Consider the following 113,436-nt stretch of genomic DNA (forward strand, 5'->3'; position numbering starts at 1 on the left):
GCAAAGCCCGTGAGCGGGACGACTACCTGGTCTACAACAAGAAGACGGGCGTGCTCTCCTATGATGCGGACGGCTCCGGCCGGGGTGCAGCGGTGGAGTTTGCCCAACTGTCGAAGAACCTCTCCCTCACCTACAAGGACTTCTTCGTCATCTAAGCACCAGTAAGAAGAGCGTGCCCCCTCCGAATGGAGCGGGGCACACCTGCCATCCATTTCAGACTACGAGCGCAGATGCGATCAGATGAGCCGTTCCCGCTTGAACGCGTTCCTTTACGCGCCCGCAAGGCGATTTTGCAGGAGTTTGAAGGACGCCATCCTAGCATTAAAGAGGTCACCAAGGTCTCAGACGCCCGTTGGCTAACAAACCCTGGGGTCGGCCCAACCACTCTCGAACGAATCTACCGTGTCACTGCTGCTGAGACCGAGCCGACAGCCCTGCCTGGCGCTCCTCAACTATCTGATGCTGAGCTGATTGAGCGACTCTGTCGTCTTCAGCAGAACCTCTCACGCATTCAGGATGCACTGGAGCACATCGTCGGTCTTCGAGGAACAGACGAGATCCATTAGGAATCCAATTCTGGCACGAGGTGGACCAAATTTCACGTTCCGCTCTCGTCACGCAAGCAGCCTTTCCGAGTCACAAACCGCGTTCAGCCCTGAGCTATGGCATCTTTCTCCTTCCTCCCTGCCCTGACGGCGCCCGCGCCTATTCTCGCCCGTCGGCGCGGCGGACAAATGTGAGGCAATGTCGAGACTGCCGCTCACTTTAAGCGTATCATTAAACAGCCGGAGGTTCTTTCCCGGATTCCCTGATACCTCCAGCTTGGAGTGAGTCTTGAGCATATGGCTGTCGATCCGGTTGGCAGCACCTGGAACCGCTCCATGACGGCTTGCGGTCGCTCGCGACGGATACAGAGTTGGTGTCGAGAAGATAACGGGGTTGCGCCATCAAAGGCCGTCTCGCTCCTGCGTCGGGCTATCCTCGCGCTCAACATCCGGCAGCTCACACGGCAGCTCGAACGCGCAGGCCAGACTTCTGGGTTTCTCCCGCAGGACGATTTCGTCGCCGCGGCGGAAGATCTCGACCTCATCGCTGGTGAGGTGGAACGGCTCAGTTAGTCAAATGGCCTGACGGTTTCCGCTCCGGGATACCTTGACGATAATCATTGTAGCCCCCGTATATACACCTAAGTATATACGAGCGACGCCAGCAGCTTCAAGAATCGTACGCCTTTGACGGAGAGCAACTGCGCCTAGCTTACGCACTGGCCCTCGATCGGGCCAGGGCTTGCGCGTCATCTAACAGTCGAACGGCCCTGTTTCGCCGAGACAGAGCACGGCGTTCATACCGTTCGAGGCTTTCAAGCTGATCCCACTCAGCAAGCGATTGCCGCACCTGCGCGTTGTGTTGTGTGATCCGCTGGACCTCCTCATGGGCTTTGAACACGCGTCTGATTTGAGCCAGTTCAGTTCGCTTTAATTCATCGATGGTACCATCTCGAATCGCTTTGAAACGAATGGCGAGCGATGACGACTTATACGACAGGAACTGAGTTGGCATTGCCTCCAAGGTTGGGACAGATAAGAAATCGGCTCCTTGCGACATTTGCCCAAGGAGCTCAGTTCGCGCTCTGCGCGCACGCATCACGTCAAGCGCAGCACTGGCCACTTCTCGGGCTGCCTCCCACACGAGCGGATCCCGTTCATTCTCCCCAGCAAGGAGCCGGGCGAGATGCATGACGTCTGGAGCGAGATATGGGATTGCGGAAGTGGCTATGGCCAGTCCGTGCTTAAGGGCGTTCACACGCGAGCGTGCCTTGCCCTCCTGGGATTTGGGTCCGGTGCTGTGCTTAGCATTGGCTCGGTTGGTGGCTAATTTTCGCGATGAAAGCATTGGTCAACACCATTGACGCTTGTTGTTTAGGGTTACCGAACCTCGGTGACATCCTGCGCCGCTATACGAAGCCGACGAGCGAAGGAGTCGCGCCGGCGTTCCAGTTCGTTCAGGACGCGGTTGCGGCGGGCATCAGCTCCGGCAATCAGTCGATCGATTCGTTCGATGTCATCCAACTTTGCCGCCAGCGCCTGTGCCATCAGCGAGTCGATGTCTAAGCCACGGCGACGCAGGATCATCTCGACCTCCGTCACCGCAGCAGCCTCTCCCGCTACATACGCCCTAATTAACTCCGGCACGCTGAAGACGCGAACGCCATTGACCTGTCCAGCATCCTTGTTCTTCGCCACTAAGTTCATCAGCGCCTGTCGGCCGGCCTCCATCAGCAGGCTCGCTTTGAGGCGCCTGAGACGCTGTGCCTCCCATACGAGGTCTACTATATCCTTGATCCACAGGGCTTCGATGTTGTCTGCCGGTTTGACAGCCGCAGTGGTCCCGGACAGTAGCTCATCATAGTCGATCTCGCTTTCGCCAAGGATTAGGGGACGCTTGGCAAACAGGGCCCCAAGATTCTTTGGAGAACGCTGAATCTCAATGGGGGCAGAAGGGGCCTTCATAGCCTCAACCGATGGAGCGTCTGTTGCGGGCTCGGCAGGCGTCGGTTGTATGGGGGCCGCCGACGCCGCCTGGGCCCGCTCAATTGGGAGCGGCTTTGTTGCGGGTTGTGCCGAAGAGGCGTAGCTCCAAGACTTCGGCTCCCACGTTTCAATATCCCAGTCGTCAGTCCCGCATGGGGGTGTTGATGTATGCGGTGTCAGAAACTTCTTGACCATGCTCAGATCCAATGATGGTGCGCCGTACCTATCCTCTTGCCTCGACCGGGTGCTGAAGCGCTGGTCGGAGGCGACACACCAGCAAAGAGCGTTTCCTGAAAGCAGCGCGTGTCAGCGGACCTGGTCAAAGCTCCCCAAGCGTACGGCTGGGTGGGAAACAAGAGGTTGCTGATCTGGGTCAACCCGGAAACCGCTGTGGATAGAGTAGCAACAACATTATATAAGGCGACGGCCCTCTCTCAGCTTACAAGATCCCCTTAGGCTTGGGAGCCCACCCGATTGAGCAATCAGGCGCTGTGCTTCGCCTGCCGGCGTTAGGGAGCGGAGGCTGAGCAGCACACGCGGGCCGAGTGATCCGTTCGAACGGAGAGCAGCCTCAGAGCCTTGGCCTTGTTATAGGTGGGGCGATGAAACCGCCTTCGACCTGCGTCTCGTCAGTCGACTAAACACAGTTCGGCTTTTCGCTGCAACGGCCGGGCGGGCGGCCCCGAACGACAGGCCGATGAGTCTGTTCAGGTCTGATCGGCAATGCGCACAAGGTACTGGCCGTAGCTGCTCTTTGATAGTTCCTTTGCCAGCTGCAGCAGCTGATCTCGGTTGATCCAGCCAAGGTTGAAGGCAACTTCCTCGGGGCAGGCAATGCGAAAGCCTTGGCGCTTTTCGAGCGCCCGGACGAACTCGGCGGCCTCGACCAGAGAGTCTGGTGTTCCCGTGTCGAGCCAGGCGAAGCCGCGCCCCATACGCTGCACGTGAAGCTGCCCCCGCTCGAGATAAGCACGATTGACATCCGTGATCTCGAGTTCGCCTCTCGCTGATGGCTTCAGCTTCGCCGCAATGTCGACGACCTGGGCGTCATAGAAATAGAGGCCGGTGACAGCCCAACTGGATTTCGGGTTCGCAGGTTTCTCCTCGATAGAGATCGCCCGACCTTCCCGGTCGAACTCGACAACACCATAACGCTCCGGATCGGTCACGTGGTAGGCGAAGACGGACGCGCCTGTGCTCTGGCGCCGAGCGGACTGCATGAGCTCTGCAAGCCCGTGCCCATAGTAGACATTATCGCCAAGGATCAGGACTGACGGACCTCCCGCTACAAACTCGGCACCGATGATGTATGCCTGCGCGAGCCCCTCCGGCTTCGGCTGCGCCGCATAGGATAATTTGATACCCCAGCGCTCGCCGCTCCCCAGCAACTGCCTGAATTTCGGCAAATCATCTGGGGTGGAAATGATAAGGATATCCTGCACGCCTGCCAGCATCAACGTGGTCAGTGGATAGTAGATCATCGGCTTGTCATAGATCGGCAGAAGCTGCTTCGACGTGACATAAGTCATCGGATGCAGGCGGGTGCCGGATCCGCCAGCCAGAATAATGCCTTTCATCAATTGATCTCCTAAGCGTGAACCTCATTGAGGAGGTGTTTGACGCGAAGTTGAAGGGATGTCCACCGCTTAGGCAGCGTCACATTGCAGGCTCTACAAAGCTGTAAGCAGCCAAGGCGCGAGCTACCTGCCCTTCACTGTCGATGACCGTGAGGCGCACGCAACTTTCTCCTTAAGAGAAATAGGGTGGAAGGTCCGCAAAGAATGGATTGCTTGTGTCCTTGTCAGACAGAACGGCTGCTTGCATATCCACGGGCCAGCTGATGCCGAGTGCCGGGTCATTCCAGGCGAGCCCCCGGTCATGCTCTGCCGAATAAGGTGCTGTGACCTTGTAGTGCACCTCGGTGTTTGGCTCGAGCGTGCAGAAGCCGTGAGCGAACCCTGCAGGGATCAGGATCTGAAAGCCGTCATTACTAGATAGTTCGATCGTGATATGCTGGCCATAAGTGGAGGACGATCGGCGTAGGTCGAGAGCAACGTCAAGGATGCGACCGCGCCCGACGCGGACGAGTTTGGCCTGTGCGAAAGGGGCGATCTGAAAATGCAATCCCCTTACCGTCCCCCCCTTAATGGAGTGAGAGAGATTGTCTTGGACAAACTCGTCCTCAATACCTACCGCAGCGAAAGCTTGCTTGCTGTAAGTTTCCACAAAGTGCCCGCGCAAGTCCGCAAACTTCATCGTGCGAATAATCTTCACGTCTGGAAGAGCAGTTGACTCAACTTCGACCACACCAGAGACCTTCCTTAACCAGCAAATCGAAAATCAAACCGAGTTGCACCGAAATCGGTTTACGCAACGATCCCGACCCCCTGTCCAAGGCGCTCACCCCGGTAAACGCCTGAGCGGACCCTTTCCCACCAATGACGGTTAGCCAAGTACCATTCCACGGTCTTGCGCAAGCCTGTCTCGAATGTCTCCACCGGACGCCAGCCGAGATCACGCTCAATCTTGGAGGCATTGATGGCATAACGCAGGTCGTGGCCAGGCCGGTCAGTGACATAGGTGATGAGTCGCTCGCGGGGGCCGATGGCGGCATTCGGGGCCAATTCGTCGACGAGCGAGCAGATGGCATGGACCACGTCAATGTTGCGGCGCTCGTTATGTCCACCAATTGCATAGGTCTCGCCAGGACGGCCCTGCTCGGCTGCTAGGATGAGCGCTCTCGCATGATCATCGACATAGAGCCAGTCGCGAATGTTGTCGCCCTTGCCGTAGACGGGCAGCGGCTTGCCTTCCAGGGCGTTGAGGATGATCAGAGGGATCAACTTCTCGGGAAAATGATATGGGCCATAATTGTTAGAGCAGTTCGTGACGAGGGTCGGAAGACCATAGGTGTGGTGCCACGCGCGCACGAAATGGTCAGATGCCGCTTTGGATGCCGAATAGGGCGAGCTTGGTTGGTATGGGTACTCCTCGTGGAAGAAGCCTTCGTCGCCTAAGGAGCCGAACACCTCATCGGTCGAGATATGATGAAAGCGGAAAGCGGCTTGGCGCTCCGGTGAGAGGCCGCGCCAATAGGCCAGAGCAGCCTGAAGCAGGGTGTAAGTGCCAACCACATTCGTCTGCAGGAACTCGCCCGGTCCGTCGATGGACCGATCCACGTGGCTCTCCGCCGCCAGGTGCATGATGACGTCGGGAGCGTACGCCTGGACAATTGAGTGCATCCGCTCGGGTTCGGCAACATCGGCCCGCTCGAACTGATAGCGTGGGTCATTGATCACCAGCTTCAAAGAATCCAGGTTCCCGGCATAGGTGAGCTTGTCAACGACGAGCACCTGATGGGACGTATTACGGATGAGGGTCCGTACAACGGCCGAGCCAATGAACCCTGCCCCTCCAGTCACAAGAAATCGCTTCATGATGCCCTTTGGTTATTTATCGAATGCCGACCCGACGGACAGAAGGCACCGTCGGAAAATCGATGCTTATCACATGCCATCACTCATTGTTCAATGCACCTGCCTATGGATTAGCCCCCAACTTATTAGACCTTTACTGAGAGCGATTATCGAAAAGCTTATATGCTTTCAGCACTACTGTTGCACCCCTGCGCTGGCACTCTCATCTCCTGATCTGACCTAGGGGGCTGCCATGATAGGTGTGGCCGTCGGGTAGATACTTGAGCTCTGGAGTGTGGAGTTGTGCCAGGTCAAATCTCACCTTAGATCTCTGTTGGCTCATCCCAGTGTGGCCGCCTCGGCCGCTGCCTTTCTCGACGATTGCTGGGACCTGAGTGGCGCAAGACCAGCTAGATGCGGGCTGATGCCGCGGGCGACCCACCCCCTGGCGCAAGAAGGCGGTGCTCGACGGCAGCCACTGGGATGCGGATACACTGAAAGACATGATGCGTAAGTATGCGCTGGACATGCTTGCCTTGCCGGAGGCCGTGCTGGTGATCGACGAGAAAGATCTTCTCAAACAAGGCCAGAGGTCGTGTGGTGTCGGTCAGCGCTGCACCGGATCGGCGGGCAAAGTTGCCGATTTTCAAATCGCGCGTAAGCCGCCTATGTGTCGGATAAAGGCTGTACCCTTACCGATCACCAGTTCTATCTGCCGCAGGGCTGGACGAACAAGCCCGAGCGCTGGACCGCAGCTCATGTCCCCGGCAGCATCCGCTTTGTCTCCGACCAGCAGAGCGCCGCGCAGATGATCGAGCGGGTATTGGCAGCTGGTGTGCCGTTCGATTGGGTAGTTACCTCAAGGGGAAGGAATGCGTCCTATTGCATACGAGTACACCATGACTACCGAGACATCGGGCCACCGTTTGACGTCGTCATTTTGGATTAGCGCACCTCTTGCAGTCTAGTTACCTAGAAGAGGTTGGTGATCATTTGCAGCAACTCAGCGGGAACAAAGGCCGAGACAATGATCCCGCTCAAGATTATCTCTGCGATCCAAGTAGTTCGGCGAACGGTAGCAAGAAAGAAGATCCCTGCAGCCAAGGCAAAATAGCTGAACGTGAAATGTGGCTGCAACCATAAAAATAGAAAAGCCGCCATACCATATGCGAACGCCCGAGCTAATCTAAAGAGATAAGGGGAGCTCTTGGCAAAAGCGGCACTGATAGCTTGCAGTTCGTCCTCGGACCAGTCAACTTCTGGAATTTCCGAGCCTTCAACGGTCATGATTACCCTCTGCGATCAGCTTGCCGTGACCCTATACAATCATTCAGATGTGATTCCTAGGATAGAACATCGAACGTGCTACCGGTGCGACAATGCTGCTGAGATGGGCGCGGGTTCGTCGATCGACAGCTTGGTGAACGGGGCAAGTCTCTCCATGCCTCTCAAGTAATTGTGCCCTGCCGAATTGGCTCGTCCGTTTGCACCTGATGCACTCCAGGACGAATTTCGGGGTTTCGGGAGAGTGTAGTTCATGAGTTGGATGGTGGTATCGTTGGCCTTCGACATGGATCAATCCGCATGAGCGGACCGAAAATACGCCCAGGGGTTGAAGAGAAGTCGAATTCATGCCTAGACGGTCGCACTCATTACCAATCAGGTCGCTGCGCCGACGATCACGCCTGAAGTAATGATCGTCGGCAGGTCGGAGATGTCGTGCCGCCGGAAGTATGCTCTGATGTAAGACATGGCTGTTTTCCTTCCTGACGGCAGCGCCGAAGGAATGGCTTGGTTCTTCCGCTCGTTTTAGCCACTCTAGCTCCACAGCCTCCTGCAGCCGCTCCGTGGTGGCCTGATCTCGTCGGCAGCTTTCAGTCTTCGGGTAAGGCGTTTGGTGTAGCCTGTTTTACCGCTTCTCAGGAGAAGTCCATCTTTGGCTTGATATATATTTCATGACAACCCTGCCCAGGGCAACGTTCAGTTTCTCCTCGCCTTTGGAAGCTCCTCCTAAACAGGATCAGAACGGCACGCAACCACCCTTCAGCCAAATATGACGAGTTGTTGATGCATTATTACGCGGGAACGCAGAGCAAAAAATCCGGCAGCCAAGCGCTTAAATCTGGGCAGTGTTGCGGCTTGGCCATAGCCAGAATTTATTCTTTATCCATACACTAGGCCAATGCCTCCTCACATAAGGGTTGAAATGCTCATGAAGGTGCGTCTTCTTGGTCTGCATGCGGTAGCGGCAAGCATGACTGCTGCTCTTTCTGCTGCTTCCGCTGCTGACCTTACGCTCCGCGCGGCCCCTCCGGTTCCGATCGTGGCGGCTGCTCCGCTCTTCACCTGGACTGGCTTCTACGTTGGTGTGAACGCTGGCTACGGCTGGGGTGATAATAACGACGAGACCTTCCTCCCGGTCGGTACTCTCGCCGGCCTTGGCGTTGCTGTGGGGGCCATAAACGGCACCGGTGGTATCCTGCGGACGGGCGGCGATGACGACCGCGAGGGCTTCTTGGGCGGCGCTCAGGTTGGCTACAACTTCCAGGTTGGTTCGTTGGTCTGGGGTGTTGAAGCCGACATTCAAGCTGCTGACTTGGGCGGCGGCGGCGATGACGGCACAGTGAGCTACACTGTCACCGAGCGCCTGCCCGGCACGGACGCAGCTCCGCTGGGGACCGTTTTCCCGCTCAGCACGAACATTGCGGCCTTCCATCCGGCCAGCCGGAACAGTGTTGATTGGTTTGGCACGGTGCGGCTTCGTGCTGGTGTGGCTATTAACCGTGCGCTCATCTACGCCACCGGCGGCTTGGCCTTTGGCGGGAGCGATGGCGACAACCGCTTTGGAGTCGGCAACGACGATGACATCAACTGGGGCTGGACGATCGGTGGTGGCATCGAGTATGCCTTCACCAACAGCCTGAGCCTGAAGATTGAAGGTCTGTATGTCAACCTCGACGGAGATGATAACGACGGCTACGTGGGCACAGTTGTCAACAACATCGACGGCGCCCGCACTGACATCGTGGTGCCTGGTGCTAACGACAGTGACGACGACTTCTTCATTGCTCGTGCGGGCCTGAACTTCAAGTTCGGCAGCTACTAAGATCCATTACACCTGCGACAGTTAAAAAGCTCGGGGAAGCCCGGGCTCTTTTATTGCCGCCACTCCTCAGACCAAGTGCTGGCGGCTTGGCCGGTGACCTCGGAGATGGGCGGAGATGTCGCGGGAGTAAGTCATGGTAGGGGATAGTGGGCGGGGTGAAGAGAGTGTTTCTTAACTCTTGAGGCGGTGCGTTTGGGGAGCCGTTCGCGTAATCAGGGTTGAGCCGCCGTTTGGATGGTGCGAAGCACACGAATGGTGGCAGCGTCGAGCTGCCCGGTTACCGATAGCCCTTGCTTTTGCTGGAAAGCCTCGATTGATCGGCGGGTGCCTGGGCCGAATACGCCATCCGCTTTCAAAGCTCCAAAACCTAGCGCCGTAAGAGCCTGCTGTGCCTTGCTGATGTCTTCCTTCGAAAGGGGGATGCTGGCTTCTGCAGGAGGGGCGGGGCTCACCTGTGGAGGGGCTGCTTCCTCCGGAGCCACCGCTTCAACCGGATCTTCGGAGGGCTTCGGCCGCAGGGCATCGATCTCCCCACTGACTCTACCCCGAAGATACTCCAGGTGCTTCAGTTCCTGAGTAGCGGCGGCGATCTGCCTTTGGAGGTGCTGTAGATCTTGGTGCCCCGCTTTGAACCGCTCCAGTTCAGCAGCAAGAGCATGACCTTCTGCAGTGGCCGTCTTGGCCGCCTCGGATAAGCGTGCAATCTCAGCCTGAGCGTCAGCGTCAGGAGATTGAGGGCCTATGACGGAGAAACCATAAAGAGCCCACCCTGCTACGGCCGCAACTAATGTCAGACGGTTTATCACCACGCACCCCGGTACAATCTTGCTTCTTGTCTGCTGCTGATATGGACTGCCGTCGGTGTGGCATGAAGGGGTGAAGCGTCCCTTAATGCCGCCATGCTTCAGATCAGGTGCTGACGTGTTGGCCAGTGAGTTCGGAGATAGCGGTGGTGCAGCGGGAATAGGTCCTGAGCATGGGATCGCTGGGATGGGTGAAGAGAGGGAGCAGCGCCGTCCAAGGGGCAAAACCCCAGTGCAGGTCTGCGTCATACCCTTGAGGCGATCCTCTCGCATTATGAGATTGGCGCTAAGGGGCGCTCTGTGCCCGCTGGACTGAGCTCATGGTGGCGGCGCTGCTCTCAATCGGCTCCAGCCCTAAAAGGACGTGGCTCGGCGAATGGAAGGCTTTTTGCCCTTATGTCGTAATCCACAGCGGGAACTTTGCCCGACATGATCGATGGCCTTATGGACCAACCCTCCGCATGAGAAAGCCGCTTCCATATAGATGGAAGCGGCCTGAAATCCTCTGAGGTTCGGTCGGGGTAGGAAGTGTTCCTCTTACCGTCCGTAAATATCCTCGACCCTGACGATGTCGTCCTCGCCAGTATAACTGCCCACCTGAACCTCAATGAGCTCGAGCGGAATGCGGCCCGGGTTGGTGAGGCGGTGGATCGAACCGATCGGAATGTACACCGACTCGTTCTCGTGGAGCACCACAACGTCCTGGTTCACCGTTACCTCGGCGGTTCCGCGGACCACGACCCAATGCTCCGCCCGGTGGTAGTGCTTCTGCAGGGACAAGCGCCCCCCAGGCTTGACCATGATGCGCTTGACCTGGAAGCGGGAGCCTTGATCGATCCGCTGGTACCAGCCCCAAGGGCGGTACATCCTCAGGTGCTCGGAGGCCTCGGGGCGCTGCTTGGCTCGCATCGACACCACGAGGTCCTTCACCAACTCAGAACGGTTGCGCGAGGTCACGAGCACCGCGTCCGGCTTGGCCACCACGACCACGTCGTCAACACCTACGACAGTCGTCAGAATGTCATCGCTGTGAACGAGGCTGTTGCGGGCCTCGATCACCTCCACGTTGCCGCGCAGGGAATTGCCGGCCTCATCACGCTCGGAGGCATCCCACAAAGCGCCCCAAGAGCCAATGTCGGACCAGTGGAACGAAACCGGCAGGACCCCTGCCCGCTCGGTGCGTTCCATCACCGCGAAGTCAATCGAGATCTTGGGCGCGAGCTTGAAAGCGTCCTCATGCAGACGGACAAAATCGAGATCGGTGGTAGCACGTTCAAGGGCATCCCGAGCGGCTTCCAGAATGGTCGGCTGAAATTTCTCCAGTTCCTCGATCATGATGTCGGCGCGGAACAGGAAATTGCCACTATTCCAGAGGAAGCCCTGATCGATATAGCTCTGAGCAGTCTCTGCATTAGGCTTCTCGACGAAGCGCTCGACCCGATAGGCATCAGTGGCCTTGATGGCCCGACCGGGCTTGATGTAGCCGTAGCTTGTGGCCGGGTATTGCGGCACAACCCCGAGGGTCATGATGTGGCCCTGACGGGCTGGTTCGACCGCCATTTGGCAGGCTGCCGCGAAGGCCGCCGGATCGTCGATGACGTGATCGGCCGCAATGACCAGGACGATCGTCTCTGGGGAGTGACGTGCGGCGTGGCAGGCCGCAACGGCGATCGCCGCGGCCGAGTCCCGCTGGATCGGCTCGAGGATGATGTCGGCTTGCGCCTCGATCTGCGCCAGCTGCTCGGCAACGATGAACCGGACGTCGTTGCTCGAAATCACGGCTGGACGCAGGAAGATCTGCGGTGCCGTGACGCGCTGAACGGCCGTTTGGAAGGTGGAGTTCTCGCCGAGGAGATCGATGAACTGCTTTGGCATGCTGTCGCGGGACGCTGGCCAGAGCCGCGTTCCGGAGCCTCCGCACATGATCACAGGTAAAATTTGGCTGCCGCCCTCAGTCATCGCTGGTCCTTCTTCTTGCGCGCAGGGCCTCGTAAACACCTGCTAGGCCGGCGTCAACTCGGCAGATGCTCCCGAGTAGAAGCAAATCTCGTCCTGCCTTTGGTTTCCGGCTATGATCGTGTGACGAACACGATACGCGGACGGGCGCCGCCTAGCACACGGGAACGAGGCGCCCCCCACCACCCCGTACCTCCGCTACCGTTCTACCCTGGCGTGGCCGATCAATTATATATTCCCTCTGGTGTGTTCTACGATTCCATGGGACTGACGAACAGCGAGGAATGGAAGTCCGGGGACGTTATGTAGTGGGGCGACCTTGCGTCACTGGCCCAGAACTTAGGCCTGCTGCCCTTGCGATGTCACCGCACTCGATTTGAGGTTCGATGACTGCTGAGACGAAGTGTGCCACAACCGGTTTTCACTGGAGCCATCCTAGAGCGATCCTCCACTATTGGGGACGGCGCGGAGGAGGCTCGGACACGACACTACTCCTAGCGCGACACCTGAGCCAAGCGGCAGAGCCGGTCGATGTCACACTGTCTCTGGCACGCCAGAACAACGATATGGAAGTATTCCAGGCAACCGGCCTCCCGATCGTCACCTTCGACCGTCCCCATCTGTCGACCTTATGGCGGGATTCATGGCTCCTCCCGGCACGATTGCGGGCCCATGCGGACACCCTCGCGGCGTTGAGGCCGGTTGCCGTCATTGTGACCATGAACGCGCCTTTTACATGGCCCTTCACTCGTCTGTTGCAGCGCCGAGGCATCAAGGTCTTCTACATTGCTCATGATGCCGAGCCTCACCCGGGTGACTACGCCGTGACTTGGCAGCGCCTAACTCAGGACCGCCTGATCAAGAGTGCCGATAAGGTCGTGGCGCTCTCGAGCAGCGTCGGCAGGAGGATTTCTGAAAATTTTCCTAACGCGGAAAGCAAAATCACTGTCATTCCGCTCGAGACAATTTATCCGACGCAGCACCCAAGCTTGGGCCGCCAGTGGTCCGTGGACGAGCCCGTCCGTCTTCTCTTCTACGGCCGCTTGCTGCCGTACAAGGGTCTGAGTCTTCTTGCTGGAGCCCTAGAACCATTCAGGGGAACTCCGAAGTGGCATCTTACTATTGCTGGCTCAGGGCCGTTAGAGCGAGACATCAGGGAGACCTTTGCCGATTGGCCGCAGGTTGATCTCCGGCTCGGCTGGGTAAGCCAAGTAGAAACTGCTGAGCTATTCTCCACGCATGATCTGTTGCTTTGCCCCTATATCGAAGCCAGCCAGTCGGGTGTCATCGCACAGGCTATGTCTTGGGGCATGCCGGCCCTCGTCATGCCGAAGGGTGCCCTTCCGGAGCAGATCGGCTTCGGACAAGCCGGCATCGTGGCAGATAAAGCCGATGCCGATGGGTTCCGCCAGGCGCTGCGCGCGGTGCTTGAGCGGCCAAGCTCATTGGCGGCCCTTGCGCAAGGCGCAGCGATGTTATTGGCGGAGCGTCAAGCAAACCGGTCATGGTTGAAATTAGTGGCGGCCGCACCGTAACAGCGATCCGGCTCGGGAAGACGCCCAAGGCCCATGAACCGCCCGCGCCTTGACTTGCCACCGTGATCCGTTGTCGTTAAGAGGGGCCAACGCACAGACACCGGAGCTCCGGCCATCGCTGCGACCATTTTATGGTTGACACTCAAACGCGAGAGAGCGCATCTGGCTCCCTCTGCACCCGGGAAATAGCAGTCCAAACCCATGAGCGCTGATACAGCTCTGAGAGCATTTGATAAGACCCCCGTGCCTGCCCGCCGTAAGACATCGATCGAACTTGCCGTCGATGACCTGGCCACGGGGATCAGGAGTTGGTGGCTCTGGAACACCATGGGCTGGCAGGATATCCGGCAGGGCTACCGCGGCTCAATCCTCGGGCCGTTCTGGCTCACCATCAGCATGGGGGTTATGGTCGGCGCCTTGGGTCTTCTCTATGCGGCTATTCTCAAGCTGGAAGTCACTACCTACCTGCCGTTCCTCGCGCTGGGATTTCTGTTCTGGGGCTTGATCTCGTCACTGATCACCGACGGCACGTTAGCATTCGTCAAAGCGGAAGGCATTCTGCTCCAAGTGCGAATGCCATTGACCGTTCATGTACTCCGGAGCGTGACGCGCAATTTCGTTATCTTCCTGCACAACGCTGTCATTGGGGTGGCGGTTCTCATCATTTTCGCCGTTCCGCAGTCGTTCTACAGCTTGGTGAGCTTGATCGGCCTGGCCCTTATCCTGCTGAACGGCTTCTGGGTGACGATGCTGTTCGGAATGCTCTGCACCCGTTTCAGGGACATCGGTCCGATCGTTGCGAACTTGACCCAGCTCCTCTTCTTCCTGACACCAATCATCTGGGTGCCAGAAGCACTGGGTGACAATGCGTGGGTCATGTATTTCAACCCTGCCTATGCCTTCATTGAGATCGCCCGCGGCCCTCTTCTTGGGCACGTCATACCGGCCCAGATCTGGGGCATGGCCTTCGGTGTCACCCTGGTCGGGTTTATCGTGACGTTCTTCATGTTCGTCCAGTTTCGTGCCCGCATCCCCTTCTGGGTCTGATCGCGATGTCCTCAATCACCTTATCAAACATCAATCTGCACTTTCCGCTTTATCGCGATGGCAGCCGCTCCCTCAAGCGCAGCCTGCTGCAGGCCGGCAAGGCAACGGTGTCTCGCTCAAGGACGATCTCGACCGAGGGATCGCACACGGTCGTCAAGGCGCTGTCGGACATCTCCTGCCATATCGAGCACGGCGAGCGGATTGGTCTCATTGGCACCAATGGCGCCGGTAAGAGTACCCTGCTACGCGTGCTTGCGGGCATCTACGAGCCGACCTCGGGGGACATCATGGTCGATGGACGGGTCAATGCTCTCCTGAATGTTGGACTCGGCACGGACCCCGACGCGACCGGCTACGAGAACATCCTGTTGCGCGGTCTGTACCTCGGCCTTCATCCTGCGGAAATCAAGGAACTTGCACCCTCCATAGCGGAGTTCAGCGACCTGGGTGACTTTCTGCACGTGCCAGTTCGGACGTACTCGGCCGGCATGAGCATGCGCCTGTCCTTTGCCATCGCGACAGCGACGCATCCTGAAATTCTTTTGATGGACGAATGGATCATGGCAGGTGATCGGCGCTTTTTGGACAAGGCCCGCGAGAGGGTCGACGGCTTCGTATCCCGGTCTCAGATTCTGGTCCTCGCCTCCCATTCACCTCAGATCCTGGCTCAATGGTGCACCCGCCTCTTCTGGATGGAAGGCGGCCGTATCGTGATGCAGGGCGAGACTGATCAAGTTCTCAGGCAGTACGAGGCGGGGGAGCCGCCACAGCCGATGCTTGAGCACAGCCAAGTAGCATAGCTCGCGTTCTGATTGCGATCGTTTGCTATAGAAATACTCTCGGGCTCTTGCGCATCTCCGAAGCAGTACTGCAGGTAAAATTGAGAAGTCGTCATAGGGCCGGCTGTCTGGCACCCAACAGACTAATAGACTGTCCTCACCGCAAACGCTGAACCACGGATACAGGTCATTATTGACATCTCGAACTCCTCCGCGGGTTGTTTCTTAATGGCGCTTGAACTACGCAGGTGTGATGTTCTCTTCAGAGGTCAATTCCATGTCCGGAGCGGCGCTAGTTCTGTATGGGGCGGGGAGCCAAGCGTATGTTCTAGGCGAGATCATCACCTCGTCGGGTTTCAAGGTAGAAGCAATTTTCAATGACTTCGAAGTACCGGCCGGCTTCATGCCAGCGACGGAAGTTGTTGTTGGAAGCACAGCAATCAATGAATGGCTCAAAAGCGCAGGAACCAATTTCCACTACGCGATCTCCATTGGCGCGCATCATGGAAAAGCACGTCTTGAACGCCACAAATTGTTGCGCGCTTCAGGCCTGCAACCTGCAACGCTTGTTCACCAGACAGCCTGGATCAGCGGTGGAGCACAGATCGGAGAAGCCTGTCAAATTTTGGCATTTGCCTTCGTGGGAACCAGAGCCCGTGTAGGAAATGCAGTAATCCTCAATACGAAGGCTTCGGTCGACCACGAATCTGTTCTCGGCGACGGTGTACATGTCGGTCCTGGCGCAACAATTGCAGGTCGGGTCAAAGTAGGAGATCACACGTTCATTGGCACAGGCGCCAGCGTATGCCCTGATGTTTCGATTGCGGCGAATTCGATTATTGGAGCAGGCGCGGTTGTCCGGAAAAGCATTTACGAACCTGGAACGTATGTCGGAGTTCCCGCGCGGCCGATGCGATAACGCGCGGAAGTGAGAAGCCTCGATCGCGTTAGTTGAACCAATCAAAGAGGCATGACCGTCGGCTCTAGAGCTGTTGGCGCATTCGTCGGCGAGAAGTTATTCGGTAGATACCCTTAACCTGTCAGAGTGCATTGATGATGCGGGCTGCTGTCGTGCGAAGCAGCACCTTGAGTTTAATTGGACTCGATGAAGAATTAAGGTCGCTGACTGCAAAGACCCACTTGGAGCATCTAGATGTTCAGTCCCGGCATTTGATGGACCGGGTCAAAGTTGAAGCGTTTGGGCTCCTTGAGCCAGGTTTTGCAAATGAACTCGTAGGGTGTGAGGCCTTTCAGCGTCTTCAGACGCCGGCCGAAGTTGTAGGCCGAGACGAAGTCATTGAGGTGCTGCCGGAGCTGGTCATGACTGTCGTAGTAGTAGCGTTTGACCGTCGCATCCTTGATGGTGCGGTTCATCCGCTCAACCTGACCATTGGTCCAGGGATGCCTCGGCTTGGTCAGACGATGGTCCACATCGTTCTGAGCACAGGCATACTCAAAGGCATGGGCCTGGAACAACTCGCCTCGCTTCATCGCTTTCCTGATCAGCGGGACCGCAGAAGCAGTGTTGCTGGGCGTGGTGAAGTGGATGCCATGGTCCGTCAGGACCGTGTGCACCTTGTAAGGCACGGCGGCGATCAGCGCGCAGGAAGTCGCCGGCGATCCCGGTCGTTACCTTCTCGTGCAGTTCCACGAAGGCAAACTTGCTTGTGCGGTCAATCGCAACCAGCAGATAGAGTCTGCCCTGCTCAGTGCGCACTTCGGCGATGTCGATGTGACCCGAAGGGCCGCGTCAGCGAAAGTAGTCGATCGGTTAGCTCTTAAACTTCTTCTTGGCGGACTTGTCGCCGGTCACCTCAGGCAGGCGGCTGATGCCATGCCACTGCAGACAACGATGTAAGGATGAGCGCGTCAGGTGCGGGATCGTAGCTTGCAGGGCATAGAGGCAATCGTCCAGCGGCAGGAGGGTATGCCGGCGGAAGGCGACGACGATCGCCTCTTCCTGGACCGAGAGCACCGTGGAATGCGGTGCTCTCGGCCCCGTCGGGCGATCTGCGGTGGTATCCCGCTTCTTCCATTTGGCGACCGTCTTCGGGTTGACGCCATGGCGCTCGGCCAGGGCCCTCAAGCTCGCTTGACTATTTTGTATCGCTCGACGGATTGCCTCAGTCGTTGTGGCGCTCCCATGGAGAACTTGGCCCAGAGCGCGTCCCTCCATTCCAGGGATAATATCGCACCATCAAACCCTGGGATCAAACATCTAGAGTCAGAGCCGCGAGCCCTCCACCATGGCCGAAGAACCGAATCGATAGGGCGGTGACGAGCAGACTTGCAGGCAGAAAGCCTAACAAAAATTCTAATGAGTTAAAAAGCATACCGCCCCCGGAGACTAATATTAGGCGCGTCGTACCACAGGGGTGCTAGGCCTGGTAGGAACTTTGGTTAGCCTGTTCTTCACGACAATCCAAGAAGTGAAGTGGACAAATGCGAAGTACTCTTGCCATTCCGCTATCTTGGTCGGCGAATTTTCTTTTTGGCTTGAAGAAGGTTGGTCATGACGAAGAAGCAGTTTTCGGTCGAGTAGATTGTAACACTCCTAACGAAGGCGGAGCTGAATTCAGCGCTGACTAACATTTCCCAGTCGAATTGACCGGCACAATATTATCAATCCCGGCTCAGCTTCAGTTTTAATCGATAAAGTGTGCACCCGATTGGCTGTGAGATGAGCAGGAATTCCCACCTCGGAAAAAATGGATTTATAATTCGCCGTAATTTCGCTGCCATCATCAATGGAAACAGTCACCTTCTGATCTGCGCCAGCTGCACGACAATCAAGGTACAATGTGCCTACCATGTCACGACTAGAACTTATCTTTATCTCGGCTTTGGGGTCGGTCATCCATCGCACTACCGGAAGTCCCTGCGCTGGATATGGGCCTTCGCTAGCTCGCCATCCTTTGCCTGCCTGAGAGCGAACCAGCAGGTCCTTGCGAACATAAACCCGCATGCTCTCCGGAACACCGGAAACCGGCTCAAACATACCGTTCTTCTGAACTGCATCAGCTATTGGCTCTACTGTTCCCGTTGAAGGAAAGTTCGTTAAAAGTCCAGGAGCATCAAGATGTGGCAAAACAACAATGTGAGAAGAGAAGGCCTGCTCCAATGCGAGTTGCAGATCCGACGAAACTGGATCACCCGCAAAACTAGATGGAATCCTCTGCCTATGGGTCTCGTAGGCCCAGAGGCCGTGATCAAATGTGCCTGCCGTATTAACAAAAAGCTTTGTACCGCCTGCGCGCGGAAGAAAAGTGCTGTGCAAAGACGTCTGCGCGAGCTTGATTGTAGCATCTAGAACAGCACGCTTGTCATGGTCCAATGAGATCAAATCAGCCGATTTCCTCGACATAATTGCCGACACATCAAAGGGACGGTAAACAACCATAAGCAGAATTGCAGCAAGTATTCCAGGAACGAATACAGTGCCGAATCTGCGCGCAATAGGATAAAGAAAAACCACAGACCAGAAAATCGCTCCCAAGAATGGAGCACCAAGAAATATGCTTTTATTCCTGACGACTGTACTAGGAATGTAAGCCACCATGATAAGGCCCGCTGCAGCGGTTAGCGTAGCGAATGCTTCAATTGAGCGCTTCTTTGCCGCGTACAGAGCTACTACCACCCAGATCCCGACCGCGAGCGAAAGCCCGCTTATCGCAAATACTTTTAGCGAGACTCGTGGATAATATAGGATTTGATCATACAGCGGCAGATCGTCCCCCCAGAGATGAGCGACCTGGAAAAGATTGAAGACTGTATAGTCTCGAATCATTTGCCAGTATGGAATTAGGAATATAAGCTGAAAAAGAACTGCAAATCCAACAAATTTACCAGAATAGCGCGCGGACTGGATCAATCGCGGCGTAGGATCAACTATTCTCAAGAGAACGGCAAGAATCATTGGAACAAGGGCGAAACCGACTAGCAACGACACTGATGCAATTAGAGCCATTGGCTTCAGTACAGAACCTAGGGCGAACACCGCGGAAGGAAGTAGAATGCTTGGCTGTGGCAAACCGTTTTTTATTCTCAGCCAGCTGAAGACAAGTTGAAAGCCTGCATACGTTAGGAAGAGACCCCAAAAAAAGTCGGGCCTAAACTCAGCAATGGAAAGTTGAAAGAGAGGCATAGTGGTCAATGCCACTAGAAATAGCCACGACGCCCACCCCTCAACTCCCCCCATCTGACGAATAGTAAGATACAACACTAGGAGCAGTGGTAGAACTAGTGAAATATATGCCGAAACGTCATAACGTCCAATCAGCATATATCCTAGCGAACCGATAGCACTGAACAGGCCCGAATGGTGTCCACCAAGCCAAATCGAGCTTAGATAGTCCACGAGGTTGCCGCCATAGAGCTTATCCAGCAACTCAAGGCTGGATCTCATATATACGGTGTCATCGTAAGTTGGTAGGAAGGACAACCGCCCAAGAGTGAGCGAGTGTTGCAAGCTCAGCGCGGTGATTAAAGCTGCGAGAATTGCAGCGGGAAGAAATCTAGTGCGAAACATGGTCGCCTAGTCGCACCCGCCATTCCTTTGGTCAAGCGTCATATGCCGCTCGCGGAGCTTTTGGGCGTTGTAAAGCTTCTCTACTGCCCTTCAGAGGTGGCGTTGACGCCTCGGCTTTATGACGCGCTAGCGATAAGCCTAGAGCATCGGATGAGATGACGAATCCGACGAGTTCTGCATCTCAGCAATCCTAGGGCCATCTCGAGGCCACTGATGGTGCGTCCACTTATAGGTCCGATGCTCCAGGACTACGGCCCCTTTAAGAGTCTATGCCATAAGCATAAATACCGCCCCAAGCGGCGGACGAGGAGTATAACGGAAGCAGCATAATGGAATGCGCGGGCTGACGTGAGTGTCGCCTCCGGATCCTTCCAGAGCCACAATTGCAACCGGTCGACGCAAAGGTGCGTTCGACCGCCCAGCGGCGCGAATGCACCGCAAATCCCACCTGATTAGGCGACTTTCTGACATTTCGATCGTGATCGAGGTCGCCTACGCGGGAGCCTCTCCGGCATAGCTGCTGTCAGCAAGGCGCTGAGAATGAACGGGAAGGAGCGCCATCATAGTCTTGGACGTCAGCGGGGTCGCCGGAAAGGACATAAAAGATACTGTTGAGGATCTCACGAACTGGCTAGCACTGCGAGTGACCTCGGGTGCATGCTCAGGCAGTAGCGGCTTGATCAGCGCCCATTCGACATCAATCAAATCAGTTTCGTGTCGCAAGGCGTCGCGACTATACCACAGCTAGGTGGTCGGAGTCCAAATACCGGCTCTAGGTCAGGCTTCAGCACCCTCTGGAATTTTAGCCGCCTCGGCCACTCAACCCTTTTCGGGTCGGGCTCTTAGTGCCGTGCGAAACCGTGACGGGTATTCTGCACCCATTCTGTTTGGCGCCTGGATGGCCCTCGGGATGACAAGGTTCGCCATCTCGATACAATCTATCCTTCAGCAACTCAAACTGGCGTTTATCGGCACAGTTTGGAAGGCTGATCCAGCCGACGACACAGTTCCGTTAAAACCCTTCGAGAGCACTCTTGAAGGGATTGGGGACAATAGACTAAGAGACTCGCTTCGCGCAGAACCTCCTGAGGCGCCCGGCAAGGGTTTATCTCACCCGTGGGAAGGAGGCAAACAATGGGCTCAGTAATGACGAACTCAGCAGAATGCAGTGAAGCACGGGCGCGTCCGATTTACTTGTCGTTTGTAAGCCCAGTGTATGGGTCGCCCCAGAGCCTGCCTGAACTTCAGCAACGCATTCATGCGGTCTGCACAAAAAACAACTGGCAGTACGAAATTATTCTCGTGGATGACCGCTGCCCCAAAGGATCCTGGCAGATCGTGGAGAAGCTTGCCAGCGCGCACTCCGAAATAACGGGCCTGCGACTCTCACGCAATTTTGGTCAACATTCAGCAATCCAAGCTGGCCTAGCGCACGCTAAAGGCGAGTGGGTTGTGGTATTGGACTGTGATTTGCAGGACATTCCGGAAGAGACTCCGAAGCTCCTGGCAAAGGCGCTCGAGGGTTATAAGATTGTTCGGGCTCGTCGGGTCCAGCGCCAGGATCGATTTGATCGCAAACTGCTGTCTTGGGCCTTCTATGGGGTCTTGAGCTATCTTACCTCGACGAAACAAAACCCGGAAATTGCAAATTTTGGGGTGTATCACCACTCCGTGATTAGGACGATTACGTCATGGCATGAGCAAATGAAATTCTTTCCTGCCATCGTTCAGTGGGTCGGCTTTGCTTCAACTGAGGTTGAGGTTGACCATAGTGAACGTTTTGCAGGCAGCAGTTCGTACAGCTACCGTAAACTGCTGCGCCTCGCCACAGAAGTGATTATCAGCTTCTCAGACCGACCACTGCGCCTGATAGTTGCGCTAGGAATGATCATCTCATTTCTGGCAGTTGCAGTCTCGATCTTCGTATTGTACGGCGGCTTGTCGGGGCGCTTTACAGTTGCAGGCTGGGCTACAACAATGCTCTCAGTCTGGTTCCTTGGAGGCGTGACCATTTCGGTGCTGGGTCTAAGCGCTCTGTACATTGGTCGCGTCCTCGCTGAAGTAAAAGATCGGCCAACATACATTATCGATGAAGTGGCGAAATACAGGAACTTTGCTCCAGACCCAGACCCAAATCCCCACTTGGCTGCTGCGAACGCACCTCCCCAAGAGAAGCTCAACCGGCTGCAGAAGGCCATACTATGACTTCGGGCAGCGCAGTTCCACCAACGGCACCAAGGCCTGTTCACGCGGCCTTTGCGAGGTATGCGATCGTAGGAGTTCTGTCCAATGGATTTCTCTACGGCCTAAACCTAGGACTAGTCACACTCGGCCTATCTCCTGCACAGTCAGTGATGATCGCTTACCCTCTGGGGGTGTGCCTCACATTCTGGGCTAACTGGCGCTGGAGTTTCAAGTCAACCGAGGTTGGTGGGCGCGCATTTACGAAGTACCTAGTTGTTTATGCTCTAGGCTACGTGTTTATGTTGGCTGCGGTTTTCACCCTTGATCGTATCGGTACGCCCGTATGGCTTGCGCTGCTGTTAGCTATTGCTGCCACGGCAGTTTTCATCTTCACCTTGCTAAGGGTTTGGGCATTCAGCCGTCCACATGGCCGCAATGCTTAGGCCATGCTGCAGTTCCTTTTTCACTCAAGTTCCATTGTATGCATCTTTCCGAAACCTCTAAGGGCTATGACCTTTAATCCATGAAAGGACACTGGCACGCCAGTGCATGATGATGAGCAGAATCCCGTACAACCGGCCAGTTCTCGCCGGGCACGAGCTAACTTACATCCGTCAAGCCATTGAACATGGCCAACTGGCTGGTGACGGCCCTTTCACGAGCCGATGCCAGGAATTGTTGCGCGACCGGATCAACGCAGAGGCGGTACTACTCACTCACTCCTGTACTGCAGCTTTGGAGATGGCCGCAATCTTGATCGGAATCGAACAGGGAGATGAGGTCATAATGCCCTCGTTCACGTTCGTTTCAACAGCTAATGCGGTCGTTCTACGCGGAGGCATTCCTGTTTTCGTCGATATCCGTCCGGACACGCTGAATATAAACGAAAAACTCATTGAATCTGCAATTACTCCAAAAACCAAGTCTATCTGGCCAGTGCACTACGCCGGCGTCGGCGCTGATATGCGTACTATCTCTGAGATTGCTGATCGACACGGCCTTACCGTGGTAGAGGACGCTGCCCAAGCCCTTGGATCGCGCTACGAAGGTCGGCCCGCCGGAAGCTTTGGGGACCTCGCCGCGTTTAGTTTTCACGAGACTAAGAATATCATTTCAGGAGAAGGTGGCGCGTTAGCGATCAATAATCCTACTCTTGTCGAGCGAGCCGAAATCATCCGCGAAAAAGGTACAAACCGGAAGCGGTTCTTCAGAGGGCAAGTTGATAAGTATACTTGGGTCGATATAGGATCCTCATTCCTCCCAGGTGAACTCATAGCTGCTTTTCTGCTTGGGCAGCTTGAGAAAGCGGACGACATCAACTCTTACCGCTTGAGTGTCTGGAATCGGTATCATGAGGCATTTACACGCTATCAAAACCTTGGCGTCCGACTGCCCATTATACCGTTGGAGTGTCAGCACAACGCTCATCTGTTTTACCTGATCCTACCTGACAGCACGGTCCGTGACGAATTCATCGCGCGAATGCGCTCAGATGATATTATGACCCCATTCCACTACGTCCCACTTCATAGTGCTCCGGCAGGAAAACAGTATGGGCGAGTTCATGCAAGCCTCCCTCACACTGACGACTTGAGTGCACGGCTTGTTCGATTGCCGCTATTTCCGAATATTGGGGAACAGGCCGACCGAGTGATCGAGCGAGCGTGTACACACTTGGATACGTTGCTATAACGGCTTAGATGGGAATGATGCTGGGCAAGCGATACGGCGGAACATGAAACCGCCTACCACCCTCCCCTCCCACGTTAAAGTTCGGGTGACTCCGCAATGCCCCTTATATCCGCCCCCTAATGGACATCCGGCGATCTTCGACCTAGGTGTTCGCTCATCAGTGCAGTAATGGCTGGAACCATCCTGATTGGGCAGTTTGCGCACGACTCAAGTAACAGAGTCCTAATAGCCGCTTAGCTTATCAGCCGATCACGTTCATACGCACCCTCAGTAACGCAATACGTGAACGTGAGCCACCGACGGAGTGTAGCCCCTACGATCTGGTGAGCGGCCGAGGCTCCTTGCATAGTTCGGCTGGACGTTAAATATCCGCGGCCGCCTCGGGATCCCCTTAGCGGGCGCTCGTGCCTCGTAACGAGGAACTTGGATACCTGTGCAGGCCCCTTCACATCGCCCGAGTGATCTGAGCTGCAAACTTGCCCTGTTTCCAGTGGTTGGACTTTTCAGGCCTCAGATAGTTGGAATGCACATATATGTAGACTGGAGACGTTGACTATCAGACCAGCGTCCTTATCAGACATGATTGGGATGGTGCTGCCATTTTTGAGGCACCTTTCCCTAACACTAAAACGCGGAAAGTAGCGATGCAGGATCGGAAATCGAAACCTTCAGATGACGACTTGGATGATGCTGAACTAAGAGATCTCATTACAGCGATTGTGAAGTGTGGCCCTTACCTTTTTAGGTTTGCTCGTGCATTTGCATACGGTATGGCAAGCTACTTTCTCTTGTGGCTTCAACCCTATTTTACCTTCAGCTTTTCTGCCTTGGCCCTGGGTATCTTCTTTCTCGCCACTGTGAGGCGAACAACATTCATCGCAGAAGCCGCACTCGGTGTGATCGTGCTCTCTGTCTTTATCCCTCCCGCAATGATACACTCATTGGCTGGTCTCTTTTGATCGCGATTTTAGGGACAGGCATACTGTCGAGTGATATTTGCCGGTCACCTATCATAGCCCTGACACACCTCTTGGACTCCGCAAGTGAAATCGGAACCGAAACTGGCTGAGCATGGGTTTACTCAACCCTTGATTGCGCACCCCGATCTATTTGGGAGACAAGCGCCACGGAATTGCATGCTGGTCAAATTGAACTTAGCAGGCTCATATTGTCGCGACCTCGTCTCATCAACTCGGTGGTCGGTGCTGAATTCAAGCGCTTGTTACAGTCAGGGAGAAAGCGCCCTCGCCCCTATGAACCGCGCTCACTCACAACGTGTTGACGCCCTCCACAATATGAGTAAAAACCCGCTCTGAACATTTGGTCGCTCACTCATAGCGTGAGCATAGAGGACAACTGCAGTGGCTGACTATTCACTTAAGGGCAAGCGGGTCTGGGTTTCTGGCCATCGCGGCATGGTCGGTTCGGCCATCGTTCGCCGGCTGCAGGACGAGAATTGCATAATCCTGACCGCCGGCCGTGATGAGGTCGATCTGCGCGACCCAACGGCGGTCGACCGCTGGGTGCATCGCAACCAGCCGGACGCCGTCTTCATCGCAGCCGCGAAGGTCGGTGGGATCATGGCGAATTCGTCGCTGCCCGCGGATTTCATCTACGACAACCTGATGATCGCCTCCAACCTCATCAAGAGCGCGCATGACCACAAGCTCGACAAGGTGCTCTTCCTCGGCTCGTCCTGCATCTACCCAAAGCTCGCGCCGCAGCCGATGCCTGAGAGCGCTCTCCTGACGGGCCCGCTCGAGCCGACCAATGAATGGTACGCGGTTGCTAAGATCGCCGGCATCAAGCTCTGTCAGGCCTTCCGAAGGCAGCATGGCGACAATATGATCTCCGCCATGCCCACAAACCTTTACGGTCCAGGCGACAACTACGATCTCCAGACGAGCCACGTCCTGCCGGCGCTCCTGCGCAAGATGCATACTGCGCGCGAGAACGGTGATCGGACAGTGACAATCTGGGGCTCGGGCGCCCCTCTACGGGAGTTCATGTACGTGGACGACTTGGCCGACGCCTGCGTATTCCTGATGAAGGAGTACTCGGGTGATGAGCACGTGAACGTCGGATCGGGCCAGGAGATTTCGATCCGTGGCCTCGCCGAGCTCATCGCCGATATCGTGGGTTTCAAGGGCGAGTTGGTCTTCGACCAGACCAAACCGGATGGAACGCCGCGCAAGCTCCTCGATAGCTCGAAGCTCGCGCAACTCGGTTGGACCGCCAAGCACAGCCTCGGCGATGGAATCCGCGAGTCCTATGCCTCGTTCTTGCGTACGAAAGTCGCGGCTTGAGGAGCGTGAACCAGCCTCCGGAGCCATTCGCCAAGAGCCTGATACTCGCTGCGTGATGTCAAAGCGCCGCGCGCGGAACGCGGCTCCCGACTCCACCTCTCCAAAAGGGAGAGGTGGAGTACGGCTTAGCGGAGGCGCACTGCCTGGAAAGTCTGCCATCCCTCCACCGCGCGTGCCGTCCTTATCGCTCACCCTTTAGCCGGCTTCACGTAATTGTTTCGGAAAATAGCCCATCCTGCTCAGGCCGAGAAACACCATTCCGACATGGCTCAGGTTCTTGAACTTGCCCTCTCCGATCAAGGTGACGAGTTCCGGAATCGGCATGACGATGACCTCTGTCTCCTCTGAAGGATCGCTTTCGGGTTCTCCTGCATCAACCGCACCGAAGCCCAAGACGAGGTGAGTCCGGTTTGTGAGCTTTGCAGGGTCTGTCGAGTGTGGGGGAAGCACCTCGTGACGAGCGAGACGGTAGCCGGTCTCCTCCCGGAGTTCGCGCAACCCCGTGGACGCGGGACAGGATTCATCCGGATTCATCATGCCTCCCGGCAGTTCAAGCACATAATCCTTATACCCATGACGGTATTGGCGTGTCAGAACGACGCCGCCATGATCTGTCAATGCAAGAACATGAACGAAGTCCGGATACTCAAAGGTATAATAAGGATCAATGCTGTAACCAACCGACGTGACACACTGCTCCGACCGTACTTTGAGCCACTTTTCATAGATAATATAGGCCGATGATTTGACGGTCCACATGTGAACTCCGAGGATTACCAGCGTTAGGTTCGGTGAAACGGGCCCGAACTTCGCCTTCCAGTGTCCTCGGGAGTAGCTGCGCTTCGCCCGTCCCGTCAACGTCGCCTTCGGAGTTGATGGCAGGGCTGCCAAGCACAGTCCTCTCCCAGGCGCATCCACTCCGTCGCTCATCTGATCTGCCTTCCCAATTGAAGCCGGGCCGCCTGTAGTGATAAGAGGCCCTGGGAACAAGAGTGGGACAGAGGCGTGCAATTGAATCGAGACACAACTCAGATGCTGTTGAGGCGCTACCTACCCAGGTGGTCGCGGCGGATCCTGAGACGCTTGCGCCCAGTTTCAAGAGCGCCGGCCGAGGCAGTGCAGGGACATCAACCCGCCCTGATGCGCGGGAGCGAAAACGAGGCCGAAGCCCTTGTTGTCCGGATGTATCAGTTGGCGCTCAATCGGACGCCCAGCCCCGAAGAACGCCAGATTTGGACAAGCCAGATCATCGATGGCCGCTTAAGCCCTGCGGGCTTCGTCGAGCTGATCGCGAGTTCGCCTGAAGCAGACGCCGTACGCGCTCAGGCCACACTCCTCCCGGAGGTCCCGAACGGGCAGTTCGTCCAACTCGCCTATGAGCAGCTCCTCGACCGCGGCGCGATGGCAGACGAGATCGTCCATTGGGAACACAGAATGGCCCAAAACGAGCTCCGCAGGGACCGGTTCGTGACCTCGCTCTTCGTCCACCGTGCGACGGAAGCCCTGGCCCGGTCGGAGGAAGTACCGCCGTCTCATTCCACCCTCGCACAGGTGATGGGGACAGATACAGTGATCGATACGAAGGAGTGGCAGAAGCGCGCCGATGCCATCGGCCCTGATGTCAAGCCGGTAACCGCGAAAGTCCATTCAGGCTTGTCATTCCAGCACAGCGGCCCCGAAATTCTCGTGTCCGCAATCGCAAGCCTTTACAGAGGCGGCGACTTTATCGGACAGTTTCTCGAGAACATCACGTCCCAGTCGATCTTCGACTCCTGCGAACTCATCATCATCGACGCGGATTCCCCGGAAGACGAGTTCTCCACAATCTCCCGCTATCTGAAGCGCTTCCCGAATATTGTCTATCATAGGACGCCTACCCGCATCGGCATCTACGAAGCCTGGAACCTTGGTGTTGAAATGGCCCGTGGCCGATACATCACCAACACCAATCTCGATGACCTAAGGCGATCGGACTCGTTCGAGCGGCAGGTCGAAATCCTGGAGAAGTTCCCGTTTGTTGATGTCGTGTACCAAGACTTCTACTATTCGTTCGACGGCACAGCCAGCTTCGACAGGACAGCTGCGGTCGGCGTGCAAAGCCAGTTGCCGATTGTGACACCTTACAATCTCATGCGGTCGAACTCTCCGCACAATGCTCCGATGTGGCGGCGCGCAGTCCACGACGATGTCGGACTGTTCGATGCATCATACCGATCTGCAGGTGACTACGACTTCTGGCTCCGGGCCATACAAGCCGGCAAGGTGTTCTACAAAATTAATGACCCTCATGTCGTTTACTTCGTTAATCCGGATGGCCTGTCGACACGGCCGAATACGCGTGGGATCGAGGAGGCCAATCGAGCAACGAGAGAGCACGCTCGTCGGATTATCTCCCCGAGATTGACGTCGTCTGATGAGCCATTTCTGACGGAAGTCCACCAACTCCTCGGAGCCCCAGTCAATCTCAGCGTGTCCGAGCGAGCCTCTCCTGAATGGCGGTATATAGCGGCTCAAAGCGCGATGCGGTTGCGTTCAATAGCCTCCCGCCAGACCAGCATCATTGAGGAATAAGCAATGTCATTGGTGATCGATGGGGTGTTCTTTCAGCTGGCGCAATCAGGCATCGCGCGAATATGGCGGGCTATCCTTCCCCTCCTTGCGCAAAAGCTTGACATGCCGATCGTCTTTCTCGACCGCGGCGGTGGCGGTGGCGATGTTGAGGGAATTGAGGTCGTCCCCTTCCCGACCTACAAGTCGAAGTACAACGCCTACGACTCGGCGCTTCTGGAACGCGTCTGCCGGTACTATGGCGCGAAGGTGTTCACCTCAACCTACTACACAACCCCCTTGCAGACGCCGTCGCTGCTGCTCGTTTATGACATGATTCCCGAGCGTCTCGGCTTCGATCTCACGGCACGAGATTGGCGCGAGAAGGAACTCGCGATCGCGCATGCCCGCCGGCATATCTGCATCTCGGGCAATACGCGCAAGGATCTCCTAGAATATTATCCCGAGCTCAACCCGAAGACGACGACATTCGCTTATCTGGGCGTCGATCAGAATGTCTTCAGACCGGCCGACGAGAGCGCGGTTTCCGACTTCCGCCTCAAGCTCGGCCTGACGAGGCCATATTACATATTCGTGGGGTCGCGGGTTCAGCACAAGAATTACAAGAACGCGAGCCTCTTCTTCGATGCCGTCAAAACCATGCCTGAGGTTGATTTCGACGTCGTCTGTGTCGGTGGTGAGAAGAACACCCTGACCGCGATTGAGGATAGCACTGGCCACAAGATCATTCAGGTGGATCTTGACGACAGCGAACTTGCCCTTGCATATCGTGGCGCAACGGCTCTGGTTTACCCCTCGCTCTACGAAGGCTTTGGGCTGCCGGTGGCCGAGGCCATGAGTTGCGGATGTCCGGTGATTTCGACCGCTCACGGCTCGCTGTCAGAGGTGGCGGCGGATGCCGCTCTGACAATCGGAGGCAGTTCGGTTCCAGAGATGGTAGAAGCCCTTCGTATGGTGCGGGACCCGAAGGTTCGTGCGCGCTTAATCGCGTCGGGAAGCCAACATGTACGCAAATTTCGTTGGGAGTCATTCGCCGATGAGGTTGCCCGCGCCGTCCAAATCGTCGCCGCAGAGAGTGGCAGAGGAGTCTACAGGGAATTTTATCAGGCGTGGACAGAACTCCGGGCATTGCAAGGGGATGTCGATACTCTAGCTTGAGCGGTTCAGCGCTTTAACGGGAGGAAGAGCAATCGGGACCCAGGGCCGACTGCTAGGCCGAGACGCCAACTCCGGATGCTCGCCAGTACGGCAACCTACCCTAATGGCACAGACGTTGTCCTTACCGTCCTAAGAGCGTGGTTCCGGTGGACAACCAACCGCCACCGCAGTTATGGATAGTGTTTCGTTGCGATAGTATTTATGGTAGTGCCCGCTTGAGGAGAGAATGTGTGATTTCTTACGCACAGAACCTGGAGGACGTGATGATCGCGCGACTATTCCCGCGCGACTATCGCGGATTCTACATCGATATCGGTGCGGCCCACCCAACCCATCTCTCCGTCACCAAGCATTTCTACGATTCGGGTTGGAGCGGCGTTAACGTCGAGCCGTTGCCCGACTTCTTCCAAAAATTGTCGGCTGCTCGCCCCCGTGACATCAATCTCCACGCGATGGTTGGAAGTACGACCGGTCAGCGAACGTTCTTCGAGATCGCCGAACTGCCGGAAAACTCGACAAGCGACGAACAGGTCATGACCTCTTTGAAGGAGCAAGGTCGCACCGTCCGAACCCACGACGTCCCAGTCATCAGTGTCAAGGAGCTCTGTGAGCGCTACGCCGACGATCGAGTCATCGATTTCATGAAGGTAGACGTTGAAGGGGGAGAACTGGAGGTCCTCCAGAGCGCCGACTGGCAACGTTTCCGCCCGATCCTCCTTGTCATTGAAGCCGTCGTTGTCAATGGACGCGAGGAAACCTGGGCCCAGTGGGAATGGATCGTCACGGAGCATGGCTACGAAAAGGTTTGGTTTGATGGCCTAAACAATTACTACCTGAGGCATGAAAGTCTCAATCTCAAAGAGCATTTTCGTCTGCCACCAAACGTCTTTGACGATTTCGCAACAGCACGGCTCCAAGCATCCGGGGACGAGTGGATCGACTTGGAGGAGATGCTGAAGCATGTAGATGCCGATCGGCAGGCCAAGCAGGAGGTGGTGAACCGGCTCGCGGCCGAGTTGGCCGCGATCGACGCCGACCGCCATGCTAAGCAGGAGGTCGTCGACCGTCTTGCGACCGAGCTGGCAGAGATGGATGCCGACCGCCATGCGAAGCAGGAAACAATCGGGCGGCTGACTGCTCAGATTGCTGAGCTTGAGGCCGGACACCATGCGAAGCAGGAAACAATCGGGCGGCTGACTGCTCAGATTGCTGAGCTTGAGGCCGAGCTCAAGCGTAAGAAGCTCATCTGGTGGCATCGCTCCCCTCCATAGGGAGAGCTGGTCCCGTTTGGTGGAGCGCCGTTGATTTTCGGGAACATGTTGATGCAATTCAATGAGATCTGTCGCCGGCTTATTGCAGCAAGAAGCATCGATCTCACACTTGATGTCGGAGCGAATGCAGGACAGTTCGCCAGGGTTCTTCGTGAAGAATACCGCTATCTCGGGAAGGTGATCTCGTTTGAGCCCTTGACCGACGCCTATGCGAGGTTGGTTGAGGCGGCGAACGGTGATGCAAACTGGACTTGCTTCAACCTGGCCCTTGGCGATGTTGAAGGACCAGCCATTATCAATGTTTCGGCAAATTCGTGGAGCAGCTCAATGCTTGATGTTGTTCCACGATCAGTGGAACTTGAGCCTTCGATCGGCTACACAGGCCAACAGAACGTATCGGTCCGTTGCCTTGACACCGTCATCCAGGAAATCAGTCCCGAGAGCCGATCAATCTTCCTTAAGCTCGATGTTCAGGGTTTCGAAAGGCAGGTTCTCCTAGGATCGCTGAAGATCCTCGATCGAGTACAGCTCATCCAGATCGAAACGTCCTTGCTACCCGTCTATGCTGGCGAGCCCCTTATCGGTGACATGATCAAGATGCTGGATTTCCTAGGCTTCCGGATCGTTGCAGTGGAGCCTGGATGGCATGATCCTCACACGGGCGAGCTTCTTCAGATGGATCTGATGCTTGCACGAAAGTGAAGGCGGCAGCAGCACATGCCGTTCTCTTATCGGGTCTCAACTTGATCACACTTTGCCCCGCTGATGCCTCTGAGAGCTTGCCGAGTGCGTGACAGCAGCGGGTATGAACCCGCTTCTCGAAGTATCAATCCTTACACTGGCAGCCCGACCAAGCTCGGGCTGCCAGTCCCACGAGATCCGCAATGTGTTTCCACGGAACCGAGGTTCACCGGAGCACAATTTGCTAAGGCGCCACAGCCTCACCTTCCCACAGTACGGCAGGGTCGGTGCAGCGAGAGTGAGAGGGCAGAGCGTAATCCCGAGAGACCTCCCACCCCTGAGCCGGATCTAAAGGTTCAATCTCTCCCGTAGGACGCCCGGTGCAGTAAGGCGGTACTGCGCGATTCTCCCGTGCTGTTCTATGCGTCGGGTCGATCCGGGACGGCGACGAAGCTATCGTAGATATGGCGGACATAGCGGTCGGGACGAAAGAGTTCTGCGGCATGAGCGGCAGCGGCATGTCCGAGGGATCGCCGCCAGACAGCGTCGCTGCGCAACGCACGAAGCGCGGCGGCTGCCTCGCCGATATTGGCCTCAGCCCATCGTGCGCCGGTATCGGTATATTTGCCCTGCGGGTCGTCCACGGGCACAAGGGTGTATCCCACGGGTACCCCCGTTTCCCGGCTTAGGAAATCTACGCTTCCGGACCAGTTCGTCGCAACGGCGGGCAAACCCCGCAGCATGCCTTCGGCAATTGGGAGACCGAGTCCTTCCGCACGGTGCAGTGACAGGATTACATCGGCGCGATCATACAGCGCATCCATGCCAGCGCGATCCAAAACTTCCCCGGCTAGCTCGATATTAGCAGCGCCGCCGGCCGCCGCTTGCATCTGCCGCAGGCCTTCAGGCCATACTTCGGCATTCATGTACTTCACGAGGAGTCTTGCTGAGGGATCATCCCCAAACGCCTGTCGAAATGCCGCGATCGCTGCGCAAGGATTCTTGCGAGCGAAGCTCGAAGCCATATTGAAGATGACGAGCACTGTGAACACGCCCCCGTCCCGATGCACAGCTCGCGGTGTTCCATCAAAAACCAGAGGATAGGGAACGACGTGCAATGGCCGCCCGGACGCGATTGGTGAAATCGCATCCCGAACAAACGTCGTGTTTACACAAATTTCATGAACGAGCGGAATTGCCAGTGACCAGTCTTCGGGGATCCTGGGCAGTTCCCAGAACCAATGCGCAATGATGCGCTTGCGGCGCACGAAAGAGCGGCCCAGGTAGGCCATGGCCAATGGCACGAGCGGCCCGCTGACATGAAGAAAGACGGTGCCGTGCCCCTGCAATTGCCGGCCATCCGCAAAGTCGAAGCCAACGTAGTTCACCTCATGCATCAGTTTGGCCGTCAGATCGATCCCATAAACCGACAAACCCGCGGCCTTGAACGCATCGTGGCAGGCCCGCGCTGCGGCTCCTAGCCCTGATGCGTGGCGCAGCATGCCGACCACGATAATCGGTCCTCTTGCCTCCGCGTGCGGCGTTATTCGGGGCGCCCAGAAGGAGGCGGCCCGGAAGAGCACCGCCCGCCGTGCTTTATGCGGCAAACGCTGCCAGAGGTGCAGATGAGCGAATTTCAGAGCCCATTTAAGCATCGTTTCCACATCCACGCTTATTCGCATCCGTCATGCATACCCGCATGCCGAAGGAGCGGATCGCACCAGAATCTCCGTTCTTCATGATGCATGCTCCAGCAGGATGGTCTTCAGCCGCTGCACATTTTCAGCCCAGGTCAGCCACGGCATGTCATCTGATTTTGGATGCAGGCCCGCGGCATACAGATCCATCCAGTTTTTTACCGCTAGAGCCAGATCACTCGCGTCAGTCCCGGCGAAGTAGCTCGCATAAGGGCCTGCAACTTCGCGGAACACCGGAATGTCGCGCGCTATGATTGGAATGTGATGCCGCGCGGCCTCAATGAGCGGCAGACCAAATCCCTCATCCTCCGAGGCAGCAATCAGACATACACAAGCCGCATAGGTCTTCTCGAGATACTCATCGCTGACGCCCTCCAGCCAGAACAGACGTTTCCCGAGCTCTGGATGGTGGCGCAGCTTCTGGACAATGGCCGGAATCGTTCGCCGCTGGTCCTGCGGCTCGGCTTTCCAACCTTCTGCGCCCACGATGACAAGACTGACATCGGATCCCGCCTGCCAAAGCTGCTCGAAGGCCGCCAACGCCTGCAAATGACCCTTTCTGGGCTCGACCGTGCCAACCATCAGGAAGCTTGGGCTCTGGGACAGCAATTTCAGCACATCCTGCGCGTCATCTGGCAGCCCCATCGTCGGCGCCGACGCCGCAATGTCCGCGCCGAGGTGCAATGCCGTGATTTCAAGATGTTCCAGCGTCTCTGGCCTGTGCTCCTGCAACCACCGACTGGTCTCGTCCGCCACGGCATGTGAGATACAGATAAGACGATCCGCATTGTCGGCCACACTTAACAACCACTTGGCATGGATGTCGCTGAACCGGTCCGGGAAAAACTCGGGCCAGGTCAGTGGCAAGACATCGTAGACCATGAAGCTTGTCTTGACGCCGCGGGCGCGCCAATCTGCGTAGAGGCCGGCTGCCGCTGCGTGAACCACGCCATCCGTCCAGAAATCCGGCATGTAGAAGACATCGCCCTCAGAAATTTCCACCGGGTCGTCCTTCAGAACATCGTCTGGCAGGCCAAGAAGCTTCAGGGTAAAGCGCCTTGCATAGCGGTAATGCCACTGACCATTGGCCTCGCCAAGCCAGACCGGCTCCACCCTGAATCCGATCGGCGGATCATTCAGGAGGGCGAGCAATTGAGAGCGGACGACGCGCTGTATTCCCGTTTTGAAGTCCTGGCGTGCAAGGACCGATACATCGATGAGCAGCTGGCGGATGGCACCCTTCTGGAAAGGAGACTCTTTCGCCAGCGTCCGAGCGAGCTCAATCCATGCCCCGTCGTCGGGAGGCGCGGTGAGAAGAGATGCATGGTCCGCAAGCGCGTGCACATCCGCCATGGGGGATGCCCGCCTTGCAATGCTTTCAATGGCGGCATGATATTGACGTGCGACCTGGTCTGGGGAATGCCGCTCCGCCATACGGCGTGCCTCCTCGCGCAGGGCTTGCCGTTTCCCGGGATCGCCCCGGAGGATCATAATCGCGTTCGCCAGTTCGCCGGTTGAGAACTCGTCCGGCAGCATGAGCACACTGCCCATGGGCAGTTCCACCATGGATCCGTTGGCATTGACAATGCTAGGGACGCCATAGGCCAGACAGTCAAAGACGGCCGCCGATGTTTCTCCACGGGACTGGGTCCGCAGTTGAACTGCGATATCGGCCGCCTGCAGGTACTGCCTGTAAAGCTCGGACGGCGCAAAGCCGGTGATTCGAACACGTCCCTTAGCGGGGGACGCGTTAATGGCCCTGCGCAACCGCTCGCAGTATTCGTTGTTCTGGCTATCCTGGCCGACAAAGACGAGATGACAGGTCGCATCGTGCGCCATTGGCGTTTGCAGCCAAGCATCAAGTAGGCGCTGGTTCAGCTTTGTCTCGCCAAGAATACCAAAGGAGCAGATCAGGAAGTCATCCTCGCCGAGGCCAAGGGCCTTTCGTGCTACGTCGCGATCAATGGCTTCGGGCTGGCGACGCGGGAAAGGGACCACGGCCCAGTCCTGCGCAAAGTTCTGCCCGTAATGCTGCTGCGCGAGGCTTCGTGAAAACTCGCTGTGGACGATGACACCTTGGGCCCGCTGCAGCAGGGAAAGATTAACCGGGTAGGTATTGACCGTTTCGAGCTCCTTTGCAGGATCAAACCGGGCTTGAAGGGCTGAGTATCCATGTGACTGGTAGAGAGCGTTCGCCCAGAAGCCGTGGACCCCGCCATACAGTTCCAGATGCGCAATCAGGCCGCCAAGATAGAAGTCGTGCAGGACCATGATGCCCGGATAGCGATCAAGCAGCCGGAACATGTGATCATGAAAGAGAGAATTGCCAAACTGATAAATGATCCGGTCGTAGCCATGGGCATGCTGTTCAAACCATTCGAGATTTCGGATCACGCAATTGGTTCTGATCCAGGGATCCGAAACCTCTTTCTGTGCGACGACAACATCAATGGAGTAGTGCCGGGCAAGAGCCGGAAGCAACTCGGCGCTGTAGTCCGCAATGCCGGAGTGTTCCGGCGGCAGCGGCGAAACATAGGCGAGACGCGGTTTGGCCCCGCCCGTCGTCCGTCCCGATGGTTCTATGCGGTCCAGGTTGCTGCGCGCCCGCATTAGCCGTTGATAGCTCAGGCGGACGGATTGCGGCTCAATCGACAAGTCCAGAGGTCCGTCTTCCAGTGCCTTGCGCTCCGACATGAAACTCATCGCCCGCTGATGATAGGTCATCAGACGCAAGCGGTTGTTGAGGCTCGGAAGTCGGGCCGCGCTCCGCTTCGCCAGCGCTGAAAGGCGGGGTCGCTGCAGTATCTGGCCGACAAGGCTGACGAGGATGGTGCGAACCAGCCGCCGTGGACGGGAGCCCGGGCCGAACGATGTCCATGCCTTTGTCTGATACAATGACCAGTGGGCTGCGCGTTCGGCCGAGCGCAAGGGGGCCGACAGCTTCCAGGAATAGGAACCGCGAATGCTATCGAGTTGCTGCTCCAAGACCGCCACACGACGACCGAGGGCCTTTTCCTGAGCGACGGCAGAGCGCCTTCGACTCTCAATCTCGGCGCGGTTCTGGTTCAGCCGGTTGATTGTTTCCTCAGCTTGCGCCAACGCATGTGCTAGATCTGCGGCGAACGGAGACGTCGCGGCGAGTGCAAAATCGTCGAAATAATTCGGCCCTGCCCCGAAGCACTGCTTCAATTCAGGATGCCGGATGCTGATGTAGAAGCGGTTCAATCCGTCGAAGTAAGCGAACTCATACCCGAGAGCCAGAAGTTTGGGCTCCCACGTCTCGTGAGCTTGGCTGGGCACATTTGGTCGGGTGCTCTCGACGACAACGATCCATGGTCGAACGGATGAAGGAGACCAACTTACGATCGCCTGTTCCTCTGAGCCCTCGACGTCAATCTTGAGCCAATGCACCTCCTCCCCTTCGACGCTGTCTAGGATGGTTGACAGTGGCACGCTGCGGACATCAGTCCGGTTGATGCGGTAGCCATGTGCTGCATGCTGCTGAGCGATCCCTGCATCAGTCGTGCTCAATCCGGTGTTGGGGATCTCATAGAGAGGCAAGATCCCATCCTGCAGACCCACCGCAGCTTCGATGACGCGCTCGTCGGGGCGGGCCTGCCGAAGTTTCTCGGCATAGTACGCGACCGGCTCCACATGAATGCCGCGCCAGCCCTGTTGATAGAACAATAGACTGACAGAATCGGCGACAGGGTCCTGCGCTCCGATGTCGATATAAAATCCGCGCTTCAGCTGCTTCAGTGCGCGCCAGAGAATAACATCCTCGAAGTTCTGCGCATGCGAAGTTACGGTCAAGATTTCGCCCCGTCCCTGTTAAAGAGCTGAATTCGATAAAGGATATACTGCATCAGCATTTAGCAATGCTAATATCTAAAGCCATCGAATTGTCCGGCTGTGCGGCTCTCCTTGCCATAGGGATCCAGGCTGAACGCGGGACACTCCTAGGTTGCCGAGCAGTTCATAAACAAGGACCCGCCAAAATTCCTGGCACTGGAACCTCTAGGCCAAGTTCCTCACAACAACACAAGCGTACGGCAGCACTCCAAAACACTTGCAAGCGTATCATCGAACGAGTGCTTGGGAGTCCAGCCCAGCCACTGACGCAGACGACCGGCATCGCCAACGATGCGTGGCAGGTCGCTAGGACGGAGGCGCATCGGGTCTTGCTCAATCGCAATCTTCACGCGACTCTTGGCAAGAAGGCTCTCCAGCACATTTCCGATACACTGTGGCACGCCGGAGGCCACATTGAGGATAAGGCCGGATTCCTGCAATGATTCCGTGTATAAAGCTGTCAACGCGTAAGCTTCGACGACATCCCGAACGTCTAGGAAATCTCTTTCGGAATCCAGATTGCCGACGCTGATGACCGGAGGAGCGTAGCCAGCTTCGATCTTGGCGATTTGCATGGCAAATGCTGGGATCACAAAGGTTTCCGCCTGCCCGGCCCCCGTATGGTTGAATGGGCGCAGTCGAATGCTCTTTAGGCCGCGCCGCGTCAGTGCGCCGAGAGCGAGATCGGCTGCAGCCTTGGTCACTGAATACTCGTCGATCGGCGCCAGCAGTGAGTTTTCGTCAAGCGGCAATCCTGGTTTGGCGCTCTCTCCATAGACCAGCCCGGATCCTGCGTTCAGAAGCCAGCAGTCAGGGGCATTGTCCAAAATTGCGTGGGCGAGATTGAGCACGCCCTGCACATGCACTTGCCATGCTGCCTGTGGATCGGCAGTGGCTGCCGCGGGGGCTGCCAAGCCGGCCAAGTTGAACACATGGGTGGGCTGATACCGGCAAATTGCAGCTGTGACAGCAGCGCGATCCGTGACGTCTAGTGCTGCGACACGGCTCAGGAGGGGGTGCTCATCCGCCCTTGTGCTGGTCGCGATAATTATAACTTCGCCACAGACGCGTCGTAGTGCTTGGGCCAGATATGGACCAACGAAGCCCCGCGCGCCTGTGATGAGTACCCGCATGTCAGTGTTGCCGTGCCGGTTCAGAGATGCTCATGCTTTTTCAGGCGAGCGAGATCGGCCTCGACCATCTCGGCAACAAGGTTTTCAAGGCTCGTCTCAGCCGTCCAGCCGAGTTTCTCCTTCGCCTTGGCTGCATTGCCGAGCAGAACATCGACCTCAGCCGGTCGCAGGAACCGCGGATCGACCGTCACGTGATCTTCCATGTTCAGGCCAACATGGGCGAACGCCAGTCGACAGAAATCCCGCACCGAAACGGTGCGGCCAGTCGCCACCACATAGTCGTCAGGCTTGTCCTGCTGCAGCATCAGCCACATGGCCTTGACGTAATCCCGTGCATGCCCCCAGTCGCGGGTAGCATCGAGGTTGCCGAGGGCGACCTTGTCCTGCAAGCCAAGTTTAATGCGTGCGGCGGCGTCCGTGATCTTGCGGGTCACGAACTCGATGCCGCGCAGCGGGGACTCGTGGTTGAACAGGATACCGCTCGAGGCGTGCAGTCCGAAGCTTTCCCGATAGTTCACAGTCATCCAGTGAGCATAAAGCTTGGCCGCAGCGTAGGGAGAGCGCGGGTAGAATGGCGTCGTCTCGGATTGGACCGGCTCTTGGATCAGGCCATACATCTCTGACGAGGAGGCCTGATAGAAGCGAGCCTCGGGGCAAGCAAGGCGAACCGCCTCAAGCACGTTGGCCGCGCCGAGACCCGTAACAGCGCCGGTGAGAAGCGGCTGCTGCCACGAGGACTTGACGAACGACTGCGCGGCAAGGTTGTAGACTTCATGGGGCTGGACGTCATTCAGCACCCGGATCAGACCCGACAGGTCTGTCAGATTGCCGTCATGCAGCACAATTTTGCCAGCCACGCCAATCCATTTCAGCCGGGAGTCCACCACGTCAGCCGATGCGCTGCGGCGCAGCAACCCGTGTACCTCATACCCTTTATCGAGCAAAAGCTTCGAAAGGTAGGCCCCGTCCTGGCCGGTGACGCCCGTAATCAGCGCTTTTTTCTTGTCCGTCATCTCATACAACCTCGAAAATTCACCAACAGCGCCCGAAGTCTGAGACCGACGCTGAGATAGCTTAAACCACTGATCTGCGTGGGTGGACCGGCGCTTCAACCCTTAGGCACGGCCGACAACCCGGCTCCAACAAGCCGACGCCGGCTCTTCATGGAAGCTGCACTTACAGTGCAGCCTTAAGATCTGTCAACGACTCCGCGGATGTGTGCCCGTTGCACGCTCTGGCCAGATTAGCTGACCTGTGCACGATACCACAGCAACTATCAGGTGCCGGGGAGAGTGGGATTCCACGGAACAGCCGACGCCTTACTGCGTCCTCTCGTAGAAGAACAGTGTTCTTCCGCTCTCAGACACCACCTTCTGCTCTACGATTCTGGCGCGTTCAGTCAGGCGGTTTGTGAAGGTTTCGATGTTGTAGTCATCGAAGATGTCTTCCCGCAATGCGAGCATCGTCTTCACCGTTGGGTCATCCTTGGGCACAAACTCGATGACACCGACGGGGGCACGATCAACCAGCCAGTCAACGACCTGCGGCAAGGGAACGTTTTTCGCAATAGCGAGATGATGCTCAAACGCCAGGGCCACCACGGCATCGACCGTGGCGCGTTGGCCAAAGCCGGACCGCTCCGCCTGCATCCACCCCTGATCAGGGCTCGGGTTGGAGGCATCAAGCCACAGGGGCAGGAACCGCAGCTTCTCGGTTTCAGAGCGCGAGAACGCGAGATCGAGCGCTCTCTGGTCGAAGTCGAAGCCAACCACGTAGGATGCACCACCCTCCAGGGCTGCAACAGAGTAGTCCCCCGTGTTGCAGCCTATATCGATCAGGACTTTGGGGCGCGTTTTGGCGGCGAACTCAGCGATGAACCGGCGCTTTTCCTGCGCTTCCGCACCGGTGTAGGTGTTATCTTTGGCGTAATTGCCCCACACTGTCGCACCGGTGTTGGCCGGCTCAAGCCCAGCGATCCAGCTGCGAAGCTGGCGCAGCATCCCCTCGTAAGCGGTCCGAGACAGGGTGCGGGACTTTTTGGCTTGCTGAATGGCCTGCGCCGGCGCATCGGTGGCCTTGGCCTGCAGTTTGGCCTGCAAAATCACCTGGCTCAGCATATTCCAGGAGAACCGGCTGCTCAGCGGCAGCGCTCGCGCCAGATCGGCCGTCGGAATGCCTTCGAGGTTGCCGCGGTACCAGGTATTGAAGGAGATCCCCAGCTTCGACTGGAGAAGCAGCGGATTGAGGAACTGCTCACAGAATTGACGGTGTCCGATCCAGAACTCGCCCTCCCGATAGGCGCGCACGGAAAGGAGATCGATAAAGATCGGTTTGGAGCCGGAGAACTGCACATTGTAGGCGGTGCTGTCGGAGAGAGCCGCATCCTTCGTCAGCAGATAGAGCTGCAGATCGAGATGATGAAGGGCTGCCGCCTTCAGTGCTCGAAACGGCCACTCGTACGGGTAGGAGATGAACTCGACACGTGGGTGCTCGACCACGTAAGCGGCCCGACCGAATTCAGCATCCCACTGCGCCCTCTCGACCTCACGGCTGTCGATCAGCAATCCCTTCTGCACGGCAGACGCGAGAACCCCTTTGTCCCGCATCGCCTCATAGTCAGAACGAGCGCGCTCGTTGATGGTACGAAAGATCCGGCCGTCACTTTCATAAACATGCCCTGCGGGATCGCGGTACGATCCTGCATTACGTCGAACAGCGCTCATCTGGGGATTTTACTTTTCGTTAGACTCTTTGGAAGCGGTCTGGCCAACGAAGAAGGCCTTGATCCTTTGGTAATACATGGAAATGACTGTGACGCCGGCTGCAATGCCGCCAATCAGTCCCTGCAGCAAAAGGCTGCCAGTGCCCGGGTCTAGGTAGGCGTATGCCGGCGTGGTCAGAAAGAGGACAGCCATCAGGCTGAGGAAGAGCGAACGTTTTTCCATTGTGCCCACCACTGAAATGAAACGGGGAGAATCAGAGTTTTCGTATGGCCCTCTTACCGGTGAAAGCATCATTTGTGAACCCGGCTACTCAACTTACCTTGAAACTGTGTTTCACACGCAACAGTTCCAGGGAATACTCTCAAGGCTATCGGGGCACCCTTTGCCATAGCGCAGAACGCAGCTTGGCCAGTCTTCGACTCCCGTTTGAACGCCCCACCACCCATGAGGCAGCGGCTACCTGCCAAAATCTGCCGCTCCGCCTCTAGCTATAGAAACCAACCGATTGCGATAAGATTAATCCCGGAGAGACACCCGCTGGCGCCAGAGGTCGGACTGGCCTCCCATCAACCGGGCTGAAGTTCATCCGCAATTCCCGGATCTGCCGTCCTGCCACCTCAAAGTGCCTCTGACGCAGAGTCTCGGCGCGCTTTTGTGTCGCGGCAACGCTGGAACCCCCCGTTTAAGCCTCGCACGAGGCGTGGAAATGGATCACCTGTTCATCGGCCGGAGTGATTCGCAGGGGCCAGCGCCCACCATCCCCACGAGAGCACAGGGTGCGCTCCTAGGATCTAGCAGCTGTGTTCAGAATGTTTCTGGGCAGACGCGGTGCTCCCATCAACGTTGCGGGAGGCGTGTAATACGCCCCCCTCAGTGACGGCCGCCTCGCACGATCTCAAAGCGATCATTCCGAGTCTCCCGAGGAGGCAGCATCAAGTCGCATTGAAAACAAACCTACGCCTAACTGTCTGTCATCGTTGGACAGACCGAGCTCCTTCGGGCTTTTCGGGTCTGCAATCATCAGGTCCAGCTTGATCGCGCCATCCGCCAGAGCCTCATCCGGAATGCGGAAGGAGAACTCGCCCATTGGCTTGGATTTGTTCAGGTCAATTTCCCCGACTCGCATTTCATTGATCATCACCGTCGCGCGCACCGGGCCGGGTTCCACAAAGCCTTGCAATTGAAGCGTGAGGCGACCAGGCAACGGTTTGTCTGGGTTCATGATCAGGCTGGCAACAGTACCATCTGTCCACGTCCCCCAGGGCTCAGGCTGGGACAGTCCTGTCCAAACATACGGCGCGGAGTTGCCCTTGTCGCTGAAGTTGATCGTCTGGCCGAACTGAATGGGCGCATTCTTGATCCAGTTGTCCTTCTGTCCAACAGGACCACGAACCTCGTATGGTGTCAGGCCCTCAATCGTGCTCGCCCTCCAGAACTCGTTCTTCCAGCGATAATAATTGAACAGACGCGTGCGTCCATAGGGCTCGCTCAGAGCTGATATTCCAAACTCTGTGGAACATGCTTTTAGGAGATCACACAGGGTCGCCCCGAAGTCTCCGATGTAGATTTCGCCGCCGCCTGTGCGGAAAGCCCCTTTTGAACCGACAGGCTTGATCGCAAAAGTCGGGTTCGCTGCCCCGACCAACTTGGCGCGACTCCCTGTAATGCTTGTCCGCGTGCTTTCAAGACCATAGTTGCCATGATCTGCCAGCAGGATAATGGCGGTCTGGTCATACAGGTTACGTGCCTTCAAAGCGTCTAGCAGCTTCACAAAGCTGTCGAGCGAGCACTTGACCTGGATCGAGAAGTTCTCGCGGGTACGATCCTGCTGCCGTCCGGCATAATTGCACGTCTGATCAAAAACATAAGGCGGGTGGGTGTTCATCAGGTGGAGGAACTTCAGGGTCGGCGCACCGGCGGAAACCGTCATCGCCGTCGCGAGATCCTGAAGGAAAAAGTTATCCTTCATCGCACGTTGAATGAACCGTTGGTCTTCTAGCAGACTTTGAAGGATCCATTCGCCGTCATTATATGTGGCGTTCTTGAGACCGAGAGGGGCCAACCGGAAGAGCATCGCATCAAGAAGACTCAGGCCTTCCGACCGCGCGACCGATTTCTTGCTGCGCATCGCAGCATCGGCGAGCAGGCACTCAACTTTGTCCGGACAGATACCCTGAATGGGATTGACCAGGATTGACCGATAGCCGGCATCGGCAACCTTGGTCAGCACCGAATGTTTTTTTACGGTTTCATTAAAGAACTGGGCAGTCGGCTGGCCGCCACGATAGGGCTGCCCTGAATGGATTGTCGGCATTGCAAGAAAGGTCGTCGGTGAAGCGCCGACTGTGTCAGGATAGAAGATAAAGCCGTCCAGCGCTTTTGCGATATCAGGGTTTTTACTGACGACCTCTTCAAAGACATCTGAGACCATGGTGTCCATGAGCACCACCAGAGCGTTTCCCTTGTCCGAAAATTCAGCGATCTTCGGCAATTGAACGTCATCTGTAAGGGACAGCCATTTACTGGCACTGAGTGTTGGCCAGCTTTGAAAAAGTATCCCGGCTGAAAGCAGCATTAGGAAGATCGCAAGCATCTTCTGAAGGCGCAAGGCGGCAAGGAAGATTACAACGATGCCACCGAGAATGACCGCGACCTCAATGGCAATATGCAACTTTGGCACCGCCGCGGACCAACTTTGCCCGTCGATTGCACCGAAGCTGTGGGATTGGAAGACCCCGTGCGCCCAGATATAGATGGCCACCACCGCAGCGAGCGCTGACCATACGCGTGCCCCTCGGCCAGGCAGCAAGATGGGTGGAACTGCAAGCAATGCGAAAAATACAGCCGCCGCAACCCAGTAAGTTCCCATAATGTTCAGAAGTGGAGAGGTGAACTCCCCAGGGTTCGCGGCATAGATAATGATAGGTATACCAACGAAAGCAGTTAAGGTCGCAAACAACCCTGCGGCAGCGGCCAGAACTATTGATTGTTTTTTTGACATTCTAGATCCTGACACCTGAAAGAACTTCAATTCTCCAGTGCGGCCCGGCTTCTCCGAAGCAGCGTTGGTTTAGCCCAGTGATCCTTGCAACGTTGCTAATAGATCATTTTCCCGTCTCGCCTATAAAGTAACACTTGGCCCATTGGCAAGATGACGGATGGTGCCACGGGGTTATACATCGCCAGGCCAGTGAGGCGTCTACCGGAGGCACGCAGACCAAGCAACAGGCAGGGACTACCGGGCGCCGGAGACCTCTGTGCTGCCGAACTCGGCCTTGGCGTTACAAAAGGCTACTTCTGGGGTCCTATGCTTGCGGGCCAACCCTCGTTATCTCAATCTTGGGCCGCGCTCCTTAATGTGCCAAGGATCGGCTCAACGGTGAGCACTTCACGCCTCTTTTTCCGCCTTGTACCCCCCTAACCTCATCCTCATAAACCCGCAGAGCTCACGTTCTCCTTCCAGCTCCAGCCTTGGGATCAGCCGACATACCTCGAATTTGGACTAATATTCGAGGCTCGTGTAATTAGCAGTTTCGGAAGCGGGATGCGCTGAGAGAACAATGACCTCCGATCAAGCAATGCAGGTTGGCCCGACGATCATCGCTGAAGAGCTGCAGGAGCGCTTCCAAAGCCGTAATGCTACCATTGGAATCATCGGCCTCGGCTACGTGGGGCTGCCGTTGGCTCTTACTGCCATTCAGGCTGGCTTTGCGGTGCTGGGATTTGACATCAACGGCACATACGTCGACCGTTTGAACCAGGGCGAGAGCTACATCAAGCACATCCCCGCCGGCCTTGTTGCTAGGGCAGTAGGCACGGGACGCCTTAAAGCAACAGATGACTTCAGCCGCCTTAAGGAGCCCGATGCCATCTTGATCTGTGTGCCAACGCCGCTCACACAACATCGCGAGCCGGACCTGTCGTACGTGCGGGACACCGCTCAAGCCATCGCAGCACAGTTGCGCGAAGGACAGCTTGTGGTGCTCGAATCCACGACCTATCCCGGAACGACCGATGAGGTGATCAAGCCCGTCCTCGAGGCCACCGGCTTGAAGAGCGGAAAGGATTTTTTCCTTGCCTATTCTCCAGAGCGCGAAGACCCCGGCAACGCATCGTTCAACACCTCAGCCATTCCGAAGGTCGTTGGCGGCGACGGACCTGTGGCTCTTGCCCTGGCGAATGCACTCTATGAACAGCTTGTCGTCAAGACCGTGCCAGTCTCCACAGCCGCGACAGCCGAGGCCGTCAAGCTAACTGAAAACATCTTCAGAGCTGTCAATATCGCCCTCGTGAACGAGCTGAAGGTCGTCTATGCGGCAATGGGCATTGACATCTGGGAGGTCATTGACGCCGCCAAGACCAAACCCTTTGGTTTTATGCCGTTCTATCCAGGACCGGGTCTCGGAGGCCACTGCATTCCCATTGACCCATTTTACCTGACATGGAAAGCACGGGAGTACGATATCACAACCCGCTTTATCGAACTGGCCGGTCAGGTGAACACCCACATGCCGTATTATATCGTCGAGCGGCTGGTGCAGGCTGTTGATGGGAGCGGACGCCCGTTCACGGGTTCGCAGGTCCTCGTTCTGGGAGCCGCCTATAAGAAAAATATCGACGATATGCGGGAAAGTCCGTCTCTAAAGCTCATCGAACTGATCGAAGCGCGCGGCGCAAGAGCGGATTACCACGACCCTCATATTCCCGAGTTGCCACGAACCCGCAAGCACGGCGGCCTGATGGGCCGGCACTCCGTTCCGCTAACACCGGAAACCCTGCGCCAATATGATGCCATCCTAATCGCAACGGATCATGATGATGTGGATTACCGCCTTGTCGTGGATCATGCGAGGCTTGTGCTTGATACCCGCAACGTCTGCGCCCGAGTCGGCATCAAGGATCCCCGGATCATCAAGGCTTAAGGCTCGGGCCGTCTCGAGACTGGCAGTGGGTACAGATATGGAAGAGCAATCCGGTGGCTTGAGCGGCAAAGTCAGGCAGGTTCGCACTCCAAGGGCCGATCTCCTACCCGTCTGAAGCGCTCTATCGAGGTGTGCTTAGCTCACCTGCTGCTGTGCGGTTGTCAGCCCCCAATTCAGCAGATCGGCCGCTCGCTCTTGTGTCGTGGCCTCCACATAGACCCGTAGTTCCGGTGCATTGCCGGAAGGGCGGAAGTGCACGACCTCGCCGTTCTTCGCCGTCAGCCGCAGTCCATCGAGGGTCGTGATCCCAGCCACACCTCCCAGAGATGCCATCAACTCGGACCGGAACGCTTCATCCTGCTGCAACCTGGAAACGAAGGCTGCACTCTTCTCCGTAGCAACGTTCTGCAGCCGATTGCTCGCCGCGGCCTTGAAGGAGTAGGCAGCCCCAACCTGGGAAAGCGGCTTGCCTTGGGTGCTGACCTCACGGAGAGCACAGAGGATGGGCAGCATGGCGTCGCGCGTGGGAAGGGCCCCAAGACGGCGGCCATCCTGCACGATATCTGATCCAAGCAGAACGCCGCCATTGGCCTCGAATCCCACCACGGCTTGAGCGCCGGAGTTGGAGGCTTCAGCCATGCCCTCAATAACATAAGGTGAGCCGACCCGCGTGCGGACAACTGTCTTGAAGGCGCCGGAGGCTTCCAGGGCAGAGTTCGAGGTCACCGGAGTGACGATCACGTCAGCGCCTATCGACTTGGCCGTGATGGCCCCCACCAGATCTCCCCTGAGATAGCTTCCGCTTGCGTCGGAAATCAGAGGACGATCCGCGTCGCCGTCCGTCGATACGATGGCATCAAGTGTCTGCTCACCCGCCCATTGCCGCGCTAGAAGTTCATCCTCCTCGCGCAGGGCCTCAGTGTCGACCGGAATGAAGCTCGTGGCCCGCCCCAGCGGCACCACCCGAGCGCCCAAGGCCTCAAGCATGTCGACGATGACATCACGCGCCACCGATGAATGCTGGTAGACGCCAACGGTGAGGCCTGCAAGCGCCCCTGCTCCGAAGAAATCTTGGTAGCGGGCCTTGTAGGCGCTAATCAGGTCAATGTCAGGCATCTGCGCGTGGAGGGCCCGGGCGCCCTCGGGAACAGACGTGATTCCGAGCCTAGCATGCCAAGCCAGGATAGCGGCCTCATCCTTCTTGTCGATCTCCCCTTCGGCCCTGTAGAACTTCAATCCATTCCGGTCTTCCGGAATGTGGCTTCCCGTGACCATGATCGCAGGGATGCCGAACTGCATGCCGTGATAGGCGAGTGCTGGGGTAGGAAGAGCACCGCAATCGAGCGGGACAAGGCCGGATTCGTGCAGAGCCGCACAGCAAAGCTGACCGATGCTCGGGCTGCTCTCGCGCAGATCCCGTCCGACGAGAACCACATTCTGGGATGCTGCCGCCGAACCATCTTCCTTGAGCATTTCGGCAAAAGCGCGGGTGTAGGCAAAAGCCGGCGAGCCATTCAGCTCGACCACGAGCCCTCGCAATCCACTCGTTCCAAACTTCAGGGACGCAGGTGTGGCTTCTGAGTTCAGATCCATCTTGATTCGCCTAATTCTCTCAGGGATTTAAAGCGGCAGTGTAGCCGGGTCCGCCGCCCCAGATATATCTCACTCTGAGACGAATTCCAGATACAGGCTATACACCCCAACGCCCCTCCTCCCAAGCGTTCACATCGGAGGCAAGCTTGGTCACTGGCACTATGCCGTGTGGATGGAGTGAGTTGAGCAACGGGTGAGCGGGCTCTCAAATCGGTCAGGCGGTAATTCATGGCAGGTCGGCTCTAGGAGGCGCGACCATGCTGACGGGAATGACCGAGGAGGACTGGACAAGGGTGCTACAGGTGTTTGCGGCCTCGTGCTCCCGACTAGGTGCCAAGGGCCGCAATGACCGCCGCTTCCTTGAGGCACTCCACTTCTTCGCGGTCCACACCATCACCTGGCAGGCTCTGCCTGAGTATTTCGGCAACTGGAACTCAATCTGGAAGCGGTTGTGCCGCTTGAGCCCGGCGGGCGTGTTCAGGCCAGGCGGCGGTGAGCAGGTCTGCTCACCTGGTACAGCTGTTCGCCTGCACCATCGTGCGGGCCCATGTCCCGGCCTCCGGCGGCATGATTAAGAGGCTGATGCTCTCACTGCGCATGCTGCCTGTGTTTCGTCATGGCACCGGTCAGTATAACCGGTATGATCGCAGACGCCGTGGAGTCTTCAGGTAACCAAGGGCGCCGTGGCAGCCAAAGGGAACATACATCTTTTTCAAACGTTACAAGTACCCCAAAGTGGAATCCTCGTATTCCAGAGGAGAGGTCCTTGCCCACGACGATAGCAATCGAGTCAAAAACCGTCTCATTCCGCGGTCTTTCTACGCCGTTTCAGCACCTGTACTTAGTGAAGACCGTCACCGACGATGCCGGTAATATTCTGGACGAGCGGGTCATCCGAGGCGACGTCGGCTCGGACCTGACGCTGGTCACGCAGGCCGACATCCCGCTGGCCCGATCGGCGGATGCCCGCGGCTCGGCCACGCCGGCGCAGAGGCGCCACACCGAACTCGATCTGAACGGACGGGATCCAGAGCAGGTATGGAGCCTCATGGTTCAGCACGCGGTGAACATCGACAAGGCTGGGCTCCAGTACGGGGTCGACTCCTTCGAGATTGACAACGGCGGCGACGTGAACAGCAACACCACAGTTGCCTCCGCGCTTCACACGGTCGGGATCAGCCTGGTCAGGAACCTGCCGCAGGGTGTCGAACCTGATGAGATACCCCTCTACAACAGGCTCGATGCCATGCTGGTGAACGACGCCCTGTTCGGAGGCGTGCAGAACGACCTCATTCGCGGCGGGGTGGGTCGTGATACGATCCGGGGCCACGAGGGGAATGACCGTCTATACGGCCAATCCGACGCAGACAATTTGGCCGGCGGGTCCGGCAACGACTTGCTGGATGGCGGTCTTGGCAACGATCGCATGAGTGGAGGCGAAGGAAACGACGTCTACCGGGTCGACAGCAGTTTTGACCGGGTGATCGACGCGGATACCGGTTTGTCCGGTGGCATCGATCGGGTGGAGAGCACGGTGAGCTTCAATCTCGCCAGTCGCGCTGAACTCAGCGGGATCGAGAATCTCGTGCTGCGCGGTTCAGGCAATTTGAACGGGAGCGGCAACACGCTCGACAACACCCTCACAGGCAATAGTGGAAACAACAAGCTTGTGGCTAACGGCGGAAACGACTTTCTGTCTGGTGCCTCAGGCAATGATCGACTTTACGGTCAGTCTAGTGACGACCGCCTCTCAGGTGGGCGCGGACAAGACAGTCTGGTCGGCGGCTCAGGCCAGGACATCCTCCATGCGGGCGCGGGAGCTGATGCTTTCGTGTTCAGGTCGGCAGCGGAAAGTGCTGCCGGCGAAGCCACTCGGGATCTGATCCGGGATTTCGGAACCGTGGACGTCATCGACCTGCACACCATTGACGCGAACGTTCTTGTCACTGGCAATCAGGCCTTCACGTTTATTGGATCTTCTGCCTTCACTGGAGCAGGACAGCTCCGATTCGAAACCAACGACGGTGGCAACACGCTCGTGCAGGCCAATGTTAACGGCGACCTTTCGGCAGATTTCGAGGTTCTTCTGCAAGCCTATACCCGTGGGCTCAGTAAAGGAGATTTCTTGCTCTAAAGCCAACCTAAATAAGCAGCGTTCACACGTCGAGAAGAAAGAGCCCTCGGTCAGGCCACTCGCTGTAAGGCGATTGCCATGCCTGCCGGGGCTTCGCTTGGCTTCTCGAACCGCCTTTGCATCAACACCATGACTGAAGTACTTGGGAGGCACCGAGCGTGGAAGCGGCCCTCATGAGGCGACGCGTATTCGACGGCCTCACCTGGGCTGATGCAGACTTCCCCGCTCGGCTGCGAGAGGTGTAAGGGTGTCCAAGTCGGCACCCTCCACACACGCCTACTGATCTGAAGGCCGCTGGATATACGTCCACCTGAAGATCCTATGCTCTAGCTAAGATCTCCTGTTAATCATCTGCGCTACAATCGATCCAGCCAGTCGGCATCACCTGCTAGGATCCGATTTAGACCCTTTCCCATGCCGCAGATGTCTCCGATCGCCGGATAGCGTCGAGGATCCGCATGTTCATGAGGGCATCCTCCAGACCATAAACGAGAGAGCCTTCTCCTCTGATCGCGCGGCTGAATGCAAGGCACTGCCGCTCATACTGGTCGACCGCCGGGAACTCGATGGCTCTCGCCGAAAGCCCGCCATGGGCGCTTCCGTCATCGACGAAGATCCGGGTTGGCCGGTCCGGAGGAGCGTTGAAGGGGATTTCGATCTCGATCCGTCCTGTGGTCCCAAGCAGCTGAACCCGCTGGAACGGTACGGATTGGGTCGAGACGCTGAAGGTCAGCTGCCGGCCCTTGCCGAAATCCAGAAGAGCGCTCGCGGTGCGGTCAACGCCGTAGGTCGGGTCCCGATCGACGAGGGCGATCGTGCGGGTCGGCTCGGCGTCGAAGAAGTATCGCCCGGCCACAACCGCATAGCAGCCGATGTCGAGAAGCCCTCCCCCGCCGATATCCGCCCTGTTGCGGATATCCGCAGGATTGACGTTGAAATACGAGAAGATGACCTGGATCGAGCGCAGCTCCCCGATATCTCCACCTCGAACGATCTCACGGGCCCGCTGCCATTGCGGATGGTGGCGGACCATGAAGGCTTCGGCGATCAGCACCTGCGGTGGGACCTGCTTCAACTGCTCCGCCTCATCGGCCGTGATGGCGATCGGCTTCTCGCACAGCACGTGCTTGCCGGCGGCGGCGGCTGCCAGGGTCATCGGCACGTGCATATGGTTGGGCAGCGGATTGTAGATGGCCTCGATGTCTGGGTCGGAGAGCATAGCCTCGTAGGAGCCGTATGCTCGTTCGATCCCGAGTTCCGCAGCCATCGCGCGGGCAGCTTCCTCGTTTCTCGAGGCGACGGCGACCACCTGGCAGAGCGGGTTCTTCATCATGCCGGGAACGACTTTCGTCCGACCGATCTTGGCCGTGCTCAAAATGCCCCAACGGACCGGCTGCATGGCTTTCCTCCTCAAATTCTATCGTTGTCGGATCGGGTGCATTCTTCAGACAGATGAGCGGCGCAGAGATTTGTAGTCCTTGTGCAGAACAGGCCCGGTCGTCTCACGCTCCAGAAGCGTTACAGGCAACCGGATGCTCCAGTCCTCGGGCTGCATCTTGTTGTGAATCAGCTTCAGGAGAACGTCGGCCCCGACGCGACCAAGTTCATGCAGCGGCTGCCGAAACGTGGTGAGGGTGGGCTCCGTATAATCAGCATACTCGATGCCGTCGAAGCCGATGATCGAGACATCCTGCGGGACACGGATGCGATTCGCACGAACGCGCTTGATGAAGCCGATCGCACTCTCGTCGCAGGCCGCGAAGATCCCGGTGGGCCGATCCTTCATCTGCAGGAAGGACTCGGCCGCCGTCACGCCGGTGGAGAAGACGAAAGGCCCCTCCCAGCGCACGAAGTCATCCGGGCGGAAACCGGCTGCGACGATCCCCTCCTGAAAGCCTGCGAAGCGCTCGACCTCGATGATGGAGCCGAGCGTGCCTGAGATGTAGCCGAACCTGCGATGCCCGAGCCGGGCGAGGTACTGCACAGCCTGCCGCGTAGCCTCACGGTCCTGAACGACAACGTTGGGAATGCCTTCCTCGTGAATGGCAGCGCACATGGCGACGATGGGGAGGCCTGTATCGCGCATGCTGCGCGCGCCGTTCTCCGGCACGTATCCGGTCAGAAGGAGAACGCCATCCACCTGGCGCGACAAGGCCAGATCGACATAGCGGGCTTCCCGCTCCCTTCGGTTGTCCAGATTGCCGATGATGATGCCGTAGCCCGATTGGGTCAGTTCGTCGTCGACTCCGCGGAGGATCTCGGCAAAGACCGGATTGGTGAGCCGCGGGGCGATCACCAGCACATTCATGGTGCGCCGCGTGCGCAGCTTCTGTGCGGTGCTGTTTGGGATGTAGCCGCTGCGCTTGACCGCTTGCATCACGAGATCATGAGTTTTTTGCCGCACCTTGTCGGGATCCGACAGGACACGACTGACCGTTGCTGTGGACACGCCTGCAAGTCGAGCCACGTCGGCGATGCGTATCTCCTTCACGGCTCGCCATCTTTTCCGACTCATGCAGGTTACCTCCGGTCCCCAGGCAAGATACGTTACCCTCTTTCAGGGTATACAACTTGCTTAAACTTGTGTCTTGACTAATTTCAAAAGCACCTACAACCTATATCACAAGATGTAATCGATTACAAAAATCGATAAAACGCTTCTGGGAGGAAGCCATGAGCATGAAGACACGCGTTTCCGCGTATACCCTTTCTGTTGCCCTGATCTGGAGTTCGGGGGCGCTCGCGCAGCAGACGAAGGCCGAGGTCATCCATTGGTGGACATCGGCCGGCGAGTCCGCCTCCGTGAAGGTGTTCGCCGAACAGTTCACCAAGGCGGGTGGCACCTGGGTCGACAACGCCATTGCCGGCGGCGCCAACGCCCGCACGGCCGGCATCAACCGCATGGTGGGCGGCAATCCCCCGACCATGATGCAGTTCAACACCGGCAAGCAGTTCGACGAACTGGTGAGCAACGATCTGGTGCGCGACGTCGATGCCCAAGCGAAGGCCGGCAAGTGGCGCGAGATCATGCCTAAGCCGATTGTCGACGCCACGGTCCGCAACGGGAAGTTCTACGCCGTTCCCGTGAACATTCACGGTCAGAACTGGCTGTTCTACAACACCAAGGTCTTTGCCGATGCAGGCCTTCAGCCTCCGAAGACGTTCCCCGAACTGATCGAGTCGGGTGAAAAGCTCAAGGCCAAGGGTATCATCCCGATCGCCCTTGGAGGCCAACCGAACTGGGAGCACAACCTCTTCCGGGCCGTCGTCGTGGGCCATGGCGGCGCTGACATGTTCCGCCAGCTCTACGGCACCCGCAAACCGGAGGTGGTGAAGAACGCAAAGTTCAAGGAAACCGTGGAGGTCTTCGGCAAGCTGCGCGGCCTCGTCGATCCCGGCAGCCCTGGCCGCAACTGGAACGACGCCACGGCCCTCGTCATCACCAACAAGGCCGCCATGCACTTCAACGGCGACTGGGCCAAGGGTGAATTCACCGCGGCAGGCCAGACAGCCGGCAAGGAATACGGGTGCACCCTCGTGGGTGAAGGCGGCGGCAAGCTCGTGATCGGCGGCGACGTGTTCGTCTTCCCGGCCACCAAGGACAAAGCTGCTCTTGCCACGCAGGACAAGCTCGTCGAGGTGCTGCTCGATCCCACCAGCCAGCTCGAGTTCAACAAGAAGAAGGGCTCGATTCCGGCTCGCCTGGACGTGGACGTGTCGTCCATGGACGTCTGCGCTCAGCGCTCCAGTGCCGTGCTGAAGGATCCGGCCAACCAGGTGGAGGCTATGGAACTGCTGAGCCCGCCGAATTTCTCGGGCGCCATGCAGGATGCCGTGACCCAGTTCTGGAACAACCCGAACATGTCCGCGGATGCCTTCATCGAGAAGATCACCAGCGCCATGCGCGACGCAGGCTGAAACCATCCGGCTCGCCCCTAGGGGCTGGGGCGAGCCGTTCATCGTTGAAGCTTGACCTCTCTCGACGGGATCTTCCGAATGGATACCATTTCGATCCGCGCCCCCAGCATGCCCTCAGGCAGCACCAAAACCCGGCGTCGCAAGAGAACGCGCCTGCCAGCGGCCTTGGCCCTCCTGCCGACCGCGCTCATCGTACTCGTGGTCTATATCGGCTGCATGCTGTGGACCGTGAGGCTCTCCTTCACGAGTTCGACCCTCCTGCCCAAGCTCGATTGGGTGGGTTTGGCGCAGTACAGCCGCCTCTTCGCCAATGATCGCTTTCTGACGTCGGCCTCCAACATCGTCATCTTCGGCGCCCTGTTCATCTCGGGCTGCCTCGTCATCGGATTTCTCCTCGCTGTCTTCATCGACCAGAACGTGCGCGGCGAAGGCCTTTTCCGCACAGTCTTTCTCTATCCCTATTCCATGTCCTTCGTGGTCACGGGCGTCGCCTGGCAATGGTTCCTCAATCCGGGGCTCGGCCTGCAGAAGCTCGTCCGGGACATGGGCTTCGAGAGCTTCACCTTCGACTGGCTCGTGAACCAGAGGATGGCGATCTATACCATTGTCATTGCAGGCCTCTGGCATGGCGCCGGCTTGACCATGGCGATCCTGCTTGCTGGCCTCCGCGGCGTCGACAAGGATCTGTGGAAGGCCGCCAAGGTCGACGGAATCCCGACCTGGCGCGTCTACACCTCCGTGGTTCTGCCCCTCCTCCGGCCCATGGTCGTCACGGCGGTCGTGCTTCTCACGACGGGCGTCGTGAAGCTCTACGACCTCGTGGTTGCGATGACTCTGGGCGGTCCCGGCATCGCCACCGAGGTTCCTGCCAAGTTCGTCATGGATCACTTGTTCGAGCGCAACAACATCGCTCTTGGCACGGCCGCCGCGACGATCATGCTGATCACCGTCATCGCGATCCTGGCACCCTGGATCTACGTTCGCTACGTCCGTCCGCAAGGGAGGCATGCATGAGCGCCGCCGAGCCGCAAGGCCGCCGTCCCCGCCACCTCACCGCCGGTCGCATTGGCATCTATGCCTTTCTGGTGACCGCGGCCCTGTTCTTCCTGCTGCCGCTCTGGATCATGGTGGTGACATCGCTCAAGCCCATGGAGGAGATCCGGCTCGGCAACATCCTCGCCCTGCCCGCCGCCATGACCTTCGAGGCCTGGACGAAGGCATGGTCCTCCGCCTGCACCGGCCTTGAATGCAACGGCATCAGCGTCGGCTTCTGGAACTCGGTGCGCATCCTGATTCCCTCCGTGATCCTCTCGATCATTGCCGGCGCGATCAACGGCTACGCGCTGTCGTTCTGGCGGGTCAAAGGCGCCAACGTCATGTTCGGCGTGCTGCTGCTCGGCGCCTTCATCCCGTACCAGGTCTTTCTTTATCCGCTGGTGCGCATCTTCTCGCTGACCGGGATCTACAATTCGCTCACCTGCATCGTGCTGGTGCACGTGATCTTCGGCCTGCCGACCATGACCCTGCTCTTCCGCAACTACTATGCGGGACTGCCCATCGAATTGTTCAAGGCCGCGCGCATCGACGGTGGCGGGTTCTGGACCATCTTCCTCTGGGTCATCCTGCCCATGTCGACGCCCATTCTGGTGGTCGCGGCCATCCTGCAGGTCACGGGCATCTGGAACGACTTCATCTTCGGGCTGACCTTCGCGGGTCGCGAGAACCTGCCCATGACCGTTCAGCTCAACAACATCGTCAACTCAACGCAGGGCGAGCGCGCCTACAACGTCGACATGGCAGCCACCATGCTGGCGGCGCTCGTTCCGCTCGTCGTCTACTTCGTGTCCGGGCGCTGGTTCGTCCGCGGCATCGCCGCCGGCGCTGTGAAGGGGTAAGCCATGTCGACCGTTTCCGTTCGTGATGTAACCGTCGCGTTTGAGGCCGTTCAGGTCTTCGACGGACTTTCCCTCGACATCCAGGAAGGCGAGTTCATCGTGCTGCTCGGCCCATCGGGCTGCGGCAAGTCCACCCTGCTCAATGCCATCGCGGGACTGCTCGACGTGGCCGAGGGGCAGATCTGGATCAACGGGAAGAATGTCACCTGGGAGGAGCCGAAGGACCGCGGCATCGCCATGGTTTTCCAGTCCTATGCCCTCTATCCGCGCATGAACGTCCGCGAGAACATGTCCTTCGGCCTGAAGATGGCGAAGACGCCCAAGCCCGAGATCGAGAAGCGCGTCACCAGGGCGGCCGAGCTCCTGCAGATCACGCCGCTCCTCGACCGGCGGCCTGACCAGCTCTCCGGCGGCCAGCGCCAGCGCGTGGCCATCGGGCGGGCTCTGGTGCGCGATGCTGCCGTGTTCCTGTTCGACGAGCCCCTCTCCAACCTCGACGCGAAGCTGCGCAACGAGTTGCGCGTCGAAATCAAGCGGCTGCACGCGCGGCTCGGCAAGACCACCATGGTCTACGTCACCCACGACCAGATCGAGGCCATGACGCTGGCCGACCGCATCGTCGTGATGAAGGAACAGAAGATCCAGCAGATCGGCACGCCGGACGAGATCTATCACCGCCCGGCCAACCTGTTCGTGGCAGGCTTCGTCGGCTCGCCTCAGATGAACTTCATCAAGGGCCGCCTCGAGAACACCGGAGAGGGCCTGAGCTTCCTGGCCGGCAACCGCCGCCTGTCTCTGGCAGGCTACCCATTCATCACGGCTCCGTCGTCCGGTCAGGACGTGGTGCTCGGCGTGCGGCCGGAACACCTCGAGATTTCTGGTACCGGGATCTGGCCGGGTTTCACGGTCGACATCGTGGAGCCCATGGGCGCCGATACGGTGATCTGGTGCAGCGACGGCGTCGGTTCCGTTCAGGTCCGCACCGCCGGCTCTCGCCGGGCCACGCCGGGCGAGAATATGACGCTCCACATCGACACAAGCCAAGTCTCGCTGTTCGCCGCGGATTCCGGCGAGCGCCTTTGACGACCCAGACATCGCGGCAGGTCTCGCGCATGAGCTGTCGCGCCCGCTTTCCTGAACCCTGAGGACCCCATGAGCGTCACGGATAGATTGTCGATTCAACTCTACACCTTGCGATCCCTGGAGGATCTGGACCTGATCCTCGATACGGTCGCGGATGCCGGCTACCGTTATGTGGAAACCGTCGGATCGCATCTCGACAAGGCTGCCGAGGTCCGCACGAAGCTCGATGCCCGCGGCCTGACAGCATCCTCCAGTCATGTCAGCATGGCGGCCCTGCGTGAGAAGCCCGACGCCATCGTCGACGCCTGCCGCACCCTGGGGCTCACGCACCTCTACATGCCGGCCGTTCCGCCGGAGGAGCGGGACATGGCCGCTGATGGCTGGCGTGATCTTGGCAAGGAGCTCGGGCAGATTGCAGAGCGCCTTCAGGCCCAAGGCATCCGCCTCGGCTACCATAACCACCATTGGGAGCTGAAGCCGAAGGACGGCGCGAAGACGGCGCTCGAACTGATCTTCGAGGCCGCAGGCTCCAGCCCCCTCGCCTGGCAGGTCGATGTCGCCTGGCTCGTACGCGGCAATGCGGATCCCAAGGAATGGATCAGCCGGTACGGCAGCAGGGTCACGGCCGCTCACGTGAAGGATATCGCACCCGCAGGCCAGAACGAGGATCAGGACGGCTGGGCCGATGTAGGCTCCGGCGTGCTGAACTGGCGCGACCTCTGGCGCGTGTGCCGCGAGGCCGGAGCCGAGTGGATGGTGGTCGAGCACGACAAGCCCGCCGACCCGGCCCGGACCGCCCGCGCCAGCTTCGATTTCCTGCGCTCCATCGAGGATTGATGATCATGAATTCACTGAATGTCGGCATCATCGGATGCGGCAACATCTCGGGCATCTATCTCCAGAACATCCCGGCCTATCGCGGCCTGACCCTGCGCGCCTGCGCGGACATGAGGCCGGAGATCGCCCAGGCCCAGGCAAGCCGCCACGGCATCGAAGCCCTGTCGGTCGATCAGCTCCTGGCCCGCGATGACATCGATCTCGTGGTCAACCTCACGGTACCGGCCGCCCATTTCGGGGTCTCGCTTGCAGCCCTCAGCGCAGGCAAGCATGTATTCTCGGAAAAGCCGCTGGCGGTCGATTTCGAGCAGGGGCGCAGGCTCGTCGACGAGGCGGAAGCACGCGGCCTTCATCTCGGCTGCGCGCCCGACACTTTCCTCGGTGCCGGCGGGCGGCTTGCCCGCAAGCTCGTGGACGATGGCGCGGTCGGCCGCATCCTGTCGGGAACGGCCTTCCTCATGTCCCACGGCATGGAGCACTGGCACCCGGATCCGGAATTCTTCTTCAAGCCGGGGGGCGGCCCCATCCTCGATATGGCGCCGTATTATCTCAGCACGCTGGTCAACCTGATCGGACCGGTGCAGCGCGTCTTCGCCATGTCGAGCATCGGGTACCCTGAGCGCATCGTGACAGCGGAGTCGCCCCGCAAGGGCGACCGCATCCCGGTCGAGACGCCCACCCACGTGACGGCACTGCTCGAATTCGCCTCTGGGGCGCAGGTGACCTTCTGCATGAGCTGGGACGTGTGGAAGCACAGCCATCCGGCCATCGAGATCTACGGCTCGGAAGGGTCCCTGCGGGTGCCGGATCCGAACTTCTTCGGCGGCCATGTGGAGATCACCGAACGCGGCGGGGACTGGCGCGCCGTCGACTCGAGCGAGATGCCGCTCGGCGTTCCCAACTGGCGCTCGCCCAACTGGGCTCCCGATGTGCCGGACAAGGCCAATTACCGGGCGCTTGGTCTCGCCGACCTCGCAAGCGCGGTTCTGAACGGCACCCCGCACCGCTCAAGCGGGCGCCTCGGCCTGCACGTTCTCGAGGTCATGCACAGCATCCTCGAAGGGGCAGCGACCGGTCAGCCCAGGGCGATCACCACCGCTCTCGACCGTCCGGCCACTCTGGAGGATGCGGACGCTTCCATTCTCTGGAAGGGCCTTCCTCAGACGGCATCCGCCGCCTGAGGTCCATGAACCTCGCTGGAAAGAAGGAACCGATGCGGGAAGCACTCATCGTATGGGGCGGCTGGCATGGGCATGAGCCGGAGCAATGCGCCGGAATCGTCGCCGGAATGCTGCAGGACGAAGGCTTCCGAGTGCACCTGGAGAACTCGACCCAGGCCTTCGCCAGTCCTCAGCTGTCCACGATGAGCCTCATCGTGCCGATCTTCACCATGTCGAAAATCGAGAAGGATGAAGTCGCCAATCTCTCGCTCGCCGTGCGTGAGGGCGCCGGCCTCGCGGGATTCCACGGCGGCATGGGCGATGCTTTCCGGGAGGCTGTCGAGTACCAGTTCATGTGCGGCGGCCAGTGGGTGGCCCATCCGGGCAACATCATCGACTACCGTGTGAACGTCACCCGGCCCGACGACCCGGTGATGGAGGGCATCGGCAACTTCGACTACCGGTCCGAGCAGTACTACATGCATGTGGACCCGTCGAACGAGGTTCTCGCGACCACGACCTTCTCCGGCGAGCATGCGTCCTGGATCGACGGCGTGGTGATGCCGGTGGTCTGGAAGCGCCGGCACGGCCAGGGGCGCGTGTTCTACAGCTCCCTCGGGCACGCGGCGAAGGAATTCGACGTGCCTGAAATGCGCACGATCCTGCGGCGCGGCATGGTGTGGGCGGCTCGCGGCTGAACGATCTGCAGCCGCCCCGCAGGCAGCAGAGCCCTCAGGCCTGACGCGGCCGCAATGGCAGCACGTTCGATCCGCTGCCCGCCTGCGAGATCAGCAGGCGCAATTCCCGATCCAACTCTGCAGGATGGTAGGGTTTGCTCAGGATCGGGAAGCCCTCCCGCGCCGCATGCTCGACGGAATCGCTGTAGCCCGTCGCCAGCAGGATCGGAATGGCAGGCCAGCGCTCGCGGACGATCTTGGCCAAGTCCAGGCCGTCCATCCCTCCGGGCATGACGAGATCGGAGAATATGGCGTCGAACCGCGCATCCCGCTCCAGCAGCTGGACCGCATCGTGAGCGGACGCGCAATGCTCCACTTGATGCCCCTGCTCGCGCAGCAAGGCGACAGCGAATTCGGCAACCTGCGAGTTGTCTTCGACCACCAGAATGCGCGATGCCTGGAGGGAGGCCACAGGCACGCTCTCCTTTTCCGGAATTCCCTCGCTCCGGTGCTTGTACGTTCGCCTAAGAAGGAGGGCTACGGTGGTTCCGCGACCGACCTCGCTCCTGATGTCGACGGATCCGCCCGACTGCTGAACGAAGCCGTAGACCTGAGCCAAGCCCAGCCCTGTCCCCTGCCCAGTAGGCTTCGTGGTAAGGAACGGCTCGAACACCTTTTGCAGGACCTCCGGAGGGATGCCGGTGCCCGTATCGCGGACCTCGACGGACACGAACTCGGCCAAGCCGTCGTTCTGAGAGATCGTGTTGCGTACACAGACGTTGAACTGTCCCCCTTTCGGCATGGCGTCACGGGCGTTCGCCGCAAGATTGATGAGTACGGCCTGCAGCTGCGCCGGGTCGACCTCGACAGGCCACAGATCATCCGCAAGATCGATCTCCAGCGAGATGTTCCCGCGCAGTGACTGCGCCAGCATATCGCCCATGCCGCCGATCAAAACCTTCAGATCCACTACTTCGGGTCTCAAGGCCTGACGTCGTGAGAAGGCGAGAAGCTGCGTGGTCAGCTTCCGCCCATGCTCGACCGCGTTGATGGCGTTGTCGATCAGGCGCGGAGCACGCTCGGGCTTCGCCCGCCTCAACATGTCGAGATTGCCCATCACGACCGTCAGCAGGTTGTTGAAGTCGTGCGCGATCCCTCCGGTGAGCTGACCCACGGCCTCAAGGCGCTGCGCTTGGCGCAGTTGCTCCTCCATGCGGCGCTGCTCCGAGAGATCGATGGAAGTCACGAAGATCTTCGTGACCTGCCCCTGCCCGTCGAGCAGCGGGACGAGCACGGTGCGGCGGACGACCTCTCCGATCGGTACGCTTCCGGTCACTTCGAAATCCACGATCGTTTTCGTTGCGACACAGGTGCGATAATGCTTGGACACGTGTTCGGCCGTTTCGGAGGCAAAGATCTCCTTGGGCGTCTTTCCCACGAACTCATCCCGGCTAAATCCCAGAGATTTCAGAAGCGGGGTGTTGGCATCCTCATAGACGAAGCGATCACTCGGGTAGACGCCAATGACCGCGAGATTGAACGGAGAATGCTCGAAGAGCGTGCTGTACCTGTCTCGGCTCTGCCGAAGTTCGGCCTCGGTCTCCTTCTCGTGCGTGATATCGCGCAGGGATCCCAGCACCCGCACAACCGGCTCATCCCCTTCGCGGATCGGGACGAAGGTCGTCATCCATATGCCTTGGCGCGCAGGGAAGGCGTGCTTGTGCTCGTAGACCATCAAGTGTCCGGACGTCAGGCAATCACGCACCCGCGCCTCCAGAACCGGCCATTGGTCCGAAGGCAGAAAGTCTCTCAACTGCCGTCCGACGATGTCCGCGGAGGGCTTGCCGATGAGGTGCTCCACTACAGGATTGCATGCCTCGACCACGATGCTCCCATGAGACAACAGCTTGAAGACGAGAATGCCATCCGCGCTGAACCTGAAGACACCGGCATAGAGCGCCTCGCGCTCGGCAAGAGCCACCTGGCTTGCGCGAAGGCTCGCATTGGCCATTTCCAGTTCCCGCGTCCGCTCATCCACCCGGAGCGCCAAGCTTTCCTTGACCTCATTCAGACGGTCATACGCCTCATCGCGCTCTCTCTTGCGCTGGTGCAGGACCTCCCGCGTGCTTTCGAGCGCATGACGCAGCACCGACGTTTCCTTGAACTCAACGTCGGCCGAACGGAGCGGCACCGCGAAACCGCTATCCTGAAGCGCCAGCGCATCTCTTGCCAGGGCCTCGACAGGGCGGGTTATGCGCCGGGTGACGTGAAACGCCAGCATGGCCCCGAGCGCGAGCAGCACGCTGCCCGCGCCGGCAAGGGCCAGGGCAAGATCGCGTGCGCCGGCATCGAACTCCGAGTGCGGAAGGGCGACAATCGTCGACCACCCTGAAGATGGGGATCGGGACAGGGCGAAAACCATCGCCTCTCCATCAAGGGATGTGCCTTCGAACACCCCCTGCTCCACGCTGGACTGGATCCGCAGCACATTATCCGTGGTTGCAGGCTTGCCGACGAACGGCTCCGGATTGCGGGACCGGGCCACAATCGTCCCGTTCCGGTCCACGATCGCGCCGATCCAGGCTGGCGGCAGGCCCTGATCCGAGAGAACGCGATTGATCACCGCCGCCGGCATGATGACGGAAACGTATCGTGATGAACCATCCTCGAGGACCACGAGCGTATCGATGCCGACGGTCGGCTGCTTCGCGACCACTCCTGTAAAGAGATTGCTGACCCTCACCTGACCAGGGGTGAGCCCCTTCCAGTGATCCTGCGTCGGCAGTTCAGGCAGGGCCGCGCCGGGCGGCAAACGGGTGTTGACCACCTGCCGCCCCGGCTCCTCGACCACGACCCACGCATCCGGCAAGCGGGTTGCCCGGCGCGCGAGGGCATCGAACGCTGCATGGTCCTTGGTCTGGAGGACGGTCGAAGAGGCCAGAGCCCATAAAAGCGCCTCCGCCTGTCCGAACTGGCGGTCCAGGACCAGCGACAGGGCGCGTCCCGTTTCGAGCAGATGTTTCTGAATTTCCTGACGGTCCCGGTAGTACCCGGTATAGAGGGCCAGGGCAGCGGCGGCGAAGGTCGGCACCAGCAGGACGAAGACGATGAGAAGCAGGCGCGCCCTCAGGGACGGCAAGCGGGCCTTGCTCCCTGGCGGCTTGAGATCCGGCGCCGAATCCTGCCTGTAGACCACGCTCGCCCCTACAACATTATTTCAATTGGCATCCATCCTTAGGGCAAAATACCTTATGGGTCGAGCCTGCAAATGCTTGACAGCCAAATGCCAAAGCCCCGTCCGTCTTCATCTGGCGGACCGGAAAAACAGTACAGTCGCTTGGGAGTTGAGGATGGCTGGGGCGCCAGGATTCTAAGCTAAGCCATATCCACCGGCTAAGTACTTGAAATTGCCCACCTTCCTGCAGCACGGAAAATGCGTGTGTAGCACCTTTGTGTGACACCCCGCAAGGACGATGCCGTGGGGCTTCTCGCGTTCGATAGAGTCTCATGTTTCCACGTCTACGGGGGATCTCAGCCGCTTCGGACCAGCCCGCGTTTGGGCCAGGGTGACCATAAAACGGCCGCGGATGTCGCTGATGGCGTTGCGCCTCATATCCAGCCCAACAGGGAGGCAGAGACTTTGAGCGCCGGCTTCATCACCACCGCAGTCATCCTGGTCGTCGGTTATGTCATCCTCTCCAAGGTCATTGGCCTTGCCTTTCGCCTCGTCATCCCCGTTGTCCTGATCCTGATCTTGGGTGGCGCCGGCGCCCTCTCCGGCCTCCTGCCGGATCGCGCACCGGAGCGTTACCCGGACAATCAATCGGTGCCGTATACCCGGGCACAGGAGCATCCCGGCGACATTGGCGACCTCCGCCTGCGCGATCTTGCCGACATGGTGGTGGGTGCCGCCCGATCTGTCCTGCAGGGGATGTTGGCCCTCCTCGATGGCACCGCTGGGCATGGGGCCATGCCGGAACCGCGCTGGGTCGACCCGCGACAGCCCCGGCATGGCGAGGTCTATGAGGCACCATCCGATTTCGACGATGCCCCGCACCACGGGGGAGGACGGCGGGGCTGGTAGGCGTCTTCCGACAGGCCTCTCTGACTAAACCTTGACCCGACGGTTAGAAAGGTACGGTGGATGGATCAGGCACCCGGTTTAAGCGTGATCCCTGCATAGGCCGCCTCAAGGATCGCCCTGTAATCCGCCTCGCTGGCAGGACGAGGATTCGTCGCGGAGGAGTGATCCTCAGTCGCGCTTTTTGCGATCAGGGCAAAGCTGTCCCGCGGCACCCCCATCCCAGCCAGCGTTGCCGGCATGCCGAGCCGCGAGTTGAGACTGCGGACATAATCTGCCAGATCCACGCCGTCGTTGAGGCCCAACCGGTGGCGGATCGTAGCGTATTTTGCCTCGGCATGGCTCCTGTTGAACTCAAGCACGTAGGGCAGCAGCACCGCATTGAGGGTCCCATGATGCAGCGACACCTGCTTTAGACCTCCGAGAGGATGCGAGAGGGCATGGACGGCGCCCAGGCCCTTCTGAAACGTCAGACCTCCCTCAAGCGCGGCCATCATCATCTCATGCCGGGCCGCGCGATCCGACCCCTGGGCCACCGCCCGCTCGATATTTCCGACGGCACGAACTAGGCCGTCGAGCGCGATGGCCTCTGCCGGTGGGTTGAAGCGTGGGCTGAGAAAGGTCTCGATGCAATGGGTGATCGCGTCCATTCCAGTCGCCGCCGTCAAGGCTGGGGGCAGCCCGAGCGTGAGATCCGGATCGCAGATGGCGCGCTTCGGGATGAGATGGGGAGAGATAAATCCGAGCTTTCGGCCATCCTCCAAGGTGATCAGGGCCGCCCGGCCGACCTCGCTGCCTGTCCCGGCGGTGGTTGGAATGGCAATGAGCGGGGCCACGGCCGCGGAGATCTTAGGAATTCCGCCTAGGATCGCCGCATACTGCTCCAGGGATCCTTCGTGTGTCGACAGAAGAGCCACACCCTTGGCCAGATCGATAGGGGAACCGCCCCCGATGGCGATAAGGCCATCGCAGCCATAGGAACGGTAGAGATCCAGCGCAGCCATCACTGCGCCCTCCGTAGGATTCGTGGGCGTGTCGGCGAAGACCGGAATGTGCTGCCCTGCAGAGAGAACACCTATCAGGCGATCGACCAAGCCGACGCGCGCGATTCCCGCATCGGTAACAATGAGGGGTGTCCTGATTCCAAGCTCCCGCATATCGTTGCCGACGTCCGACAGGGCGCCAACCTGGAATCGAATGGTGGTCAAATAGGAGATCAAAGACATCCCTGCTCCTCTGTCCCGGTTGCGTTGGGTGCGTCCGCAAGCAACATTCTGCCGCAGCGCCCTGCTTCCGGTCCAGCATCACGCGAAAGCGCCTACCAGATCAATCCACTTTGGTTCGAAGCGGCATTTCACGTAGAGCTGCTTGAACTCCTCCCTCGCGATGTCCCAGCATCGGCGTCAGGTTGCACCTGCATCTGCTGGCCAAATGCAGCGACCGATCCGGAATTTCTCCATGTGAGCTGCCTGACGCTCTCGGCAGCGGCCGAGGTCCGCTGGTATGGTTTGCTTGGCTACACCCATTCAAGCACTATGTTTCGAATCCTGCCGAGCGTCCGAGCGTCCGATCAACACCCTGAAGAGAACAGCGGCATGCCGATCACCGATGCTTTTGCCCCACATCTGTTCAACGGCCAAACTGTTCTAATCACGGGCGGCACAAGCGGGATCGGGCTTGCCTGTGCCAAGGCCTTCCGGGACCTGGGTGCCAACGTCACGGCGACGGGAGCGAGTGAGGCCGAGCGAATGCGAGCGGCAGGCGACGAGACCAATGCGGGGATCTCATTTGCGGTTCTCGACGTCCGTGACGGTCCGTCGATTGACTACCTGGTCACGCAGTTCAACCGTTTGGACATCCTGGTCAACGCCGCGGGCGTCATTCGCCGTGACCTGGAGCACGACCCGGACGTCTTCGCGGACGTCATCTCAGTCAACCTGACCGGTGCCATGCGGGTCTGCTCCGCCTCGAAAGCAAGGCTTTGCGAAACCAGGGGCTCCGTGGTCAATGTCGCGTCCATGCTCACCTTCTTCGGCGGCCCCCGGGTTCCGGCCTACAGCGCTTCGAAGGGTGGCGTCGGCCAATTGACCAAGAGCCTCGCCGCCGCATGGGCGGCCGACGGTATCCGCGTCAATGCCGTTGCACCGGGCTGGATTGCGACGCCTCTCACGCAGGCTCTGCAGGATGACCCGGAGCGCAGCGCCCCGATTCTGTCCCGCACTCCCATGGGCCGCTGGGGCGCACCTGAGGAAGTGGCCGGAGGCGCCGTCTTCCTGGCCTCGCCCGCGGCTCGGTTCGTGACAGGCGCCATCCTGGCCATCGATGGCGGCTATCTGACTGTTTGACCACAACTCGCCTCAGAGGAGCAGATCCCATGTCCAGCCCAGAGCCCACCTCCCCCGGCACCCCCATGAACGACAAGTGGGTGCCCTACCGGCATCCGCAGCCGAAAGACTCCCCGCCCGAGCTCGTGATCCCGAACGCCATCCCGACGGACGAACGGATCTGGGTTCCTGTGGAGGAGAATGTATGGTTCCGACCGCTGCTGCTTGCGGCCTCGCGCGGGTACTGGATGAACCTGCTGCGGGTTCGGAAGTCGGGCGTGCTCTCACGCCATCGCCATCCCCAACCGGTGCATGCCTTCGTGCTGAAGGGAGAATGGCGGTACCTGGAGCATGACTGGATTGCCACCGAGGGCTCCTATGCCTACGAGGCCCCCGGCGAGACGCATACGCTGGTCGTCGATCCGCACGTCGAGGAGATGATCACCCTGTTCCAGGTGAACGGAGCCATGATCTACGTCGATCCGGACGGCAATGCGACTGGCTTCGACGACGTCTTCACGCGAATCGAGAAGTGCCGGGCGCATTATGCGAAGAACGGACTCGGAGCCGACTACATCGATCAGTTCATCCGTTGACGGCAATTTGTGCAGGTTGCGATCACCTGATCGTCAGCCCTGCCGTGGCATTGCAGTCTTTCTGGAGCGCAGCGCCATGAGCAGCATCGGCGCGAGCCAGATGAGCAGCGTTGCGACCCCGAGCGCACCTGAGATCGGCCGCTCGAAGAAGGCAAGATAGCTGCCATCCGATTTGATCATGGAGGTCACAAAATTCTCCTCAAGCATCGGGCCGAGCACGATGCCGAGGATGCAGGGAGCGACGGGAATATCGTTCTCCTCCATCAGAAAACCGAGCACGCCGAACACCAGCATCACGGCCACACCGAAGGCGGAGTTGTTGATCGCAAAGGCCCCCACAATGCAGAACATGAGAATGCACGGCATCAGGATCTCGCGTGGAATGCGCAGAATGGTCCGGGCACCTTTGATGGCAGCCCACCCCAAGGGCAGCATCACCAGGTTGGCGAGGATGAAGATGATGAAGACCGCATAGATGTACTCGGGATTGTTCAGAAAGATCGTCGGACCCGGGTTCATGTTCTTCAGGTAGAGCACGCCGATGACAATGGCCGTGATGCTGTCGCCAGGGATGCCGAAGACGAGCGCCGGAACCCAGGCGCCTGCAAGTGCGGCATTGTTCGAGGATGTACTCTCAATGATTCCTTCTACGTGCCCTTTTCCGAACTTCTCGGGAGTGCGGGACATTTTCTTGCTGACCGCGTAACTGACCCAGGCTGCGATGTCGGCCCCCGCCCCCGGCAGCGCGCCGATGATCGTACCCAGCACATTGCCGCGCAGCTGCTGCGGCCAGTACTGCACCATCATCCGCCCCCAGCCTCGAAAGAGATTACCAATCACGGCCTGCGGCACGGTCTGGACGCTATGGGAGATGGCAAACCGAAAGACCTCGGACACGGCGAACAGGCCAATCATCGCCGCAATGAAGTTCACGCCTCCGGTGAGCTCGGCGTTTCCGAAGGTGAAGCGGGGCACGCCGGCTGGATTGTTCAGCCCGATGGTCGAAACAAACAGGCCGATGAACAGGCTCACGAGCCCCTTCACCGGCGTTCCTGTCCCGATGAACACCGCACAGGTCAAACCGAGCAGTGCCATCCAAAAATACTCGAAGGAGCTGAACTGCAAGGCGACCTCGGCGAGAGCCGGGGCGGACAGAATCAGCACGAATGTGCCGAATAATCCTCCAATGGCCGAGAAGAGCAGGTTAGCGCCAAGGGCGATCTCCCCCTCACCGTTGCGAGTCATCATGTAGGCTTCGTCTGTGTAGGCCGCCGACGCGGGCGTTCCCGGGATGCGCAGCAGCGTGCCGGGGATGTCGCCGGCGAAGATGGCCATGGCAGAGCAGGTCACCATGGCGCCCACCGCTGGAACAGGATCCATGAAGAAGGTCACTGGCACCAGGAGCGCGATCGCCATCGTGGCAGTCAGGCCGGGAATTGCGCCGACCACGAGCCCGAACAGGGCTGCAAGAAAGATGGTCACCAGCACCGCCGGCTGGAACACGAGGCCGAAAGCAGTCTGGATTGCACTCATGACATCATCAGGGTCAGGGCCCAAGGAGCCCGAGTGGAAGGGGGACGCGCAGCAATCCAACAAAGGTCTGCTGAATCAGGACGGTTGCGGCGACCGCCACGGCCGCTGCTATCCACCAGCGGACCCCCATCATCAGCAGAAACACCAGCAGGATAGCGATGGATGTCGGGACGAAACCGAGTGCCGGCGCAGCCACGATATAGGCCAGGATCAAGGCGAAGATCACGACAAGCCTGACCCAAGCATGGTGGGTCTGAGCCCAATCGCTCCAGGCCACAGCACCCTCCCAGTGCCGAAAGCCTGAGGCAATCAGCACGACGCCGCAGCCTGCAAGCCCCATGGCGACGAGCACCGGAAATACGGCCGCACCGTACTCCTGTCCTGGAATGGCCGGAAGTGTCCTCGCATAGGCGAACATCGCGATCGCGAACGCGAGGAGCACGGCTCCGATGATGGCATCGTTGATGCGCATCGAGGTCGGCCGGACTACTTCGCCAACCCAACCTTTTTCATGACCGCCCCGAGGTCCTCATCACTCTTCTTCCAGAACGCGAGGAACTCCTCGCCCGCCGCGAACTTCACGCCGAAGCCGCGCTGGCTCATGAAGTCGTTGTACTCCTTGCCCTTGTAGATCTTGTCCAGGGCGTCAGCGAGCCGCTTCGTGACATCCGCAGGCATGTCCTTCGGCCCGACGATGCCGCGCCACGCGCCGATAGCCCACTGGCTGCCGGTCTGCTCCGCAAGCGTGGGAACGTTCGGGAAGGTCGGATTGCGCTCGGGGTTCATGATGGCAATGCTCTTTACGCGGCCGGCATCGATGAGAGAGCGCGCCTCCGGGAGCGAGCAGGGAACGATCTCGACACCGCCTGCGACGAGATCCTGAAGTCCGGGCGCGGCCCCCTGGCTTGGCACCCAGCGGACAGTGCTGGGATCGATTTTGGCGCTGTCGAGCATGCCGGCGATTGCCAGGTGCCAGATGCCACCCTGTCCTGTCCCCGACGCCTTGAACTTGCCTGGGTTTTTCTTGATATCCTCCAGCAGATCGTTGACGGTCTTGTAAGGTGCGTCGGCGCGCACCTGAACGCCTGCCGGATCAAGATTCATCAAAGCGATCGGCGTGTAGTCCTTGTAATCGCGCTGGGTAAGCCCCTGCCAATGCAACATGCCGATCTCGACCGTCGCTAGCCCCAGGGTGTAGCCATCCGGCGCGGCCGCCGCGATAGCTTCATGTCCCACCACACCGCTGCCGCCGGTTCTGTTGACGACGTTGACTGGCTGGCCAAGCTCCTTCTCGAGCAGGGAGCCGATGATGCGGGCGGTTGCATCCGTGCCGCCGCCGGCAGCCCAGGGAACGATGATGGTGATCGGTCGCTCAGGATAGGCGGCCCACGCATACCCGGAAGCCGAGACCAGCGAAACGGCAGCAACGGCCAGTGTCTTCAGGAAACCACGACGCAGCATTCTTTCCTCCCGATGCGCCGGCTCCTCGTTTTCCTGGAGCCGGTCTTTGGCTTAGGTTGAGTCACGAAAACATTATTGGCAAGCCTTACATGTCTTCCACTTCACGATTACCTGATGTCCTGTGGCATCTCCCTGCAAAAGTCCTATCGGACAAGAAGCGCGCTCCCGTACAGCCCGAAACCGAAGACGATGTGGCCGGCAATGTTGAGCACCCTGATCTGTTTGGCGTTGGACCGTCTCGAGGCGGCAATGCCCACTCCCATGCCGGGCTGGAGCAGAAACCATCCGGCTCCCACGGTGATGATGCCCACGGCGAGTGCCGGAGCCAAAGTTGGCGCTGATGCCCAGTCCGGGCGCGTGAACACCAGTAGGGCACCGGCATAGACGATGCCGATAGCATAGTGACCAATCCAGCCGACCGCACGCTCGAAAGGATAGGCCCGCCCGAGCGTGATATCGTTGTGGAAGACTTTGGCTTTGGTCAGGTGGCAGAACCAGCGTCCCACCAGCCCCCAGTTCGGCGCAGGCACCTTAAAGAACCGCTGCAGGAGCAGAGCCCAGAGATCGAGCAGCGCCGTTGCGCCAACTCCGATGAGGACTGCTCGGCTGAGAAATTCAATCATCTGTTCAGGTCCCCTCCTGCTATCCGCTCGAACACAGAGCGCCTCTAGGGCATGTACTGGCCGCCATTCACCTCCATCACCTGCCCTGTGACGTAGCCGCTGAGCCGGTCAGAGGCGAGATAAAGAAAGGCGCCGATGCAATCCTCTGGTGTGCCGAGACGATCCATGGGAATGGTGGCCTGCATGGCGGCAAGCTGCTCCGGGGTCGAATAGCGTTCGTGGAACGGGGTCATGATGACGCCGGGTGAAACTGCGTTGACCCGGATGCCGTCCTTGACCAGTTCCTTGGCCCAACCCCGCGTGGCTACTGAGATGAACCCCTTGGCCGCGGCATAGATGACCGAGCCCGGCCCACCGCCGTGGCGGGCTGCAATCGACGACACATTGATGATGGAGCCGCCCTGCGCCCGCATGTGCGAAACGCCCTCGCGAACGAAGCGCACGACCTGCTCGACGTTCAGTGCAAGAACGGCATCCACGTACTCGTCCGAGTAATCCTTGATCGGCGTCCGCCCAACGAGGCCGCCGGCATTGTTGACGAGAACGTCGAGCCGGCCGAAATGCTCAACAGTCTTGGCCACGACCCGCGCCGCTGCCTCGGGTTCGGTGACGTCCGCTTGAACCAGGAACGCCTCCCCGCCAGCTGCCCTTACCTCTTCGGCAACCTGCCGCGCCGGATCTTCGCTGGCATTGAAATGGATCGCCACGCGCGCCTTGTTGTGGCCGAACGCGACTGCGGCCGCTGCTCCGATACCGGTGCTCGCGCCGGTGATGAGGATGACCTTTCCGGCAAGGTCGGGAATGGCGGGATAGATTTCAGGAGCGGTCACTGCGGGAACTCCGATCACGAGTTAAGAAAGGAAAGGCCGACAGGCTTCTGTAGCGAGGGGGGGCTCACTTCAGAAACTCCGGCGAGACAAGACTGGGCACGAAGAGTGCGACCTGCGGCCAAACGATGAGGAGAGCCAAGACTAGGAACATCGGGGCGAGCATGATCATAGTATCCTTGAGCGCCTGCCGCATCCGAATCCCGGCGACCGAGCATGCGATCATCAGGCAGAGGCCATAGGGTGGCGTGACCAGTCCAAAGGCCAGCGACACGATGCCGATCATGGCGAAGTGAACTGGGTCGAGGCCGGCGGAGCGCGCCAGCGGCTCCAGGATCGTTCCCACAATAATGATGGCGGGAATGGCATCGAGAAAGCACCCGACGACGAGAAACACGAATGCAATGAAGAAGCCGGTTCCAATCGGCCCAAGCTCCCAGGCCGAAACACCAGACAGGATAGCCTTAGGGATCTGGTAATATGCAAGCAACCAGCCAAAGGCGCTCGCCGTGCCGACACAGAAAAGCGTTATCCCGGCGAACTTGCCCGTGTCCACGAGCGCTTCCCGGAACGCTGAAGAGTCCATTTCCCGATAGATAAAAATGGACAGGAAGCCGGCGTAAAGCACCGCGATGCAGGCCGACTCCGTCGCCGTAAACCAGCCGAAGATCTTCCCACCGATGATGATGATTGGCGTCATCAAGGCAGGAACCGAAGCCAGTATGGACTTGAAGAAGGTCCTCCAGCTGTCACGCGGATAGGTCGGGTAGCCCTTGAGAGTTGCATAGGCATGGACCGTCGCCATCTGGGCGAGAGCGATCAGCAGACCGGGTATCACTCCCGCGAGGAAGAGCGCGCCGATGGAAACCGTCAACACACCGCCCCAGACGATCATCAGGATCGACGGCGGGATGATAACCGCCAGAACCGCTGAGACGGCAGTGATCGCGACGGAGAACGAGTCATCGTAGCCTTCCCGGCGCTGAGCCTCGATAAAGATCTTCGACTGGCTTGCTGCGTCCGCAGTCGAAGAGCCCGAAATGCCCGCAAAGAAGAAGGAAAGCACCACGTTGATCTGCGCCAATCCTCCGGGGAAGTGCCCGACCATGGACCGGGACAGCTTCATAAGCCTCTCCGTGATGCCGCCGACATTCATCAGGTTCGCAGTCAGCAGGAAGAATGGGACGGCCAGAAGGATGAAGGAGTTGTACGCGTTGAAGGTCTCCTGCACGAGGGCCATGGCGGAAAGCCGAGGCTCAATGATCAGGATCGGCAGACAGGCCAGCGCCAATGCGAAAGCAACCGGAACGCGGAGCAACATCAATCCGAAGAAGATGCCGAACAGGACAAGTGCCGCTTGGCCGGGGGAAAGCAGAGCGCCGGTCATCAGAGGGGCCCCTCCGGGGTCGGGATAGGGTCTGCCGGCGGCAGAGTTCCCCGGCCGAGCAGCACATTCAGTTCATCCCACATCTGCTCGCCAAGAAAGACAAGCCAAGTGATACCGGTGATCGGCCAAGCAATATGGATGACCCAGAGCGGCAGTTCGGCCAGTTCGGAGATCCGGTACCACGCAAATTGCGTGAACTCGATGCCGGACCAAATGAAAACGAGCGCAACGATGAGCACGCAGATTCGGGCGATCAACCGCACGGCGGCCTCTGGACGCGGCGACAGCCGTGGCCAGACATCAACTTCGAAATGAGAGCTCTCGCGCACGCCGATCATAGCGCCTATCATTACCGTCCAGACCAGCAGGAAACGCGCCATTTCCTCGGTCCAGATGTAATGCGGGATGATCGAGGTGAAGCGTGAAAAGACCTGCAATGTAACTGGAATGACCAGGACCGCAGTGGAAATCGCCACGAGCCAGGACAAAAACAGGCTGTACCACGCGGTAATTCTACGCCACGTGCTGCGCCGTTCGGGCATTGGTATTGCCATATGCTCCTCAATCCTTGAGAAGGCACGGTCAGGGAGCAATCCCTGACCGTGTCACGAAGCGCGGCGCACTACTCGATGCTGTTGATCTCCGCCAGGATCTTGTCAGCCTCGATCTCCTTGGCATAGGCCGCCAGAACGGGATCGACAAGTTTCTTCATGGCATCACGATCCTTGAAGGTGACCTGCTTCAGCTTACCGGCCTTCTCCAGGGCGTCGAGCTTTGCCGCATCCTCGCTCGATTCGATGGTCCGGCCGTGCGCGCCGGCCTCCTTGCCGGACTTGATCACGCAGGATTGCAATTCGGCGGGCAGGTTGCGGAATGTCTTGCCGGAAAACGCCAGCGGCCGGATCGTGATGGCGTGCTTGGTCATCGCCAGGTTGGGCGCCACCTCGAAGAATTTCATCTGCTCAACGCCGGCAGCTTCGTTCTCGCCCGCGGCGATCACGCCGTTCTGGATCGCGTTGTAAACCTCGTTATAGGCAATGACGGTTGGCGACATGCCGACCGCAGCAAATGTGCGGCTCCAGATTGGGGCGCCCTGGACGCGGATCTTGAGGCTCTTAATCTCTTCCAGATTGGCAACCGGCTTATTGACGAAGATATTGCGGGTGCCGCCGCCGGCATAACCGATCAGCATGACGTCGGCACGTTTGGCGATCTCGTCCGCGATCGGCTTGAACAGGTCCCGGTCGAGCACCTTATTCCAATGAGCAAGGTCGCGGAACAGAAACGGCGCATCAATGAAGGGAGCGGCTTTCGAGAAGGTCGACATATGTGCCGGCGAGACAATCGCGAAATCGACCGCGCGTCCTTGCGACATGTATTCGAAATACTGCTTCTCCAGGCCGAGTTCGCTATTCTTGTGCAGGATGATATTGAGCGGCTTGCCGTAGCAGGACTGTACGAGTTCCCCGAACTTGGCCAACGATTTGGTGAAGGCATGGTCGTCGTTGAACTGGGACGCGCCGTGGAGCTCGATTGCTTGCTGAGCGGACACTCCTGAAGGGCCGAGAGCCAACCCGAGCCCGAACAAACCGGTAGCGAGTATCTTCCTCATATCCGTATCCTCCCTGGTGACCCTCTGGCGGGGCCAAAGTACGATACTGTAGGCCAGCATCGTTATTTTCAATACTTATTCAGTATATTGGAATAGTCATCTCCGCTTATGCCAGCATTTTAATTATTATCTCTCAGCAAGCTGTCACCATTGCTGTGTCTTACTTGGCAACAACTCAATCTACCCTGAGGCATCAAGCGCTCAGGGGTAATGGCCGTGCAGGCCGCGCGTTTTCAGTATCGGACGCCCTCCCGTCGTGCAGGCTTCAGTCCTCAGCCCAAGTTTTGCTCCCGTTGAGTTGTGTCAGGACATCCGTCAGATGCGGCATGTGCTTGCCGCTATGGCCCATTGCACTGGCGATGGTGAGCGTCTGCAGAACGGCAGGGCCTATAAGCCCCATCGCCTTCGCGTCATTCACCATTGCAATGAAGTAGGCGAGATCCTTGCGGGCGTTGCCGATGGCAAACTGCAAACGGGTCGGGTCGCCCTCGAGCACGTAAGGCATGATCATCTGAAACATCGCGCTGTTCGCGCCACCGGCCGAGACTAAGTCATACAGAGCCTTCGGATCGGCGCCCGTCGCTCGGGCCACCGCCACAGCCTCCGCTACGACGCTCGCGTGGCTCATCGCGATAAAGTTGTTAATCAGTTTAATCTTGTGCCCTGCGCCCACGTCCCCCACGTGGAAGACGTTCTCTGCGAAGCACTTGAGGACGGGAAGGATCTCGTCGAAGAGCGTCGGGCTTGCCCCTACGATGACGTTGAGACGCCCCTCCTCGGCTTCCTTCGGCGTACGGGTGAGCGGCGCATCGGCGAAACGAAAACCTCTCGCTTGATAATCAGCCGCGATCTTAACCGTCGAGATGGGATTGGCCGTGGAGGTATCGACGTGGACCAGCCCCTCGCGCGCGCCAGAAAGAATGCCATTCTCCCCGTAGACGAGACCTTCGACATCATTGGATGTCGGCACGCAGGTGAAGATGATCTCGGATGCGGCAGCTACCTCGCGCGGTGTATCCACCTCCGTTGCGCCACGAGCAACTAGGTCATCCACCCGTTCACGGCTGCGATTGGCCACAACAGTAAGCCTGTGGCCCTTCTCGATGAGGTTCTTGGCCATGCCATGGCCCATGAGGCCGATCCCGATGAAGCCGATACTGGCCATATTCATCCTCCCTGCTTCGTAGCTCGCACCCAGTTCCTTAGATGAGGCCCGGCACTTCAAGGTCTAAGCCTTGATACCGACGGGGCATTTGATGCAGTCTTCAGAAAAGGGCCTGGAGATCCCCGTCAACGGCAATGGCCTGCCCTGAAATCGTACGCCCGAGTGGCGAGCACAGAAAGACGATCTGGTCGGCAAGCTGCTGTGCCGTTACGTATTCCTTCAAGGATGCGTTCGCGAGCGCCCGCCGCTCCATCTCATCGAACGATACACCGAGCTGCTGGGCCTTGGCCTCAAGTACCCGGCGCTGGCGGTCGCCGGCGACAACCCCGGGTAGGATTGCGTTCACGCGGATGCCGTCCTCGCCCAGTTCCCGAGAGAGGGACTTCGTAAAGCCGATTACGGCCCACTTGGCAGCGGCGTATGGGGAGCGCAGGGGAAAACCAAACCGGCCTGCGGCGGATGACAGATTCACGATTGAGGCATTCCGGCTTTGCCTCAGGTGGGGCACTGCAAGACGCGTGCAATTGAACTGCCCGGTGATGCAGACCTCGAGGCAGCGGTCCCAGTCCTCCGGGTTGATTTCCTCAACCCGGGCCGTCGGCCCTGCGATGCCGGCATTGTTGACGAGGACATCCAGCCCGCCGAGAACTCCCAGAGCCTCCTCGAAAATCCGAGTGACATCAGCTCGTTTCGCCACATCGCCATAGGTGGAGGTCAGGTCCGGATCAGTCGCGGTCGCCTCCTGGAGAGCGGCGCGGTCCACGTCGCAGACATGCACGCGCGCCCCCTCACGGTGGAAGGTACGGGCAATCTCAAGTCCGATGCCAGCAGCGCCAGCCGTCACCAACACACGCAACCCGGCGATGTTGAGATCCATCTTCGTTGTCTCCATCCCTAAAGCGGGTCCCCAGCACTCGGCGCCCGATTGTCTTGTGATGTTCGAGAGCTGGGGCGCCGGCCTACTCCAGCAGACGTCCGGTGCTCTCGATGAAACAGGCCGCGCCTTCAATGTCGTCGACGAGCGCCTGGCGTGCGGCAGCTCCGTCACCAGCCTTCACCGCAGCGACGAGACGACGGTGATGTCCGGCTGCACCGCCCGTTTGCAACCGTTCGGGCGAGGCCTTGAGGTCGAAATTCAGAACTGGCCCGATTTTTAGCCAGAGACCCTCGATGACTCCCACGAGGGTCGGCAGACGGGTCGCCTGGTAGACGGCGAAGTGGAGCTCCTTGTTGGCCCGGACAGCCCGATCTGCATGAGGATCGGAGCTTCGGGCCTCAGCCAGGAACGCCTCTTCGAACTGCCACATGGCGGCGAGGTCGGATTCCGCACGGCTTCTTGCTGCCTGCTCCGCCGCGAAGCCCTCAACCGCGAGTCTCACGGTCGTCAGTTCCCGGAAGCGTGCGAGGTTCATCAGCGGGACGCGCACCGCACGGTTCGGCAGCACCTCCAGAGACTGGTCGGCAACAAGCCGCGAGACCGCCTCCCGCACCGGCATCATCGAGACGCCGAGGGTTTCGGCCACGCTGCGCAGGGACATCTTCTGCCCGGGGGCGAGCTCACCGCTCATCAGCAACTCACGTAGTTCGGTATGGACGCGTTCGCCTAGGGTAACGCGTTCCAGCCGGCCGATCTGGGCGATGGCCGATGGAGTCTTGGTGGGGCGGGGGCTCGACAAGTTGCTCATTTTCCGACAGTCTAACTGTGATCACAGATCGCAGCAAGTAATGCGACAGCATCATGGGAGGAAGGAAACGGCCATGGCACATTCTGATGACTTGACCCGTCGTATGCTTCTGAAGGGAGCGGCCGGTGCGACCGCGCTCGCAGGCCTCGGGATGCCTGCAATCGTCAAGGCGCAATCTGACGTGATCCGGATCGGGCACCTCACGCCCGTTACCGGTTTCCTGGGACCGCTAGGCGAGTTCGCCCAGATGGGCGTGAAACTCGCCGCAGAGGAAATCAACGCCGCCGGTGGCGTCCTGGGCCGCAAGGTCGAGCTCGTGATCGAGGATTCGGTGAACCCGCAGACCGCCTCTGCCAAGGCCGAGCGCCTGATCGAGCGCGACAAGGTCGCGATGATCATCGGCGAAATCTCTTCCGCCTCGGCCCTGGCCATCGGTCAGGTGGCCAACAGGACCAAGACGGTTTTCATCAACACCGGCGCCAATTCCGACGCCCTGCGCGGAGCGAGCTGCAATCCTTTCATGTTCCACATCGAGGCTGCGAACTCGATGATGGTCACGGCGGTTGGCACGTACCTGAAGACCGAGAACATGATCAAGGGCAAGAAGTGGTACTCCCTCACGGCGGATTATGCCTTCGGCCATGATCTCTTCCGGGTCGCCAAGAAATTCGTGACCGAGAACGGCGGCGAGTTCATCGGCGAGGAGCTCGTCCCCACCGATGCCACCGACTTCAGTCCCTACCTCCTCAAGATCCGGCAGGCCCAGCCGGATATCGTCGCGTCGAATCTCGCCGGCAACCAGATCACGAACTTCATCAAGCAGTATGCCGAATACGGCCTCCAGTTCCCGATCACCGGCTTCGGCTTCGACACGGCGGTAGCCTGGGGCGCCGGCAAGGGAAATTTCTCTGGCATCTGGCCGCTGATCTGGCACCACATGGTCGATACGCCATCGTCGAAGAAGTTCGTCGAGGCCTTCACCAAGAAATACGGCAAACCGCCTGAGAACCAGTGCTGGGGCGACTATAACTCCCTTAAAATCGTCGCGCAGTCCTTCACCGAGATTAAAGCGGCCGACCCGCAAAAGCTCGCCGAGCACCTGCGAAAGGGTGCGAAATTTGACATTCTGAAGAGCCGCGAAGGCTATTTCCGGGCCTACGACAACCAGATGGTCCAGGAAATGTATGCCGTCCGTGCGAAGGATTCGGACAAGATGAAGGATCAGTGGGATATCTATGACCCGCTGGGCTCCGTCCCTGGCCCGAACGAGGATCTTGAGGTTCTGGCACCCCCAAAGGACGGAACCTGCAAGATGCAGGCGTGACGCCTTAAACATCGGTCAGGCCGGACGGCTGACCGCCGGTCCGGCCTCCAGGAAGCACGACATTCTATTTTCCCTCAGTTCTGGCTCCTCGCGGGAGGGCGCCTCTAATAACTGGAAAGGGAGTCTCACGTGGCGTTCGTCTTTCTTCTTGAGCAGGTGCTGAATGGCCTCCTGGTGGGCGCCTACTATCTGCTGATCGCCCTTGGCCTGTCGCTGATCTTCTCGCTCGGCGGAATCGTGAATCTGTCCCACGGCGCGTTCTATGCGGTCGGTGCCTATCTTGCCGTGACGCTGACATCCAGGATTGGATTTGCAGGCGCGTTTGTTGCGTCTCCCTTGCTCGTCGCGCTCTTGGGCGTTGTCATTGAGCGCCTGCTCTTTCGAAGGTTCTACCGCTCGGACCCCATTCTCAGCCTGCTTCTGACCTTTGGGCTTGCCATGATCATCGAGCAGAGCCTGCGGATAATTTTCGGGGCGGCTCCCCTGCCTTTTTCCATCCCGACGGCTCTCCGGGGACAGGTCTTCCTCGGCAGCTTCATCTATCCGCGCTACCGCCTCATCATCTTCGGGGTAGCGCTCGCAGCTGTCATCGCGACCTGGTTCCTGGTTTATCGCACCGCCTTTGGCCGTGTGGTGCGGGCAGGAGTGCAAAACCCTGACATGGTAGGAGCGCTCGGCATCTCGCTTCAGCCGTACATGACAGCCATCGCCGCGCTCGGCATCGGACTCGCAGGTCTCGCCGGAGTCCTGCTGGCCCCGATTTCGGGAGTGCACCCCGCCATGGGGGCGGAGATTCTGACAGCTGCCTTCGTGGTGGTGGTCATCGGTGGGCTAGGGTCATTTTGGGGCGTGATCGCCGCCGCCGCACTCGTAGGTGTAGTGCGCGGCCTCACGATCTACTTCTTCCCACCCGCCGGTGAAGCCTCAATGTACCTGCTGATGGCTCTCGTGCTGCTTCTGCGGCCACGCGGGTTGCTTGGCGAACGCATCCAGAAATTCGAGTAGATCGATGCGCACGAATTACTGGCCTCTCCTCGTCGCCGCGGCAACACTCATGCTGCTGCCCTTCATACTCGACCCCATCGGCCTGCCGCTTCGCTCGTCGATCGATGTGGTGGTATTCGCCATCGCCTGCCTCGGCCTGAACGTTCTGGTCGGCTACACCGGTCTCGTCTCCTTCGGACACGGCGTCTGGTTCGGGCTTGGGGCTTACGCGGCGGCCTTGAGCCAGCTCCACTGGTTTCCAGAAGGCATCGTTCTTCCGGCTCTCTTCGCCATCGTCTTCATCGCTGGAGCGTCGTCTATTCTCGGTGCGCTCATCCTGCGACGCCGAGGCGTCTACTTCTCCCTACTGACACTGGCATTGGCGGCCATGCTCTTCGCAGTCGCTTACCGCTGGACGGCGTTGACAGGTGGAGAGAGTGGGCTCGGCGGCGTAGTCCGTACCCGCGCGATCGGCCTCGATCTGAGTTCGGACTGGACCTACTACTGGTTCGTGGCGGCGGTGGCGTTTGTTGTCTGCTTTGCCCTGCTGCGCTTCCACAACTCGCCCGCCGGGAGCGTGCTGGTGGCGGTCCGGGAGAACGAGCAACGCGCCCGCTTTCTCGGCTATCCGACCAATCGCTACAAGCTTCTCGGATTCGTTGTGTCCGCCACGGTAGTGGGGATTGCAGGTATCCTTTCGGTCTTCAACCATCGCTTCGCCTCAGCCGAGCCCCTTTCTGTCGCCTTCTCTGGTGAGTTGATCGCGATGGTGGTGATTGGCGGAATGCGCAGTTTTCTCGGGCCGGCCCTGGGAGCACTCTTCTACATTCTGTTCCGCGAGTTCCTGTCGATCTGGACCCCGCACTGGCTGCTCTATTTTGGCATCCTCTTCGTCGGGTTCATCGTCCTCTCGCCGACGGGACTGATCGGGATCGCACAGCGGATCGCGACTCCATTCCGGGCTAAGGTCACAGAAGAGGCCGCTATGGCGGGTCGCACCCTGACTGACGAACCCCTGCCCTCGTTTCTTAAACCTGACGACCATGTGAATGGCATCATTCTCGAAGCCCATGGCATTACGAAGAGCTTTGGGGCTCTCAAGGCCGTTCAGTCGGTCAACATCACCGTACGCGACCGTAGCCTCCATGCCCTGATCGGACCGAACGGTGCCGGAAAGACCACGGCCTTCAATCTGATCTCCGGGTACTATACGCCTGATGAAGGCGACATCCTCCTTCAAGGCCGCTCCATCGCCGGGCTTTCCCCTGAAGCGATCACGCAGGCCGGGATCGGACGCTCATTCCAGATCACGAACCTCTTTCCGGCCCTGACGGTCGAAGAGAATGTCCGCCTCGCCATACAGGCCCGCCACCCGCAGCGTTTCAATCCGTGGGCGGCCGCGCGATCAATCAAGCAGATCGAAACCGAAACTTCAGCGGTCATTCGCTATCTCGGCGTTGCCGGCATCGAGAAGGCCGAGGCGGGCGCCCTCTCCTATGGCGGGCAGCGCCTCCTGGACATGGGCCTGGCGCTTGCCACGAAACCTAGGGTACTGCTGCTCGACGAGCCGCTTGCGGGCCTTGCCGCCGCCGAGCGCCAGCGCATCGGCGACATCATCAAGCGCATTTCCGCGGACGTCCCGATGCTTCTAGTCGAGCACGACATCGACCGAGTGTTCCAGATCGCCGATGCCGTTACAGTGATGAATGCGGGCCAAGTGTTGGTTGACGGGACGGTGGAGGATGCACGCACCAGCCCGAAGGTGCAGGAGATCTATATCGGCTCCGGCGCGGCCACCGTTGCCGCGAAGCCTCGGCAGAGCGCCGCCGAAGCGGCGACTGTGCTCGCAGTGGAGAAGGTCAACACGTTCTACGGCAAGAGCCATGCGCTGACGGACGTGTCCTTCGATGTGCGTCAACATGAGATCGTCGCGCTTCTAGGCCGCAACGGTGCCGGCAAATCGACCCTGCTGAAGACCCTGATCGGTATTGCGCCGCCCGGCTCAGGCTCGATCAGGCTTGATGGCCAGGAGATCGCCGGCCGGCCCTCCGCCGAGATCGCGCGTTTGGGAATCGGCTATGTGCCGCAGGGACGTGGACTCTTTGCCGGCATGACTGTGGCTCAGAATCTTGAGCTCGGACGGCTCAAGCGAGAGACCGGCCATGGCGTCCGGTGGGATCTGGACAGGATCTTCGAGTACTTCCCGCGCATCCGTGAGAGGCTCGACACCCCGGCGGATTTCCTCTCCGGCGGCGAGCAGCAGATGGTGGCGGTCGCACGCGCCCTCTCGGGCGACGTGAAGGTGCTGCTTCTGGACGAGCCCTTCGAAGGTCTTGCTCCAACCATCATCGAGCAACTCTTCGAGAGTTTCGACAAGCTCCGCCATGAGGTTTCGATTATTATTGTCGACCATCACCTGGACCTCGCACTCGCCCTGTCCGACCGGACGGTCGCCCTTGAACGTGGGCGGGTGATCCATACCGGTCCATCGAAGGATTTGCGAGACGATCTTGCGCTCCGCCGCAAGGTCCTATGGCTGTGAGCCATGAGGGAGATCAAAGAATGCCGAGTGCTGCAATCATTGGTGCCGGGCTGATCGGCCGGTCTTGGGCAATCGTCTTTGCGCGGGCCGGCTGGGAGGTGCGCATCACCGACCTGAACCCTGAGACGCTTGAGAAGGCATCTGGCCTCGTCCGCGAGGGATTAGAGGACCTCGCAAGGCATGGCCTCGTAGCTAATCCTGAAAATGCGTCAGCTCACGTCGTCGCCGTATCCTCACTCGCGGAGGCTGTGACCGGAGCCGACCTCGTTCAGGAGAACGGCCCCGAGATCGCCGAGACCAAACGGCTCATCTTCACGGAGCTGGACCGGCTCGCGCCACCAGACTGCATTCTTGCCTCTTCGACCTCCGCGATTGTTGCGTCCCACTTCACCGAAGGGCTGTCGGGCCGCGCCCGCTGCCTCGTAGCCCATCCCGTCAACCCACCTCATCTCGTGCCAGTCGTCGAGCTGTGCGGAGCTCCCTGGACTGCGCCCGAGACAGTTTCTCGGGCGCGAACAATCTATGAAAGCGTCGAGCAGGTGCCTATTGTCGTAAACCGCGAGGTCGAGGGGTTCGTTTTGAATCGGCTCCAGGGTGCACTCTTGGCAGAGGCATTCCGGCTCGTCGGCGAGGGCGTGGTGAGCCCGCAGGATCTTGATAAGACCGTCAAGGACGGTCTCGGTTTGCGCTGGTCCTTCCTTGGCCCCTTTGAAACCATCGAGCTCAACGCGCCCGGTGGCATCGCGGATTACTGTGATCGCTATACAAGCTTCTACCGGCGTCTCTCGGAGGATGCCGCAAGGCCTCATGTCTGGGACAAGGAGAATGTGAGCCGCATACTGGAGACCTGGGGCGAAGCGCCTGGACCCAGTGAACTCGCACGGCGCTCTGCTTGGCGGGACAAACGCTTGGCAGCGTTGAAGGCCCACAAGAAATCGGAACCAGATCAGTAACGTCCCGAGAGGAACCAAGCCCATGGCCCGCAAAGTCATCATAACATGCGCCGTGACCGGCGCGATCCATACGCCCTCCATGTCTCCTCATCTTCCGATTACGCCTGAGGAGATCGCGGAGGCCGCCATCAGCGCCGCAGAAGCTGGGGCCGCGATCGTGCATCTTCACGCGCGTGACCCTAAGAACGGCAAGCCTGATCAGTCGCCCGAAGCCTTCGCCCCGTTCCTGCAGGTGGTGAAGCAGCGAAGTAATTGTGTCATCAACATCACGACGGGCGGTGCGCCGACCATGCTGGTGGAGGAGCGGGTGCGCCCTGCGGCTCATTACAAACCCGAGGTCGCCTCCCTCAACATGGGCTCAATGAATTTTGGGCTTTACCCGATGCTCAACCGGTTCAAAGACTTCAAGTACGATTGGGAGAAACCGTACCTGGAAGGATCACATGACAGAATCTTCCGCAATACTTTCTCCGACATCGAGTACATCCTGACGACCTGTGCCGAGAATGGCACCCGCTTCGAGATCGAATGTTACGACATCGGCCATCTCTACACTCTCGCCCACTTCGTAGACCGTGGTCTCATCAAGACGCCTCTCTTTGTCCAAAGCGTGTTTGGTCTTCTAGGCGGCATTGGTCCGCACCCCGAGGATGTAGCGCATATGAAGCGCACGGCCGACCGGCTGTTCGGAGATGAATACCAATGGTCGGTGCTCGGTGCCGGCAAGAACCAGCTTCACATTGCGGCCCAGGCGGCGGCCATGGGGGGCAATGTCCGTGTTGGGCTGGAGGATTCGCTCTGGATCGGTCCGGGCAAGCTTGCGGAATCGAATGCGCAACAGGTGAAAGCCGCACGCCAGATTATCGAGGGACTTGGACTGGAAGTCGCCACCCCTGACGACGCGCGCAATATGCTGTCACTCAAAGGGGGCGACCGCGTCAATTTTTAAGGATCGGTCCTCCTTTGCTTTGGGTCCCGTCGCCGTCCTTTTGGGCCCAAACGCATGTGGTTGCTTTCTGCGACGTGCGTCGACTCGCCGGGCGGGTTACAGCCCGCCTGCGGTTCAGGGTCATGAAAGATGCTGCAGTCCCTTACAGACATCAGCGGAGGACGCTAGGTAGTACGGTGAGTAATAGACATCACTCCGGAGAGCCAGCTACGCCATGAGCCAATCGAAACCTGTCAGCTCTGTTTTCATTACAGGCGCGGGAGGCAATCTCGGACAGAAGCTGATCAGCCATCTCCTGGCGCGGGACTGGTGTGAACGGATCGTCGCGCTCGACCACATGATGCCACGGCGATCCGCGGTAGCGCATTCGGACCGGGTGGAATGGGTCACCGCTGATCTCACAGATCCATCCGAAACAGGGTGGCGCGAAGCTTTGGCTGGGGTTGATGCCGTGGTTCATTTCGCAGCCCAGAATCCTTATCCCGATGCGCCCTGGAGCGACGCCTGTGCGTCTTTCGACATGACGCTCAACATGTTGGCCGCCGCCGCTCAGGTGGGCACGCACCGCGTCGTGTTCGCCTCGTCCAACCACGTGATGGGCCAATACAAGGACCCGCCCTTGGCCGATGGTCTGACCGCAGGTGCTCTGACGTCGGCCTTGTCGCCAGGTCCGGGAACGCGCTGGTTCAACGGCCGTGAGATGGTGCAGGGCTTCGCCTACGCAGCGTCGAAACTGATGGGCGAGAGAGCATGTCTCGCTGAGGCGCATCGCTCGGGAGGCGCCCTGACCAGCGTGTGCGTTCGGATCGGCTGGTGCCAGCCGGGGGAGAACAGACCAGAGACGATCAACACATCTGGACTGCCCGGCGCAGAGGAGAGCACAGGTCCTGACACCGAACGCGACCTGCGGTGGTTTCGCAACATGTGGCTCTCAAACCGGGACTTCGTGGCCGTGATCGAGCGGGCGCTTCTCGCGGAGGGGAAAACCTGGCCGCAGCCCAGCATCGTGGTCAACGGCATGTCGGCCAACCGGAACATGCCGTGGGACATCGAAACCTCCCGGCAGCTCATCGGCTACGAGCCGCAGGACGATGTCTGGGAGCACATCGCCTGAGGCTGTAGAGGCCCTTCGATGACAATGCATTGAGGTAGGAAAGCTTGGAAATGGAACAGGCGCTGTCTTCCGAAGTCTTCGCTGCCCTGACGGCTGTTGATACGCCGACGGTGTGCAACGCCATCGAGCTCGTCCTGGGCCGCCGGACGGCGGAGGGCTTCACGATCCGGCCGGTTCTCGCTGCCCATCCCAATCTACCTGCCATCGTAGGCTACGCCCGCACGGGGCTGATCCTTAGCTCGCTGCCAAGCGAAGACTCACCTGATGCTGTGAGGGCTCGCCGGATCGCCTACTACAGGTATGTCGCAGCTCACCCCGGCCCAGCCGTCGTCGTTCTGCAGGATATTGATCCCCGTCCCGGGCTTGGTGCGTTCTGGGGTGAGGTCAACGTAGCGATCCATAAAGGTCTGGGAGCTCGGGGCGTTCTGACCAACGGCTCGATGCGCGACCTCGGCGCCGTCGACCCCGGGTTTCAGATTCTGGCTGGCTCGCTCAGCCCGAGCCATGCCTTTGTCCGAATCGAGGAGTTTGAGTGTCCGGTGGAGGTCTTCGGCTTGAGGGTTAAACCCAATGATCTCGTTCACGCCGACCGCCATGGCGCTGTCATCATCGACCCTGAGCTCGCCCGTGAACTTCCCCGTGCAATCGATCTCGTGACCCGAAAGGAAGTCCCGATCCTAAGGGCTGCCCGCAGTCCAGGTTTTACTGTGGAGAAGCTGATCGAGGCTTGGGGTGAGGCGGAGGACATCCACTAACGCTTTGCGGTTCAGCCTGAGCGGCTAGGATTCTAAGCTAGGCAGTAACCACCAGCTAAGTCATTGAAACCGCGTGCTTTCCTGCTGCACGGGATGGTCGTGCGCAGTATCTTTGTGTGACACCCCGCAAACCATGAGGCGTCTAGGTGCATCGTCCGGCCTAAATCCATGATTAGTGCCCTGGTTCATTCAGCGCGTCTGATTGCAAAGCGCCTAAATGGCCGGACTGTCCCGCTCCCTCCGCCATCTTCTGACCCGCCGAAAATCCCAGGTTTTTCAGTGCCGCCGGCCCGCATGTACACGGGATTGTACACATGCCGGACCACCTCACGCGCACCCAGGCGGGCCTCGTCTTCCAGATCCGAATTCCCAAGGCCCTCGACCCGGGCTTGTCCCGTGCTCCGATCCGGGTGACCCTGGGACACGTCCGAATTCGCGAGGCTCGACGGCTGGCGGCACAGCTCGCCGGCGCCGCCCATCTCGCCTTCGGGCATCTGCAGCGGAATGCGGCCGAAGGGGGCAAGGCAATCATGACGGATCAGGAGAATTTGGGCCGGACGGTGCGCGATCATCTCACCGCCCTCCTGCCCGTGCTGCGCGGCCTCGACGGCGTCGGGCGGCTCGCTGACGGCAGCGTGCCGGCATCCTCGCCGGCCATGGCCGGACGGATGGCCATGACCGGCATCAACGGGCTTATCGGCATCGCGGCCGACCGGATCTCCGGGGCGAGCGCCCTCGTGGCAGCCGAGGCGCCCGTGCTCGACCGCTACTATCTGGGGCTGGTCACGGACGAGGGCGCGACCCGCGCCCATCTCGGGCTGCCACCGCTGGCCCCGACCGCTCCCGCCGGCCCGGCCGCGCCCGCACGGCATGACGAGCTCGCCGGTATGCTCAGGGAGCTCATGGCCTCGCAGGCCGCCCTTCAGGCCCAGGTCGCCGGCATGGCGCCGCCTCGTCCTGGCTCAGGCGGCCGCGCCGCATCTCGTCGAACACGAGCTCGCTCATCGCGGTCAACTCCGCTCCGATCCGGCGCGCCTCGGTCCAGTGGGTCGACTGCAGGCTGATCTGCAGGACCTGCCGTCCGTTCGCGCCGCAAGCCGGGAGCCGGCGCCGCCAGCAATATACCGCACCGCGACGCATAAGATGAGAACCGACCGGCATGTGTGACACCCATGTGTGACAGGGATGTGCAGCGGTGCGGAGCGCCTCGCCCAAAATCGGGCAAAAAGCTATCGGGTTCAGGGACTTAGTATGGGATGGCTGGGGCGCCAGGATTCGAACCTGGGAATGGCGGTACCAAAAACCGCTGCCTTACCGCTTGGCGACGCCCCAAAAGGTGTGGCGTGTACATAGTCGGCCCAAACGCGGCTGGCAACACCGTTTTGCACTTGGTTCTGATACGATCAGAAAGGCTCAAATCTCCCCTTGCGGCGCTTCTCCCTCACCGCTATAAGTCCGGCCTCCCGGGAATTTCCCGGTGTCGGAGTGTAGCGCAGTCTGGTAGCGCACCACGTTCGGGACGTGGGGGTCGCAGGTTCAAATCCTGCCACTCCGACCATTCTTCTTCAAGAAATCGACAGTACAAATCCCGCCAAGTTCATCGGGCTTTCTCGCCCGATGACTGTCTATGGCATCTCAGCTGTGACCAGCTTTGGCGGCGACGTCAATGCGTCGAGAAGCGTCCGTCTTCCTGGTAGGTCTCGTAGTGCAGGGTCTGGGCCGGGATCGCCTCGAGCTGGCGCGGCGCCCTGGGCCAGTCCTGCGGGACCTCGTTGGTCTGGGGCATGTAGCGGGGGCGGAAGCGCAGGTCGACGAGGCTTCGCAATTCGGGCGCCGCCAGATCCAGCACATTGGCATCCCGCCAGCGGCGATGAAGCTTGGCCTTGCCTGTCATCCGGCCCCAGAAGCCCGCCACCTCCTCCTCGACCTGCAGCACAATGCGCCCGGTCCAAGTCTTGCGCAGATTAAAACGTCCTGTCAGAGCCATTTGACGCTCCCCAACTCTTTCGATCACTTCAAAATCTGAGCGCCAAAGCTGCGGCTGCTTAAGCTTTCAAGCCTGACAATCCGCGGCTCCGGCGCTCGGTTGAATCCATTCCTTTAGCCAATGCCTTTGCAGACCAACGGTTCCGGCCCACACATCCATCAACCACCGATGTCGCATCCACGATGTGCGTCAGGGCACGAGCGGCCACCTGTGAAAGTAATTAGGTGAGCCATGCAAGAATTCAGGAGAAGGAACGATCAAAATTTCAGGAGAAGACCAGCAGTATGTGATTTGGAAAAAATCCCTCAGCAGGCGGAATACGTTCAGAAAGATCTCAGCCCCGGCGCGGCTTCGACGTGAGATCGACCGTGACGAGCTGCCCGGTCTTGGGATCGAGGATGGTCATGAAGGCCTCCTGTTCTGTTAGCACAGGTGAAACGCCGCAGGACGGGGATAGATCAAACCGCCTTGAGAACGTGGTAAGCAATTCGTTACTGCAAGCTGCGCTTTAGAGGCTGTGAACATTGCGCCTCAGCTTGTATCGGGTTGCTCCCTCCCCGGCTGATCGGCCGCGCCGATCGCCCCTCCCTACAATCTGGAGAATGACCGATGAACACAGCTCATCTCGAAACCGTTTGGGCACCGCGCCTTCTCAGCATCCTGCGCATCGTCGCAGCGCTCATCTTCATGGCGCACGGCACACAGAAGCTCCTCGGCTTCCCTGCCTCCCCCAATCCTGCGCCAGCGCCCTTCACCCTGCCCTGGATTGCCGGCGTGCTCGAGCTTGTGGGCGGCGCGCTCCTGGTACCCGGTCTCTTCGTGCGGCCCGTGGCATTCGTTCTCTCCGGCCTGATGGCCTTCGCCTACTGGCTCGCTCATGCGCCACGGAGTCCATATCCCGTTCTGAACGGCGGCGACGCTGCGATCCTGTACTGCTTCGTGTTCCTGTTCCTGGCCGCGGCCGGCGGCGGTGCGTGGAGCCTGGACCGTACTCTGCGCAAGGCCTGAGGCCTTTGCTGTCAGGTGGGAGGCGCCTCTGCGCAGCCTCTCACCTACTCAGGCTCGGTGCCCGTGGGCCGGCGCAGGCGCTCGTCCTCCAGTTCGACATGGAGCGTGTGATCGGTCTCGTCCTCGGCACTGTCGTCGAACGGGATCGGCATGAGATCCGTCATTAGCCCCGTCGTGGTCGAGGCTGCGGCGCCGATGAGCGGAGCCGGCGAGTCATCCCGATGACTTGTCCCCTGCTCCGGCTCGATCTCCCCCTCGTCATCAAGAATCTTCACGACCCTGTCCATCCGAGCTCCGTCCACCTTCACGGTCACGAGCGCTCCGCCGCGGCGCACGCCGTCCGCATAGGTGCGGGCCTCGTCGTCAGTGAGGCCCGCATCAGCCAGTGCGCCGGCAAGACCACCGACGGCCGCACCGGCACCGGCGCCGACCAGCGTCGAGACGATCCATCCGGCGGCAATCACCAGTCCGAAGCCCGGGATGGCGACCGTGCCAAGTCCGGCCAGAAGGCCCGCGCCGGCTCCCGCGACCGTTCCGGCCGCCGCCGTGGCGCCGGCGAAGGGATGCGAGGTATCGTCAGGCTCGAAAGTCCGTGATGCGTGATGCGTATAGGCATCGTTGAAGTTGTTGGACACGAGACTGATCTCGAAGTCCTGCATCCGGGCTGCCTCGAGCCGCTGCACCGCCCGTGCGGCCTCATCATAGGTGTCGAAGAAGGCGGTGATCCTGCGCTCGGCCATGGGAGCCCTCCAGTCGGATGCCTGTGAGGGGCTAATGAGCAGCCCGAAGAGCAGTTCCCTGCGCCGCCATGACACCTTCCGGCCGGCGCGACTTGCTGGTATGTTCTATCAAAAGGTGCCCGAAAAGGGCGTTTCAGGGGCTTTCCGTCATGCGACATATCCACCTAGACGATGGCTTACGGCTGCGCTTTCCCGGCCGCAGCGAGGATTTCGACCAAGGCGTCGAGATCGGCATGATTGCCGTTCTGATGGACCAGGATTCCCCTGAGTTCTCGCGCTGGATCGCCCGCTCCAACCTCAGCCAGGTTCAGGCCATCGCCAAGCAGATGGGCTACCGCACACAGGTAGGCAGCGGCGATGCGGAATGGGTGGACGTCACCTTCGTCCATGGCAGCGTCAAGGCCAAGCCGAAGCTCAAGCTGGTGCACTCAGTCGGCTGAACGGCGCCAGCGTTCTTCACGAACTGCTTTCCCCTCCGGAAATAGAAGAAGCCGCCCGAAGGCGGCTTCGATGAGCATTCATGCTCGAAGGCTGATCACGCCTTGCCGCCGCCGCGGGTCACGGACCAGGCCGCCTGCATGAGAGCCACGGCCAGAGCGGTCTTGACGAGGGTGGCGGCCACGAATGGGGCAATGCCGACAGCCCATGCCTTCGCAACCGGCATCAACACCGAGAGCCAGGCAAAGCCGCTGCCCAAGATCACCGCATGGCCGATGCTCATCATCACGATGACGCGCAGAAGCGAACGATCCCAGCCGCGCTCGGCCATGAAGCCCATCACGAGAGCCGCGGCCACGAAGCCGAACAGGAAGCCGCCTGTAGGGCTCATGAAGTAGCTGATACCGGCTGCCAAGGGAGGAGTATTGGCGAAGACCGGCACGCCCATTGCACCTTCAGCGAGATAGAGGGCGACGGTGGCACCGCCGAGGCGCCAGCCATAGGACGCGCCGATCAGGAGCACGACCAGGGTCTGCAGCGTCATCGGAACGAAGGGCAGCGGCACCTGAACCTTGGCGGAGACGGTGAGAAGCGCCGTGCCGACGACCATCAGGACGATGGCGCGGAGCGCAGCGAAGCGGGCATCGTCCCGGGACGGCCAGAGGAGGCCGACGAGGGTCGAGGGAGAAGACAGCGAAGGGGCGCTGGTCGTCATACAGGCAATCTCCAGGTCATTCCGCCATGCGCGCGGCGGCTCATGGAGCCTTATAGGAGGGTCCGGCCCATGCCTCAAGCCGCCGTCTTGAGCATTCGACTGGTCTGTGGACACCCTTTAGTCCAAGACAAAGCCGGGAAATGGCTTGCGGGAGGATTGCCGAACGCTAGGAAACGGGAGATGTCCCGACTGAAGCTGGAAGGACCTCCAATGGCAGACGACCTCACCTTCGACACCCGCCCGCCGGCTCAGTCCAGGGAATGCGTCCGCGTGAGTCCGCTCGTCCGCCGAATCGTCGCCAGCAATCCAGGGCCCATCACCTTTACGGGCACCTGCAGCTACATCGTCGGCACCGGGAATGTCGCCATCATCGATCCGGGACCCGACCTGCCGGATCATGTGGAGGCGCTACTCCAGGCCGTGCGGGGCGAGACCGTGACCCACGTCCTCGTCACCCACACCCACAAGGACCACTCGCCGGCGGCCGCCGCCATCAAGGCCGCCACGGGGGCAGCCATCGTCGGCTGCGCTCCCCATCGCAGCGCCCGCCCCCTGTTCTCCGGCGAGGTCAACACGCTGGAGGCGAGCTCGGACAAGGACTACGCGCCCGATCGGGAACTGCACGAAGGCGATGTCATCGAGGGCCGCGGCTGGACTCTCGAGGCTCTCGCCACCCCCGGCCACATGGCCAACCACCTCGCCTTCGCGCTGCCCGAGGAGAAGGCATTGTTCTCCGGCGATCACGTGATGGCCTGGTCCACCACCGTGGTTGCTCCGCCCGACGGCTCCATGAGCGAGTTCATGGCCTCCCTCGACAAGCTCAGGGGCCGGGAGGAAACCCTCTACTGGCCGGGCCATGGCGGTCCGGTGCAGGAGCCGCAGCGCTTCGTGCGTGCGCTCCTTCATCATCGCCGCCAGCGCGAAGCCTCGATCCTCAACCGGCTGAGGGCCGGCGACCGGACGATTCCGGAAATCGTCGCGGCGATCTATCAGGGCCTGAATCCGGCCCTCGTCGGTGCCGCAGGGCTGTCGGTCTTTGCTCATCTGGAAGATCTGGTCGCCAAGGGACAGGTCGCGGCCGACGGTCTTCCTGCTCTCGACAGTGAGTACCACGCCGTCTGATCAGCGCACGGCGATCGCCAGGTTCGAGGCCTCTTCGAGAAAGTCGCGGACATGATCAGCGTTGACGCCCAGATCGTGATTGCCGAAACGGGAGGCCGAGCGGATATCGATGCGCGTGCCGTCGACACGCGGGCGGACTCGAACCGTGATGTCGTAGGGCACCCTGAGAACCAGCGACCGGTCGACCGCCTCCAGGCGTCCGAGACCAATGCGGCCGCCCGGAGGCACGGCTTCGATCACGCGCCATCCGAGATTCTCGGCCGCCTTGCGCACGATGGCGAAGGCCTCCTCGGGACCGATGTCGAGGGTCAGAGGCGCGATCTGAACGTAGGAGGCACGCTGCATCTCCCTGACTTCCGGCGGCATGTCAGGAGGAACGCGCCCGCCCCGCGCCTCCAGCGCCGCCCGGGAGCGCGAGAAGCCCGGCGGGTCGTCCGTGTCGGTGGTCACATCGGTGATTGCCGGCAGGGTGACGGCCTTGAGCGCCATGAAGCCCGGATAGGCGAGAACCAGCATCGCGACGATCAAGCCCTTGATCGCGCTTCCTAAGCCGCGCCGCCCTTCCTGCCAGATGCGGACGAAGCCGGCGAGCGCGCACAGAACCGCCACGAGAGCGATCGCGATGCCCGCTCCCAGGGCGATGAAGCCGGATTGATAATCGATCCGGCCGAAGCGGATCAGCAGCACGACCAGGACGGTTACGGCAAGCGCGAACCATGCCAGCGTGGGCGACCACTTCGCCGGCCGCGAATAAGGTTCTTCGATGATGAGGCGGCGCATCAGGTGGTCTTACAAATCTCTTTGAGCGCGCGCCACTGCTCTTGATCGAGAAGCGGTTCGCCGGGACGGGACGGGACCTGTTTTTCCAAAGCTTTCAGCCGTTGATCGGTGACCGGGTAGGTGTGGAGAAAAGCGAAGCTTGGCTTCAGGTTCCAAAGATAGTCTAGAAAGCTGCACATTCAGGCCTGCTCATCCCAAAGAAGATGACGGCGGGAATGGTTTCAATGTAAACTATCCGCCCAGTACCCGGAGTCCGAACCCTTGTCGCCCCCCTCCTCCGCCTCCACCGAAAATGAAGCTGCCGATCCTCTGCGGATCTGGTTCCGGATCATCCGCCTGAACCGGCGGGCAACCAATGCTGTGGCGGCGGAATTGAAGGCGCTCGGCCTGTCGATCCCCCAGTTCGACCTGCTGTCCACCCTCACGGAGCGCGAGGGCTTGAGCCAGCAGAAGCTGGCGGAACGGCTCTATGTGACGAAGGGCAATGTCTCGGGCCTGCTCGACCGCATGGTCGAGGCGGGCCTCGTGGAGCGGCGCGCAATCCCGGGCGACCGGCGCTCCAACGCCCTCTACCTCACACCGAAGGGGCGCGACCTTGCCGATCAGGGAATTGCGGCGCAGCGCTCCTATGTGATGCGGACCCTCGGAACGCTCCCGGCGCCGGATCTCGTCGAGCTGGAACGGATCGTTCTGGCCTGGCGCGATCGGGCGCGCGCTGACGAGGATTCTTTGCCCGCCAAACAGCGGTAGGGAAACCAATGTTCGATGCGGTGGCATTCGCGGGCGGCGGCAACCGCTGCTACTGGCAGGGAGGCTTCTGGGAAGCCGCAGCGCCGCTGCTCGGATTGAAGCCGGAAATCGTGGTCGGCGTGAGCGCGGGGGCCTGGTCGGCCTGCTACAGCCTCCTCGGCCTCGGCCGTAAGGTCAACGAGATGGTGGCTGAAGGCTGCAGCCTCGGGCGACGCAACTTCGAATGGCGCGCCTGGCGCAGCGAAGGCTCCCCCTGGCCCGTCTCGCTCATGTATCGCAGCCTGATCGAGAACATCATCGACGAGACGGCCCTGGAACAGCTGAAGCAGGGCCCCGGCGTCCTCATCGGCCTTGCCCGCAAGCCCCGTCGCCTGCCCCTGCCGCTCGCCGTTCCGCTGGGCATCGCCACCTACCAGATCGAAAAGAAATGGCGCGCGCCGGTCCACCCCAAAGGAGGCCGCGTCCTGGGCTTTCGCCCGGAATTCGTACGCGTGCAGGATCTTGCGTCCCCGGCGGAACTCTCGGCGGTCCTGATGGCCAGCGCCAGCGTGCCGCCCTTCATGCCGGTCGGCCGGATCGGCGGCATGGCGGCCCTTGATGGCGGCCTCGTCGACAACGTGCCGACGGAGCCTCTGCTTCCGGTCGAGGAGCGGGGCGGCAAGACCCTCGTGATTCTCTCCCGGCTCTACCGGGCCTATCCCACGGTGAAGGGCCGCACCTATGTCCAGCCCTCTGAGCCCATTCCGATCGGACAGTTCGACATCACCAACCCGGCCGGGATCCGCAAGGCCTACGAGATGGGTTTGAGGGACGGCGAGAGCTTTGCAAAAGGTGTGGCTGCGCACAGCTTGTGAAGAAGCGTCTCTATAGAACGCCCTCATGTGCCGCAACGACAGGACAGTAAGTATTCCCGCCTCGGGTTGCTGGGATACTGCGCCGTTAAGAGTTGATTCACCTTGAGGCATGCATCTGCAGCCAAGCCAACACATGATCACCGGTCTGCCCCAAAGCGGTCACAGCCCTGGAGATCATGAAGGCAGGTTGTCGAAACAGCCTGCATTTATCAGAGAGGATCCATGACCCAGCACGCTTCAGGCCGTGAAGGCCGTTCAGACCAACAGAACGCCGCCCAGTCCATTCCGGCCTTCAAGGACGTCGCCCTGCCGGCTCTCGCCGCGGCCGTCCAGGCCGCCAAGCTGCAGCAGAAGCGCCCGAAGGTCTCCGAGCTTCCGGCCTTCCTGCGCAAGGAAGCCTTGCTGGGCCAGTAAGCCGAACATCAAGAGCGCCCCTTCGGGCGCTCTTTTGCTGTCGGATGCCGGCTGTGCGCGGCCTTAGCGAACGATGACCTTCGTGTTCACCGGCACGCGGTTGTAGAGATCGACCACGTCGATGTTGCGCATTCGGATGCAGCCCGAGGACACGGCGAAGCCGATCTTCTCCGGCTCGTTGGTGCCGTGGATGCGGTAGAGGGTGTCCTTGTTGCCCTCGTAGAGATAGAGCGCGCGGGCCCCGAGCGGGTTGGTCGGACCGCCCTTGGTATATTGAACATGCGGCCAGCGTGCCTTCATCTCGGGCGGCGGATTCCAGTCCGGCCACTCCGCCTTGCGGGCGATGGTGGACGTACCGGTCCAGCCATAGGCTTCGTCGCCGACCGCCACGCCGTAGCGGATCGCCTTCCTGTTGGGCTGCACGAGATAGAGCTGGCGCTCCTTCGTATCCACCACGATGGTGCCCGGCGCCTCGCCGGTCGGATCGTCGATGATGTAGCGGCCGAAGCGCGGGTCTTCATCCGCCTTCGGGATCTGCGCCATCCATTCGGCATCCCGCGCCGAAACCTGCGGGTCGGGAACGCCCTGGTAGTTGCAGCCGGCCAGGGCCGTCATCATTGCCAAAAGGAGAGGCAGACTAAAAAGGCGCATTGTGCAAAGCTCTGAAGACTCAGCGGAACTGAGATGAAGGGGGTTCGGTCCGGCTTATAGACTGCGAGGTCGTCAAGTCGAATCGAAACACACCATGGCACGGCTCCGCTTGGGAAGGTGTTGCATCGCAACAACATCGACAGATCCATATGACGCTGCGACATTCGCAGTGGTCCCTGCTCAAGAACAATCCATGTCCACGCTCTACATCGCCCACCCGGCCTGCCTCGACCACCAGACGCCTTTCGGCCATCCCGAACGTCCCGACCGGATCCGCGCCATCGAGCGTGCCCTCGAAAAGGAACGGTTCACATCGCTCGTCCGCGAGCAGGCGCCGATGGCCGAGATGGAGAGCCTCGCCCTCGCCCACCCGGAGGACCACATCCTCCGTCTGCGCGACATGAGCCCTCGGGAAGGACTGGTCCGGATCGACGAGGATACGGTGATGTCGCCCGGCACCTACGAGGCCGCTCTGCGGGGCGCCGGCGGCGCGGTGTTGGCCGTCGACGAGGTGATGGCCGGCAAGGTGAGGAACGCCTTCGTGGCCATGCGCCCGCCGGGGCATCATGCCGAACGCATCAGGGCCATGGGTTTCTGCTTCTTCAACAACGCTGCGATCGCGGCCCGCCATGCGCAGAAGAAGCACGGTGCCGAGCGCGTGGCGATCTTCGACTGGGACGTGCATCACGGCAACGGCACGCAGGACGTCTTCTGGTCGGACGAAACCGTGCTCTACTGCTCGACCCACGAGGCGCCGCTCTATCCCGGCACCGGCGCCCTCTCCGAGACGGGCGAGCACGGCACCATCGTCAACGCGCCCCTGAACGCCGGTGACGGAAGCGAAGCCTTCCGCGAGGCCGTGGAAACCGTCATCGCGCCGCGCATCGACAGCTTCGCGCCCGACCTCATCATCATCTCGGCGGGTTTCGATGCCCATTGGCGCGACCCGCTCGCAAGCCTGAACCTCACGGAATCGGACTTCGCCTGGGCGACGCAGAAGCTCATGGATCTCGCCGACCGCCATTGCGGCCAGCGCATCGTGTCGGTTCTCGAAGGCGGCTACGACTTGGAGGGCCTCGCCAAGTCAGCGGCCTTTCACCTCGATGCGCTCATGGGGCGCGAGACGGGGGCGTAAGCGAAGTATCGGGTATCACATGCGTCATGGCCGGGCTTGTCCCGGCATCCCGATGCTGACAAGCACTCTGCACGTCGTAATCGGGATCACCGGCACAAGGCCGGTGATGACGTGCGGAGGTTCTGACGCTTGCCTCACCCCTCGATCGGCTCCTGACCCAGAAGCTCGATGCCGAAGCCGGAGAGGCCCACATAGGAGCGGCTCGATGTGGCGAGGTTGCGGATGGACACAACACCGAGATCCTTCAGGATCTGGGCGCCGAGGCCGATCTCACGCCACTGGCTCGAGCGCATGGCCTCCGATTCCGTCTCCTCCGTTTCGGCGAAAGACGTGATCGGCACCCCCGCCGTGCCGTCGCGCAGGTAGACGAGCACGCCCCTGCCCTCCTTCACGAAGCGCTGCAGGGAAGCGTTCACTGCTTTCCCGCCTTCGAATACGTCGGTGAGCGCATTGGCCCGGTGCAGGCGCACGGGGATGTTGGCGCCGTCGCCGATGCGGCCATGGACGAGAGCGATGTGCTGCACGCTGTCGAAGGGCGTGGAATAGGCATAGCCGGTGAACGAGCCCCACTGGGTTTCCACCGGGAAGGTGGCGATGCGCTCGACGAGCTTTTCCCGCGCCTGACGATAGGCGATCAGGTCCGCAACCGAGATGCGCCTGAGGTTGTGCGTCTCGGCAAAGGCATCGATCTGCCGGCCCTTCATCACCGTGCCGTCGTCGTTGGCCAGTTCGCATATCACGCCCACCGGCGGCAGATCCGCGAGCTTGCACAGATCGACGGCGGCCTCCGTGTGGCCCGAGCGCATGAGCACCCCGCCGTCCTTGGCGATGAGCGGGAAGACGTGGCCGGGCCGGACGAAATCGGCCGCCCCCATGTTGTTGTTGGCCAGCGCCCGCACCGTGTTCGAGCGCTGCTCGGCGGAAATGCCTGTGGTCAGGCCGTGCTTCACGTCGACAGTGACCGTAAACGCGGTGCCGAGGGGCGCATCGTTCGAGGCCACCATCGGATCGAGACGCAGGCGGCGGGCCTCCGCGGCGGTCAGGGGTGCGCAGACGATGCCGCAGGTGTTGCGGATGATGAAGGCCATCTTCTCCGGGGTGCAGAGAGAGGCGGCAACGATGAGGTCGCCTTCGTTCTCGCGGTCGTCGTCATCCGTGACGATGACGATTTCACCGCGAGCGAAAGCCTCGATGGCATCGGTGACGGAATTGGGCATCAGGGCCTCCTTGGCGGCCGGGGGCAGGAAGTCGTTCGGCGTGACGGCGCCACGGGTTTCACGGGCGATCAGGTCCGCCGTGTCCCGGGACAGCCAGGCCTGTTCGGAGTTGCACATCTGGGTGATGGCGCCGGGCGTGACGCCGATCCGCCGCGCGAATTCCACGCGCGACACGCCATTGCGGGTGAGCCACTCAGCCAGTTTCATGGTGATGGACTTAGCCGAAGGCGAGATTTTAGTAAAACTAAAATCTGCATGGCTGCCCTTGCAAAACTATCTGCTTCCTGAAGGGGGCAGCACTTCTCCCTCCCCCTTGTGGGGAGGGGTGGCCGCGTAGCGGCCGGGGTGGGGGTGTGAGCGCCCACCTTGAACCAGTCCTGCGCCAACACCCCCACCTCCAACTCCTCCCCACAAGGGGGAGGAGGGCTTTTGGCGCCTCACACCTCGAACGGCCAGGCCGCGCTCTGCCCCACCTGCCCCCGGTGACGGAGAACGTGGTCGGCGAGCACGCAGGCGACCATGGCCTCGCCCACCGGCACCGCCCGGATGCCGACGCAAGGGTCGTGGCGGCCCTTGGTCATCACCTCGGCCTCAGCCCCGGAGCGGGTGACGCTGGCGCGGGGCGTGAGGATCGAGGAGGTGGGCTTCACGGCGAAGCGACAGACCACAGGCTGGCCCGTCGAGATGCCCCCGAGGACGCCGCCGGCATGGTTCGACAGGAAGGTGGGCACACCGCCATTGCCGGGGCGCATCTCGTCGGCGTTCTCCTCCCCCCTCAGGGCCGCCGCCGCAAAGCCGTCGCCGATCTCCACGCCCTTGACCGCATTGATCGACATGAGCGCGGAGGCGAGATCGGAATCGAGCTTGCCGTAAATCGGCGCGCCGAGGCCCGGCGGCACGCCCTCGGCCACGATCTCGATGACGGCCCCGATGGAGGAGCCGGCCTTGCGCAGGCCGTCGAGATACTCCTCGTAGAACCCGGCCGCCTTCGCGTCGGGGCAGAAGAACGGGTTACGGGACACCTCGTCCCAATCCCAGTTGCCCCGGTCTATGGCGTGCGGCCCCATCTGCACCAGGGCGCCGCGGATAGTGACACCGGCGAGCACCTTGCGGGCCACCGCACCGGCTGCCACGCGGGCCGCCGTCTCGCGGGCGGAGGAGCGGCCGCCGCCGCGATAGTCGCGGATGCCGTACTTCACATCATAGGTGAAATCCGCATGCCCCGGACGGTAGGAGTTCTTGATCTCGGAGTAATCCTTGGAGCGCTGGTCCACGTTCTCGATCAGGAGCGCAATCGGCGTGCCGGTGGTCACCTGCTGCCCGGTCCGCTCGTCCATGAAGACGCCCGAGAGGATCTTCACCTGATCCGGCTCCTGGCGCTGGGTGGTAAAGCGGGACTGACCCGGCCGGCGCCGGTCGAGCTCCGCCTGGATCTCGGCAACCTCAAGGGGGATCATGGGCGGACAGCCATCGACCACGCAGCCGAGGGCCGGCCCGTGGCTTTCGCCGAAGGTGGTGACGCGGAACAGGTGACCGAAGGTGTTGTGGGACATGGCGCTTCTTCAGGGTTTACGGCGTCTTAGAACCAAAGCGCCCCGGTGTCACGCCAGCCGGGGATGGATCGATGTCAAAGAGCCAGCGCCTTCGGGCCCGCAGCCTGAGCTGCGAGCCTGAAGGTTGATCGAGGGTGGCGCGTTGTGCAGCCCGGCTCGATGGTTGTGGTGGGAAGTGAGAGCCGAACTGCTCGTCACGCGCGGTTTGTTTCAGCGGACCTGGAGGCATGCCAGATCGGCCACCCGCGAGCACAGGCGTGCGCGACCTGCGGCAGGACCGCTCCCCGTCCCACTCTTGCGACGCCTCGCGAGCGCGCCCCTCGTCGGGCGAGGATGTGCAATGATATAGCTGAGCTTAGCAGAACTGTCAAGGACAAAGTGAGAACGTTACACCGCTCCCCTCTCTCCTCCGTCCTCATCCTGAGGAGCAGCCGTGAGGCTGCGTCTCGAAGGAGGTTCCAGGGCCCTCTGGAAGATCCTTCGAGACGGTCGCTTAAGCGACCTCCTCAGGATGAGGTCAGAGCAAGACAAGGCGTGGATCCCCGGGACGAGCCCGGGGATGACAGGGCGGGGTCTGAACCAGAATGGCCGGGCGTGTCGTCCATCACACAGAGAATGCCAGGGAGAGCTTCACCTGTAGGGATAGCAACGGGCACGATCAAGCGTCAGGCCGTAATGGTCGCCCAGCGCCTCGATGGCGTCGCCATGTTCAGGGTACGGATCCCGGTTTTCAGGCCCGACGACGATGATCCTGAAGCTCGTCTCATGGCGCCCGCCCGGCGGCAGCATGGCGGTGACGAGCGCCTGCCCCTCCGCATCGCGTAGGGTGAGGAACAGCGGCATGACGCGCTGCACATGGGCCTTGAGGCCGATGTTCCTCTCAACGAAGGAACTCGATGCCGACCGGTAGCTCTGTTCGGCCGCCGCCCAAGCCTGATGGAAGTGCTTCTCGACCGCATGACGCATGGCATCGGATTCGAGCGCGGCCTCCCCTTCGGTTTCGATGAGAAACCAGGTCGTCGAGCCCGGAGCGTCGCAGATGTATTGCATATTCTTCAACGCGGGAGCGCGGCGATGGTTGTCAGTCACACTCGGCTGTAATGACGCAACTCAGGCGAACCGATCCGTTGCGGCCACGATGCTCTCCGTCATGCCCGGATCGCGCGCATCGTGTCCGGCCTCGCTGACGATCACGAGTTCGCTGCCCGGCCAATGCCGATGAAGCGTCCATGGCGTGATGAGGGGCCCGCCGATGTCCAGCCGACCGTGGATAAGAATACTGGGGATAGTGGACAGCCGCCCCATGTTCCGCAGCAGTGCTCCGTCTTCGAGCCATGCTGCATGCCGCCAGTAGTGGGTCACGAGTCGCGCAAAGCCCAGCCGAAAGGCAGGGTCCTCGTAGCGAGGGTGGGGCTTGTGACCGGGATGGACTGCGACGATGGCCATCTCCCAGTCGCACCAGTCCCTCGCCGCCTTGTCGTGAACGGCGGGATCCGGATGCATGAGCAGGCGGTGATAGGCATCGACCAGGCTGCCGTTTCGTTCCTCTTCAGGAACGCCATCGCGGAATCGGCTCCAGGCTTCGGGGAAGAAAGCCCCTACCCCGCGGGTGATCCAATCGATCTCCGACGGTGTGGTGGTGGCAATGCTGAACAGCACCAGTTCGGTCACCCGCTCCCCATGCTGCTGGGCGTAGGCGAGCGCCAGGGTCGATCCCCAAGAGCCGCCGAGAATCAGCCAACGCTCAATGCCGAGATGCTCACGCAGCCGCTCGATGTCGGCGAGCAGGTGAGAGGTCGTATTCGTGGAGAGATCGATCCCTGGGTTGCTCGCATGAGGTTGGCTCCGACCGCTTCCGCGCTGGTCGAAGAGAATGATGCGGTACTTCCTCGGATCAAAGTATCGGCGCGCATTCACCGTGCAGCCGGAACCAGGACCGCCGTGAAGAACGAGAGCCGTCTTGCCATGAGGATTGCCGCAGGCCTCCCAGTAGAGGCGGTGCCCATCCTCCACGTCGAGCATGCCCGTTTTGTAAGGGTCGAGAGATGGGTACAGATCGGCCATCGCATGCTCCGTCACGTTGGCCATTGTTGAAGCCAGCTACACCCAGCGGTGGTTGCGCCCCTCGATCACGAGCACCCGCCCCTGCCAGATGTCCAGGCTGGCCGCCTGACGGGCGTTCACGCCGCAGGCGATGGCGAGAAACGCGCGGGCGACGCCGCCGTGGGCCACCACCACCGTGTCGCGGGTCAGGTCGTCGAGGAACGGACGGATGCGCTCGACCAGCATGGCGTAGCTCTCGCCGCCGCCGGGCGGAGCGTAGTTCCACTTGTCCTGCTCACGCAGAGCTGCCATGGACGGCTCGGCCCTGCGGACTTCCTTCCAGGTCATGCCCTCCCAGACGCCGAAGGTCAGCTCCACGAGGCGCTCGTCCAGCCTGTAGGATTCCGGATGGAGCCCCAGGGTCCCCCGCAGGATCTCCATGGTCTCGCGGGTGCGGGTCATGGGACTCGCGATATAGGCGAGGTCCTCCACAAGGGGCGCCAGCGCCCGGAGGCGGCGGGCCGCCTCCTCGGCCTGGACGCGGCCCACATCGTTGAGCGGGATGTCCTTCTGCCCTTGGAGCCGGCCTTCGAGGTTCCAGTCCGTCTCGCCATGGCGAATGAAGTAGATCGTGGGGCGGGACGGGGTCACGGCTTCAGGTCCGGTTACGCGTTACTGGAGTCAGTCTTTGTCGAGGGAGAGGTCCGGGGCTTCCGGGTTCTTCATGCCGACCACGTGGTAGCCCGCATCCACGTGCAGGATCTCGCCGGTCATGCCGCGGGACATGTCGGACACGAGATAGGCGGCCGTCTCGCCGACCTCCTCGATGGTGACCGTGCGGCGCAGCGGCGAGTTGTACTCGTTCCACTTGAGAATGTAGCGGAAGTCGCCGATGCCCGACGCCGCCAGCGTCTTGATAGGGCCCGCCGAGATGGCGTTGACGCGGATGTTCTTCGGCCCGAGATCGGCCGCCAGATAGCGCACGGAGGCCTCGAGGGCCGCCTTCGCCACGCCCATGACGTTGTAGTGCGGCATCCACTTCTCGGCGCCGTAATAGGTGAGCGTGAGCAGCGAGCCGCCCTCGTTCATCAGCTTCTCGGCGCGCTGGGCGATGGCCGTGAAGGAATAGCAGGAGATCAGCAGCGACTTGGTGAAGTTGCCTTCCGAGGTCTCCACATAGCGGCCCGTCAGCTCGTCCTTGTCCGAGAAGGCGATGCAGTGGACCACGAAGTCGAGGGAGCCCCAGAGGCGCTTCACTTCATCGAACACCGCGTCGATGGTGGCGCCGTCCGTCACGTCGCAATGGCCGACGACCGCCGCATCAAGCTCCTTCGCCAAGGGCTCGACCCGCTTCTTCAGGGCGTCTCCCTGATAGGTGAAGGCGAGTTCGGCCCCGTGCTGGCGGGCCGCCTGCGCAATGCCCCAGGCGATGGAACGGTTGTTCGCCACGCCCATGATCAAGCCGCGCTTGCCGGCCAGAATGCCAGCCTTTGTCTCCGCCATGGTTCACCTAGATCGTCGCTGGATAGTTTAAATAAGAACGGCCTCTTTAGCCGACCCGGCGACCACGGGGAAGCCCTCTTGGCATTCTCATCGCGGGATCGCCGGCACAGGGCCGGCGATCCCAGTTGGAGAAGCTGCAAGCCACTGTCATTCCGGGGCGCCGGAGGCGAGCCCGGAATGACAGTGGAGGGTTACACAGGAGATGACCAAACACTCAGCCGAGGGCCTGCCCCTACTTGGCCTTCGCCGAGAGGCGCCTGCGGGCATACTCCATCAGGTCCTCGTCCACGATCTCGGGCAATCTGATCTCCGTGCTCACGAAGAGGTCGCCAGGGCCGGTCTTACCCGGCAGCCCCCTGCCGCGCAGGCGGAAGGTGCGGCCGGAATTGGTCAGGGGCGGAATCTTCATCTCCACCGTGCCGGTCAGGGTGGGCACGCGCACCGACCCGCCGAGGATCGCCTCCTCTATCTCGATCGGCAGCCGCAGCCGCAGGTTGGAGCCTTCGGGGGTGAAGCGCTCATGAGGCGCGAACGCGATGGTCAGCAGCGCATCGCCCGGATCGATTCCGGGAGCGCCCGTTCCTAAGCCGCGCAGGCGGATCACCTGGCCGTCGGCGACGCCCTTGGGGATGACCACGTCCACGTCGCGGCCGGTGGGGAGCTTGACCCGCTTCTTCGCCTCGGCGGCGATTTCCTCCAGGGTGACCGTGAGCGTGGCCTCGACGTCCTCGCCCTTCTGCTGCCGGGGACGGCCGCGGGTCTGGCGCGGGCTTTCGCCACCGGATCGGAAGGCGTTCTCGAAGATCTGGGAGAAGAAGTCCTCGCCCGGATCGGCGCCGAAACCGCTCTTGCTGCGCCGCCCGCCGAAGGGATTGCCTCCGCCGAAGCCGGCGAATCCCTCCGCCCCGGCCCCGCCGCGGCCGCCGCCGAAGCCCTCGAAGCCCTGGAAGCGCGGCTTGCCTTCGGCGTCGATCTCGCCCCGGTCGAACTGGGCCCGCTTGGCCGCGTCGCCCAGGATCTCATAGGCCGAGTTCGCCTCCGCGAACTTGTCCTTGGCCTTGGGGTCGTTCGTGTTGCTGTCCGGATGATAGGTCTTGGCGAGCTTGCGGAACGCCTTCTTGATGTCCGCTTCGCTCGCAGAGCGGGACACACCCAGGACTTCATAGGGGTTGCGCATGTGGAATCCTGAACCGTCGGGAGAAGAGCCTGGAAGCTCACTGGTTTGACGGTCATATGGGCAAAGTGTTGCCCCTTTGCAACGACTGAACCGGCAGCGGCTAGACTTTGGCCGTAGCCTTCAGCGGCTTGACCTCCTTGAGCACCCATTCGCTCCCCGAGGGCCGGCAGGCCGTGCCCTGAAGGGCAGCCGTGGACGGGCCGCTCAGATGGGCCGAGAAGGCGCGGCAGATCTCGTCGTTCTTCACGAAGGGCGCCCCGACCGGAGTGAACGTGCCCTTGCGGGCGGTCGCCGGGTTGTCCCAGGAAACCTGGGTGCCGGGTCCCTGCGGGTCGAGGGCGACGGCCAGCGCCGCCTTGGCCCGCCGCCAGTCTTCCTCATCCAGATCGGCCGAGAGGGTGACGTCGCTCCTGGTCGCGATGGCGCCGGTTGCCTTGGGTCCGTCCTCGTCGAGGGCCGACAGCCCAAGGGACATGCCGCAGGCGCTCGTGGACAGGGCAATCAGCCCAGCCGTGAGCACTTTCAGCATTTCGCTGATCCCGGCATCTGATCTATAACGGCGCGGATTGATCCACGTCACGCGTTGGGTCCCCCAGAACCAAAAGTCACAGAACGAGATAAAACAGTGAGCGGGTTAATAACTGGTGACTTCACGGAGTCGGACGAGCCCTTCGACCTCTTCCAGGCCTGGATGAAGGAGGCGGAGACCTCGGAGCCGAACGACCCCAACGCCATGGCGCTTGCCACGGTGGACGAGACCGGGTTGCCGAACGTCCGCATGGTGCTGCTCAAAGCGGCCGACGAGAATGGCTTCGTCTTCTACACCAACACGGAATCCAACAAGGGCCGCGAACTCCTGGGCCAGGGGAAGGCCGCCCTCGTGCTGCACTGGAAGAGCCTGCGCCGGCAGGTGCGCGCCCGCGGCCCTGTGACGCTGGTGAGCGAACAGGAGGCCGACGCCTATTTCCAGAGCCGCCCCCGGGACAGCCGCATCGGCGCCTGGGCGAGCCAGCAGTCGCGCCCGCTCGAGAGCCGCTTCGCCCTGGAGAAGGCCGTGGCCCTCAACACCGCCAAATTCGCCGTGGGCGAGATCCCGCGCCCGCCCCACTGGACGGGCTTCCGGATCGCGCCGAGTACAATCGAGTTCTGGCAGGACAAGCCGTTCCGGCTGCACGACCGGGTCGTCTTCACCCGGGACGGCGAGGGCTGGCGGAAGGTGCGGCTTTATCCCTGATCCCATGGACCCCGGCTGTGAACCGGGATAAGGATCTGCCCCGCTTACGAGAGATGTTCATGTCCTCTTCGCCCAGCAATTCCCGCCGCATCATGCTGCTCACCGGCGCGAGCCGCGGCATCGGGCATGCCACGGTCAAGCGCTTCTCCGCGGCCGGGTGGCGGGTGATCACCTGCTCGCGGCACGGGTTTCCCGAGAACTGCCCATGGGAGATGGGGCCTGAGGATCACCTGCAGGTCGATCTGGCGGATGCGCAGGACACCCGCCGCGCCATCGCGGAAGTGAAGGAGCGCCTTGCCGCCGAGGGCGGCTGCCTGCACGCGCTCGTGAACAATGCGGGCATTTCGCCCAAGGGCGAAGGCGGCTCCCGGATGGGCACCCTCGACACCCGCTACGAGGACTGGCTGCGGGTGTTCCAGGTCAACTTCTTCGCCTCGATCATGCTGGCCCGCGGCCTGCAGGACGAGCTCACCAAGGCCAAGGGGTCGGTAGTGAACGTGACCTCCATCGCGGGCTCGCGCGTCCACCCCTTCGCGGGCGCGGCCTATGCCACCTCCAAGGCGGCGCTCGCATCGCTGACCCGCGAGATGGCGGCCGATTTCGGGCCGCTGGGCGTGCGCGTGAACGCCATCTCGCCGGGCGAGATCGACACCGCGATCCTGTCGCCCGGCACGGAGAAGATCGTGGAGCAGCTCCCCATGCGGCGGCTGGGCACCCCGGACGAGGTGGCCAAGGCGATCTATTTCCTGTGCACCGAGACAAGCTCCTACGTGACCGGCGCGGAGCTCCACATCAACGGCGGCCAGCACGTCTGAGGTGGTCCATGCCCCTGCGGCTGTCCCGACAACACGCGCAGAGCCTCCTCGCCGCCTCGCTGATGCTCGGTTCGACGGCGGGGGCGTGGAGCCAGGAAAGCCTTGAGAGAAACCCCTTCGCCGATCCGGACATGCAGCCCTCCTATCAGGCGCAGTGCCATGAGGTGCGGGAGCTGACCAACGATCGCGAGACCGGCGCGACCCGCGTGGATTTCAGCGTCACGGGTCCCCTCGCCCTCGTGCATTTCGACGGCACGCTGGCTTATCTCGGCCTGTGCGGCAACGCTCCCGACCCGAAGGTGCTCTGCGTCACCTACCAGACCAACGACATGAAGGTCGGCGACGTGGTGACGGTGGCCGGCGGCTACAGCCGCCCGAACCCGGACTTCATCGTCCTCGACCCCTGCCTCGCGCAGCGGCCGGACGAGCCGCCGCAATAGGAAGCATCGCGCCGGGCTATTGCCGCATGACCACGGCAGGCCGCGCCTCCGTCTCTCCGGAAAGGGAGCGGGGATGAGCAGGCGGCGACTGTTCAAGACAGCCCCGAAGGAGAAGCTGAAGCAATGCTCTCTTCTCAATGCCCAGTTCTCCCCTCCTCATGACCTGCTCCCGCGACACCACAACGACACTTTGGGACGATCCCTCGAAAAGGTCCGTTCGATTAAGACGGCGTTAATTCGATCAGGCGGAGACTCGAGCATCATCTGGAGGAAACCAGAATGGTCTCCGCTTCCCGTTCCAAGGCCACAGTCCTTGTTGTCGAAGATGATTCACTCGCCCGCGAGCTTCTGGCTCAGCTTCTTCAGGCAGGCGGCTATGACGTCATAGCCACACCCACCGGAGATCAGGCCTTGCTGATCCTTTGCCACCAAGGCCGGGAGATCGACTGGCTCGTGAGCCGGGTAAGCCTCCCAGGGCTCGTATGCGGATGGATCCTGGCTGATGAGTACCATGAGCATCACCCGGCCCGGCCCGCGCTTCTGCTCTCGTCGTTGGACCCGGCAGACAAGCCGTCCGCGAACGCGGTCTTCATCCCACCGCTCGCGCCCATGAGGGTCCTTGAGGTCCTGCAGGCCCTGAAGAGTCCTGAACATGCTCAGGTGCTCGAGTTCCCAGCGACAAAGGCCGCGTGACCTCCTCCCACGGCGTCTCAGTGGTCACATTGCGCGCTTCGGCTCGGATCATTAACATAAGTTACAATAAGTGATGGGCTCGGGGGAACGACAGCCGACGGGAGCAGTTCTTTTGCCAAGCTCTGAAGAGAGCATGTCGGAGGTAGGCCATGCTGGATGAGACCGTCGGGGACTGGCAAAGCGGAGAGCTTTTTGTGGTTCCTCACGCATGGAGGGATGACGAGCTGTGGTCCGAGATCCAGGCGAGCACCCGAGAGCGTATCACCACAAATCTGCGGACCATGTACAGCGAGTTGCTTGAGCAGCCGCTCTCAGCGCCGCTCGTAGACATTGCCCATCAGGTCAAGTCGCGATCGGCATAGCTGAGTGGCGCGTCAGTGCTGGTGTTCAGGCGGCGCGAACAAAATCAGTTCCGCCCGCTCGCTGCCTTCAACATATGCATCGTGCCCGGGCGGGATCTCGAAGAAGTCACCCGCGCCGATGCGGGTCTCGATGCCCGTATCGACCATGCGAACCACAAGCTTGCCGCCGATACAGTAGCCTGTGTGGCGCATAGGGCATGAGTCGGGAGACCCAAGCAGCGGCTTCTCGTCGGCTTCCCACGTCCACCCCGGTTCGAAGACGGCGTGCATGCCGGCTGTGCCGTCAGCCATCCTGATGATGGAAATTCGGCCGTGATCTTTCATGTCGAGAAGTTGGTCGGGAGTGTCGAACCGCCTGATCTCAATCGCAGAGGCCATCTCAGAACCCTCCGTCATGCCCAAATGAATGGGCCACACAGGACAGTATCCGGCAGTTCAGGAGGCCGAACAAGCAGTTCTCCAGGATAAGGGTCTCTTCACCTCTGCCCGCTATACCATCCCCATGACCTGCTGCTTGAGCCCAGGCCATAGAACTTCCATGCGCCGCAAATTGTTGTACGGTGCGACCGGAGTACCCCTTAAGGCGAGATGCAGCATGGTGATCGTTTATCCTGTGGCGGCTTTGATCGGCGGTCTCATCGGCTGCGCCCTGCTCTGGCCTTATGGAGTGGCCATCTCCCTTATCAGCATGCCCTTTATCGGCAGCTTGTTCGCCCTCTTTGTCGCAGTCCTCGTTTACGTAAGATCCTCCGGGGAGAGATACCCAAGCGAGGATGGACCAGCCGATGCGGATCCATTCCGATCATCCCAGGCTGCCGATAGCTACCGATAAGCCGCCATGGAAACCGTAAGCGGATACAGTGCGTGGCATCGGAGGATATGACCTGCTCCCGCGATGCCACAGCCGCCTCCGAACTCACCGACCAACCCGTCAGCACCTGGTCGGAGGAATGGCGGATTAGGACCGAATCTCGGGCCATTCTCAAGACGTCCAGGGAGCGGCGGGGCGTATTCTTCAACGGCCGAAGGGCGAGAGAACGGGAAAACCGTTGACCGGGGCTTGTAAGCATCCGGGGTCAGAAGGCGGCCGAGGCGATCATGGAGACCATGCGCCGGCTGCAGGAGGCGGTAAGCCCCTCCTCGGCCAGCCATGACAAGCTATCGGGCCTACGGCGTTGCCGACAAAGAAAGAGCGCCCGCGAGGGGCGCCCCGAAGTGCCTGATCCGTAGGGGCAAGTGTGGACCAGAGGGACATAAACGATCCCGCTGCTAATTGGTTCCCACGGAATGGCACAATAATTTTTGAGCGAGGTCGCATTCCCGCCAAGGTTAATATTAAGTTAATACCTGCCGTAGGGGCATCTACGGGCCGGGGGCCGCGCTCAGCATCTGCAAGGGTCGGGCGCGGCCTTTTTCTTGTTCACCCCTCCCCGCCATACCCTCCCGATGACCTACTCCCGCGACATTACCCCCATCTCCGAGCCCAACGGCCAACCCGTGAGCACCTGATCTGGGGATTGGTGGATCGTATTCACCTTGCCTCCTCCACGGTCGAGGCGATTGTCGCACACCGGGCCTGCCGGAAAGCTCTTAAGAACGATTTTTTGCCTTTCTTGGACCTGCGGAGCTATCCGGCCGCATCGAGCACAGTCCATCCGCAGTTGGGCATGTCATCGCCTTTGACGCATGTCAGGGTCCCGGAGCGCCTCTCCACCCATACGTTCGTGGCTCCTGGCAAGAGCGTGCAGTGCTTCTGGGCGGTTTCCGATTTGACCTGTGCCCTCCAAGCGCTGCTGTTGCCGCGCAATTCGCTCAGTTGGTTTGCCGTGGCCGGTGTCGAGCAAAGGACGTGAAGGCTGCGCAGCGTAACGCGCTCGGCCTGCGCGGCTGCGGGAGTGGCGGCAAGTGCTAGGACGAAAACAAGACTTTTCATGCGTGATACCTTTCGTTTGACTGCCCGAGAGGCTGCCTAGTTCAGGAAACGCATGGACAAGCCTCCCGATGCATACGCCAAACGAGGGATGGGGCTCATCGAAACCGAGCCAGAGCCATCCTGAAGATGTCCAAGCGGGAGCGGGACGTGTTCTTCAACGGCCGGAAGGACGAGAACTGGAAGACCATCGCCGGCGGCTGATCGGCATCCGGGGAGATCCGGGGGCCATGGAGCGGCTGCCCTGATCAGGCTTGGTTTGCTGGGAACGGCAGATGCGCCACCGCATAGCCATCGTGGTCATGAACGCTGACCTGCCACTCCGACCAATCGACCTGAGGCGGGGCTTCCTGCATGAGCTGCCGGGCGCAGCAAAGCGCCTCGGGCTCGACCTGCTTCCTCGACCGGGACCGACGACCTTGCCTGTCCACGATCAAGGCCATTCCATCCGTCATGTGGTAGAAGTAGCGGCGTCCCATCGCGCCTCTCCTTTGCCATCACGCCCCGTTGAGCAGCAAACTCCGGGATCTGTGACAGGTTTTCCTTCCCAAAGACCGAATTGCGGGTTGCTCCCGCTATCCACTGTCTCCACAGGCCCTGAAAGGCATATGCTGATTTGACGGGGCGTCTTTCTTCTTCGGCGAGGGCCATAGGACGTCATCACGCCGCCTGCGCGGGCCAGGCCCCCACATAGCGCGATTGCGGCCGGATGATGCGGCCTAGGCGGCCCTGCTCGATGGCATGGGCCACCCAACCCGCCGTGCGGCCCGCTGCGAACAGGGGCGTAAAGCCCTCGCGGGGGACGCCGAGGGCATCGAGCAGGATGGCGGTGTAGAACTCCACGTTGGTGTCGAGCCGCCGTCCGGGCTTGCGGCGCTCCAGGACCTTCAGGGCCGTGGCCTCGACGGCTTCCGCGAAGGCGATGCGATTGTCCCTCCCCTTCAGCTTTCCGACCGCGGCTTTGAGCACATCCGCCCGCGGGTCGCGCACCCGGTAGATGCGGTGGCCGAAGCCCATGAGACGCTCGCCCCGCGACATGGCGTCGTCGAGCCAGGCCTCCGCATTCTCGACCGAGCCTATGGCGTCGAGCATGTCGAGCACCGGGCCCGGCGCGCCGCCATGGAGCGGCCCTTTGAGGGCGCAGAGCCCCGCCACCACGGACGACAGGATGCCGGCCTGCGTCGAGGCGACCACCCTGGCCGTGAAGGTGGAGGCATTGAGACCATGGTCGATCACCGTCACGAGATAGGTGTCGAGGCCTTTCGCCGCCTCGGCCGAGACCGGCGCATCGCGCATCATGCGCAGGATGTCTGCCGCGTGACCCAGCAGCGAGTCGGGCGCGACCGGCGCGAGGCCCCGGGCGCCCCGCACCGCCATGGCGGCCGCAACGCCCGCAGCTCCAACGGCAAGAGGCGCATGATCCCTCTCCTCATCGGGCAGGCTCGCGAGCAGCAGCCGCATGCCCTCCACGGGGGTGAGGCCGGCAAGCTGCGGGGCGAGAGGCGCGAGATGGGCGTAAGCCCTCTGCCGGGCTGCGCTCAGGAGAGCCTTCGGGTCGACCTCGGCGTCGGGAACGAGGCCGCCCCAGAGCATCGCCACCACGTCCTCGAAGCTCGCCCGGCCGGCCAGCTCTTCCAGGTCATGCCCGGCGATGATCAGGCGGCCCGCCTCGCCGTCCACATGGCTTAAGCTGGTCTCGGCGGCCACCACGTCGTCCAGTCCGATCGTCATGAATGTTCTCCTTTGCGGGGGAGCATCGCGCCGCGCTTGCAGATCCGTCAATCTTGAATCAACATATCAACATATGGGCGCCGCATCCCTCGACCTCACCTCGGCCGAAGAGGCTTCGTCCCGCCTCGGCATCAGCCGGGCGAGCCTCTATGCCTATGTGAGCCGCGGCCTGATCCGCTCCTTCGCCTCGCCGCACGACCCGCGCCAGCGCCTCTATGCCGTGGACGATGTGGAAGCCCTGGTGGAGCGCAAGGCGCGCTTCCGGCGCCCGACGGTCGCGGCCGCGACCGCCCTCGACTGGGGCCTGCCCGTGCTGGAGACGGGAATCACCCAGATCAGGGATGGTCGCCTCTTCTATCGCGGCCAGGACGCCATCGCCCTTGCCCGCACTGCTGCCTTCGAGGACGTTGCGCACCTCCTGATCGGCGCCCTCGACAAGGACACCTTCAACCACCCCTCCCGAATACCGCTTCCCCTGCCGGCCCCTGCCTTCGGGCCGCATGCCTTCGTGGCGCAGGCCATCCGCCTCCTGTCCGAGCCTGTCGCGAGAGAAACCAGGGCGGCCGAGGTGGTGGCGATCCTGCGCCTGACGGCAGCAGCCGCGAGCGGCGCCGATCCCGGCACCGCACCCATCCACCGTCACCTGGCCTCGGCCTGGAAAGCCCCGCCGCAGGCTGCCGAGGCAATCCGGCGCGCGCTCGTTCTGTGCGCCGACCACGAGCTCAGCTCCTCGGCCTTCGCGGTGCGGGTCACGGCATCGACCGGCGCGTCCCTGCGCAATGCGGTGATCGCGGGTCTCGCGGCCCTGAGCGGCCCCTATCACGGGGGCATGACCGAGCGGATTCGGGCCTTTCTGGACGTTCCCGGAACAGCACCCCACACCGGCACCCACCATCGCCTCTATCCGGAGGGCGATCCCCGGGCCGCGGCCCTCCTGGAGAACGTTCCGCTGCTCGCCTCGGACGCCACGACCCTGCGGGTGATCGCGGATGCCTCCGGCGGCCCGCCCAGCATCGACGTGGCTCTCGTCATGATGGAGCGGGCCTATGGACTGCCGGTGGGCGCTGCCTTTACGCTCTTTGCCGTCGGGCGCACGGCCGGGTGGCTCGCCCACGCCATCGAGCAGCGCAGCCAGGCGACCCTCATCCGCCCGCGGGCGCGCTATGTCGCGGCCGAGCAAAAGCATTCTCCATGACCAGCGACCGCTTCTACCCCGCCCGTCCCGTTCTCGCCGCCTCGGTGGCGGTGATCCGCGAGGGACGCATCCTGCTCGCCGCCAGGGGCAAGCCGCCGAGCGAGGGGCTGTTTTCGCTGCCCGGCGGCATGGTGGAGGTGGGCGAGACGCTCGCCGAGGCAGCCCTGCGGGAACTTCGCGAGGAAGTGGGGGTTGAGGCCAAGCTTATCCGCCTGATCGCCCCGGTCGAATTCATTGAAAGGGATGAGAAAGGCCATATAAGGCATCATGTCGTCATCGCCGCCCATGCGGCCCGCTGGGCTTCGGGCGAACCCCAGACAGGTCCGGAAGCAAAGGAAATCCGTTGGGTCACGGAACGGGACATCGCCGATCTGCCGCTGACGGCAGGACTTGCCGGAATTCTGGAGGAGGCCTTCAGGATCGCCCGGAAGGAGTCCGCTCCATGAAGCACGCCGGGTTGAGCCTCGCCCTGGGCGCGATGCTGCTGGCTATGCCTGCTCCTGCTTCGGCTCAGGGCTTTTTCGATCGGCTGTTCGGGCCTCCTCCGGGCCAGCAGCCAGGGGTTCCGCCACAATACCGGCCGCAGCCTCAGTATCGTCCACCGCCCCAATATCGCCAGCAGCCGGCCCCGCAACAGCAGCAGCCGCAGCAGCGAAGGCCTCAATCGCAGCGCCCGGCTCCTCAACAGCAGCAGCCTCAACAGCCACCCCAGCAGCAGGCGGAACCCGCGCCCGCGGTCGAGCCGCCGCCTGCGCCCTACGAGAAGGAACTGCTGCGGCTCGCCGAGATCATGGGATCGCTGGCCATGCTGCGCCCCCTCTGCAGCGCGCCCGATGCCGCGGAATGGGGCCGGCGCATGCAGATTCTGCTTGAGGCCGAGGGCTCGACGCCGGGACGGCGGGAGCGTCTCGCCGGCGCCTACAACAAGGGCTATCAGGCCTATGCCCTCACCTACCGGGTCTGCACGCCCTCCGCGCAGGAAGCCTCGGTGCGCTTCCTGGCCGAAGGAGAGCAGCTTGCCCGCAGCATCACCGGGCGCTACGGCGGCTGACCGGGAGCAAGGATCGATCTCGTCCGCAGCCTCATCCTGAGGAGGTCACGGAGCGACCGTCTCGTAGGACGAGGCGTCTCCCGTGCTCACTGGATCCTCCTTCGAGACGCCGCTGCGCGGCTCCTCAGGATGAGGTCGGTTATTCATGAGACCCGCATGCCAAGGCCGGTGTTGCAATGGTGCCTCTTATCCACATTTTTCGAGCACCGCCCTCTCGCGTTAACCTCCTTGCAAGGTGATGCTGGCGGTGGGTCGGCGCGACGTCTAAGAATGATTCAACCGAACTCGCACCGCCCCTCAAAGGGGCCTGGATCATGAACGACAACGACGTCCTTCTCGACGAATCGCCCAACCTCATCGCCCTCAAGCAGGCGGCCCTGAGCTATGTGACCGAGGCCTTCGCCGAGGCGGAGCTCGACGGGCTCGACGGCGATTGCATGGCCCAGGCAGCCCTCTTCGCGGCGTTCACGGAACTCGTCGCCACCTATGGCGAGGATGCCGTTGCGGAATACGCCGCCACCCTGCCGGACAAGATCCGCACGGGGGCGTTCTCCATGGCGATGTCGCTCAAGCATTGAGGCGGACGTCAAGCTGCGCGTCGTCAGACCCACGGTTCGCCTCGACGAGGTGATTCGCTTCTACCAGAACGGTCTTGGCTTCGAGCTTATTGCGGCTTTCGATGATCGGGACAGGTTCTCCGGCCGGCTCCTGGGCCACCCACAGGCGCCGTGGCATCTCGCATTTACGTACTATCACGACTTGAAAGCCGGGCGAGCGCCGACTCAGGACAACCTGCTC

The 113,436-nt window shown here is 60.5% G+C and carries 107 protein-coding genes, 2 tRNA genes and 3 pseudogenes (1 of these 112 only partly in view); 58 read left to right on the plus strand and 54 right to left on the minus strand.

Annotated features, from left to right (window positions below):
• Window positions 1-230: 230 nt before the first annotated feature.
• Both AC0QTX_RS12265 and AC0QTX_RS12270 read left to right on the plus strand, forming a co-directional pair.
• A complete protein-coding gene (locus AC0QTX_RS12265; RefSeq protein WP_474604115.1) occupies window positions 231-566 on the plus strand; it encodes a hypothetical protein in 336 nt (111 codons plus the stop codon).
• A gap of 276 nt (window positions 567-842) precedes the next feature.
• Window positions 843-1,118, plus strand: a complete 276-nt coding sequence (locus AC0QTX_RS12270) for a hypothetical protein (RefSeq protein WP_474604116.1) — start codon at window positions 843-845, stop codon at window positions 1,116-1,118.
• Between the two features lie 807 nt (window positions 1,119-1,925).
• Here the strand turns inward: AC0QTX_RS12270 and AC0QTX_RS12275 are convergent.
• From AC0QTX_RS12275 to rfbB, 4 genes are all read right to left on the minus strand, one after another.
• A complete protein-coding gene (locus AC0QTX_RS12275; protein WP_474604117.1) occupies window positions 1,926-2,726 on the minus strand; it encodes a hypothetical protein in 801 nt (266 codons plus the stop codon).
• 512 nt (window positions 2,727-3,238) lie between these two features.
• A complete protein-coding gene (rfbA, locus tag AC0QTX_RS12280; RefSeq protein ID WP_474604118.1) occupies window positions 3,239-4,108 on the minus strand; it encodes a glucose-1-phosphate thymidylyltransferase RfbA in 870 nt (289 codons plus the stop codon).
• 172 nt (window positions 4,109-4,280) lie between these two features.
• Window positions 4,281-4,838 carry a dTDP-4-dehydrorhamnose 3,5-epimerase gene (gene rfbC, locus AC0QTX_RS12285; RefSeq protein ID WP_474604119.1) on the minus strand — a complete coding sequence of 186 codons (558 nt, stop codon included), beginning with the start codon at window positions 4,836-4,838 and terminating at the stop codon, window positions 4,281-4,283.
• Window positions 4,839-4,897: 59 nt separating this feature from the next.
• Entirely contained in the window at window positions 4,898-5,971 is a 1,074-nt protein-coding gene (gene rfbB / locus AC0QTX_RS12290) for a dTDP-glucose 4,6-dehydratase (protein WP_474604232.1), read from the minus strand.
• Between the two features lie 437 nt (window positions 5,972-6,408).
• On the opposite strand from rfbB, the pseudogene AC0QTX_RS12295 reads away from it, so the two are divergent.
• A pseudogene (locus AC0QTX_RS12295) lies at window positions 6,409-6,591 on the plus strand (transposase); the annotation flags it as partial.
• A gap of 26 nt (window positions 6,592-6,617) precedes the next feature.
• Window positions 6,618-6,896, plus strand: coding sequence for a transposase (locus AC0QTX_RS12300; protein WP_474604120.1), 279 nt, complete (start codon window positions 6,618-6,620; stop codon window positions 6,894-6,896).
• A gap of 23 nt (window positions 6,897-6,919) precedes the next feature.
• On the opposite strand, the gene AC0QTX_RS12305 is transcribed toward AC0QTX_RS12300, so the two are convergent.
• Window positions 6,920-7,234: a hypothetical protein gene (locus AC0QTX_RS12305; protein WP_474604121.1), complete on the minus strand. Its 315-nt coding sequence runs from the start codon at window positions 7,232-7,234 to the stop codon at window positions 6,920-6,922.
• Window positions 7,235-8,159: 925 nt separating this feature from the next.
• Here AC0QTX_RS12305 and AC0QTX_RS12310 point away from each other — a divergent pair.
• The gene (locus AC0QTX_RS12310) at window positions 8,160-9,053 is read left to right on the plus strand and encodes an outer membrane protein (protein WP_474604122.1); all 894 of its coding nucleotides are present in this window, start codon (window positions 8,160-8,162) and stop codon (window positions 9,051-9,053) included.
• A 212-nt stretch (window positions 9,054-9,265) separates the two neighbouring features.
• Here the strand turns inward: AC0QTX_RS12310 and AC0QTX_RS12315 are convergent, their stop codons facing one another.
• Window positions 9,266-9,859 carry a peptidoglycan-binding domain-containing protein gene (locus AC0QTX_RS12315; protein WP_474604123.1) on the minus strand — a complete coding sequence of 198 codons (594 nt, stop codon included), beginning with the start codon at window positions 9,857-9,859 and terminating at the stop codon, window positions 9,266-9,268.
• A gap of 534 nt (window positions 9,860-10,393) precedes the next feature.
• Window positions 10,394-11,815, minus strand: coding sequence for a mannose-1-phosphate guanylyltransferase/mannose-6-phosphate isomerase (locus tag AC0QTX_RS12320; protein WP_474604124.1), 1,422 nt, complete (start codon window positions 11,813-11,815; stop codon window positions 10,394-10,396).
• A gap of 383 nt (window positions 11,816-12,198) precedes the next feature.
• Here AC0QTX_RS12320 and AC0QTX_RS12325 point away from each other — a divergent pair, with 383 nt between their 5' ends.
• The 4 genes from AC0QTX_RS12325 (at window position 12,199) to AC0QTX_RS12340 (ending at window position 16,092) form a co-directional block, all read left to right on the plus strand.
• Window positions 12,199-13,347 carry a glycosyltransferase family 4 protein gene (locus AC0QTX_RS12325; protein WP_474604125.1) on the plus strand — a complete coding sequence of 383 codons (1,149 nt, stop codon included), beginning with the start codon at window positions 12,199-12,201 and terminating at the stop codon, window positions 13,345-13,347.
• A 327-nt stretch (window positions 13,348-13,674) separates the two neighbouring features.
• Window positions 13,675-14,394 carry an ABC transporter permease gene (locus AC0QTX_RS12330; RefSeq protein WP_474604126.1) on the plus strand — a complete coding sequence of 240 codons (720 nt, stop codon included), beginning with the start codon at window positions 13,675-13,677 and terminating at the stop codon, window positions 14,392-14,394.
• A gap of 5 nt (window positions 14,395-14,399) precedes the next feature.
• On the plus strand, window positions 14,400-15,194 hold the full coding sequence (locus tag AC0QTX_RS12335; protein ID WP_474604127.1) for an ABC transporter ATP-binding protein: 795 nt from the start codon (window positions 14,400-14,402) through the stop codon (window positions 15,192-15,194).
• 214 nt (window positions 15,195-15,408) lie between these two features.
• A complete protein-coding gene (locus tag AC0QTX_RS12340; protein WP_474604128.1) occupies window positions 15,409-16,092 on the plus strand; it encodes a NeuD/PglB/VioB family sugar acetyltransferase in 684 nt (227 codons plus the stop codon).
• A 230-nt stretch (window positions 16,093-16,322) separates the two neighbouring features.
• On the opposite strand, the pseudogene AC0QTX_RS12345 reads toward AC0QTX_RS12340, so the two are convergent.
• From AC0QTX_RS12345 to AC0QTX_RS12355, 3 genes and pseudogenes are all read right to left on the minus strand, one after another.
• Window positions 16,323-17,334: pseudogene (locus AC0QTX_RS12345) on the minus strand (IS481 family transposase).
• Window positions 17,335-17,748: 414 nt separating this feature from the next.
• Window positions 17,749-19,560, minus strand: coding sequence for a hypothetical protein (locus AC0QTX_RS12350; protein WP_474604129.1), 1,812 nt, complete (start codon window positions 19,558-19,560; stop codon window positions 17,749-17,751).
• Window positions 19,561-19,949: 389 nt separating this feature from the next.
• Window positions 19,950-20,445 (minus strand): annotated as a pseudogene (locus AC0QTX_RS12355) (hypothetical protein).
• Window positions 20,446-20,835: 390 nt separating this feature from the next.
• On the opposite strand from AC0QTX_RS12355, the gene AC0QTX_RS12360 reads away from it, so the two are divergent.
• From AC0QTX_RS12360 to fcl, 5 genes are all read left to right on the plus strand, one after another.
• The gene (locus AC0QTX_RS12360; RefSeq protein WP_474604130.1) at window positions 20,836-21,906 is read left to right on the plus strand and encodes a glycosyltransferase family 2 protein; all 1,071 of its coding nucleotides are present in this window, start codon (window positions 20,836-20,838) and stop codon (window positions 21,904-21,906) included.
• The gene (locus AC0QTX_RS12365) at window positions 21,903-22,328 is read left to right on the plus strand and encodes a GtrA family protein (RefSeq protein ID WP_474604131.1); all 426 of its coding nucleotides are present in this window, start codon (window positions 21,903-21,905) and stop codon (window positions 22,326-22,328) included. The genes AC0QTX_RS12360 and AC0QTX_RS12365 overlap by 4 nt, the downstream gene beginning before the upstream one ends.
• 106 nt (window positions 22,329-22,434) lie before the next feature.
• Window positions 22,435-23,577, plus strand: a complete 1,143-nt coding sequence (gene rffA / locus AC0QTX_RS12370) for a dTDP-4-amino-4,6-dideoxygalactose transaminase (RefSeq protein ID WP_474604132.1) — start codon at window positions 22,435-22,437, stop codon at window positions 23,575-23,577.
• Window positions 23,578-24,221: 644 nt separating this feature from the next.
• On the plus strand, window positions 24,222-24,536 hold the full coding sequence (locus tag AC0QTX_RS12375; protein ID WP_474604133.1) for a hypothetical protein: 315 nt from the start codon (window positions 24,222-24,224) through the stop codon (window positions 24,534-24,536).
• Between the two features lie 402 nt (window positions 24,537-24,938).
• Window positions 24,939-25,883, plus strand: a complete 945-nt coding sequence (gene fcl / locus AC0QTX_RS12380) for a GDP-L-fucose synthase (protein WP_474604134.1) — start codon at window positions 24,939-24,941, stop codon at window positions 25,881-25,883.
• 195 nt (window positions 25,884-26,078) lie between these two features.
• Here fcl and AC0QTX_RS12385 read toward each other — a convergent pair whose 3' ends face one another.
• Entirely contained in the window at window positions 26,079-26,642 is a 564-nt protein-coding gene (locus AC0QTX_RS12385) for an NUDIX hydrolase (protein ID WP_474604135.1), read from the minus strand.
• A 273-nt stretch (window positions 26,643-26,915) separates the two neighbouring features.
• Between AC0QTX_RS12385 and AC0QTX_RS12390 the strand changes: the two genes are divergently transcribed.
• The 4 genes from AC0QTX_RS12390 to AC0QTX_RS12405 all read left to right on the plus strand — a co-directional run bounded on the left by AC0QTX_RS12390 (window position 26,916) and on the right by AC0QTX_RS12405 (window position 31,582).
• Complete coding sequence (locus AC0QTX_RS12390) at window positions 26,916-28,454, plus strand: glycosyltransferase (RefSeq protein WP_474604136.1); 1,539 nt, start codon at window positions 26,916-26,918, stop codon at window positions 28,452-28,454.
• Window positions 28,455-28,457: 3 nt separating this feature from the next.
• The gene (locus tag AC0QTX_RS12395; protein WP_474604137.1) at window positions 28,458-29,609 is read left to right on the plus strand and encodes a glycosyltransferase family 4 protein; all 1,152 of its coding nucleotides are present in this window, start codon (window positions 28,458-28,460) and stop codon (window positions 29,607-29,609) included.
• 230 nt (window positions 29,610-29,839) lie between these two features.
• Window positions 29,840-30,880 carry an FkbM family methyltransferase gene (locus AC0QTX_RS12400; protein WP_474604138.1) on the plus strand — a complete coding sequence of 347 codons (1,041 nt, stop codon included), beginning with the start codon at window positions 29,840-29,842 and terminating at the stop codon, window positions 30,878-30,880.
• 51 nt (window positions 30,881-30,931) lie between these two features.
• On the plus strand, window positions 30,932-31,582 hold the full coding sequence (locus AC0QTX_RS12405; RefSeq protein ID WP_474604139.1) for an FkbM family methyltransferase: 651 nt from the start codon (window positions 30,932-30,934) through the stop codon (window positions 31,580-31,582).
• Between the two features lie 398 nt (window positions 31,583-31,980).
• Here the strand turns inward: AC0QTX_RS12405 and AC0QTX_RS12410 are convergent, their stop codons facing one another.
• The 7 genes from AC0QTX_RS12410 to AC0QTX_RS12440 form a co-directional block, all read right to left on the minus strand.
• Window positions 31,981-33,231 (minus strand): glycosyltransferase, encoded by a 1,251-nt coding sequence (locus AC0QTX_RS12410; protein ID WP_474604140.1) that lies wholly within the window; start codon window positions 33,229-33,231, stop codon window positions 31,981-31,983.
• Window positions 33,232-33,297: 66 nt separating this feature from the next.
• Window positions 33,298-37,071 carry an FkbM family methyltransferase gene (locus AC0QTX_RS12415; RefSeq protein WP_474604141.1) on the minus strand — a complete coding sequence of 1,258 codons (3,774 nt, stop codon included), beginning with the start codon at window positions 37,069-37,071 and terminating at the stop codon, window positions 33,298-33,300.
• A gap of 218 nt (window positions 37,072-37,289) precedes the next feature.
• Window positions 37,290-38,243 (minus strand): GDP-mannose 4,6-dehydratase, encoded by a 954-nt coding sequence (locus AC0QTX_RS12420; RefSeq protein WP_474604142.1) that lies wholly within the window; start codon window positions 38,241-38,243, stop codon window positions 37,290-37,292.
• A gap of 20 nt (window positions 38,244-38,263) precedes the next feature.
• Window positions 38,264-39,256, minus strand: a complete 993-nt coding sequence (gene gmd / locus AC0QTX_RS12425) for a GDP-mannose 4,6-dehydratase (protein WP_474604233.1) — start codon at window positions 39,254-39,256, stop codon at window positions 38,264-38,266.
• Window positions 39,257-39,562: 306 nt separating this feature from the next.
• Window positions 39,563-40,966, minus strand: coding sequence for a class I SAM-dependent methyltransferase (locus tag AC0QTX_RS12430; RefSeq protein ID WP_474604143.1), 1,404 nt, complete (start codon window positions 40,964-40,966; stop codon window positions 39,563-39,565).
• 9 nt (window positions 40,967-40,975) lie between these two features.
• Window positions 40,976-41,188 (minus strand): hypothetical protein, encoded by a 213-nt coding sequence (locus AC0QTX_RS12435; protein WP_474604144.1) that lies wholly within the window; start codon window positions 41,186-41,188, stop codon window positions 40,976-40,978.
• 682 nt (window positions 41,189-41,870) lie between these two features.
• Window positions 41,871-43,967 carry a sulfatase-like hydrolase/transferase gene (locus tag AC0QTX_RS12440; RefSeq protein WP_474604145.1) on the minus strand — a complete coding sequence of 699 codons (2,097 nt, stop codon included), beginning with the start codon at window positions 43,965-43,967 and terminating at the stop codon, window positions 41,871-41,873.
• A gap of 559 nt (window positions 43,968-44,526) precedes the next feature.
• On the opposite strand from AC0QTX_RS12440, the gene AC0QTX_RS12445 reads away from it, so the two are divergent.
• Window positions 44,527-45,888, plus strand: a complete 1,362-nt coding sequence (locus AC0QTX_RS12445) for a nucleotide sugar dehydrogenase (protein ID WP_474604146.1) — start codon at window positions 44,527-44,529, stop codon at window positions 45,886-45,888.
• Between the two features lie 135 nt (window positions 45,889-46,023).
• Here the strand turns inward: AC0QTX_RS12445 and AC0QTX_RS12450 are convergent, their stop codons facing one another.
• Window positions 46,024-47,481 (minus strand): phosphomannomutase, encoded by a 1,458-nt coding sequence (locus tag AC0QTX_RS12450; protein WP_474604147.1) that lies wholly within the window; start codon window positions 47,479-47,481, stop codon window positions 46,024-46,026.
• 257 nt (window positions 47,482-47,738) lie between these two features.
• On the opposite strand from AC0QTX_RS12450, the gene AC0QTX_RS12455 reads away from it, so the two are divergent.
• Complete coding sequence (locus AC0QTX_RS12455; RefSeq protein ID WP_474604148.1) at window positions 47,739-48,056, plus strand: transposase; 318 nt, start codon at window positions 47,739-47,741, stop codon at window positions 48,054-48,056.
• Window positions 48,057-48,121: 65 nt separating this feature from the next.
• Window positions 48,122-49,615 (plus strand): calcium-binding protein, encoded by a 1,494-nt coding sequence (locus AC0QTX_RS12460; RefSeq protein ID WP_474604149.1) that lies wholly within the window; start codon window positions 48,122-48,124, stop codon window positions 49,613-49,615.
• 400 nt (window positions 49,616-50,015) lie between these two features.
• On the opposite strand, the gene AC0QTX_RS12465 is transcribed toward AC0QTX_RS12460, so the two are convergent.
• Window positions 50,016-51,014: a Gfo/Idh/MocA family protein gene (locus AC0QTX_RS12465; RefSeq protein ID WP_474604150.1), complete on the minus strand. Its 999-nt coding sequence runs from the start codon at window positions 51,012-51,014 to the stop codon at window positions 50,016-50,018.
• Window positions 51,015-51,059: 45 nt separating this feature from the next.
• Window positions 51,060-52,130: a LacI family DNA-binding transcriptional regulator gene (locus AC0QTX_RS12470; protein WP_474604151.1), complete on the minus strand. Its 1,071-nt coding sequence runs from the start codon at window positions 52,128-52,130 to the stop codon at window positions 51,060-51,062.
• A 158-nt stretch (window positions 52,131-52,288) separates the two neighbouring features.
• Here AC0QTX_RS12470 and AC0QTX_RS12475 point away from each other — a divergent pair, with 158 nt between their 5' ends.
• From AC0QTX_RS12475 to AC0QTX_RS12505, 7 genes are all read left to right on the plus strand, one after another.
• Window positions 52,289-53,533, plus strand: coding sequence for an ABC transporter substrate-binding protein (locus AC0QTX_RS12475; protein ID WP_474604152.1), 1,245 nt, complete (start codon window positions 52,289-52,291; stop codon window positions 53,531-53,533).
• A 78-nt stretch (window positions 53,534-53,611) separates the two neighbouring features.
• Complete coding sequence (locus AC0QTX_RS12480) at window positions 53,612-54,547, plus strand: carbohydrate ABC transporter permease (protein WP_474604153.1); 936 nt, start codon at window positions 53,612-53,614, stop codon at window positions 54,545-54,547.
• Entirely contained in the window at window positions 54,544-55,428 is an 885-nt protein-coding gene (locus AC0QTX_RS12485; RefSeq protein WP_474604154.1) for a carbohydrate ABC transporter permease, read from the plus strand. The genes AC0QTX_RS12480 and AC0QTX_RS12485 overlap by 4 nt, the downstream gene beginning before the upstream one ends.
• A 3-nt stretch (window positions 55,429-55,431) precedes the next feature.
• Window positions 55,432-56,511 (plus strand): ABC transporter ATP-binding protein, encoded by a 1,080-nt coding sequence (locus AC0QTX_RS12490; protein ID WP_474604155.1) that lies wholly within the window; start codon window positions 55,432-55,434, stop codon window positions 56,509-56,511.
• A 69-nt stretch (window positions 56,512-56,580) separates the two neighbouring features.
• Window positions 56,581-57,348 carry a sugar phosphate isomerase/epimerase family protein gene (locus AC0QTX_RS12495; protein ID WP_474604156.1) on the plus strand — a complete coding sequence of 256 codons (768 nt, stop codon included), beginning with the start codon at window positions 56,581-56,583 and terminating at the stop codon, window positions 57,346-57,348.
• Window positions 57,349-57,353: 5 nt separating this feature from the next.
• Window positions 57,354-58,529, plus strand: coding sequence for a Gfo/Idh/MocA family protein (locus AC0QTX_RS12500; protein ID WP_474604157.1), 1,176 nt, complete (start codon window positions 57,354-57,356; stop codon window positions 58,527-58,529).
• Window positions 58,530-58,561: 32 nt separating this feature from the next.
• Window positions 58,562-59,206, plus strand: a complete 645-nt coding sequence (locus AC0QTX_RS12505; protein WP_474604158.1) for a ThuA domain-containing protein — start codon at window positions 58,562-58,564, stop codon at window positions 59,204-59,206.
• Window positions 59,207-59,240: 34 nt separating this feature from the next.
• Here AC0QTX_RS12505 and AC0QTX_RS12510 read toward each other — a convergent pair whose 3' ends face one another.
• Window positions 59,241-62,324 (minus strand): PAS domain-containing protein, encoded by a 3,084-nt coding sequence (locus AC0QTX_RS12510; protein ID WP_474604159.1) that lies wholly within the window; start codon window positions 62,322-62,324, stop codon window positions 59,241-59,243.
• A 501-nt stretch (window positions 62,325-62,825) separates the two neighbouring features.
• Between AC0QTX_RS12510 and AC0QTX_RS12515 the strand changes: the two genes are divergently transcribed.
• Window positions 62,826-63,269 (plus strand): hypothetical protein, encoded by a 444-nt coding sequence (locus AC0QTX_RS12515; RefSeq protein WP_474604160.1) that lies wholly within the window; start codon window positions 62,826-62,828, stop codon window positions 63,267-63,269.
• Window positions 63,270-63,334: 65 nt separating this feature from the next.
• Here AC0QTX_RS12515 and AC0QTX_RS12520 read toward each other — a convergent pair whose 3' ends face one another.
• A complete protein-coding gene (locus AC0QTX_RS12520) occupies window positions 63,335-64,492 on the minus strand; it encodes an iron-containing alcohol dehydrogenase (protein ID WP_474604161.1) in 1,158 nt (385 codons plus the stop codon).
• Between the two features lie 369 nt (window positions 64,493-64,861).
• Between AC0QTX_RS12520 and AC0QTX_RS12525 the strand changes: the two genes are divergently transcribed.
• Window positions 64,862-65,611, plus strand: a complete 750-nt coding sequence (locus AC0QTX_RS12525; protein ID WP_474604162.1) for an SDR family NAD(P)-dependent oxidoreductase — start codon at window positions 64,862-64,864, stop codon at window positions 65,609-65,611.
• 29 nt (window positions 65,612-65,640) lie between these two features.
• On the plus strand, window positions 65,641-66,186 hold the full coding sequence (locus AC0QTX_RS12530; RefSeq protein ID WP_473101468.1) for a cupin domain-containing protein: 546 nt from the start codon (window positions 65,641-65,643) through the stop codon (window positions 66,184-66,186).
• A 33-nt stretch (window positions 66,187-66,219) separates the two neighbouring features.
• On the opposite strand, the gene AC0QTX_RS12535 is transcribed toward AC0QTX_RS12530, so the two are convergent.
• From AC0QTX_RS12535 to AC0QTX_RS12585, 11 genes are all read right to left on the minus strand, one after another.
• Window positions 66,220-67,719: a tripartite tricarboxylate transporter permease gene (locus AC0QTX_RS12535; protein ID WP_474604163.1), complete on the minus strand. Its 1,500-nt coding sequence runs from the start codon at window positions 67,717-67,719 to the stop codon at window positions 66,220-66,222.
• Window positions 67,720-67,732: 13 nt separating this feature from the next.
• A complete protein-coding gene (locus AC0QTX_RS12540) occupies window positions 67,733-68,191 on the minus strand; it encodes a tripartite tricarboxylate transporter TctB family protein (protein WP_213564416.1) in 459 nt (152 codons plus the stop codon).
• Window positions 68,192-68,205: 14 nt separating this feature from the next.
• On the minus strand, window positions 68,206-69,180 hold the full coding sequence (locus tag AC0QTX_RS12545) for a Bug family tripartite tricarboxylate transporter substrate binding protein (RefSeq protein WP_190848185.1): 975 nt from the start codon (window positions 69,178-69,180) through the stop codon (window positions 68,206-68,208).
• Between the two features lie 143 nt (window positions 69,181-69,323).
• On the minus strand, window positions 69,324-69,803 hold the full coding sequence (locus AC0QTX_RS12550; RefSeq protein ID WP_474604164.1) for a DUF2938 domain-containing protein: 480 nt from the start codon (window positions 69,801-69,803) through the stop codon (window positions 69,324-69,326).
• A gap of 44 nt (window positions 69,804-69,847) precedes the next feature.
• Entirely contained in the window at window positions 69,848-70,633 is a 786-nt protein-coding gene (locus AC0QTX_RS12555) for an SDR family NAD(P)-dependent oxidoreductase (RefSeq protein ID WP_474604165.1), read from the minus strand.
• 64 nt (window positions 70,634-70,697) lie between these two features.
• Window positions 70,698-72,017: a TRAP transporter large permease gene (locus AC0QTX_RS12560; RefSeq protein WP_474604166.1), complete on the minus strand. Its 1,320-nt coding sequence runs from the start codon at window positions 72,015-72,017 to the stop codon at window positions 70,698-70,700.
• A complete protein-coding gene (locus AC0QTX_RS12565; RefSeq protein WP_474604167.1) occupies window positions 72,017-72,559 on the minus strand; it encodes a TRAP transporter small permease in 543 nt (180 codons plus the stop codon). Before AC0QTX_RS12565 ends, AC0QTX_RS12560 begins: the two co-directional genes overlap by 1 nt.
• Before the next feature lie 80 nt (window positions 72,560-72,639).
• Window positions 72,640-73,629: a TRAP transporter substrate-binding protein gene (locus tag AC0QTX_RS12570; RefSeq protein WP_190848189.1), complete on the minus strand. Its 990-nt coding sequence runs from the start codon at window positions 73,627-73,629 to the stop codon at window positions 72,640-72,642.
• Window positions 73,630-73,894: 265 nt separating this feature from the next.
• Window positions 73,895-74,800, minus strand: coding sequence for an NAD(P)-dependent oxidoreductase (locus AC0QTX_RS12575; protein WP_474604234.1), 906 nt, complete (start codon window positions 74,798-74,800; stop codon window positions 73,895-73,897).
• Window positions 74,801-74,894: 94 nt separating this feature from the next.
• Window positions 74,895-75,671, minus strand: coding sequence for an SDR family oxidoreductase (locus AC0QTX_RS12580; protein ID WP_474604168.1), 777 nt, complete (start codon window positions 75,669-75,671; stop codon window positions 74,895-74,897).
• Window positions 75,672-75,753: 82 nt separating this feature from the next.
• Window positions 75,754-76,470 (minus strand): GntR family transcriptional regulator, encoded by a 717-nt coding sequence (locus AC0QTX_RS12585; RefSeq protein WP_474604169.1) that lies wholly within the window; start codon window positions 76,468-76,470, stop codon window positions 75,754-75,756.
• An 82-nt stretch (window positions 76,471-76,552) separates the two neighbouring features.
• On the opposite strand from AC0QTX_RS12585, the gene AC0QTX_RS12590 reads away from it, so the two are divergent.
• The 7 genes from AC0QTX_RS12590 (at window position 76,553) to AC0QTX_RS12620 (ending at window position 85,100) form a co-directional block, all read left to right on the plus strand.
• Window positions 76,553-77,803 carry an ABC transporter substrate-binding protein gene (locus AC0QTX_RS12590; protein ID WP_474604170.1) on the plus strand — a complete coding sequence of 417 codons (1,251 nt, stop codon included), beginning with the start codon at window positions 76,553-76,555 and terminating at the stop codon, window positions 77,801-77,803.
• Window positions 77,804-77,932: 129 nt separating this feature from the next.
• Window positions 77,933-78,808 (plus strand): branched-chain amino acid ABC transporter permease, encoded by an 876-nt coding sequence (locus tag AC0QTX_RS12595; protein WP_474604171.1) that lies wholly within the window; start codon window positions 77,933-77,935, stop codon window positions 78,806-78,808.
• A 4-nt stretch (window positions 78,809-78,812) separates the two neighbouring features.
• The gene (locus tag AC0QTX_RS12600; protein ID WP_474604172.1) at window positions 78,813-81,329 is read left to right on the plus strand and encodes a branched-chain amino acid ABC transporter ATP-binding protein/permease; all 2,517 of its coding nucleotides are present in this window, start codon (window positions 78,813-78,815) and stop codon (window positions 81,327-81,329) included.
• A gap of 20 nt (window positions 81,330-81,349) precedes the next feature.
• Window positions 81,350-82,282, plus strand: coding sequence for a 3-hydroxyacyl-CoA dehydrogenase (locus AC0QTX_RS12605; RefSeq protein ID WP_474604173.1), 933 nt, complete (start codon window positions 81,350-81,352; stop codon window positions 82,280-82,282).
• Window positions 82,283-82,304: 22 nt separating this feature from the next.
• Window positions 82,305-83,231, plus strand: a complete 927-nt coding sequence (gene kce, locus AC0QTX_RS12610) for a 3,5-dioxohexanoate:acetyl-CoA acetone transferase (protein WP_213564394.1) — start codon at window positions 82,305-82,307, stop codon at window positions 83,229-83,231.
• 214 nt (window positions 83,232-83,445) lie between these two features.
• Window positions 83,446-84,345, plus strand: a complete 900-nt coding sequence (locus tag AC0QTX_RS12615; protein WP_474604174.1) for an NAD-dependent epimerase/dehydratase family protein — start codon at window positions 83,446-83,448, stop codon at window positions 84,343-84,345.
• Between the two features lie 50 nt (window positions 84,346-84,395).
• The gene (locus tag AC0QTX_RS12620; RefSeq protein ID WP_474604175.1) at window positions 84,396-85,100 is read left to right on the plus strand and encodes an RraA family protein; all 705 of its coding nucleotides are present in this window, start codon (window positions 84,396-84,398) and stop codon (window positions 85,098-85,100) included.
• 185 nt (window positions 85,101-85,285) lie between these two features.
• Here AC0QTX_RS12620 and AC0QTX_RS12625 read toward each other — a convergent pair whose 3' ends face one another.
• From AC0QTX_RS12625 to AC0QTX_RS12635, 3 genes are all read right to left on the minus strand, one after another.
• Window positions 85,286-85,972: a hypothetical protein gene (locus tag AC0QTX_RS12625; RefSeq protein ID WP_474604176.1), complete on the minus strand. Its 687-nt coding sequence runs from the start codon at window positions 85,970-85,972 to the stop codon at window positions 85,286-85,288.
• 28 nt (window positions 85,973-86,000) lie between these two features.
• Window positions 86,001-86,261 (minus strand): DUF6538 domain-containing protein, encoded by a 261-nt coding sequence (locus AC0QTX_RS12630; RefSeq protein WP_474604177.1) that lies wholly within the window; start codon window positions 86,259-86,261, stop codon window positions 86,001-86,003.
• A 96-nt stretch (window positions 86,262-86,357) separates the two neighbouring features.
• A tRNA-Gln gene (locus AC0QTX_RS12635) sits at window positions 86,358-86,432 on the minus strand.
• A gap of 149 nt (window positions 86,433-86,581) precedes the next feature.
• Between AC0QTX_RS12635 and AC0QTX_RS12640 the strand changes: the two genes are divergently transcribed.
• Window positions 86,582-86,658: transfer RNA gene (locus AC0QTX_RS12640), tRNA-Pro, on the plus strand.
• 105 nt (window positions 86,659-86,763) lie between these two features.
• On the opposite strand, the gene AC0QTX_RS12645 is transcribed toward AC0QTX_RS12640, so the two are convergent.
• Window positions 86,764-87,087: a hypothetical protein gene (locus tag AC0QTX_RS12645; protein ID WP_203270520.1), complete on the minus strand. Its 324-nt coding sequence runs from the start codon at window positions 87,085-87,087 to the stop codon at window positions 86,764-86,766.
• 609 nt (window positions 87,088-87,696) lie between these two features.
• Here AC0QTX_RS12645 and AC0QTX_RS12650 point away from each other — a divergent pair.
• Window positions 87,697-88,095 carry a DoxX family protein gene (locus AC0QTX_RS12650; RefSeq protein ID WP_474604178.1) on the plus strand — a complete coding sequence of 133 codons (399 nt, stop codon included), beginning with the start codon at window positions 87,697-87,699 and terminating at the stop codon, window positions 88,093-88,095.
• Window positions 88,096-88,139: 44 nt separating this feature from the next.
• Here the strand turns inward: AC0QTX_RS12650 and AC0QTX_RS12655 are convergent, their stop codons facing one another.
• A complete protein-coding gene (locus tag AC0QTX_RS12655) occupies window positions 88,140-88,835 on the minus strand; it encodes a DUF1269 domain-containing protein (protein WP_474604179.1) in 696 nt (231 codons plus the stop codon).
• A gap of 149 nt (window positions 88,836-88,984) precedes the next feature.
• Here AC0QTX_RS12655 and AC0QTX_RS12660 point away from each other — a divergent pair, with 149 nt between their 5' ends.
• Window positions 88,985-89,275 carry a hypothetical protein gene (locus AC0QTX_RS12660; RefSeq protein WP_474604180.1) on the plus strand — a complete coding sequence of 97 codons (291 nt, stop codon included), beginning with the start codon at window positions 88,985-88,987 and terminating at the stop codon, window positions 89,273-89,275.
• A 95-nt stretch (window positions 89,276-89,370) separates the two neighbouring features.
• Here the strand turns inward: AC0QTX_RS12660 and AC0QTX_RS12665 are convergent, their stop codons facing one another.
• Complete coding sequence (locus AC0QTX_RS12665; RefSeq protein ID WP_474604181.1) at window positions 89,371-89,988, minus strand: biotin transporter BioY; 618 nt, start codon at window positions 89,986-89,988, stop codon at window positions 89,371-89,373.
• A gap of 180 nt (window positions 89,989-90,168) precedes the next feature.
• On the opposite strand from AC0QTX_RS12665, the gene AC0QTX_RS12670 reads away from it, so the two are divergent.
• Window positions 90,169-91,110: an MBL fold metallo-hydrolase gene (locus AC0QTX_RS12670; RefSeq protein WP_474604182.1), complete on the plus strand. Its 942-nt coding sequence runs from the start codon at window positions 90,169-90,171 to the stop codon at window positions 91,108-91,110.
• Here AC0QTX_RS12670 and AC0QTX_RS12675 read toward each other — a convergent pair whose 3' ends face one another.
• Complete coding sequence (locus AC0QTX_RS12675) at window positions 91,111-91,890, minus strand: DUF1499 domain-containing protein (protein WP_474604183.1); 780 nt, start codon at window positions 91,888-91,890, stop codon at window positions 91,111-91,113. It abuts the gene before it with no gap.
• Complete coding sequence (locus AC0QTX_RS12680) at window positions 91,890-92,069, minus strand: hypothetical protein (RefSeq protein ID WP_474604184.1); 180 nt, start codon at window positions 92,067-92,069, stop codon at window positions 91,890-91,892. The genes AC0QTX_RS12675 and AC0QTX_RS12680 overlap by 1 nt, the downstream gene beginning before the upstream one ends.
• Window positions 92,070-92,151: 82 nt before the next feature.
• On the opposite strand from AC0QTX_RS12680, the gene AC0QTX_RS12685 reads away from it, so the two are divergent.
• The 3 genes from AC0QTX_RS12685 to AC0QTX_RS12695 all read left to right on the plus strand — a co-directional run bounded on the left by AC0QTX_RS12685 (window position 92,152) and on the right by AC0QTX_RS12695 (window position 93,908).
• Window positions 92,152-92,640: a MarR family winged helix-turn-helix transcriptional regulator gene (locus AC0QTX_RS12685; protein WP_474604185.1), complete on the plus strand. Its 489-nt coding sequence runs from the start codon at window positions 92,152-92,154 to the stop codon at window positions 92,638-92,640.
• 8 nt (window positions 92,641-92,648) lie between these two features.
• Window positions 92,649-93,494, plus strand: coding sequence for a patatin-like phospholipase family protein (locus AC0QTX_RS12690; RefSeq protein ID WP_474604186.1), 846 nt, complete (start codon window positions 92,649-92,651; stop codon window positions 93,492-93,494).
• A gap of 222 nt (window positions 93,495-93,716) precedes the next feature.
• The gene (locus tag AC0QTX_RS12695) at window positions 93,717-93,908 is read left to right on the plus strand and encodes a hypothetical protein (RefSeq protein WP_474604187.1); all 192 of its coding nucleotides are present in this window, start codon (window positions 93,717-93,719) and stop codon (window positions 93,906-93,908) included.
• A 63-nt stretch (window positions 93,909-93,971) separates the two neighbouring features.
• Here the strand turns inward: AC0QTX_RS12695 and AC0QTX_RS12700 are convergent, their stop codons facing one another.
• Window positions 93,972-94,559 (minus strand): L,D-transpeptidase, encoded by a 588-nt coding sequence (locus AC0QTX_RS12700; protein WP_474604188.1) that lies wholly within the window; start codon window positions 94,557-94,559, stop codon window positions 93,972-93,974.
• A 193-nt stretch (window positions 94,560-94,752) separates the two neighbouring features.
• Here AC0QTX_RS12700 and AC0QTX_RS12705 point away from each other — a divergent pair, with 193 nt between their 5' ends.
• Entirely contained in the window at window positions 94,753-95,694 is a 942-nt protein-coding gene (locus AC0QTX_RS12705; protein ID WP_474604189.1) for a histone deacetylase family protein, read from the plus strand.
• A gap of 134 nt (window positions 95,695-95,828) precedes the next feature.
• Here the strand turns inward: AC0QTX_RS12705 and ribB are convergent, their stop codons facing one another.
• The 8 genes from ribB to AC0QTX_RS12745 all read right to left on the minus strand — a co-directional run bounded on the left by ribB (window position 95,829) and on the right by AC0QTX_RS12745 (window position 103,716).
• On the minus strand, window positions 95,829-97,118 hold the full coding sequence (gene ribB, locus AC0QTX_RS12710) for a 3,4-dihydroxy-2-butanone-4-phosphate synthase (protein WP_474604190.1): 1,290 nt from the start codon (window positions 97,116-97,118) through the stop codon (window positions 95,829-95,831).
• Window positions 97,119-97,348: 230 nt separating this feature from the next.
• A complete protein-coding gene (gene aroC, locus AC0QTX_RS12715) occupies window positions 97,349-98,464 on the minus strand; it encodes a chorismate synthase (protein WP_474604191.1) in 1,116 nt (371 codons plus the stop codon).
• 630 nt (window positions 98,465-99,094) lie between these two features.
• Window positions 99,095-99,553 (minus strand): hypothetical protein, encoded by a 459-nt coding sequence (locus tag AC0QTX_RS12720; RefSeq protein WP_474604192.1) that lies wholly within the window; start codon window positions 99,551-99,553, stop codon window positions 99,095-99,097.
• Between the two features lie 21 nt (window positions 99,554-99,574).
• On the minus strand, window positions 99,575-100,528 hold the full coding sequence (gene pip / locus AC0QTX_RS12725; RefSeq protein WP_474604193.1) for a prolyl aminopeptidase: 954 nt from the start codon (window positions 100,526-100,528) through the stop codon (window positions 99,575-99,577).
• A 36-nt stretch (window positions 100,529-100,564) separates the two neighbouring features.
• Window positions 100,565-101,158, minus strand: a complete 594-nt coding sequence (locus tag AC0QTX_RS12730) for a histidine phosphatase family protein (RefSeq protein WP_474604194.1) — start codon at window positions 101,156-101,158, stop codon at window positions 100,565-100,567.
• Between the two features lie 30 nt (window positions 101,159-101,188).
• Window positions 101,189-102,010, minus strand: coding sequence for an enoyl-ACP reductase FabI (gene fabI, locus AC0QTX_RS12735; RefSeq protein WP_474604195.1), 822 nt, complete (start codon window positions 102,008-102,010; stop codon window positions 101,189-101,191).
• A 232-nt stretch (window positions 102,011-102,242) separates the two neighbouring features.
• On the minus strand, window positions 102,243-103,187 hold the full coding sequence (locus AC0QTX_RS12740) for a DnaJ C-terminal domain-containing protein (protein ID WP_474604196.1): 945 nt from the start codon (window positions 103,185-103,187) through the stop codon (window positions 102,243-102,245).
• 100 nt (window positions 103,188-103,287) lie between these two features.
• Window positions 103,288-103,716 (minus strand): RT0821/Lpp0805 family surface protein, encoded by a 429-nt coding sequence (locus tag AC0QTX_RS12745; protein ID WP_474604197.1) that lies wholly within the window; start codon window positions 103,714-103,716, stop codon window positions 103,288-103,290.
• Window positions 103,717-103,812: 96 nt separating this feature from the next.
• On the opposite strand from AC0QTX_RS12745, the gene pdxH reads away from it, so the two are divergent.
• The 5 genes from pdxH to AC0QTX_RS12770 all read left to right on the plus strand — a co-directional run bounded on the left by pdxH (window position 103,813) and on the right by AC0QTX_RS12770 (window position 106,731).
• Window positions 103,813-104,421, plus strand: a complete 609-nt coding sequence (pdxH, locus tag AC0QTX_RS12750) for a pyridoxamine 5'-phosphate oxidase (RefSeq protein ID WP_474604198.1) — start codon at window positions 103,813-103,815, stop codon at window positions 104,419-104,421.
• Window positions 104,422-104,480: 59 nt separating this feature from the next.
• Window positions 104,481-105,236 (plus strand): SDR family NAD(P)-dependent oxidoreductase, encoded by a 756-nt coding sequence (locus AC0QTX_RS12755; protein ID WP_474604199.1) that lies wholly within the window; start codon window positions 104,481-104,483, stop codon window positions 105,234-105,236.
• 8 nt (window positions 105,237-105,244) lie between these two features.
• Complete coding sequence (locus AC0QTX_RS12760; RefSeq protein ID WP_474604200.1) at window positions 105,245-105,676, plus strand: hypothetical protein; 432 nt, start codon at window positions 105,245-105,247, stop codon at window positions 105,674-105,676.
• Window positions 105,677-105,955: 279 nt separating this feature from the next.
• A complete protein-coding gene (locus tag AC0QTX_RS12765; protein WP_474604201.1) occupies window positions 105,956-106,369 on the plus strand; it encodes a response regulator in 414 nt (137 codons plus the stop codon).
• 149 nt (window positions 106,370-106,518) lie between these two features.
• A complete protein-coding gene (locus AC0QTX_RS12770; protein ID WP_474604202.1) occupies window positions 106,519-106,731 on the plus strand; it encodes a hypothetical protein in 213 nt (70 codons plus the stop codon).
• A gap of 12 nt (window positions 106,732-106,743) precedes the next feature.
• Here the strand turns inward: AC0QTX_RS12770 and AC0QTX_RS12775 are convergent, their stop codons facing one another.
• Window positions 106,744-107,109 (minus strand): cupin domain-containing protein, encoded by a 366-nt coding sequence (locus AC0QTX_RS12775; protein ID WP_474604203.1) that lies wholly within the window; start codon window positions 107,107-107,109, stop codon window positions 106,744-106,746.
• A gap of 501 nt (window positions 107,110-107,610) precedes the next feature.
• Between AC0QTX_RS12775 and AC0QTX_RS12780 the strand changes: the two genes are divergently transcribed.
• Together AC0QTX_RS12780 and AC0QTX_RS12785 are read left to right on the plus strand one after the other, a co-directional pair.
• Entirely contained in the window at window positions 107,611-107,784 is a 174-nt protein-coding gene (locus AC0QTX_RS12780) for a DUF7696 family protein (protein WP_474604235.1), read from the plus strand.
• A gap of 464 nt (window positions 107,785-108,248) precedes the next feature.
• Entirely contained in the window at window positions 108,249-108,584 is a 336-nt protein-coding gene (locus AC0QTX_RS12785) for a hypothetical protein (RefSeq protein WP_474604204.1), read from the plus strand.
• A 325-nt stretch (window positions 108,585-108,909) separates the two neighbouring features.
• Here AC0QTX_RS12785 and AC0QTX_RS12790 read toward each other — a convergent pair whose 3' ends face one another.
• Window positions 108,910-109,140 carry a DUF6894 family protein gene (locus AC0QTX_RS12790; protein ID WP_474604205.1) on the minus strand — a complete coding sequence of 77 codons (231 nt, stop codon included), beginning with the start codon at window positions 109,138-109,140 and terminating at the stop codon, window positions 108,910-108,912.
• A 181-nt stretch (window positions 109,141-109,321) separates the two neighbouring features.
• Window positions 109,322-110,392 carry a citrate synthase/methylcitrate synthase gene (locus tag AC0QTX_RS12795; RefSeq protein ID WP_474604206.1) on the minus strand — a complete coding sequence of 357 codons (1,071 nt, stop codon included), beginning with the start codon at window positions 110,390-110,392 and terminating at the stop codon, window positions 109,322-109,324.
• 73 nt (window positions 110,393-110,465) lie between these two features.
• On the opposite strand from AC0QTX_RS12795, the gene AC0QTX_RS12800 reads away from it, so the two are divergent.
• From AC0QTX_RS12800 to AC0QTX_RS12820, 5 genes are all read left to right on the plus strand, one after another.
• Window positions 110,466-111,587 carry a citrate synthase family protein gene (locus tag AC0QTX_RS12800; RefSeq protein ID WP_474604207.1) on the plus strand — a complete coding sequence of 374 codons (1,122 nt, stop codon included), beginning with the start codon at window positions 110,466-110,468 and terminating at the stop codon, window positions 111,585-111,587.
• Window positions 111,584-112,033: an NUDIX hydrolase gene (locus tag AC0QTX_RS12805; RefSeq protein ID WP_474604208.1), complete on the plus strand. Its 450-nt coding sequence runs from the start codon at window positions 111,584-111,586 to the stop codon at window positions 112,031-112,033. Before AC0QTX_RS12800 ends, AC0QTX_RS12805 begins: the two co-directional genes overlap by 4 nt.
• On the plus strand, window positions 112,030-112,638 hold the full coding sequence (locus AC0QTX_RS12810; protein WP_474604209.1) for a TIGR02301 family protein: 609 nt from the start codon (window positions 112,030-112,032) through the stop codon (window positions 112,636-112,638). The genes AC0QTX_RS12805 and AC0QTX_RS12810 overlap by 4 nt, the downstream gene beginning before the upstream one ends.
• 314 nt (window positions 112,639-112,952) lie before the next feature.
• On the plus strand, window positions 112,953-113,216 hold the full coding sequence (locus AC0QTX_RS12815) for a hypothetical protein (RefSeq protein WP_474604210.1): 264 nt from the start codon (window positions 112,953-112,955) through the stop codon (window positions 113,214-113,216).
• A 13-nt stretch (window positions 113,217-113,229) separates the two neighbouring features.
• On the plus strand, window positions 113,230-113,436 hold the 5' portion of the coding sequence (locus AC0QTX_RS12820; protein WP_474604236.1) for a VOC family protein. It continues 171 nt past the right edge of the window; the window shows 207 of its 378 coding nt (coding positions 1-207); its start codon is at window positions 113,230-113,232; the stop codon falls past the right edge of the window.

The sequence above is a fragment of the Microvirga sp. jy35 genome, assembly GCF_056148915.1.

Coding starts and splice junctions, on each gene's coding strand:
- AC0QTX_RS12265 (WP_474604115.1), top strand. CDS start 231: ATGCGATCAGATGAGCCGTTCCCGCTTGAACGCGTTCCTTTACGCGCC.
- AC0QTX_RS12615 (WP_474604174.1), top strand. CDS start 83,446: ATGAGCCAATCGAAACCTGTCAGCTCTGTTTTCATTACAGGCGCGGGA.
- rffA (WP_474604132.1), top strand. CDS start 22,435: ATGATGATGAGCAGAATCCCGTACAACCGGCCAGTTCTCGCCGGGCAC.
- AC0QTX_RS12665 (WP_474604181.1), bottom strand. CDS start 89,988: ATGACGACCAGCGCCCCTTCGCTGTCTTCTCCCTCGACCCTCGTCGGC.
- AC0QTX_RS12480 (WP_474604153.1), top strand. CDS start 53,612: ATGGATACCATTTCGATCCGCGCCCCCAGCATGCCCTCAGGCAGCACC.
- AC0QTX_RS12535 (WP_474604163.1), bottom strand. CDS start 67,719: ATGAGTGCAATCCAGACTGCTTTCGGCCTCGTGTTCCAGCCGGCGGTG.
- AC0QTX_RS12455 (WP_474604148.1), top strand. CDS start 47,739: ATGCTGACGGGAATGACCGAGGAGGACTGGACAAGGGTGCTACAGGTG.
- AC0QTX_RS12335 (WP_474604127.1), top strand. CDS start 14,400: ATGTCCTCAATCACCTTATCAAACATCAATCTGCACTTTCCGCTTTAT.
- pip (WP_474604193.1), bottom strand. CDS start 100,528: ATGGCCGATCTGTACCCATCTCTCGACCCTTACAAAACGGGCATGCTC.
- AC0QTX_RS12630 (WP_474604177.1), bottom strand. CDS start 86,261: ATGCCGGTCGGTTCTCATCTTATGCGTCGCGGTGCGGTATATTGCTGG.
- AC0QTX_RS12430 (WP_474604143.1), bottom strand. CDS start 40,966: ATGAGCGCTGTTCGACGTAATGCAGGATCGTACCGCGATCCCGCAGGG.
- AC0QTX_RS12800 (WP_474604207.1), top strand. CDS start 110,466: ATGGGCGCCGCATCCCTCGACCTCACCTCGGCCGAAGAGGCTTCGTCC.
- AC0QTX_RS12805 (WP_474604208.1), top strand. CDS start 111,584: ATGACCAGCGACCGCTTCTACCCCGCCCGTCCCGTTCTCGCCGCCTCG.
- AC0QTX_RS12330 (WP_474604126.1), top strand. CDS start 13,675: ATGGGCTGGCAGGATATCCGGCAGGGCTACCGCGGCTCAATCCTCGGG.
- AC0QTX_RS12580 (WP_474604168.1), bottom strand. CDS start 75,671: ATGGATCTCAACATCGCCGGGTTGCGTGTGTTGGTGACGGCTGGCGCT.
- gmd (WP_474604233.1), bottom strand. CDS start 39,256: ATGACGGACAAGAAAAAAGCGCTGATTACGGGCGTCACCGGCCAGGAC.
- AC0QTX_RS12470 (WP_474604151.1), bottom strand. CDS start 52,130: ATGAGTCGGAAAAGATGGCGAGCCGTGAAGGAGATACGCATCGCCGAC.
- AC0QTX_RS12440 (WP_474604145.1), bottom strand. CDS start 43,967: ATGTCAAAAAAACAATCAATAGTTCTGGCCGCTGCCGCAGGGTTGTTT.
- AC0QTX_RS12545 (WP_190848185.1), bottom strand. CDS start 69,180: ATGCTGCGTCGTGGTTTCCTGAAGACACTGGCCGTTGCTGCCGTTTCG.
- AC0QTX_RS12590 (WP_474604170.1), top strand. CDS start 76,553: ATGGCACATTCTGATGACTTGACCCGTCGTATGCTTCTGAAGGGAGCG.
- AC0QTX_RS12705 (WP_474604189.1), top strand. CDS start 94,753: ATGTCCACGCTCTACATCGCCCACCCGGCCTGCCTCGACCACCAGACG.
- AC0QTX_RS12395 (WP_474604137.1), top strand. CDS start 28,458: ATGTCATTGGTGATCGATGGGGTGTTCTTTCAGCTGGCGCAATCAGGC.
- AC0QTX_RS12520 (WP_474604161.1), bottom strand. CDS start 64,492: ATGTCTTTGATCTCCTATTTGACCACCATTCGATTCCAGGTTGGCGCC.
- AC0QTX_RS12435 (WP_474604144.1), bottom strand. CDS start 41,188: ATGGAAAAACGTTCGCTCTTCCTCAGCCTGATGGCTGTCCTCTTTCTG.
- AC0QTX_RS12420 (WP_474604142.1), bottom strand. CDS start 38,243: ATGCGGGTACTCATCACAGGCGCGCGGGGCTTCGTTGGTCCATATCTG.
- AC0QTX_RS12270 (WP_474604116.1), top strand. CDS start 843: ATGGCTGTCGATCCGGTTGGCAGCACCTGGAACCGCTCCATGACGGCT.
- AC0QTX_RS12815 (WP_474604210.1), top strand. CDS start 112,953: ATGAACGACAACGACGTCCTTCTCGACGAATCGCCCAACCTCATCGCC.
- AC0QTX_RS12560 (WP_474604166.1), bottom strand. CDS start 72,017: ATGACCGGCGCTCTGCTTTCCCCCGGCCAAGCGGCACTTGTCCTGTTC.
- AC0QTX_RS12690 (WP_474604186.1), top strand. CDS start 92,649: ATGTTCGATGCGGTGGCATTCGCGGGCGGCGGCAACCGCTGCTACTGG.
- AC0QTX_RS12385 (WP_474604135.1), bottom strand. CDS start 26,642: ATGTGGACCGTCAAATCATCGGCCTATATTATCTATGAAAAGTGGCTC.
- AC0QTX_RS12675 (WP_474604183.1), bottom strand. CDS start 91,890: ATGCGCCGCCTCATCATCGAAGAACCTTATTCGCGGCCGGCGAAGTGG.
- AC0QTX_RS12540 (WP_213564416.1), bottom strand. CDS start 68,191: ATGCGCATCAACGATGCCATCATCGGAGCCGTGCTCCTCGCGTTCGCG.
- AC0QTX_RS12460 (WP_474604149.1), top strand. CDS start 48,122: ATGATCGCAGACGCCGTGGAGTCTTCAGGTAACCAAGGGCGCCGTGGC.
- AC0QTX_RS12770 (WP_474604202.1), top strand. CDS start 106,519: ATGCTGGATGAGACCGTCGGGGACTGGCAAAGCGGAGAGCTTTTTGTG.
- AC0QTX_RS12565 (WP_474604167.1), bottom strand. CDS start 72,559: ATGCCCGAACGGCGCAGCACGTGGCGTAGAATTACCGCGTGGTACAGC.
- ribB (WP_474604190.1), bottom strand. CDS start 97,118: ATGAAACTGGCTGAGTGGCTCACCCGCAATGGCGTGTCGCGCGTGGAA.
- aroC (WP_474604191.1), bottom strand. CDS start 98,464: ATGTCCCACAACACCTTCGGTCACCTGTTCCGCGTCACCACCTTCGGC.
- kce (WP_213564394.1), top strand. CDS start 82,305: ATGGCCCGCAAAGTCATCATAACATGCGCCGTGACCGGCGCGATCCAT.
- AC0QTX_RS12645 (WP_203270520.1), bottom strand. CDS start 87,087: ATGGCTCTGACAGGACGTTTTAATCTGCGCAAGACTTGGACCGGGCGC.
- AC0QTX_RS12795 (WP_474604206.1), bottom strand. CDS start 110,392: ATGACGATCGGACTGGACGACGTGGTGGCCGCCGAGACCAGCTTAAGC.
- AC0QTX_RS12765 (WP_474604201.1), top strand. CDS start 105,956: ATGGTCTCCGCTTCCCGTTCCAAGGCCACAGTCCTTGTTGTCGAAGAT.
- AC0QTX_RS12405 (WP_474604139.1), top strand. CDS start 30,932: ATGCAATTCAATGAGATCTGTCGCCGGCTTATTGCAGCAAGAAGCATC.
- AC0QTX_RS12375 (WP_474604133.1), top strand. CDS start 24,222: ATGCAGGATCGGAAATCGAAACCTTCAGATGACGACTTGGATGATGCT.
- AC0QTX_RS12625 (WP_474604176.1), bottom strand. CDS start 85,972: ATGCCGTGCGGGCGCGGCCGGGCCGGCGGGAGCGGTCGGGGCCAGCGG.
- AC0QTX_RS12760 (WP_474604200.1), top strand. CDS start 105,245: ATGCCCCTGCGGCTGTCCCGACAACACGCGCAGAGCCTCCTCGCCGCC.
- AC0QTX_RS12450 (WP_474604147.1), bottom strand. CDS start 47,481: ATGGATCTGAACTCAGAAGCCACACCTGCGTCCCTGAAGTTTGGAACG.
- AC0QTX_RS12525 (WP_474604162.1), top strand. CDS start 64,862: ATGCCGATCACCGATGCTTTTGCCCCACATCTGTTCAACGGCCAAACT.
- rfbA (WP_474604118.1), bottom strand. CDS start 4,108: ATGAAAGGCATTATTCTGGCTGGCGGATCCGGCACCCGCCTGCATCCG.
- AC0QTX_RS12605 (WP_474604173.1), top strand. CDS start 81,350: ATGCCGAGTGCTGCAATCATTGGTGCCGGGCTGATCGGCCGGTCTTGG.
- AC0QTX_RS12505 (WP_474604158.1), top strand. CDS start 58,562: ATGCGGGAAGCACTCATCGTATGGGGCGGCTGGCATGGGCATGAGCCG.
- AC0QTX_RS12365 (WP_474604131.1), top strand. CDS start 21,903: ATGACTTCGGGCAGCGCAGTTCCACCAACGGCACCAAGGCCTGTTCAC.
- AC0QTX_RS12550 (WP_474604164.1), bottom strand. CDS start 69,803: ATGATTGAATTTCTCAGCCGAGCAGTCCTCATCGGAGTTGGCGCAACG.
- AC0QTX_RS12660 (WP_474604180.1), top strand. CDS start 88,985: ATGCGACATATCCACCTAGACGATGGCTTACGGCTGCGCTTTCCCGGC.
- AC0QTX_RS12655 (WP_474604179.1), bottom strand. CDS start 88,835: ATGGCCGAGCGCAGGATCACCGCCTTCTTCGACACCTATGATGAGGCC.
- AC0QTX_RS12500 (WP_474604157.1), top strand. CDS start 57,354: ATGAATTCACTGAATGTCGGCATCATCGGATGCGGCAACATCTCGGGC.
- AC0QTX_RS12475 (WP_474604152.1), top strand. CDS start 52,289: ATGAGCATGAAGACACGCGTTTCCGCGTATACCCTTTCTGTTGCCCTG.
- AC0QTX_RS12620 (WP_474604175.1), top strand. CDS start 84,396: ATGGAACAGGCGCTGTCTTCCGAAGTCTTCGCTGCCCTGACGGCTGTT.
- AC0QTX_RS12755 (WP_474604199.1), top strand. CDS start 104,481: ATGTCCTCTTCGCCCAGCAATTCCCGCCGCATCATGCTGCTCACCGGC.
- AC0QTX_RS12570 (WP_190848189.1), bottom strand. CDS start 73,629: ATGAGGAAGATACTCGCTACCGGTTTGTTCGGGCTCGGGTTGGCTCTC.
- AC0QTX_RS12745 (WP_474604197.1), bottom strand. CDS start 103,716: ATGCTGAAAGTGCTCACGGCTGGGCTGATTGCCCTGTCCACGAGCGCC.
- fabI (WP_474604195.1), bottom strand. CDS start 102,010: ATGGCGGAGACAAAGGCTGGCATTCTGGCCGGCAAGCGCGGCTTGATC.
- AC0QTX_RS12700 (WP_474604188.1), bottom strand. CDS start 94,559: ATGCGCCTTTTTAGTCTGCCTCTCCTTTTGGCAATGATGACGGCCCTG.
- AC0QTX_RS12790 (WP_474604205.1), bottom strand. CDS start 109,140: ATGGGACGCCGCTACTTCTACCACATGACGGATGGAATGGCCTTGATC.
- AC0QTX_RS12485 (WP_474604154.1), top strand. CDS start 54,544: ATGAGCGCCGCCGAGCCGCAAGGCCGCCGTCCCCGCCACCTCACCGCC.
- AC0QTX_RS12775 (WP_474604203.1), bottom strand. CDS start 107,109: ATGGCCTCTGCGATTGAGATCAGGCGGTTCGACACTCCCGACCAACTT.
- AC0QTX_RS12670 (WP_474604182.1), top strand. CDS start 90,169: ATGTCCCGACTGAAGCTGGAAGGACCTCCAATGGCAGACGACCTCACC.
- AC0QTX_RS12360 (WP_474604130.1), top strand. CDS start 20,836: ATGGGCTCAGTAATGACGAACTCAGCAGAATGCAGTGAAGCACGGGCG.
- AC0QTX_RS12325 (WP_474604125.1), top strand. CDS start 12,199: ATGACTGCTGAGACGAAGTGTGCCACAACCGGTTTTCACTGGAGCCAT.
- AC0QTX_RS12275 (WP_474604117.1), bottom strand. CDS start 2,726: ATGGTCAAGAAGTTTCTGACACCGCATACATCAACACCCCCATGCGGG.
- AC0QTX_RS12530 (WP_473101468.1), top strand. CDS start 65,641: ATGTCCAGCCCAGAGCCCACCTCCCCCGGCACCCCCATGAACGACAAG.
- AC0QTX_RS12575 (WP_474604234.1), bottom strand. CDS start 74,800: ATGAATATGGCCAGTATCGGCTTCATCGGGATCGGCCTCATGGGCCAT.
- AC0QTX_RS12600 (WP_474604172.1), top strand. CDS start 78,813: ATGCGCACGAATTACTGGCCTCTCCTCGTCGCCGCGGCAACACTCATG.
- AC0QTX_RS12680 (WP_474604184.1), bottom strand. CDS start 92,069: ATGTGCAGCTTTCTAGACTATCTTTGGAACCTGAAGCCAAGCTTCGCT.
- AC0QTX_RS12310 (WP_474604122.1), top strand. CDS start 8,160: ATGAAGGTGCGTCTTCTTGGTCTGCATGCGGTAGCGGCAAGCATGACT.
- AC0QTX_RS12445 (WP_474604146.1), top strand. CDS start 44,527: ATGACCTCCGATCAAGCAATGCAGGTTGGCCCGACGATCATCGCTGAA.
- AC0QTX_RS12490 (WP_474604155.1), top strand. CDS start 55,432: ATGTCGACCGTTTCCGTTCGTGATGTAACCGTCGCGTTTGAGGCCGTT.
- AC0QTX_RS12495 (WP_474604156.1), top strand. CDS start 56,581: ATGAGCGTCACGGATAGATTGTCGATTCAACTCTACACCTTGCGATCC.
- AC0QTX_RS12810 (WP_474604209.1), top strand. CDS start 112,030: ATGAAGCACGCCGGGTTGAGCCTCGCCCTGGGCGCGATGCTGCTGGCT.
- AC0QTX_RS12320 (WP_474604124.1), bottom strand. CDS start 11,815: ATGACTGAGGGCGGCAGCCAAATTTTACCTGTGATCATGTGCGGAGGC.
- AC0QTX_RS12695 (WP_474604187.1), top strand. CDS start 93,717: ATGACCCAGCACGCTTCAGGCCGTGAAGGCCGTTCAGACCAACAGAAC.
- AC0QTX_RS12390 (WP_474604136.1), top strand. CDS start 26,916: ATGCTGTTGAGGCGCTACCTACCCAGGTGGTCGCGGCGGATCCTGAGA.
- AC0QTX_RS12650 (WP_474604178.1), top strand. CDS start 87,697: ATGAACACAGCTCATCTCGAAACCGTTTGGGCACCGCGCCTTCTCAGC.
- AC0QTX_RS12465 (WP_474604150.1), bottom strand. CDS start 51,014: ATGCAGCCGGTCCGTTGGGGCATTTTGAGCACGGCCAAGATCGGTCGG.
- AC0QTX_RS12780 (WP_474604235.1), top strand. CDS start 107,611: ATGACCTGCTCCCGCGATGCCACAGCCGCCTCCGAACTCACCGACCAA.
- AC0QTX_RS12740 (WP_474604196.1), bottom strand. CDS start 103,187: ATGCGCAACCCCTATGAAGTCCTGGGTGTGTCCCGCTCTGCGAGCGAA.
- AC0QTX_RS12305 (WP_474604121.1), bottom strand. CDS start 7,234: ATGACCGTTGAAGGCTCGGAAATTCCAGAAGTTGACTGGTCCGAGGAC.